The 115,343-nt window shown below is 36.0% G+C and carries 92 protein-coding genes and 5 tRNA genes (1 of these 97 cut by a window edge); 39 read left to right on the forward strand and 58 right to left on the reverse strand.

Annotation, left to right across the window (positions count from 1 at the left end; all coding sequences use genetic code 11):
* From K4L44_12035 to hflX, 3 genes are all read left to right on the forward strand, one after another.
* Window positions 1–50, forward strand: the 3' portion of a protein-coding gene (locus K4L44_12035; GenBank protein QZE13315.1) for a hypothetical protein. 655 nt of this gene lie to the left of the window's left edge; only the last 50 of its 705 coding nucleotides appear in the window; the start codon falls outside the window, past its left edge; its stop codon occupies window positions 48–50.
* A 214-nt stretch (window positions 51–264) separates the two neighbouring features.
* Window positions 265–954 (forward strand): energy transducer TonB, encoded by a 690-nt coding sequence (locus tag K4L44_12040; GenBank protein QZE13316.1) that lies wholly within the window; start codon window positions 265–267, stop codon window positions 952–954.
* Between the two features lie 89 nt (window positions 955–1,043).
* Window positions 1,044–2,267, forward strand: coding sequence for a GTPase HflX (gene hflX, locus K4L44_12045; GenBank protein QZE13317.1), 1,224 nt, complete (start codon window positions 1,044–1,046; stop codon window positions 2,265–2,267).
* Between the two features lie 104 nt (window positions 2,268–2,371).
* Here the strand turns inward: hflX and K4L44_12050 are convergent, their stop codons facing one another.
* The 4 genes from K4L44_12050 to sppA all read right to left on the reverse strand — a co-directional run bounded on the left by K4L44_12050 (window position 2,372) and on the right by sppA (window position 7,151).
* Window positions 2,372–3,385, reverse strand: coding sequence for an aspartate-semialdehyde dehydrogenase (locus K4L44_12050; GenBank protein QZE13318.1), 1,014 nt, complete (start codon window positions 3,383–3,385; stop codon window positions 2,372–2,374).
* A gap of 153 nt (window positions 3,386–3,538) precedes the next feature.
* Window positions 3,539–4,210 carry a hypothetical protein gene (locus K4L44_12055; GenBank protein QZE13319.1) on the reverse strand — a complete coding sequence of 224 codons (672 nt, stop codon included), beginning with the start codon at window positions 4,208–4,210 and terminating at the stop codon, window positions 3,539–3,541.
* Window positions 4,146–5,249 carry a tetraacyldisaccharide 4'-kinase gene (gene lpxK / locus K4L44_12060; protein ID QZE13320.1) on the reverse strand — a complete coding sequence of 368 codons (1,104 nt, stop codon included), beginning with the start codon at window positions 5,247–5,249 and terminating at the stop codon, window positions 4,146–4,148. Before lpxK ends, K4L44_12055 begins: the two co-directional genes overlap by 65 nt.
* A 117-nt stretch (window positions 5,250–5,366) precedes the next feature.
* The gene (gene sppA, locus K4L44_12065; GenBank protein ID QZE13321.1) at window positions 5,367–7,151 is read right to left on the reverse strand and encodes a signal peptide peptidase SppA; all 1,785 of its coding nucleotides are present in this window, start codon (window positions 7,149–7,151) and stop codon (window positions 5,367–5,369) included.
* An 88-nt stretch (window positions 7,152–7,239) separates the two neighbouring features.
* Between sppA and folK the strand changes: the two genes are divergently transcribed.
* Complete coding sequence (gene folK / locus K4L44_12070; protein QZE13322.1) at window positions 7,240–7,728, forward strand: 2-amino-4-hydroxy-6-hydroxymethyldihydropteridine diphosphokinase; 489 nt, start codon at window positions 7,240–7,242, stop codon at window positions 7,726–7,728.
* A 16-nt stretch (window positions 7,729–7,744) separates the two neighbouring features.
* On the opposite strand, the gene upp is transcribed toward folK, so the two are convergent.
* The 9 genes from upp to K4L44_12115 all read right to left on the reverse strand — a co-directional run bounded on the left by upp (window position 7,745) and on the right by K4L44_12115 (window position 12,016).
* Complete coding sequence (upp, locus tag K4L44_12075) at window positions 7,745–8,404, reverse strand: uracil phosphoribosyltransferase (protein QZE13323.1); 660 nt, start codon at window positions 8,402–8,404, stop codon at window positions 7,745–7,747.
* Between the two features lie 545 nt (window positions 8,405–8,949).
* Window positions 8,950–9,303: a hypothetical protein gene (locus K4L44_12080; protein QZE13324.1), complete on the reverse strand. Its 354-nt coding sequence runs from the start codon at window positions 9,301–9,303 to the stop codon at window positions 8,950–8,952.
* A 78-nt stretch (window positions 9,304–9,381) separates the two neighbouring features.
* On the reverse strand, window positions 9,382–10,080 hold the full coding sequence (gene radC / locus K4L44_12085; GenBank protein QZE13325.1) for a DNA repair protein RadC: 699 nt from the start codon (window positions 10,078–10,080) through the stop codon (window positions 9,382–9,384).
* Window positions 10,081–10,139: 59 nt separating this feature from the next.
* Window positions 10,140–10,211, reverse strand: a tRNA-Glu gene (locus K4L44_12090).
* A 38-nt stretch (window positions 10,212–10,249) separates the two neighbouring features.
* A tRNA-Glu gene (locus tag K4L44_12095) sits at window positions 10,250–10,321 on the reverse strand.
* Between the two features lie 83 nt (window positions 10,322–10,404).
* Window positions 10,405–10,656, reverse strand: coding sequence for a 30S ribosomal protein S20 (gene rpsT / locus K4L44_12100; GenBank protein ID QZE13326.1), 252 nt, complete (start codon window positions 10,654–10,656; stop codon window positions 10,405–10,407).
* Between the two features lie 32 nt (window positions 10,657–10,688).
* Window positions 10,689–10,760, reverse strand: a tRNA-Glu gene (locus K4L44_12105).
* 45 nt (window positions 10,761–10,805) lie between these two features.
* Window positions 10,806–10,877: transfer RNA gene (locus K4L44_12110), tRNA-Glu, on the reverse strand.
* 197 nt (window positions 10,878–11,074) lie between these two features.
* Window positions 11,075–12,016, reverse strand: coding sequence for a hydrogen peroxide-inducible genes activator (locus K4L44_12115; protein QZE13327.1), 942 nt, complete (start codon window positions 12,014–12,016; stop codon window positions 11,075–11,077).
* A 147-nt stretch (window positions 12,017–12,163) separates the two neighbouring features.
* Between K4L44_12115 and K4L44_12120 the strand changes: the two genes are divergently transcribed.
* From K4L44_12120 to K4L44_12130, 3 genes are all read left to right on the forward strand, one after another.
* A complete protein-coding gene (locus K4L44_12120) occupies window positions 12,164–12,961 on the forward strand; it encodes a hypothetical protein (GenBank protein QZE13328.1) in 798 nt (265 codons plus the stop codon).
* Between the two features lie 395 nt (window positions 12,962–13,356).
* A complete protein-coding gene (locus K4L44_12125; GenBank protein QZE13329.1) occupies window positions 13,357–14,187 on the forward strand; it encodes an MBL fold metallo-hydrolase in 831 nt (276 codons plus the stop codon).
* 21 nt (window positions 14,188–14,208) lie between these two features.
* Window positions 14,209–16,428 carry a PAS domain-containing sensor histidine kinase gene (locus K4L44_12130; GenBank protein QZE13330.1) on the forward strand — a complete coding sequence of 740 codons (2,220 nt, stop codon included), beginning with the start codon at window positions 14,209–14,211 and terminating at the stop codon, window positions 16,426–16,428.
* A gap of 48 nt (window positions 16,429–16,476) precedes the next feature.
* Here the strand turns inward: K4L44_12130 and uvrA are convergent, their stop codons facing one another.
* The 16 genes from uvrA to rsmH form a co-directional block, all read right to left on the reverse strand.
* A complete protein-coding gene (gene uvrA / locus K4L44_12135; GenBank protein ID QZE13331.1) occupies window positions 16,477–19,311 on the reverse strand; it encodes an excinuclease ABC subunit UvrA in 2,835 nt (944 codons plus the stop codon).
* A gap of 22 nt (window positions 19,312–19,333) precedes the next feature.
* Window positions 19,334–20,293: a lytic transglycosylase domain-containing protein gene (locus tag K4L44_12140; protein QZE13332.1), complete on the reverse strand. Its 960-nt coding sequence runs from the start codon at window positions 20,291–20,293 to the stop codon at window positions 19,334–19,336.
* Between the two features lie 138 nt (window positions 20,294–20,431).
* Complete coding sequence (locus tag K4L44_12145) at window positions 20,432–20,884, reverse strand: GatB/YqeY domain-containing protein (GenBank protein QZE13333.1); 453 nt, start codon at window positions 20,882–20,884, stop codon at window positions 20,432–20,434.
* 20 nt (window positions 20,885–20,904) lie between these two features.
* Window positions 20,905–22,416 carry a cell division protein FtsZ gene (gene ftsZ / locus K4L44_12150; protein QZE13334.1) on the reverse strand — a complete coding sequence of 504 codons (1,512 nt, stop codon included), beginning with the start codon at window positions 22,414–22,416 and terminating at the stop codon, window positions 20,905–20,907.
* A gap of 43 nt (window positions 22,417–22,459) precedes the next feature.
* Window positions 22,460–23,773 carry a cell division protein FtsZ gene (ftsZ, locus tag K4L44_12155; protein ID QZE13335.1) on the reverse strand — a complete coding sequence of 438 codons (1,314 nt, stop codon included), beginning with the start codon at window positions 23,771–23,773 and terminating at the stop codon, window positions 22,460–22,462.
* A 14-nt stretch (window positions 23,774–23,787) separates the two neighbouring features.
* Window positions 23,788–25,101, reverse strand: coding sequence for a cell division protein FtsA (gene ftsA, locus K4L44_12160; GenBank protein QZE13336.1), 1,314 nt, complete (start codon window positions 25,099–25,101; stop codon window positions 23,788–23,790).
* A gap of 14 nt (window positions 25,102–25,115) precedes the next feature.
* Window positions 25,116–25,862 (reverse strand): hypothetical protein, encoded by a 747-nt coding sequence (locus K4L44_12165; protein ID QZE13337.1) that lies wholly within the window; start codon window positions 25,860–25,862, stop codon window positions 25,116–25,118.
* Window positions 25,855–27,216 (reverse strand): UDP-N-acetylmuramate--L-alanine ligase, encoded by a 1,362-nt coding sequence (gene murC / locus K4L44_12170; GenBank protein QZE13338.1) that lies wholly within the window; start codon window positions 27,214–27,216, stop codon window positions 25,855–25,857. The genes K4L44_12165 and murC overlap by 8 nt, the downstream gene beginning before the upstream one ends.
* A 2-nt stretch (window positions 27,217–27,218) precedes the next feature.
* The gene (murG, locus tag K4L44_12175; protein ID QZE13339.1) at window positions 27,219–28,316 is read right to left on the reverse strand and encodes an undecaprenyldiphospho-muramoylpentapeptide beta-N-acetylglucosaminyltransferase; all 1,098 of its coding nucleotides are present in this window, start codon (window positions 28,314–28,316) and stop codon (window positions 27,219–27,221) included.
* A 25-nt stretch (window positions 28,317–28,341) separates the two neighbouring features.
* Window positions 28,342–29,592: an FtsW/RodA/SpoVE family cell cycle protein gene (locus K4L44_12180; GenBank protein ID QZE13340.1), complete on the reverse strand. Its 1,251-nt coding sequence runs from the start codon at window positions 29,590–29,592 to the stop codon at window positions 28,342–28,344.
* Window positions 29,593–29,596: 4 nt separating this feature from the next.
* Window positions 29,597–30,931, reverse strand: a complete 1,335-nt coding sequence (gene murD / locus K4L44_12185) for a UDP-N-acetylmuramoyl-L-alanine--D-glutamate ligase (GenBank protein QZE13341.1) — start codon at window positions 30,929–30,931, stop codon at window positions 29,597–29,599.
* A 2-nt stretch (window positions 30,932–30,933) separates the two neighbouring features.
* Entirely contained in the window at window positions 30,934–32,184 is a 1,251-nt protein-coding gene (mraY, locus tag K4L44_12190) for a phospho-N-acetylmuramoyl-pentapeptide-transferase (protein QZE13342.1), read from the reverse strand.
* Between the two features lie 15 nt (window positions 32,185–32,199).
* A complete protein-coding gene (locus K4L44_12195) occupies window positions 32,200–33,660 on the reverse strand; it encodes a UDP-N-acetylmuramoyl-L-alanyl-D-glutamate--2,6-diaminopimelate ligase (protein ID QZE13343.1) in 1,461 nt (486 codons plus the stop codon).
* 5 nt (window positions 33,661–33,665) lie between these two features.
* Window positions 33,666–35,795, reverse strand: coding sequence for a transpeptidase family protein (locus K4L44_12200; GenBank protein QZE13344.1), 2,130 nt, complete (start codon window positions 35,793–35,795; stop codon window positions 33,666–33,668).
* Window positions 35,796–35,810: 15 nt separating this feature from the next.
* A complete protein-coding gene (locus K4L44_12205) occupies window positions 35,811–36,158 on the reverse strand; it encodes a hypothetical protein (GenBank protein ID QZE13345.1) in 348 nt (115 codons plus the stop codon).
* Between the two features lie 14 nt (window positions 36,159–36,172).
* Window positions 36,173–37,078 carry a 16S rRNA (cytosine(1402)-N(4))-methyltransferase RsmH gene (gene rsmH, locus K4L44_12210; protein QZE13346.1) on the reverse strand — a complete coding sequence of 302 codons (906 nt, stop codon included), beginning with the start codon at window positions 37,076–37,078 and terminating at the stop codon, window positions 36,173–36,175.
* 925 nt (window positions 37,079–38,003) lie between these two features.
* Here rsmH and K4L44_12215 point away from each other — a divergent pair.
* Complete coding sequence (locus K4L44_12215; GenBank protein ID QZE13347.1) at window positions 38,004–38,762, forward strand: class I SAM-dependent methyltransferase; 759 nt, start codon at window positions 38,004–38,006, stop codon at window positions 38,760–38,762.
* Window positions 38,763–38,855: 93 nt separating this feature from the next.
* On the opposite strand, the gene K4L44_12220 is transcribed toward K4L44_12215, so the two are convergent.
* Together K4L44_12220 and K4L44_12225 are read right to left on the reverse strand one after the other, a co-directional pair.
* Window positions 38,856–40,295: a discoidin domain-containing protein gene (locus K4L44_12220; GenBank protein QZE13348.1), complete on the reverse strand. Its 1,440-nt coding sequence runs from the start codon at window positions 40,293–40,295 to the stop codon at window positions 38,856–38,858.
* Between the two features lie 372 nt (window positions 40,296–40,667).
* The gene (locus K4L44_12225; protein ID QZE13349.1) at window positions 40,668–44,297 is read right to left on the reverse strand and encodes a PKD domain-containing protein; all 3,630 of its coding nucleotides are present in this window, start codon (window positions 44,295–44,297) and stop codon (window positions 40,668–40,670) included.
* Window positions 44,298–44,926: 629 nt separating this feature from the next.
* Here K4L44_12225 and K4L44_12230 point away from each other — a divergent pair.
* A complete protein-coding gene (locus K4L44_12230; GenBank protein QZE13350.1) occupies window positions 44,927–47,968 on the forward strand; it encodes a KAP family NTPase in 3,042 nt (1,013 codons plus the stop codon).
* Between the two features lie 142 nt (window positions 47,969–48,110).
* Here K4L44_12230 and K4L44_12235 read toward each other — a convergent pair whose 3' ends face one another.
* Window positions 48,111–51,056: a hypothetical protein gene (locus K4L44_12235; protein ID QZE13351.1), complete on the reverse strand. Its 2,946-nt coding sequence runs from the start codon at window positions 51,054–51,056 to the stop codon at window positions 48,111–48,113.
* Between the two features lie 357 nt (window positions 51,057–51,413).
* Here K4L44_12235 and K4L44_12240 point away from each other — a divergent pair, with 357 nt between their 5' ends.
* The 4 genes from K4L44_12240 (at window position 51,414) to K4L44_12255 (ending at window position 55,896) form a co-directional block, all read left to right on the forward strand.
* Entirely contained in the window at window positions 51,414–52,454 is a 1,041-nt protein-coding gene (locus K4L44_12240) for an acyltransferase family protein (protein ID QZE13352.1), read from the forward strand.
* Window positions 52,455–52,496: 42 nt separating this feature from the next.
* Entirely contained in the window at window positions 52,497–53,531 is a 1,035-nt protein-coding gene (locus K4L44_12245) for an acyltransferase family protein (protein ID QZE13353.1), read from the forward strand.
* Window positions 53,532–53,993: 462 nt separating this feature from the next.
* On the forward strand, window positions 53,994–54,833 hold the full coding sequence (locus K4L44_12250; protein QZE13354.1) for a 1-acyl-sn-glycerol-3-phosphate acyltransferase: 840 nt from the start codon (window positions 53,994–53,996) through the stop codon (window positions 54,831–54,833).
* Window positions 54,834–54,927: 94 nt separating this feature from the next.
* Window positions 54,928–55,896: a GNAT family N-acetyltransferase gene (locus K4L44_12255; GenBank protein ID QZE13355.1), complete on the forward strand. Its 969-nt coding sequence runs from the start codon at window positions 54,928–54,930 to the stop codon at window positions 55,894–55,896.
* 164 nt (window positions 55,897–56,060) lie between these two features.
* Here K4L44_12255 and K4L44_12260 read toward each other — a convergent pair whose 3' ends face one another.
* A complete protein-coding gene (locus K4L44_12260; GenBank protein QZE13356.1) occupies window positions 56,061–57,962 on the reverse strand; it encodes an amidophosphoribosyltransferase in 1,902 nt (633 codons plus the stop codon).
* A 62-nt stretch (window positions 57,963–58,024) separates the two neighbouring features.
* A complete protein-coding gene (locus tag K4L44_12265; GenBank protein ID QZE13357.1) occupies window positions 58,025–58,477 on the reverse strand; it encodes an SPOR domain-containing protein in 453 nt (150 codons plus the stop codon).
* Between the two features lie 409 nt (window positions 58,478–58,886).
* Here K4L44_12265 and miaB point away from each other — a divergent pair, with 409 nt between their 5' ends.
* Window positions 58,887–60,233, forward strand: a complete 1,347-nt coding sequence (gene miaB, locus K4L44_12270) for a tRNA (N6-isopentenyl adenosine(37)-C2)-methylthiotransferase MiaB (protein QZE13358.1) — start codon at window positions 58,887–58,889, stop codon at window positions 60,231–60,233.
* 119 nt (window positions 60,234–60,352) lie between these two features.
* Here miaB and recQ read toward each other — a convergent pair whose 3' ends face one another.
* Entirely contained in the window at window positions 60,353–62,533 is a 2,181-nt protein-coding gene (gene recQ, locus K4L44_12275) for a DNA helicase RecQ (protein QZE13359.1), read from the reverse strand.
* 681 nt (window positions 62,534–63,214) lie between these two features.
* Here recQ and tatC point away from each other — a divergent pair.
* The 6 genes from tatC to clpX all read left to right on the forward strand — a co-directional run bounded on the left by tatC (window position 63,215) and on the right by clpX (window position 68,581).
* Window positions 63,215–64,084 carry a twin-arginine translocase subunit TatC gene (tatC, locus tag K4L44_12280; GenBank protein ID QZE13360.1) on the forward strand — a complete coding sequence of 290 codons (870 nt, stop codon included), beginning with the start codon at window positions 63,215–63,217 and terminating at the stop codon, window positions 64,082–64,084.
* A gap of 74 nt (window positions 64,085–64,158) precedes the next feature.
* Window positions 64,159–64,887: an LPS export ABC transporter ATP-binding protein gene (gene lptB / locus K4L44_12285; protein ID QZE13361.1), complete on the forward strand. Its 729-nt coding sequence runs from the start codon at window positions 64,159–64,161 to the stop codon at window positions 64,885–64,887.
* A gap of 63 nt (window positions 64,888–64,950) precedes the next feature.
* A tRNA-Leu gene (locus tag K4L44_12290) sits at window positions 64,951–65,032 on the forward strand.
* A 151-nt stretch (window positions 65,033–65,183) separates the two neighbouring features.
* Window positions 65,184–66,524, forward strand: coding sequence for a trigger factor (gene tig / locus K4L44_12295; protein ID QZE13362.1), 1,341 nt, complete (start codon window positions 65,184–65,186; stop codon window positions 66,522–66,524).
* Window positions 66,525–66,617: 93 nt separating this feature from the next.
* On the forward strand, window positions 66,618–67,289 hold the full coding sequence (gene clpP / locus K4L44_12300) for an ATP-dependent Clp endopeptidase proteolytic subunit ClpP (protein ID QZE13363.1): 672 nt from the start codon (window positions 66,618–66,620) through the stop codon (window positions 67,287–67,289).
* A gap of 86 nt (window positions 67,290–67,375) precedes the next feature.
* Window positions 67,376–68,581 (forward strand): ATP-dependent Clp protease ATP-binding subunit ClpX, encoded by a 1,206-nt coding sequence (gene clpX, locus K4L44_12305; protein ID QZE13364.1) that lies wholly within the window; start codon window positions 67,376–67,378, stop codon window positions 68,579–68,581.
* 54 nt (window positions 68,582–68,635) lie between these two features.
* Here clpX and K4L44_12310 read toward each other — a convergent pair whose 3' ends face one another.
* From K4L44_12310 to K4L44_12320, 3 genes are all read right to left on the reverse strand, one after another.
* Window positions 68,636–69,031, reverse strand: a complete 396-nt coding sequence (locus tag K4L44_12310) for an HIT family protein (GenBank protein QZE13365.1) — start codon at window positions 69,029–69,031, stop codon at window positions 68,636–68,638.
* 15 nt (window positions 69,032–69,046) lie between these two features.
* The gene (greA, locus tag K4L44_12315) at window positions 69,047–69,520 is read right to left on the reverse strand and encodes a transcription elongation factor GreA (GenBank protein QZE13366.1); all 474 of its coding nucleotides are present in this window, start codon (window positions 69,518–69,520) and stop codon (window positions 69,047–69,049) included.
* 201 nt (window positions 69,521–69,721) lie between these two features.
* Window positions 69,722–70,189, reverse strand: coding sequence for a hypothetical protein (locus tag K4L44_12320; GenBank protein QZE13367.1), 468 nt, complete (start codon window positions 70,187–70,189; stop codon window positions 69,722–69,724).
* A 41-nt stretch (window positions 70,190–70,230) separates the two neighbouring features.
* Here K4L44_12320 and K4L44_12325 point away from each other — a divergent pair, with 41 nt between their 5' ends.
* The gene (locus tag K4L44_12325) at window positions 70,231–70,647 is read left to right on the forward strand and encodes a hypothetical protein (protein ID QZE13368.1); all 417 of its coding nucleotides are present in this window, start codon (window positions 70,231–70,233) and stop codon (window positions 70,645–70,647) included.
* Here K4L44_12325 and K4L44_12330 read toward each other — a convergent pair.
* Together K4L44_12330 and K4L44_12335 are read right to left on the reverse strand one after the other, a co-directional pair.
* Entirely contained in the window at window positions 70,644–72,296 is a 1,653-nt protein-coding gene (locus K4L44_12330; GenBank protein QZE13369.1) for an AMP-binding protein, read from the reverse strand. The two genes, K4L44_12325 and K4L44_12330, sit on opposite strands and share 4 nt — an antisense overlap.
* Window positions 72,297–72,308: 12 nt before the next feature.
* Window positions 72,309–72,881 (reverse strand): cupin domain-containing protein, encoded by a 573-nt coding sequence (locus K4L44_12335; GenBank protein QZE13370.1) that lies wholly within the window; start codon window positions 72,879–72,881, stop codon window positions 72,309–72,311.
* 176 nt (window positions 72,882–73,057) lie between these two features.
* On the opposite strand from K4L44_12335, the gene dprA reads away from it, so the two are divergent.
* From dprA to K4L44_12350, 3 genes are all read left to right on the forward strand, one after another.
* Window positions 73,058–74,164: a DNA-processing protein DprA gene (gene dprA, locus K4L44_12340; protein ID QZE13371.1), complete on the forward strand. Its 1,107-nt coding sequence runs from the start codon at window positions 73,058–73,060 to the stop codon at window positions 74,162–74,164.
* Between the two features lie 113 nt (window positions 74,165–74,277).
* Complete coding sequence (locus K4L44_12345) at window positions 74,278–75,603, forward strand: DEAD/DEAH box helicase (protein QZE13372.1); 1,326 nt, start codon at window positions 74,278–74,280, stop codon at window positions 75,601–75,603.
* A 38-nt stretch (window positions 75,604–75,641) separates the two neighbouring features.
* The gene (locus K4L44_12350) at window positions 75,642–76,526 is read left to right on the forward strand and encodes a cation diffusion facilitator family transporter (GenBank protein QZE13373.1); all 885 of its coding nucleotides are present in this window, start codon (window positions 75,642–75,644) and stop codon (window positions 76,524–76,526) included.
* On the opposite strand, the gene K4L44_12355 is transcribed toward K4L44_12350, so the two are convergent.
* Window positions 76,495–77,286, reverse strand: coding sequence for a UDP-2,3-diacylglucosamine diphosphatase (locus K4L44_12355; GenBank protein ID QZE13374.1), 792 nt, complete (start codon window positions 77,284–77,286; stop codon window positions 76,495–76,497). The two genes, K4L44_12350 and K4L44_12355, sit on opposite strands and share 32 nt — an antisense overlap.
* 123 nt (window positions 77,287–77,409) lie before the next feature.
* Window positions 77,410–78,603: an AhpC/TSA family protein gene (locus K4L44_12360; protein QZE13375.1), complete on the reverse strand. Its 1,194-nt coding sequence runs from the start codon at window positions 78,601–78,603 to the stop codon at window positions 77,410–77,412.
* 547 nt (window positions 78,604–79,150) lie between these two features.
* Here K4L44_12360 and K4L44_12365 point away from each other — a divergent pair.
* On the forward strand, window positions 79,151–80,311 hold the full coding sequence (locus K4L44_12365; protein ID QZE13376.1) for a 6-bladed beta-propeller: 1,161 nt from the start codon (window positions 79,151–79,153) through the stop codon (window positions 80,309–80,311).
* Between the two features lie 151 nt (window positions 80,312–80,462).
* On the opposite strand, the gene K4L44_12370 is transcribed toward K4L44_12365, so the two are convergent.
* Window positions 80,463–81,995, reverse strand: coding sequence for a TolC family protein (locus K4L44_12370; GenBank protein ID QZE13377.1), 1,533 nt, complete (start codon window positions 81,993–81,995; stop codon window positions 80,463–80,465).
* Entirely contained in the window at window positions 81,992–84,769 is a 2,778-nt protein-coding gene (locus K4L44_12375; GenBank protein ID QZE13378.1) for an efflux RND transporter permease subunit, read from the reverse strand. Before K4L44_12375 ends, K4L44_12370 begins: the two co-directional genes overlap by 4 nt.
* 1,068 nt (window positions 84,770–85,837) lie before the next feature.
* Here K4L44_12375 and K4L44_12380 point away from each other — a divergent pair.
* From K4L44_12380 to K4L44_12400, 5 genes are read left to right on the forward strand one after another with little or no spacing between them, the layout of a single operon-like run.
* Window positions 85,838–86,035, forward strand: coding sequence for a hypothetical protein (locus K4L44_12380; protein QZE13379.1), 198 nt, complete (start codon window positions 85,838–85,840; stop codon window positions 86,033–86,035).
* Window positions 86,029–86,910: a carboxypeptidase-like regulatory domain-containing protein gene (locus K4L44_12385; GenBank protein QZE13380.1), complete on the forward strand. Its 882-nt coding sequence runs from the start codon at window positions 86,029–86,031 to the stop codon at window positions 86,908–86,910. The genes K4L44_12380 and K4L44_12385 overlap by 7 nt, the downstream gene beginning before the upstream one ends.
* Window positions 86,911–86,918: 8 nt before the next feature.
* On the forward strand, window positions 86,919–87,410 hold the full coding sequence (locus K4L44_12390; protein QZE13381.1) for a redoxin domain-containing protein: 492 nt from the start codon (window positions 86,919–86,921) through the stop codon (window positions 87,408–87,410).
* The gene (locus tag K4L44_12395; GenBank protein ID QZE13382.1) at window positions 87,397–89,595 is read left to right on the forward strand and encodes a peptidase domain-containing ABC transporter; all 2,199 of its coding nucleotides are present in this window, start codon (window positions 87,397–87,399) and stop codon (window positions 89,593–89,595) included. Before K4L44_12390 ends, K4L44_12395 begins: the two co-directional genes overlap by 14 nt.
* 53 nt (window positions 89,596–89,648) lie before the next feature.
* Window positions 89,649–90,314 (forward strand): hypothetical protein, encoded by a 666-nt coding sequence (locus K4L44_12400; GenBank protein ID QZE13383.1) that lies wholly within the window; start codon window positions 89,649–89,651, stop codon window positions 90,312–90,314.
* A gap of 2 nt (window positions 90,315–90,316) precedes the next feature.
* On the opposite strand, the gene K4L44_12405 is transcribed toward K4L44_12400, so the two are convergent.
* The 5 genes from K4L44_12405 to K4L44_12425 all read right to left on the reverse strand — a co-directional run bounded on the left by K4L44_12405 (window position 90,317) and on the right by K4L44_12425 (window position 93,340).
* Window positions 90,317–90,532 (reverse strand): transposase, encoded by a 216-nt coding sequence (locus tag K4L44_12405; GenBank protein QZE13384.1) that lies wholly within the window; start codon window positions 90,530–90,532, stop codon window positions 90,317–90,319.
* Between the two features lie 33 nt (window positions 90,533–90,565).
* Window positions 90,566–91,108, reverse strand: a complete 543-nt coding sequence (locus K4L44_12410; GenBank protein ID QZE13385.1) for a transposase — start codon at window positions 91,106–91,108, stop codon at window positions 90,566–90,568.
* A 121-nt stretch (window positions 91,109–91,229) separates the two neighbouring features.
* Window positions 91,230–91,385 carry an IS3 family transposase gene (locus K4L44_12415; protein ID QZE13386.1) on the reverse strand — a complete coding sequence of 52 codons (156 nt, stop codon included), beginning with the start codon at window positions 91,383–91,385 and terminating at the stop codon, window positions 91,230–91,232.
* Window positions 91,386–91,477: 92 nt separating this feature from the next.
* On the reverse strand, window positions 91,478–92,146 hold the full coding sequence (locus K4L44_12420) for an IS3 family transposase (GenBank protein ID QZE16004.1): 669 nt from the start codon (window positions 92,144–92,146) through the stop codon (window positions 91,478–91,480).
* A gap of 294 nt (window positions 92,147–92,440) precedes the next feature.
* A complete protein-coding gene (locus K4L44_12425; GenBank protein ID QZE13387.1) occupies window positions 92,441–93,340 on the reverse strand; it encodes a 6-bladed beta-propeller in 900 nt (299 codons plus the stop codon).
* A gap of 748 nt (window positions 93,341–94,088) precedes the next feature.
* Between K4L44_12425 and K4L44_12430 the strand changes: the two genes are divergently transcribed.
* Together K4L44_12430 and gdhA are read left to right on the forward strand one after the other, a co-directional pair.
* On the forward strand, window positions 94,089–95,027 hold the full coding sequence (locus tag K4L44_12430; GenBank protein ID QZE13388.1) for a bifunctional riboflavin kinase/FAD synthetase: 939 nt from the start codon (window positions 94,089–94,091) through the stop codon (window positions 95,025–95,027).
* A gap of 480 nt (window positions 95,028–95,507) precedes the next feature.
* A complete protein-coding gene (gene gdhA, locus K4L44_12435) occupies window positions 95,508–96,842 on the forward strand; it encodes an NADP-specific glutamate dehydrogenase (GenBank protein ID QZE13389.1) in 1,335 nt (444 codons plus the stop codon).
* A 130-nt stretch (window positions 96,843–96,972) separates the two neighbouring features.
* Here gdhA and K4L44_12440 read toward each other — a convergent pair whose 3' ends face one another.
* From K4L44_12440 to rlmH, 4 genes are all read right to left on the reverse strand, one after another.
* Window positions 96,973–97,818, reverse strand: a complete 846-nt coding sequence (locus K4L44_12440; GenBank protein ID QZE13390.1) for a GntR family transcriptional regulator — start codon at window positions 97,816–97,818, stop codon at window positions 96,973–96,975.
* Between the two features lie 60 nt (window positions 97,819–97,878).
* Complete coding sequence (locus tag K4L44_12445; protein ID QZE13391.1) at window positions 97,879–99,495, reverse strand: hypothetical protein; 1,617 nt, start codon at window positions 99,493–99,495, stop codon at window positions 97,879–97,881.
* 104 nt (window positions 99,496–99,599) lie between these two features.
* Window positions 99,600–103,253, reverse strand: a complete 3,654-nt coding sequence (locus K4L44_12450) for a GHKL domain-containing protein (protein ID QZE13392.1) — start codon at window positions 103,251–103,253, stop codon at window positions 99,600–99,602.
* A gap of 12 nt (window positions 103,254–103,265) precedes the next feature.
* A complete protein-coding gene (gene rlmH / locus K4L44_12455; GenBank protein QZE13393.1) occupies window positions 103,266–103,739 on the reverse strand; it encodes a 23S rRNA (pseudouridine(1915)-N(3))-methyltransferase RlmH in 474 nt (157 codons plus the stop codon).
* A gap of 476 nt (window positions 103,740–104,215) precedes the next feature.
* Between rlmH and K4L44_12460 the strand changes: the two genes are divergently transcribed.
* The 3 genes from K4L44_12460 (at window position 104,216) to ruvC (ending at window position 106,181) form a co-directional block, all read left to right on the forward strand.
* Entirely contained in the window at window positions 104,216–104,605 is a 390-nt protein-coding gene (locus K4L44_12460; protein ID QZE13394.1) for a DUF4783 domain-containing protein, read from the forward strand.
* A 21-nt stretch (window positions 104,606–104,626) separates the two neighbouring features.
* Entirely contained in the window at window positions 104,627–105,589 is a 963-nt protein-coding gene (locus tag K4L44_12465) for a YihY/virulence factor BrkB family protein (GenBank protein ID QZE13395.1), read from the forward strand.
* A gap of 85 nt (window positions 105,590–105,674) precedes the next feature.
* Window positions 105,675–106,181 carry a crossover junction endodeoxyribonuclease RuvC gene (gene ruvC, locus K4L44_12470; protein QZE16005.1) on the forward strand — a complete coding sequence of 169 codons (507 nt, stop codon included), beginning with the start codon at window positions 105,675–105,677 and terminating at the stop codon, window positions 106,179–106,181.
* 117 nt (window positions 106,182–106,298) lie between these two features.
* Here ruvC and deoD read toward each other — a convergent pair whose 3' ends face one another.
* From deoD to aroB, 4 genes are all read right to left on the reverse strand, one after another.
* Window positions 106,299–107,003 (reverse strand): purine-nucleoside phosphorylase, encoded by a 705-nt coding sequence (gene deoD, locus K4L44_12475; protein ID QZE13396.1) that lies wholly within the window; start codon window positions 107,001–107,003, stop codon window positions 106,299–106,301.
* A 147-nt stretch (window positions 107,004–107,150) separates the two neighbouring features.
* Window positions 107,151–107,594 (reverse strand): nucleoside deaminase, encoded by a 444-nt coding sequence (locus K4L44_12480; protein QZE16006.1) that lies wholly within the window; start codon window positions 107,592–107,594, stop codon window positions 107,151–107,153.
* A 7-nt stretch (window positions 107,595–107,601) separates the two neighbouring features.
* On the reverse strand, window positions 107,602–108,846 hold the full coding sequence (locus tag K4L44_12485) for a 3-phosphoshikimate 1-carboxyvinyltransferase (protein QZE13397.1): 1,245 nt from the start codon (window positions 108,844–108,846) through the stop codon (window positions 107,602–107,604).
* Window positions 108,836–109,930, reverse strand: a complete 1,095-nt coding sequence (gene aroB / locus K4L44_12490) for a 3-dehydroquinate synthase (protein QZE13398.1) — start codon at window positions 109,928–109,930, stop codon at window positions 108,836–108,838. The genes K4L44_12485 and aroB overlap by 11 nt, the downstream gene beginning before the upstream one ends.
* Before the next feature lie 161 nt (window positions 109,931–110,091).
* Here aroB and K4L44_12495 point away from each other — a divergent pair, with 161 nt between their 5' ends.
* Together K4L44_12495 and K4L44_12500 are read left to right on the forward strand one after the other, a co-directional pair.
* Window positions 110,092–110,550, forward strand: a complete 459-nt coding sequence (locus K4L44_12495) for a hypothetical protein (GenBank protein ID QZE13399.1) — start codon at window positions 110,092–110,094, stop codon at window positions 110,548–110,550.
* Complete coding sequence (locus K4L44_12500; protein ID QZE13400.1) at window positions 110,537–111,262, forward strand: YjjG family noncanonical pyrimidine nucleotidase; 726 nt, start codon at window positions 110,537–110,539, stop codon at window positions 111,260–111,262. The genes K4L44_12495 and K4L44_12500 overlap by 14 nt, the downstream gene beginning before the upstream one ends.
* On the opposite strand, the gene K4L44_12505 is transcribed toward K4L44_12500, so the two are convergent.
* Window positions 111,259–111,963, reverse strand: a complete 705-nt coding sequence (locus K4L44_12505; GenBank protein QZE13401.1) for an MgtC/SapB family protein — start codon at window positions 111,961–111,963, stop codon at window positions 111,259–111,261. The two genes, K4L44_12500 and K4L44_12505, sit on opposite strands and share 4 nt — an antisense overlap.
* Window positions 111,964–112,135: 172 nt before the next feature.
* Here K4L44_12505 and K4L44_12510 point away from each other — a divergent pair, with 172 nt between their 5' ends.
* Both K4L44_12510 and K4L44_12515 read left to right on the forward strand, forming a co-directional pair.
* Entirely contained in the window at window positions 112,136–113,587 is a 1,452-nt protein-coding gene (locus tag K4L44_12510) for a sulfatase-like hydrolase/transferase (protein ID QZE13402.1), read from the forward strand.
* A 228-nt stretch (window positions 113,588–113,815) separates the two neighbouring features.
* Window positions 113,816–114,907: an ISAs1 family transposase gene (locus K4L44_12515; GenBank protein QZE13403.1), complete on the forward strand. Its 1,092-nt coding sequence runs from the start codon at window positions 113,816–113,818 to the stop codon at window positions 114,905–114,907.
* Window positions 114,908–115,343 lie beyond the last annotated feature (436 nt).

The following is a 115,343-nucleotide window of genomic DNA, read 5'->3' on the forward strand; positions in this document are numbered from 1 at the left end:
TATTGGAAGTTAAAAGTAGTTATGAACGAAAACTTATGTTTATGCAGTAACCTGTTTTTGTCTTGATAATCTCTCAATATTGAGTTTCCTGAATGTTCATTTTGACTCATTTATTGTTTAATAATGTCGGTTGAGGTACTATAGATATGACTTTTTTTACACCATAAAAAGTTGTGAAAACTACTATCTTTTCGATTTTATTTTTATCTTTAACACCTCAAAAAGAAAGAATACAAAACGTTTCAGAATAATTAAAGTAGGATTATGGAACCCAAAAAAACTCCCAAAGCAGACTTGGAAAGCAAAAGGTCAACCATGGTATGGTTAGGTCTTGCTCTTTCACTGCTAATCATTTGGCGTCTTTTTGCTTGGACTACTCAGCCGGAAAAAACAGAAGGTTTTGGGCAGATGCAACAGGCAGAAGTTGAAGATGAGATTATACCAGTTACGCAGGCTCAAACGCCTCCACCGCCACCACCACCGCCACCACCACCAGCACAACTTGCTGATATGATTACGATTGTGGATGACAATGAAGATATTGAAGACGAGATGGAAATCGAGGATTCAGAGGCGGATGATGAAACAGCTGTAGAAGTGGCTGAAGTAGTTGAGGAAGAAAAAGCTGTTGATGAAGAAAAGGTGTTTCAATTTGTTGAAGATCCACCAATGTTCCCTGGAGGAAATGCGGCTCTTCAAAAGTATTTAGGTAAGCACGTTAAATATCCTGTTATTGCACAAGAGAACGGTATCCAAGGTAAGGTGTTCGTATCTTTCGTTGTAGAAAAGGATGGTAGTGTAACAGATGTTCGTATTATTCGTGGTGTGGATAAATCTCTTGACAAAGAGGCTATTCGTGTTGTTAAAACTCTTCCTAGATGGAAGCCAGGAATGCAACGTGGTAAAGCAGTACGTGTATCATTCTCTGTACCTATTAACTTCCAATTACAATAATAGGGATTGTAAGATATTTTAGATACACCCCGGTCTTGTCCTTATCGGACAAGGTCGGGGTTTTTACATTCAATAGATAGATATTTAAGATGGAATCAAAAGAGATAAATATTGAAGATAGAGAAAAATCTGCAGTTGTTGGTTTGATTAATAGTAGTCAAGGCGAATCAAAAGTAGAAGAGTATCTTGATGAATTGACTTTTTTGGCAGAAACAGCTGGAGCTCATGTGCTTGGTCGTTTTGTACAACGTATGGAACTGCCTAATCGTGCTACCTTTGTTGGTTCTGGAAAATTAGAAGAGATTCATGACTTTGTCAAGATTAATGATTTAGATTCTATCATTTTTGATGATGAACTATCACCGACTCAATTGAGAAATATTGAAAAGGTACTCAATGTAAAGGTGCTTGATAGAACAAATCTAATCCTAGATATATTTGCGAGTCATGCCCAAACAGCCAGTGCTCGTACGCAGGTAGAGCTCGCTCAATATCAATATATGTTGCCACGATTGACAAGATTGTGGACTCACTTAGAGCGTCAACGTGGGGGTATTGGTATGCGTGGTCCTGGAGAAACTCAGATTGAAACGGATAGAAGAATTATTTTAGATAAGATATCACGTCTAAAGAAAGATCTTCAGAAGATTGACAAGCAGAAAGCAACCCAACGTAAAAATAGAGGAAAGTCTGTACGTGTTGCTTTGGTTGGATATACCAATGTAGGGAAGTCTACTGTGATGAATGTACTGAGTAAATCAGAAGTGTTGGCTGAAAACAAACTTTTTGCTACATTAGATACTACTGTTCGTAAAGTTGTGGTTCAGAATCTACCATTCTTGCTTGCTGATACAGTTGGATTTATTCGTAAATTACCTCATGGATTGGTTGATTCTTTTAAATCGACACTTGATGAGACAAGAGAGGCTGATATTTTACTTCATGTAATTGATATCTCTCATGAAGGTTTTGAGGATCAAATTGAGGTTGTTGATAGTACGTTAAAAGAGATTGGTGCTGCTGATAAGAAGATGATCTATGTCTTTAATAAGATAGATGCTTTCCAATACACGCCGAAAGAAGAAGATGATCTTACCCCTTCTACAAGAGAGAATATTAGTCTAGAAGAGTGGAAGCAAACTTGGATGGCAAAGTCTAATGATCAAGCGATATTTATCTCTGCAAAAGAGAAAGATAACATGGAAGACTTTAAAAAGTTGCTTTATCATGAAGTAAAGAAGATTCATGTTCAACGCTTCCCATATAATGATTTTCTATTTAACTATTATGATGAAACTGGAGACGAAATGTAACGTTTCGTTTTAAACATTTTGTTTCAACTATATGATTAAAATAAATTCAAAAGCCCAATATTATTCAAAATAATATTGGGCTTTTTATTGACCTCGATAAGTTATTATGCTTTAAAGAAATCTTGTTCTATAAGATATTCTGCAATCTGAACGGCATTAAGTGCAGCCCCTTTCTTTATTTGATCAGCTACTGTCCAAAGAGCAATTCCATTCTCATTAGAGATGTCTTTACGTATTCTTCCTACATATACATCATCCGTACCTGCTAAATCAAGAGGCATAGGATATTTCTTTTCAGAAGGATTATCGATACGTGTTACTCCATTAAATTGGTCAAATGCCTTGTTGATTGTGTCAATATCCAATGGAGACTCTGTCTCCAACCATATCGCTTCTGAGTGTGCTCTTAGAACAGGAACACGTACAGCAGTAGCACTGACTTGAATGTTGCTATTCATAATCTTTTGGGTCTCATGATACATCTTCATCTCCTCTTTTGTGTAATCATTATCCATGAATACATCAATATGAGGAATGACATTCATCGCTAGTTGATGTGCAAATGCATTTACATCAACCTTCTCTCCTTTTGCAATTTGTTCTGTTTGTGCTTGAAGTTCATCCATTCCAGATGCCCCAGCACCACTTGCTGATTGATAGGTTGCTATATGTACTCGTTTAATTGGAGAAAGGTCGTGTATCGGCTTGAGTGCAACGACCATCTGTATCGTAGTACAGTTGGGGTTTGCAATAATACGGCTCTTATAGCTAATTGCATCTTTTGCATTGACTTCTGGAACAACAAGAGGGATGTTCTCATCCATTCTGAATGCACTTGAGTTGTCAATCATTATAGCTCCATATTTCGTAATGGTATCTGAATATTCTTTACTTATAGAAGCTCCTGCAGACGTGAGTGCGATATCAATATCCTTAAAGTCATCGTTGTGACTTAACTCCTTTACAGTCAGTATCTCTCCTTTATAAGGGAATGTTCTACCTGCAGATCTTTTTGATCCAAATAGTACTAATTCAGTTAAGGGGAAATTTCTCTCTTCAAGTACCCTTAGGAACTCTTGTCCCACGGCACCACTAGCTCCAACAATTGCAACTTTCATATGACAACAGTTATATCATTATAGAGTGTCTATATTTCTAATAGACCTATTTATATTATTAATTGATACAAATTTAGTGTAATAATTTAAAAATCGTAGATATCTGTCCTAAAAGAAGTGTTTTTAGTAACAATTGTTAAGTTGACTGAATTTCTATGTCAAATTATACTTGTTGATTTCTATTTGTCTGAAGCAGGATAAGAAATATCTGCACAGATTGGTTGTATAACTTATCTCTATCGAAGGAGTATATAGTAGAATCATGCAACAAGGAGCATCTGTCCAATTTATCTTTCGAACAAGAAGAAGTATCTCTTGAGGATATACCATAGTAGGAATATTCAGATTACCATTCAACTGTTCTGTGGTCGCTACCGAATGAATATTGGATATTTTTCCATATTCACATGCCTTCTTAATATCTAGATTATCAAAGCCTCTAAATGGCAATGGAGCTGAGACCAATGCCTCTTTTATCGTTACTATTTGCGGCTTCTCTAATCTATTATTCTGATAGGAGTCAAAGAAGATTATTTTTTTGTGATATGAATCGCTTATTGCTTCCAAAAGAAAACCGATTGTATGGTTTTCTTTATAGCTGTAGCCGACAAGTAGGATTTTGTAATTCTGGTAGTGTAAAGTGAATAGCTCAACTCTTTCTTGTTCCTTACATCCAGGTATCTTGTCCCATTCGACAGGTGTTACGTCTAGTGCACTATCGCAAATAGCCTTAGTTAGATTATTCGTAACAAAAACAACATCAACTAGGTGAAGCTCTAAATTGTTTTGTAGAAATGTTGAAATTGCTCGTATTCTCGCTAACATAGCGCATTATTTTTGTGTCAAAATAGTTTTTATTTTCACCAATAAACTCGATCTCTAAAGGAATTGTGTATAGGTTTTCCTCGATGGCAAGCGGAAGACCTTCAATATCTTTAACTCTCATAAGATCTTTATCTGTAGTCAATATTAGCTTCTCTTGACTAGATAGTTTCTCCCATTGATTTACAATATTTTCAAAATCGGATTTCTTAAATTGGTAGTGATCTGGGAATTCCAATAAGGTTACTTCAGCCTCTTGGGACTTAAGATAATCTACTAGAGGTGTAGGATTTGCAATACCTGTGAAAAGAAGAATCTCTTTGCCTTTTAATGAATGTTCAACCCCTTTTTGATTCTTTAAAGCGGGTTGTAAGAAACCATACTTTAGTGTTGTAAAAAAAAGAGATTGAAATGGTTTAATATCAAGTTCTTTTATGATCAAACGCTCTTCAATAGGCTTAATTACTCGTGGACATTTTGTTATAATAATAATTTGTGCACGATAACGCTCTCTTGCTGATTCTCTTAATCTACCATAAGGAAGTATATGGTCTCTAGTGATTAAGCGATTGAAATCGGTTAATAGTATATGTAAACCAGGATTTACTTTTCTGTGCTGGAATGCATCATCTAGAAGTATGATATCAGGGCACAACTCTTTTTCTTTAGAAAGAAGAATATCAATACCACGTACTCTCTGTTCATCCACAGAGACAATGACATCTTTATGTTTGGTTTTCATCTGTAGAGGTTCATCTCCAACTTCTTGAGCTGTGGATTCATTTGTAACTTCTAAGAATCCGGATGTCTTTCTTTTATAACCTCTAGATAGCGTTGCGACTTTAAACTTTTGCTTCAATAATTCTATAAGATATTCCGTATGAGGAGTTTTACCTGTTCCTCCTACCGTAATATTCCCAATAGAGATAATCGGTTGAGAATATTCCGTACTATTGATCAAATTATAATCATACAGTAAGTTTCGAATGTATGTTACAATACTATATATCCAAGATAGGGGTATAAGAATAATATTTTTCACTAAGCTTGTTTTGTTATATACTTTATTCTCTTCAAAAGTATAAAAGATAAGTCAAAAAAAAGTTCATTTGATTTATAATCAAATGAACTTTTTCTTAATGTTATATTTTGTCTTTTATTAGTTAATCTCTTCTTTATATGGAAGCATCATATAAACGCCATTCATCTCTTTGGCTGACTTTACATCATTCCATACTTTGAAAACATCCTTTCCAATCATTGATTCTATAAGTTGAACCTTAATTTGTTCTGTTGAAAGTTCAAGAAGGGCAGAGATCTGGTCTTTATTTTTAGGATAAGTAACAATCTTGGCATCTTCCGCTTTCGCTTCCTCTTTGGCTACTTGTATTGCATCTTGTAGGTCTCCAATCTTGTCAACCAACCCAATTTTAATTGCTTCTTGACCACTCCAAACACGTCCTCTTGCAATTTTATGCACTGCTTCTTTTGTCATTCCACGTCCTTCTGCCACACGTTGAATAAATAGATCGTATCCTTTGTTGATATAAGTTTCTAGCATGCCTTTATGAAAACTAGTTAATGGCTGCATAATGCTAAGAGGTGCTCCATTTTTACTAGTAGAAACATAATCGCTAGTTACTCCAATCTTGTCTTGGATTAGTTTTTTTGCATTTGGAATGGTTGCAAAGATTCCTATCGATCCAGTGATTGTATTTTTATCGGCAATAATTTTAGTTCCTGCACATGACATATAATATCCGCCAGAAGCAGCATAATCACCCATTGAGACAATAACAGGTTTTACTTCCTTCGCAAGAGCTATTTCTCTCCACATTACTTCAGAGCCATAAGCACTACCACCAGGAGAGTTCACACGCAATACGATTGCTTTTACATTTTCATCTTCTCTTACTTTACGAATTGAACGAGCGATCTTTTCTGGGTTTATTTCACTCGTTTTCATTGTGTTGTCTACAATAGCTCCTTGTGCGAAAATTATCGCAATTTTATCTTTTGAGAATTTCTTTAAATCTTCATCTGAGTCTGTTAATTTGTAGTCTGAGATGCTTACTAGGTTCAGTTTATCATCCTCTTCTCTATCTGAAAGCTTCTTTAGGTCTTCGATTACCTGATCTTTATATTTTAAAGCATCAACTAATCCACTCTTTAATGCTTTTTCGTTATTTCCAAAGGTGGCAACATCATCAGCAATTACTTGAATATCGTTTTGTGAAATGTTTCTTGAAGATGAGATTTGTTCTTTGATGACACCCCATATGTCTCCTAGATATTTCACCGCTTGATCTCTATCTTCCTTACTCATGCTACTACGAGTGTACTGATCGGTAGCTGATTTGTATATATTCCCTCTTCCTTTATATACTTGGACTTCAACACCAACTTTGTCTAAAGCATTTTTAAAGTATGTTCTCTCTGTTGTAAGTCCACTGAAATAGATATACCCTCTTGGATTAGCAACAATACTATCGGAAACAGAAAGCAAATAGTAAGTCTTTGTTTCTGTATTTTCAATGTATGTGTATATGAATTTTCCACTCTTCTTAAATTCCTTAAGTAGGTCTCTAAATTCAGTTGTTGTAGCATATGGTGCCATAATACCATAAGAACTATCAATATAAATACCTTTGATTTTTGGATCTTTTGCTGCATCTTCAAGCTTGGATTTCATATTATACAAACCATATGCACTAAGATTATTAAAGAAAGGGAGATCAAACTCTTCAAAAGGATTGTCTTGGACTCTATCAACAAAAGGTTTGTTTAATTTGATGACCAAAACACTGTTATCTTTCACTACTGTGTTATCACCAGAGGTGGCAACAGCAATAGCACTGATGATAATGATTCCAATAAAAAATAGCAATCCAATGCCAATGATGGAACCTAGTATGGAAGCAAGTAGGTTTCTTAAGAATTTCATAGTACGTCGTATTAATAGTTATAAAGTTAATATACTAATAGGTAGTATTTCCTACCTTAAAATTACAAAATGTTAAAATAAAAATAGTATGAATTTTGTCTTTATTGGCCTTGGAGGAAATCAAGGTGAAATGATAAGTAACTTAGAAAATGCAAAATATCATTTAAAGAAGGTGGTTGGCCGTATTATAAAGACCTCTCCGTTATATGAATCTGAACCTTGGGGTTTCGAATCGGATACAAACTTTATAAACTGTGTGGTTAAGATAGAGACCATCTTATCGGCAGAGCAAGTGCTCCATTCTGCTTTAGAGATAGAGGCTGAACTAGGAAGATTAAGGAAAGGGAAAGGCTATGCTTCAAGACCAATGGATATCGATATTATCGATTTTAATGGAAGTGTTTTGGATGACTATCCAATATTAGTTTTGCCTCATCCAAGAATGCATTTGCGCAAGTTTGTTCTATTACCACTTCAAGATATAGAACCTAAGTGGTTACACCCTAAATCAAAGAAGACGATAAATGAGCTCTTAATAGAATCTGGGGATGACACCCAAATAAAAAAGGTGAAGTAAAACTTCACCTTTTTTATTATTTTGAATCAATCTTTGAACCGAATGCGAGATCTCCAGCATCTCCCAAACCGGGAACAATATATGATTTTGAATTTAGCTCTTTATCAACGGCACCTACCCAAAGAGTCACGTTCTCTTCTCCTAAATGCTTCTTAACGTATTCAACACCTGGTTCACTACCAATTACAGAGACAATATGTACGTGCTTAGGAGTCCCTTTTTCAAGAAGTGCTTTAAAACCAACTTCCATTGATGAACCTGTTGCAAGGATAGGATCTGAAAGAATCACAATCTTGTCATCTAATGATGGGGAAGCAATGTATTCGAATTCGATACAGATATCTTCTCCTTCATTGTGCTTTCTATAAGCCGATATAAAACAGTTTTCTGCTCTATCAAACGAATTAAGTAGACCTTGGTGAAGGGGCAAGCCTGCACGTAGAATCGTTGCTAGTACGATATTGTTCTCAACAACAGAAACTGGTGCTACTCCAAGTGGTGTTTGCACTGAAGTATCTTTGAATTCAAGATGTTTACTAATTTCGTAAGCCATTATTTCACCAACTCTTTCTAGATTTCTACGAAATCTCATTGGATCTTTCTGGATTTCAACATCTCTAATCTCTGCGATGTAGTTATTAAAAAGTGAATTGTTTTCACCAATAATGTGGACCATATGTAATTTTGGGACAAAATTAATAAATTATTAATTATCAAGTCAAGTGAAAACGTATTTTATTTTTACTTTATCCATCTTTGATATCTAATGTTGTATGTGCCAATGAGTTTAGGATTGATCTGTATATACCGGTTGTTGCTTCTCGGGATGTCGATTAACATGCTAGACATGTCGTTTTCTCTAACAAACATGGTGAGGAGTTGGTATATGTTTTTTATGTTATTTGTATCGTCTGATATTGCTAAGAAAAGATGAATGTAGTTTTGATTAAAGAGAAGTATTACTAACGACGTAATCTGTTTTTTGTCGTTAATATGACTAATCGCAATACCTTTTTTATTGTTAATTATATGGGTTATGACATCTGATATTCTTGAAAAAAGTGCTTCTTCGTTATATTGAATTTTGATGTTTTTACGTATAAATGCCAAGGTTAGTGGAATATTTTTTACCTCAAGGATATGTCCATTTATCTTTTGTGAATATTCAAGAACACTTGGATCAAAATTTTCTTTAATCTCTTTATATGGATATTCAATAGACTATTGTTCTGTTTCTATTAATTTAGTTTTGTTTGAAGATAATAGCCAATTGGTTGGGTTTAGGTTTAGAAGATCTACTTTCGTTGGCAGAATTGAGATAAATTCTTCTACGTCTTCAGAATATACTTGATAAATAGAAATAATTCCACTGTATGGGATATATTGGTCTAGATCATTAGAGGGAACAATAGGCATGACCATGCTATAGTCCTCTTTTATCACTGCTTGCCAATCTGGACACACAATATCCAGATACCAGCTTTGAAGGGTTGGAGAACATATGGAGGATTCATTTATTGTATTATCCCACATTTCTCGATTAATATCTTTATTATGTAGTATGGTTATTGACATATTTCGAAGAGTTCATTCTTTGCTTTATTCAATATAGTTAATAGTTGTCAAATGAAAAAGAGTACTTTTATTAACTCATTATATTAAACCATGATCAGCCATACTGTAGTAGCTGTCATTGGTTATTATAAGATGATCTAGTAATTTGATGTCTATTAGCTCCAGACCTGTATTAATCTTCTTCGTTACTACAATATCTTCTTGTGAGGGAGAGAGGGATCCTGATGGATGATTATGCGCAATAATCATCTGTGTCGCAGAATTAATAACCGCTTCTTTTATGATTGGTCTTAAGTCGACTGTGGTACTTGTTAATCCACCTTTACTAGAACGATGCTTCTTTAGTATGTGATTTTGATGATCTAGAAGTAATATCCAAAACTCTTCGTGTTTAAGGTCTTGCAGTTCAAATCGGATTGCCTTGTTTACATCTTCACTATTATGAATGGTAACTAAATCACTATTTCTAATATGCCTCCTTTTGCCTAATTCAAAAGCTGCCTTAAGAGTAACTGCTTTTGTCTCGCCGACGCCACGAAAGCTTTCAAGCTCTTTTACACTACTTTTACTTAGTGTTATTAGATTGTTGTTATAGTACTTTAAGATTCGTTGAGCTAGTTCTATTGCAGTCTCGGAAGTATTTCCTGATCTTAATAAGATTGCGACTAACTCAGAATCGGATAGGGCTTTTGCCCCTTTTAGTTTGTATTTCTCTCTAGGCCTATCTTCTAGTGCAAGGTCTTTTATCGAGTAGGTATAGTTCGATTTATTAGACATAAAAAAAAGTGTAATATTTCTATTACACCTTTAACACTTAACTTTTAAATAAGTTTAAGTAGCCCGTAGGGGATTCGAACCCCTGTTACCAGGATGAAAACCTGGCGTCCTAACCCCTAGACGAACGGGCCTTAACAGTCTTCTGTTAAGACATGACAATTCAATAGAGTAGCCCGTAGGGGATTCGAACCCCTGTTACCAGGATGAAAACCTGGCGTCCTAACCCCTAGACGAACGGGCCTCCTATATATTTTAGAGGACTCTATTTATTATAGAGTAAGAAAAATTCAATCAATTAAATAAGCTCCAAATAAATTATTTAGATTAAAGCTTATTTACGTGAAGAGATAACTTAGATTTCAAGTTTGCCGCTTTGTTATTGTGAATAACATTTATCTTAGCAAGCTTGTCGATCAAAGCTACTACTTTAGGAAGACTTTCAGTTGCTTCTTTTTTATCAGTTGTGTTACGTAAAGTTTTTACTGCATTACGCATTGTTTTTGCATAGTACTTATTGTGCAGTCTTTTTTTCTCAGACTGACGTACTCTTTTTAAAGCTGATTTATGATTTGCCATTTTTCTTTATATTATCTTCTTCAATATTTAAGTAGCCCGTAGGGGATTCGAACCCCTGTTACCAGGATGAAAACCTGGCGTCCTAACCCCTAGACGAACGGGCCATTCCCATTATTTAACGACACTACTTTATTGATAGTGTTAAATTGTAGCCCGTAGGGGATTCGAACCCCTGTTACCAGGATGAAAACCTGGCGTCCTAACCCCTAGACGAACGGGCCATTTTCTTCGTTAAAGAAAGAAATGGTCAAGCTCTTAGTTTTTAAGAGCGGTGCAAAGATATGTCGTTTTTTTAAAACTCCAAGAAAAAAAATATTTTTTTCATCTCTCTTTGCTGTTACAATCACAAATGTTTTTTTTGTTGATTGCGGTGCAAAGGAAATACATTTTTTTATTTCTGCAAAACAAAAATAGAAAATTATCGCCATTCTACGATGGTTCCTCGGTCTTTATTCCTCATTCTCTTAGGAATAGAGTCTGTGATTTTTTTTGCAATTAGATCAATAATTTTTCTTTTGGTGTAATGTCTCGTGTATACAACAGCCACCTCTCTTAATGGTGTATAGTCAGAAAAACATAAAACCTGATCAGAATGACTCTTAATGAGATCCAATCCTGCGAGTTCAGGGATGAGTGTAAATCCTCCTTCACGATCTACGATTTTAATTATTGTTTCAAGAGAGCCACCATCAAACTTAAATTTATGGTTGTCTTGTCTTCCTTGTTGTAGCTTGCAAAGGTTTATTACTTGGTTTCTAAAACAGTGTCCATCATTGAGTAACCACAAGTCTGGAGTATTTAAATCGTTTAGATGAATTTCGTCATCTTGTTTGAAACTATTTTCTTTATTTGAGTAGATCATCATCTCTTCATAAAAAAGAGCCCTCTCTTCTATTTCATCATCTTTCAAAGGGGTAACTAATATTCCGATATCTAGTTCATCTTTTTTAAGCTTTTTCTCTATTTCATAAGTATACAACTCTTCTATGGTAATGTTTACTTCTGGATACTCTTTGGTGAAGCTTCCTATAAATAGAGGTAGTAAGTAAGGAGAAAGCGTTGGGATAATTCCAATTTTAAGATCTCCTGAAATATCATTTTTATCAGTTTTAATGATCTCATCGATCTTATGTGTTTCTGCGATTATATTTCTAGCCTGATCAATAATTTTTGCCCCAAGATCTGTCGGCATAATGGGTTGTTTGGTTCTGTCAAATATTGTAACTCCCAGATACTCTTCTAATTTTTTTATTTGCATACTTAGTGTCGGTTGGGTAACAAAACATTTTTCTGCTGCGGATGCGAAGTGTCTATAGTTATCTACTGCTATTATATACTCTAGTTGCGTTATTGTAACCATCACATGAATTTTATTTCCGATAAATATAACTTATTTAAATAATATTTGTTTCCACTTTCTTTTTATTTATTTTGTAGTCAATTAACATCCGTTGGTGTGATTAATTCTGTGTTTAATATAGCTTTGTCTGATAGAAAAAATGTCGCTATGAAAAATATTATATACATATCAATTCTTTTACTTGTCATGTGTATGTCCGCCTGTGGACCCAGCCAATCTGAACTTGCTGCCGAATCCTATAAAAGTGCTAATATTTTCCTCTCCAAACAAGATACGACCTCTGCGATAGAAACTATCAATATTGCTTTGAAGAAGTATTCTGATGCTGAGAAAATGGTTGGTAAATTGAAAGAATTGAAAGGGAATATCTACACTGATATTTGTAATCAATTGAATCATAGTTTAGATAGCTGTGATATGATAATACGCCAAAAAATGAAAGATTTTGTTGTAGAGGAGCGTCCTTTCGATAAGAAGAAATGGTATGTATATAAAAGACAAACCTTTAAACGTAGCTGGGATCGATCTTTCTTAGAAGTAAACCTGAATGAAATAGGGAATATATATATCACCAGTAACTATATTGGAGATAAATCATTAAATCATACTGCTGTACGTGTTTACGACAAAGAGTTGTCTTGTAAGACTCCTAAGGTAGATCTAGATCGGATAGAAAATCATCATAGTGATTTTATGGATAGCAAGTGGGAAAAGGTCTCCTATAAGAATGGTGCTTCAGATGAATTAATTAAGTTCATTGCTTCTCACCCAGGCCGTAGTTTAAAAGCGGTATTCCTCGGTAATCGATACTACTATATTCTTCTAGAAAAATATGATATTGAAGCTGTGGTAAAGTCTTACGAACTTTCTCTTATCTTGAAGAAGAGAGAACAATTCAAAAAACGCCTTCATAATGTTGATAAAAGAATCTGCACTGATTGCTAATTGTGAAGTGCTTCCCGTGAATGTCTTTTAAATGTTATAATATATCCGTGTTTGTTGGTATACTATTTCTTTTGATAAATAGTATCAAATGATCACTATTGCGTCTGTTTATTATATATTATGTATATAATTATGATATTATAACTAACATAATTTTTAAATTTACCCACCAAATATAAAATACCCCCTTAAATACATAGGGGGCCTTTCTAATCTTTGTTGTTTATATGGGGTTATTTAATCTTTTTACGTCAAAGACTAAAGTGATTTAATGTTTATTATAAATTTCAAGTAAAAATTTATAGTACATATATTAATTTACCTATGCTTTGATGGAAATGAATTACTATCTTGAACTATCGAAATATTTACAACAAAGTAATTAAATAGTATATATGAGAATTCGGAAGATTGAATGTGGTAATTTTAAGTGTGATGGAGGTGCTTTGTTTGGAGTTATTCCCAAAGCATTGTGGACAAAATACTACCCCTGTGATGAAATGAATAGGTGTAATCTTACCATGAGAAACCTTTTGGTAGAAGTAGAGGAGAAGAAAATTCTCATTGACGTTGGGAGTGGAATGAACTTTTCTGATCGTTATATTCGCAATAATGGAGTGAATGCATCGTCCCATCTATTAAATTCACTCAAAAGTATTGGCGTGTCTCCTGATGAAATTACCGATATACTATTGACTCATTTGCATTGGGATCATTGTTGTGGGGCTTTTGACTTTGGAGATGGTACGCATCGAGAACTTTTTTCTAATGCAACGTATCACGTATCAGATAAACAATGGATAAATGCTCATGCCAATAATCCAAGAGAGTCTGCTGCATACCACTTTGAGGATCTCGATTTAATGGAACAAAGTGGGAGGTTGAATCTTCTTTCTAATGGTGCTCAGCCATGGGAGTTTTTAGAGTTATTCTATATGGATGGTCATACTCCTGGACAAATTATTCCTGTTATACATCATGAAGAACAGAGCGTTGTCTTTGCTGCTGATTTCATCCCAACCATGTCACATATCCCACAATTATGGATTGCTTCTTATGACCTATTTCCTATTGATGCAATGAATGAGAAGATAGATTTTATTTCGATGGCTTACCAAAAAAAATGGGTGCTATTTTTCCAACATGATTATTATAATGAATCCGCAAAAATAGTTTCTCAATCATCCTCTTTTAAAGGGGAACCATTTAATACTATTGTGCAGTAATTTGTTTGAATGCAATAAGGTATGATATTAAATATTCAAAATAGCAACAATGAGGATGTGGCAAGAGATAAGAATAGCAAATTCGGTAATGGAATTGTTGATATTCTTTTTGAGTCTTATGAGAAGCCAGCAATTATTATTACCGATACATTAGAAGTCCTTCGCTTTAACAAGCGTTTCAACGAAGCATTCCAATTAGATATTCAAGGGGAATTATTGGTGGATCCGGATTTGTTATTTATCGCAGATCTTATTCCTAAAGCTTTGTGCCATTCTGATGTTTATACAGAGCACTTTATTATTAAAGAGAAGCTTTATAGTGTTGCAATAAAGGCTTTAAAGGTTGAAAATAGCATCTTCTTTTTTATCTCTTTTGATCTTATTCAAACCCCTATGGATTATGCCAAACACTCTCTAGTAGAGAAGAGTATTTGTGATGAAATAGATGGGGCTGACTTCAAATATTATTGTACAAATCAATACTTTGAGATTCAGTATAATGAGGAGGTAAAGTTTCTAGATAATATTTTAACATGCTGTTTTGAAGCCTCTAAGTTACTTTCCTATTTGGATAGTTCTTTCCAAAAAATATTCAAACTGTTTATCAATCATCCTCTATCAGAAACGTTTCCTGTTCTATTAAAGTGGGATTTAGGTGATGGAAAATCTCTTTATACAAAACAAGAGATAAATGCCAAATTTGTATCTGACGATGGTTTTTATATACTAGAGGGAAAAGTATATGATGTGACTTCTAAAATACGAAGTAGAAACACATGTCGACTAGCCAACTCAAATCTTTATGATTTTGTAGACCTGCCCAATAACGGTCTTTTATGGACTTCAAAGAGAGATGGAGATCGATCGAAGACAAATAAAATATATGTAGACTGTGCAGATGAAAAAGCGGCACGAATTATAGGGATTACAAAAGAGGAGTTAGAGGGATGGGCTATTGATAAGCTCTTTCCTGAAATAGATTTATCTCAAGATTTTATTACGTACAAAAAGGATGTGTCTGCCCATATCTCAACCTGTGTGATAAACAAGGGTACGAACAAATTATATAACCTCTTTATATATCCATTTACGGAGTCCGAGATGTGGGGGATCTCCTTCTATGAGATACAGAATGTTAAACAGATCCCTGCATATCCACGAGATATCTTTGAGTGTGACTCTCTTAATACAGTAAACTACTTTATTTTAAAAATTGATTCTGCATACAATATATTCTATGCAAATGAAACGTTACTTGACTTTTTATCATTAGAGAAGCATGAAGTGATTGGCCAATCTATTCATGATACCATTCTTAACATTACGGGGCTTGATGGTTCGATGATTGCGGCATGCTTTAAGACGAAAAAAATTCGTAAGAGAAGTATCTGTTTTAATATTAAAGGAAAGAACTCAGTGATTGATATTTCAGCGATCCCTCAATTGAACCGATTGGGACAAGTTGCTTCTATTATATTAATAGGTTGTGATATAACAACCTACCACCATACAATAAAAGATTTAGAATTAGAGAATAGTAATTTGAAGGAGGTCGGATATTTAACCAATCAGTTTGTCTCAAATATGAATAATGAATTACGTGCACCTTTGAATAGTCTTCTTGGGTTTATGGAACTCGCAAACAATGAATATTATAGTCCTGAGGAGCGTGTATCTTTTAAACAAAGAGTACACCAAGATGGTGATAGTTTGTTAAACATGATGGACAATATATTAGATATTTCTGCGATAGAGGTGAATAATATCACCACAAAAATTGAAGTAGTGGATCTAACAAGACTTGTTCAGTCTATTTACAAGTCATTTGAATACAAAGAATTTATCTATTTAGATATCAATTTTGATCTACAATTTGAAAAGGATCCTGTCTTTGTTTTAACAGATGGTCATCTTCTAAAACGTGCTATAAATAATATTCTTCATAATGCTTGGTCCTTTACAGATGAAGGAACCATTTCTATTGGTCTAAAGAATGATATATTGGGTGCAGAGATAACAATAGAAGATACAGGCTGTGGTATTGATAAAGAAAAAATACCTAATATCTTCAATCGATTTTACTCTTGTAAAGGAGCTTCTCAAGTTTCTTATACAGGCTGTGGGTTAGGATTAACCATTTCACAATATTTTATCAAGATGTTGAAAGGACATATAGAAGTGGAAAGCATTCTCGGTATCGGTTCTAAATTCAAGATATTCATTCCTAATAGTATTAAATAAAGAACTCGAAAATAAGCTACTATCAAAAAGATGATAGTAGCTCATTTATTATAACTCTTGTTTAAGATATTTTGCCGTATAAGACTCCTTATTTTTGGCAACCTCTTCAGGAGTACCAACACAGAGAATTTCTCCACCTCCGATACCACCTTCTTTTCCTATATCGATAATATGATCTGCTGTTTTTATCACATCCATATTATGCTCAATAATAATGACAGTGTTTCCTTTATCAACCAAACTATTTATCACCTCAAGAAGTATTCGGATATCTTCAAAATGTAGTCCTGTAGTTGGTTCATCTAAGATATACAATGTTTTACCTGTATCTTTTTTGCTTAATTCAGAGGCAAGCTTTACTCTTTGTGACTCTCCTCCAGATAAAGTGGTCGACGACTGTCCTAAAGTAACATAACCAAGTCCAACCTCCTTCAGTGTCTGAAGCTTTTTTTTCATCGAAGGAACAGCATCAAAGTATTCAACCGCTTGGTTGATGGTCATATTAAGGACATCTGAAATCGATTTTCCTTTATAACGTATCTCTCTCGTTTCTCTATTGTAGCGTTGTCCGTTACATTCATCACAGTTTACCAAGACATCTGGAAGAAAGTTCATCTCAATCACTCTCATTCCAGCCCCTTTACACTTTTCACATCTTCCTCCTTTTACATTAAAAGAGAACCTTCCTGGTTTATATCCTCGGACTTTCGATTCTGGAAGTTGTGCAAAGAGAGATCTGATATCTGAGAAAAGTCCAGTATAAGTTGCAGGGTTCGAACGAGGTGTACGACCCAAAGGAGATTGATTAATTTGTACGACTTTATCAATATGATCCAACCCTTCGATAGAGTGATAGGGTAGAGGATCTTTTACACTCTTATAGAAATATTGACTTAGGATGGGTTGTAATGTTCCATTAATAAGAGATGACTTACCACTACCAGAAACTCCTGTTATACAGATAAGCCTTCCCAATGGGAAACTTACGGTTACCTCTTTCAGGTTATTCCCTGTTGCCCCTTTTAAAATAAGATGTTCTCCATTTCCTTTTCGACGCTGTTTTGGTATGGCTATTTCAACCTTTCCAGACAAATATTTAGACGTGATAGTATCCATCTTCATCACCTCTTCAGGAGTTCCAGATGCAATTACTTCTCCACCATATCGTCCAGCTCGAGGCCCCATGTCTACAACAAAATCAGCCTCTAACATCATATCTTTATCATGTTCTACGACGATTATCGTATTTCCGATATCTCTAAGATTGTTAAGCGATTGAATCAGTTTTTGGTTATCTCGTTGATGTAATCCAATACTTGGCTCATCCAGAATATACAACACATTTACAAGTTGCGACCCTATCTGGGTAGCCAATCGTATGCGTTGTGACTCTCCTCCAGAGAGTGTACGTGAAGATCTATTCAAAGACAGATAGTCCAACCCTACATCAAGAAGGAAATGTATTCTCGTGCGTAACTCTTTGAGAATCTCTTTTGCAATCACTTTTTGATTCTTATTGAGTTTGTCTTCTACTTCATTAAGAAAGTGATATAATGTGGAGATATTCATGCCCGAGAGTTCGGCAATGTTTTTGCCTCCCACCTTGAAGTATCTAGACTCTTTTTTTAAACGCTGGCCTTCACACATGGGGCAAGTTATTCGTCGTTGAAATTGATTTGCCCATTTTTGGGCTTTCTTCGACTTACTATCCTCACTCTGCATGGTGATATACTTCACGATGCCTTCAAAGTTGCCAATATTATAGAAACTAGAATCACTCTCATTTCCAATTGGAATCTTTTCACTTGTACCATTCAGGATCTTATGAATACACTCTTCAGGAACCTCTTTTAGAGGTGTTTTGAGATTGCACTGATACTTCTTAAGCAATCCTTCAATCTGACGAAACATAACACTTTTAGTAGGGGGACCTAAAGGCAAGATACCTCCTTTTTGAATGCTAACTTCTTTGTCAGGAATGATAAGATCAATATCAATTCTAGTCACTTCTCCCATACCATTACAGTGAGAACAAGCTCCCTGTGGTGAGTTGAATGAGAAGTTATGTGGTGCTGGTTCCGCATAAGCGATACCAGAGGTCGGACACATAAGATTGCGAGAGAAATAACGATATTCTGATCCATCTTTGTTGGAGATCATCATAATGCCCTCTCCATGTCTCATTGCTATCTCAATCGATGATTTAAGACGATCTAGATCTTTTTCACTCACGATCAGTCTGTCAATCACGATCTCTATCGTATGATTTTTATAACGATCCAATTTCATCCCATGTTCAATAGAGATAACTTCTCCATCTACTCTAGCATGAAGAAATCCTTTTCGAAGAATCTGTTCAAAAAGCTCACGATAATGCCCTTTTCTGTTTTTAACAACAGGGGATAAGATAAGACATGGCTTCTCTGAATAATCTTTAAGAACAAGATCTAATATCTGTTGAGGGGTAAATTTAACCATCTCTTCTCCCGTATTGTAGGAGTAAGCTGAAGAAGCTCTTGCAAAGAGTAGTCTTAAGAAATCGTATATCTCTGTAACTGTTCCTACAGTAGATCTAGGATTTTTATTCGTTGTCTTCTGTTCTATAGAGATGACTGGTGATAATCCCGATATTTCATCTACATCAGGACGCTCCATGTTTCCTAGAAAAGAGCGAGCATACGACGAGAATGTTTCAATATATCTTCGTTGTCCCTCTGCATAGATAGTATCAAATGCCAGTGACGACTTACCACTACCACTTAAACCTGTGATCACAGTCAATTGGTCTCGTGGTATTTGAATATCAATATTTTTAAGATTATGTTCCTTGGCCCCAGTCACAGTGATAAAACTGTCCTCTTCTGAATGGGTATATCTTTTCATTTTGTACAATTCGGTTTATGAATTACAGAGACTTCTGTTTCGCCTTTTTGGGCAAAAGGATCGTATACGATCTATGCTTTGAATTTTTAAGGTAAGGCTTCCTTAACCATGGATTATAATATTTTAGCTCCTTATAAGATATCCCACGATCTTTTGCAAAGGTACTAAAATTCTTAATGCTATGGTTCAGTGTTACTTGATATGTTTGAAAAGGAGGGTAGTAGTCCTCTCTATTTAAGATGAAATTATATTTGGATGGATTCTCAAAAATAAGTTTGAAGGCAATAATACGGTAGACATATCTTGCAGTCTCTGGATTAAGAAGCATGTCATAATACGTTTTGGCTCCTTGTAGGTCCATCTGTTTAGTGATCCCTCTTTTCCCAGCATTATAACTGGCTGCAACTAGCGACCAATTCTTAAATTTATCATATGCATGTTGAAGATATTTACATGCAGCCTCCGTTGATTTTTCTATATGGTATCTTTCATCCACAGAGGTGTTCACTGTCAATCCATAATCTTTTGCAGTGCCACTCATAATTTGCCATAATCCTTTTGCTCCAGATGGTGAAACAGCCACCTCGCTAAGTCCACTTTCTGCTACTGCCAAATATTTGAAATCATCGGGGATATGGTTCTTTTTTAATATCGGTTCGATAATAGAAAAATATCTTTTGGATTTTTTTAATAGTATAAGTGTCGATGATTGCCAGTAGCTATTGACCAACAATTCTCGATCCAAGCTCTCCACCACATAATTCCGATCTAAAGGTAGTGTATCATTTGCAAATAACACCACTGAAGGAATTGGCATTGATTTCACAACGGGCACCGGATGAATATCTGTAACAATATTGGTGGTTGGAATACTCTCGGGTTGAGATCTCTTGTTTGCAAAAGTTGTTAGAAAGATAAAAGAGGTAATCAGTGCTGATGTAATTGCAATTACTGCTATTTTTGTGATCTGTTTTGTGCTCATATTCCAAGGGGATTTTCAGTTTCTCATCTACAAAGTTAAACTTTGTAGATGAGAAATAGTTTTATTTTTTCCCTTGAAAAAGGTTAAAAAAAAAGGCTTTTCTTTAACGCTCTCAATAGTAGTTAGATCAGAGATTAATTAGGATAATAATTTTTTAACTATGTCCGAAATAACCTTTCCGTCTGCTTGACCTGCCATCTGTTTGCTAGCCATTCCCATTACTTTGCCCATATCAGCCATCGAAGTAGCACCTACTTTCGCAATGATATCTTTTATGCACTCCTCGATTTTTTCTGTCGAAAGAGGTTCTGGCAAGAACGATTCCATTACTTCTGCTTGAGCTTCTTCCACCTCCGCTAGATCTTCTCTATTTTGCTCTTTGTATATCTTTGCCGACTCTCTACTCTGCTTTGCAAGTTTTGCAATAAGTTTTTGAAGGTCTCCATCACTTAGCTCATCACTTGCAGATTTTGCAGTCTTCGCTTCGATGATTACTTTTTTTATTGCTCTTAAGGCTTCCAAACGAACTTTATCTTTCGCTTTCATAGCCTCTTTCATTTGTGATGTTATTGCATCAGAAATTGTAGACATAATGTATTAGTATTTGATCTCTAATCTACATTATCATGTAGAAAAGAGTTGTTATTTCCTATTTTAGGTTCTCCACCATTTTGATCTCCATGAAAGGAAGAGTTATCATTACTCGATCTAAAGAATGACTGATCTTTTTGCTGTTGTCTTTGCATCTCTTTTCTTTTATAAGCAGGGATACGAGTCATCTGATCTACCTCTTCGTCATGAGCTTGACTGAAGCTACGTCTCATGTCATGGTTTGTCTCTTGAAATCCATTGTTTCCTCCCATTGGTTGTTGATATCCCTGTGGAGCATGTTGTTGAGGTGTGTGATCATACAACTGGTTTATGGCATCTTCATTACTAGCCTTCTTATAGATCGATTGATTTGAATCGTGTTGGGCATTGTTGTTCCCTCTATAATTTGGAATATTACTATTCTGAGAAGGCCTCATATTCTGTTGTTCAAACCCCTGTTGTCCTTGAGGTGGCACCTGGTTAAATATATTCGGCTCCTCATATCCTTGAGTATTCAAGTTTACGCGAACAGGTTGCTCCTTCGGTTTTCTCTCTCTTAATTCAGGAATAGAACTTTGACTAAAACCTGTGGCAATCACAGTAACAGATAGTTTATCTCCTAAACTTTCATCTTTGCCATTACCCCAAATAAGGTCTGCATTATTTCCAGCCATCTCTTGAACGTAATTGGTGATTTCACCAATCTCACTCATCAATGCCTCTTTATCACCAGAAGTGATATTAACCAAAATATTTTGTGCCCCATTGATGTTGTTATTATTAAGCAATGGCGAGTTTAATGCCTCCTCAATAGCCTGAATAGATCTGTTTTCTCCCTCTGATGTACCAGATCCCATGATCGAAACACCTGAATTTCTCATGACCGTATCCACATCGGCAAAGTCGACATTGATATATCCATGGCAGGTGATAATCTCTGCAATCCCTTTTGCTGCCGTTGCAAGAACACTATCTGCTTTTGCAAATGCTTGAGAGAGAGGAAAGTCCCCATAGAGGTCGATAATCTTTTCATTGTTAATAACGAGCAGTGAGTCTACCTTACCTTCTAATTTACGTATCCCATCAACAGCTTGATTAATACGACGTTTCCCTTCATTGCGGAAAGGAATAGTAACGATACCAACGGTAAGTATACCTAGCTCTTGTGCAATTTCTGCTACCACAGGAGCTGCACCTGTACCAGTTCCCCCGCCCATACCAGCGGTAATAAAGATCATGTTGGTATTTTCCCCCAACATATTTTGTATCTCCTCAAGGCTTTCGCGAGCAGCTTCCTCTCCAATATCAGGTTTATTACCAGCTCCACGACCTTCTGTAAGGGTCTCACCTAATCGAATTTTACGAGGGATATTACTATCATTAAGAGCTTGCGCATCTGTGTTGCATATAACGAACTCTACATCCTTGATTCCTTCGCTATACATATGTTTCACTGCGTTGCTACCACCACCGCCAACTCCGATAACTTTTATTATTGCCTCTTTTTTCTGCTCTTGAAAGTCAAAATCCATGTGATATATTCTTGATGGAACGTGTCCTTTGTGTCCTTAGATATTATTCTTCAAATAAATTATTTAGTCCAAACTTTTGCTTGAACCAACCGATTACTTTTTCTTTTGGAGCTTCCGTTTCCTTTTTTTCTTTTTTCTTATGGGGCTCCTGAGATATTGTATCTTGTGGTGCTTCATTGAAGCCATTCATACTAGAAGTATCTACTGGTTCTTCTTCATTTTCTGTATGAAGCATTACGTGTTCTACTTCTTCTTCCTGTTTCGAAAAACTTTTTTGGAAGGGGCTTTCTGACAAATGTACTTGATTTTCTGTTTGTTTAGAAGAGTTATTGTAATTATGTATGTTTATTTGCTGGACGTAACCTGAAAGCTCTTGATTTGGATTCTTATAAAAACCAGTGGCTAATACCGTGACAAACAGTTGGTCACCTAAGCTCTCATTTACTCCCGTTCCCCAGATGATCTCTGCCGAGTCTCCAGCTTCGTCTTGAACAGTGTCAATTATCTGTCCAATCTCATTTAGTCGTGCCTCATGATTCGAACTACTAATGATATTCAATAAGATATTTTTAGCCCCCATGATATCATTGCTATCTAATAAAGGGGATTTAAGTGCTGAATATACTGCCATACTAGCTCTATCCTCTCCACTTCCCAGACCACTCCCCATTAAAAATAGACCAGACTGTTTCATGGTCGATTCTACATCGGCAAAATCAATGTTTACCGCACCAGGAAGGGTGATGATTTCTGCACATCCTTTTACAGCATTGCTAATAATTTCATCGGCTTTGCCAAAGGCAATTCGTGCAGGCAAGTTTCCATAAAGACGCATTAGTTTTTCATTACTTACAACCAAAAGGCTGTCTACCAATGGCTTTAACTGCTCCACTCCTTGTAGTGCTTGAGAGTATCTTTTTTGTCCTTCATGAGGCGACGGAATCGTTACTACTGCAACAGTCAATATTCCCATCTCTTGGGCCAATCTTGCAATAACGGGAGTTGCACCTGTACCAGTTCCACCCCCCATTCCTGCAGCCAAAAATATCATCTTGGTTGAGTTCTCAAACACAAGACGAATATCTTCTATATTTTCAATTGCAGCCTGTTCTCCCTGCAACGGGTTATTCCCAGCCCCACGACCTTCGGTGAGGGTAATCCCAAGAGGTATCTTTAGGTTAATAGGGCTTATCTGAAGCGCTTGAATATCGGTATTACAAACTACAAAGTTGACACCATTTATCCCCTCTTTATGCATGTGGTTGACCGCGTTACATCCTGCACCGCCGACACCTACTACTTTTATGATGGAGTCTTCATTTTCTTTAAAACCAAAGTTCATCAAACGCTCCTGCATACAATTCTAAATTATTAGTTTATGTCACTGTTGTCATCTTCTAATAAATGTAATAACTTATTGGCACACTTGTTAAAGAAAGATGGTCGTTTTTGGTTCTCTTCCATCTCCTTTTCCTTCTCTCTTTTTGTGCTCTTACTTCTATCAGATATATTCTTTTTAGGTCTATTCTCTTTGATTGCTTTGTCGAGGACGAAGTGTAACAAGTTGGTTGAGGTTGCATATTGACAAGTCATTAACTTGGTTGTCATCACCCCAGTAATATCTTGGGGATTATATATACGTACCTCTCTACCCACATCATAAGATAGTAGATTTTGTATCCCTTTAAAATTGGCTCCACCACCTGATATGACGACACCAGCTCCCATCTTCTCTATCAGATCGTATTTCTCCATTTGAAATACGATTGCTTCATTAATCTCCTCTAACCTTGCCTCTATCACTTCTGATAAAGCCAAAAGAGAAATATCTTTTGCTTTTATTTCACCCGTTCCAGGAAGCGTGATTCGAATGCTCTTGTTGGGTAACAAACTAGTCACGGTACCATGCGTTGTTTTAAGCTTCTCTGCATAATCTTCTATGGTTTGAAAAGCCTCCATAATGTCGGATGTGATCACCTCACCACCAAAAGGAATCGATGCTGTATGATACAGTCTACTACGATAGTACAATGCAATCGTAGTCAAACCACATCCAAAATCAACGACAGCACTACCCATCTCTTTCTCCTCTTTAGAGAGTGCATATCTTCCTAAGATGGATGGGTGTACTATAATTTTATTCACATGTAGGTGAAGCGATTCAAAACACTTTATTAACATGTTCTGATAATCCATCGGACCCGTGATTACATGATATCTTGAGCTCAATTCGCGTGCGGTATAATTCAAAGGATTATTGATCAATGTCTCTGAATTGATGATAAAGCTGATAGGAGAGATGTGATAAGATGTTTCCCCACTTTTACATGCGCTACTTTTTGCCTCTTTCATGATCGATTGAAGCGTCTCAGTACATATCTCTGTACCTGGATCAAATGTTCTATCTATCTGTACAATTTCATTACGTAATTTGTGTCCATTGATCCCTACTGTTACTCGTTTGATAGGTTCTTGTAGATCCTTTTGTGCCATAGAGACAGCCATCTTTATAGATTCTGCTGCTTCTTTGGTGTTCAAAATGACACCTCTATGTATCCCTTGTGATTCGCTTTCGCCATAACCCACAATTTCAACTTGACGGTTAGGCGCAAAGCAACCGACTAGAACAACGACTTTCGATGTTCCTATGTCTACAATTGCTTCTAGATGTTGATTTGTGTCCATAGCGATTAATATTTTTAAGAGCAGACAACCTGCCCCTCGTACTTCAAATTTATCTTTTGGTATTTCCCCCAATTATCATTAGACAATATCTGTCTATAAAACGCCTTCAAATATTTGAATTTACGTTTGTATGCTTCTGGTTTTCCAAAAAGGATTTTAAAATCTCCTATTTTGGGTATTAAAACCAATTCGCCCCCTTTAAGAACATCTATTTGATCTATTAGAGCCTTCAAAAATCGGTCATTTTGAATAAATAGGCAAAGATCAAAGAGATCATTTTTTATAAAATTGAGATCCGTTTGTCCTGTGATAATGGGGGTCTTCTCCGTATACTTTGGAGACCAGGGAATTACATCCTTATTTGCATCTAAATAGTAGTCCCTTTTTTTAGACACAACACGAACAATTGGATCTTTCTGATCAACAACTACATTTAAAACAGTACTTGCATACAAATTGTTGTACTCAATGGTATAAAATACTTCACAATCTTTAATATAATTGCTATTTTTCAGCTTATGTTCAATTGTATTCAGATCAATGCTATCTTTTTTCTTTCCTAAGATCTCTCCATTGGTCAGTTCAATGAACTTAATCACCGAGCTACGATCCAAAAAACCATGTTGACTTGCATCAAGAATCTCTATTTTATAGTTGTCTACAATAGCAGATCCCATCCACGACCCAATATGGTGACTGGAGGTAATCAGTACGATTATAACAATGACAATAAAGGTTAATGTTTTAAGCTTCTTATGCATCTCTCTCTAAATAGTCTCTGATAGGTTGAACCAAAGTATCGATGTCACCTGCACCGAGTGTCACTAAGATATCAAAATGTTCAGAATCTAAGGCTTTTAGAACATCTTTTTTCGTAATTATACACTTTTTCTTTGCATTACAGTGATCATAGATTAATTTTGAAGTAACTCCATCCATTGGCTTCTCTCTTGCAGGATAGATATCCAATAAGATAAGCGAGTCCAACATCGAGAGACTCTCTCCAAAACCTTCATAAAAATCGTTCGTTCTTGAGAACAAGTGTGGTTGAAAAATACCAGTAATTTTTTTCTCGGGATAGAGTGTCTTGATGCTATTTAGTGTTGCCTTTATTTCAGTAGGATGGTGTGCATAGTCATCAATATATTTCACCTCATTATTGTCATACTGTACATCAAAACGACGTTTTACCCCTTGATATGCAGGGATGATATTTTTGATCTCCTCCTTGGTTACCCCGTTAAGAATTGATACTGCAACAGCACCGATACAGTTCTCTAGGTTTACCTCTCCAGGATAGGTGAAACGACACCCTTCGATAACTCCCATAGGAGTGTGAATATTAAAATGATATCCACCCTCTTTAACCGAGATCTCCGAAGCAAAAAAATCAGCCTTGTTATCATGCAATGAATAGCTATAACAGGTTGCCTTTTTCTCTTTTATCTGAATCCCTTTTTTATAGACTACAAAGCCCGTAGAGGGTACCATGTCGAGATAAGATTCAAAGGTCTTTTTGATGGTGCTATCGTCTCCATATATATCTAAATGATCGGCATCCATCGAAGTGAGTAGGGCCGTGTCTGGAGACAATTGCATAAAGGAACGATCAAATTCATCTGCCTCCACTACCATGATATTACTTCCTTCATTGGGCAGAAGATAGTTGGTTCCATAATCTTTTGATATTCCTCCTAGAAATGCCGTACATCCTACTTTGCTTTGATGCATGATGAATGCAGCAAGTGTCGTAATAGAGGTTTTACCATGAGTCCCAGCAATACCTATACACTGTTTCGTTCGTGATATTAGACCTAACACTTGGGAACGTTTCATTATTTCATACCCTTGATCCCTCACGAATATCAACTCCCTCATCTCTTTCGGGATGGCAGGTGTATAGACTACCAACGTACTCTTTACATCCGAAGGGACTTTTTTCGGTTCATCTTCATAGTGAATCACGATGCCTTCTGATTCTAATGTTCTTGTCAATGGGGTTTCGGTTCTATCGTAACCACTCACTTTGTATCCATTATGGTTGAAATAACGAGCCAATGCACTCATCCCAATACCACCTATACCTATAAAATATATATGTTGATAATCTTTCATTATTAATCACTTATTAATTTATTGGCTACAGCAACGATATCTGCAACCGCATTTGGTTTCGCAAATGCTTTAATCTCTTTCTCTAATGCCACTATTTGATCTTGGTTATCCAAAAGAGCAAGCGCTTTGTCTACAAGCTTTTCCGGTGCCTCTTTATCGGTCACCAAAACAGCTGCTCCGTGATCCGTTAATGCTTTGGCGTTATGCGTTTGGTGGTCTTCTGCTACATTGGGAGAAGGAACCAAGATGGTTGCTTTCTCCATCACACAAAGTTCTGATATCGTTCCTGCTCCTGCACGTGAGATGATAAGATCACTTATATCGTATGCCGCTTTCATATCCGAAATAAAAGGAACGATATGGAAGTTTTTAGGGGTCTTCCCTTCATACTTATTCTTCAGTTGTTCATAGTAGAATTTACCGCATTGCCATATCACATTTACCCCTTGTTCTATTAGTTTGTTCGACTCTAGGTCCATTGCATGATTCACCTGTCTTGCTCCCAAACTACCCCCGATAATAAGGAGGGTTGGCTTCTGAGGATTGATATACCATGACTCTTGTGCTTGATGATTTGAGTCAAGAAGAATCTGTCGTATGGGGTTGCCCGTGAAAACAATCTTCTCTTTGGGAAAGAAGCGTTCCATATTGGGGTATGCCACACAGATCGCGTTGGCTCTTTTACCCAATATTTTGTTGGTCACTCCAGCAAAAGAGTTTTGTTCTTGAATAATGGTTTGACATCCCATTCTAGAAGATAGGTACAGTATCGGACCACTAGCAAAACCACCCGTTCCTACGACCAAGTCTGGTTTTTTAGACTTGATAATTTTCCACGCTTTGTATAGAGATACAACTAGTTTGGGAAGAAAAAGGAAATTACGCCATAACTCTTTACGATGAAATCCAACCACTGGTATCCCTTCGATTGTATATCCCGCTTGAGGGACTTTCTCCATCTCCATCTTTCCTAGAGCTCCCACAAAAGAGATCTCTGCATTAGGGAAAGAATCTTTTATCTCATTCGCAATGGAGATTGCAGGAAAGATATGTCCTCCTGTTCCGCCACCACTGATTAGTACTTTTATATTTTTCTTCATCGTAAATTCAAAATTAGCATGTTTTTTATGAGTCAAAATCTACATCGTCCTCTTGTAAGTATGCATATTTATCCTCAATCTGACGCACTTTGTGTATCAATGAATTTTCATCTTGCTCTTCCTCTGTAACACGCTTCTCTAACTTCGATCGATAGGCTATATTTTGAATCATTCCTACTCCAACCGAGGTGACTAAAACAGAACTACCACCTAAAGATACAAAAGGTAGGGGCTGACCCGTCACAGGGATAACATTTAACGATACTGCCATGTTTACAAAAGCCTGTAAAACATACAAAGTAGATATTCCGCAAACAAGTATGGCACTAAAGGTATTAGGACTTTTGAGCATGATCCGATAACACCGGACATAGAAGACAATATACAGAAGCCATAAGAAGATTCCTAGTGCAGCTCCTCCAAGCTCTATTGCCATGGCAAAAACAAAGTCATTGTGTGAGGCACTAAGAAAGTTAGATACCAAACTTTTGTCGGCAGTCCCCTTTATTCCCCCTCTTACAATCGCCACTTTAGCATAATCCACCTGACGCATGCGATGGTCCTGTTTGATCTCATTATCTCCAAAATAACTCTCTACCCTAGATTTTATTGTGGAGATACGTCCCAGTTTGACTGGCGACACATAGGATGCAAGAATCAAAATCAAGAATGCCATTGCTGCAAAAAGAATGGTTAACCCGATCTTCTTGATAGGCATATTTCCAATTAACATCATGATTAAAATCGTAATGGCCATCAAAAATGCCGTGGAGAAATCGGACAGAAACACAGGCAATATGATCATAGAGGAGGTGATAATGATCGTCCAAAATGATCGGTCTTTGGCCTTGGTACTCTTTTGCCCTATACTGATGTAATAGGCTGTGGCATATATGAGCCCAAGCTTGGCGACCTCTGTGATCTGAAAACTAGATCCTCCTAACGACAAACTCCTACCTGTTTGATCGCTTCCCATTGAGAGGAAGAAACCCCACATCAGAAACGTAAATAGAACGATGATTCCAATATTGGATAGCCGTCGAAAGATAGCAATCGGCATATAGGTAAAGAAGGTCATCAATCCAAATCCCAATATTATATACAAGACATGTTTCAGTCCTGGCTTTAGATAAGCCCCATCATATTGATTATATGCAAGACGTCCTCCCGATGATAAAAGTATCGGTATCGACAGAAGACTTAAAAGAATTACAATACTCCATATTGTTTTGTCTCCTTTAAAAATCTTTGATATAATGGATAAGACTTTGTTCATCTCTTTACAGTTGTTTTACACAATTCTTAAACTGATTACCTCTGTCTATATAGCTTTTAAACAGATCAAAACTTGCACAGCAAGGCGATAGTAGTACGATACTATCTGTTGTTGTATGGCTGTATGCTGCTTCTACAGCGGACTGCATGGTATTGGTTTCAACCATTGGAATCCCACATTTTTCAAATGCTTCGATAATTTTATGGTTATCTACCCCTAAGCAGATAATTGCCTTGACCTTCTCCTGAACCATCTTTTCTAGAACAGAATAGTCGTTTCCTTTATCTGTACCTCCTACAATCCATATGATGTCTTGATCAAAAGCATCTAAAGCAAATTTGGTCGCATCTACATTGGTTGCTTTGGAGTCGTTGATATATCGTACGCCTTCTAACTCTCTACATAGCTCCAAACGGTGTTCTACAGCCTGAAAACTCTCTAGCCCTTGGGCTATCTCTTCATTGCTCAACCCAACTCTTAGCGAGGCAAGGGTTGCAGCCATCATATTGCATCCGTTGTGTGCCCCTTTCAGTGGAAGTGCTTTGGTGTCTATCTCAAAGACATGTTGGTCCAACTCAGCATGAAGCACTCCATTTAGAATAGAGACCCCTTGTTTTTTATAAGACTGGGATAGAGAAAATGGCACCGAAGTGATCGACGTAAAATCAGCAGATCTCTTTGTGATCATCGAATCTTCTTCGAAATAGATAAAAAGATCTTCTGATTTCTGGTTCTGTATAACACGAAACTTCGCATCTGCATATTTCTCGATCTGATACTCATAGCGATCTAGGTGATCTGGGGTAATATTCAAAAGAATAGATATGTCTGCTTTGAAGTCTATCATGTCTTCCAACTGAAAGCTACTTAACTCCAGCACAAACCAATCGAACTCTTTTTGTGCAACCTGTCTGGCAAAGCTCATTCCGATATTTCCACCTACCCCCACATTCAATCCCGCTTTCGAAAGAATATGATATATTAGAGAGGTGGTGGTCGTTTTACCATTACTCCCAGTGATACAGATCGATTTGCCTTGATAAAAACGCCCTGCATACTCTATCTCCGATAGAATTGGAATTCCCAACGCTTCTACACGCTGAATAATTGGTGCGGTACGAGGAATCCCTGGACTTTTAACGACCCAAGAAGCATTGTCTAGAAGAGAATCAGAGTGTCCTCCCTCTTCCCAAGAAATCCCATATGCATCAAGCTCTGTCTTATACTGTTCTGCAATATATCCAAAGTCGGATACCATCACATCCACCCCTTTCTGTCGTGCTAGGATCGCGGTACCAACACCACTCTCCCCTGCACCTAAAATAATCCCCTTTTCCATGACTATCTAACTTTTAGGGTTACAATAGTGAATGTGGCCATAATGATTGCCACAATCCAAAAACGGGTCACAATCTTAGACTCAGGAATATTCTTCTTTTGATAATGGTGATGCAGAGGCGACATTAAGAAGATACGTCTTCCTTCGCCATATTTCTTTTTTGTCTTCTTAAAATACCATACCTGAATCATTACAGAAAGACTCTCAATCATAAAGATTCCACATGCAAAAGGAAGAAGAAGTTCTTTACGGATGATGATTGCAAATACTGCAATGATACCACCAAGGCTCAAACTTCCAGTGTCCCCCATAAATACCTGTGCAGGGTAGGAGTTGTGCCATAAGAATCCAATTGTTGCTCCGATAAAGGCCGAGATAAAGATTGTTAACTCTCCGATATTGGGTATATACATGAGGTTGAGGTAATCTGAAAATATCAGGTTACCACTGACATACGCTAGTATTGCAAAAGTAACCCCACTAATGGCCGAAGTTCCTGTGGCAAGTCCATCTAATCCATCGGTCAGATTGGCACCATTCGATACGCCTGTGATGATAAATATGATGACAAGAAAATAGAGTCCCCAGCCTGCAAGTTGTTGATATTTACCTAGAAACGAGAAAAATGAACTATAATCAAGCTCATGGTTTTTAATAAAAGGGATCGTTGTCTTGGTTGACTTGACATCTTTGGTTTTTGCTACCACCTTCTGAAGTCCTGTAGTCTGGTCTATTACAATCTCCTTTTTCACTTTCCCATTACCATCTAATACTTTTTCTCGAACCACTACATCTTTCGAAACATATAGGGTTACAGCAACAATAATTCCTAACGAAACCTGACCAACAATTTTAAACTTTCCAGCCAATCCATCTTTGTTCTTACGAAACACTTTGATGTAGTCATCGATAAACCCGATGGTTCCCAACCACAAAGTAGTCACCAACATCAAGATGATATAGGTATTGGTTAGATCTGCAAATAGAAGTGTTGGTACAACGATAGACAGAAGGATAATGATCCCACCCATGGTTGGTGTCCCTTTTTTCTCCATCTGCCCTTGCAGCCCAAGGTCGCGTACGTCCTCTCCAATCTGTTGCTTTTGAAGAAGTGTGATGATCTTCTTGCCAAAAAGAACAGAGATAAGTAGGGCCGTGATTACTGCTAGAGATGAACGAAAAGATAAATATTGAAACATCCCTGCTCCAGCAAGATCGAATTGGTCTAAGTATTTAAATAGATGATAAAACATTGTATGGGTGTCGTTTTAAGCGTGAAACTCTTTTTTTACTATCTCATGATCATCAAAGGGGTGTTTCTCTCCTTGAATCTCTTGGTAATCTTCGTGTCCTTTCCCTGCGATTAAAACAATATCACTAGGACTGGCTAGAGCAAGAGAAGTCCTGATGGCCTCTGCTCTATTGGTAATCGAAAGTACTTTCGACGTATATGGAGCAGGCACTCCCGCTCTCATCTCTTGTATGATGGTATCTGGATCCTCAAAACGAGGATTGTCAGAGGTCAAAATCACTCGATCACTAAATTGTGTCGCAATTTGAGCCATCAGTGGTCGTTTGGTTGTATCTCTATTGCCACCACAACCAACCACAGTGATCACCTGTTCATTTCGTGTACGGATCTCATCGATGGTTTTCAAAACATTCTCTAGTGCATCTGGAGTATGTGCATAGTCGATGATGGCAACTTTACCATCATTAGATCGAATGGTCTCCAATCGTCCATTGATTGGTTTTAGTTGAGACAGTGCTGCGATCACTTCTGTTGGAGCTTCCCCTGTAAGTACAGCGGCACTATAGACTGCAAGAAGATTGCTCACATTGAACTTCCCAACAAAAGGCGTCCATATTTCATAGCGATCCATTAATAGTTGCATTCCAGTCAAATCTTGTTCTATCACGGTCGCTTTGAATGATGCTTGGGAACGAATACTGTAGCTATATTTTTTTGCTTTACAGTTTTGTAACATCACCTCCCCGTTTTTATCATCCCTATTGGTGATGGCAAAAGCAGTTGGTTTCAAATCATCAAAAAAGCGTTTCTTTGCTACAATATAATTTTTAAATGTTTTGTGATAATCTAAGTGGTCATGCGAGATATTGGTGAAAATTGCTCCATCAAAATCGATGCCAGCAATTCTATATTGATCTATCGCATGGGAGCTTACCTCCATAAAACAGTGACTACATCCAGCCTCTACCATCCTTGCCATGTTTTGTTGTAAACTTACAGGGTCGGGAGTGGTATGAGTAGAAGGCGAACTATCGTGTCCTACCCTGTTCTCTATGGTCGATAGAAGTCCACAGAAATAGCCCATCTCTTGAAATATATCGTGAAGAAGGGTCGCAATGGTGGTCTTCCCATTGGTACCTGTAACCCCAACAATCTTCATCAAGTGGGAGGGATGATCATAAAATGCGGACGCGAACTCCCCAACAATGGCCATACTGTTTTCAACCACAACCCAAACAATATCGGAAGAGACTTCGTTCGGTAACGATTCACATACGATACAAATAGCACCTGCTTGAGTTGCTTTGTCGATATATTGATGACCATCTACATTCGTCCCTTTGACAGCCACAAAAAGTGATCCTTTGGTTACGGCTCTAGAGTCTTGTGTAACTCCAGCAATCTCTATGTTTGTAGGATCTCCGATCACCTGGAGTGTCGAGATACCTTCTAATATATTAAATAATTTATTTGCCATGATAATCAATTTAATTGAAGGTAGATATGCCCCCCTTTCTTAAGTTTTGTACCTGGTGCAACCGACTGTTTGATTACATGTCCCTCTCCTGATATGTGAACATGGTAATCTCTATTTTCCAACAGATAGATTGCATCGGATGCACTCATTCCATCTAAATTGGGAACCACACTCTTCTTTAGCTTTTCGTTATAAGATAGATTCTTTCCCTTCTTATTCATAACATGTATAATTGGGGTGGTTGCTTTCAACATCGTATCCACCTCCAAATAAGAATAGATATTTTTAATATCCTTTTTATAACCACGAAACTCTTTTACGCCATATTTTTGGAGTGGTGCTTTTACAAAATCTCCCTTTTGGTTAATGTCTATATCATAGGAGTAGAGTCTATCAGCGATCTGTCTGAATACAGGGCCCGCAATTTGGCCTCCATAATATCCATGAAACTTTGGATTGGCGATAACTACAATACAGGAGTACTCTGGATGTTCAGAGGGGAAGTATCCTGCAAACGAAGCATAGTATGCTTTCGATACATATCCCTTCCCTTGTACTGCAATTTGGGCTGTACCAGTCTTTCCAGAGAAGTGGTACTTCTCTGTCTTTAGTTTTCGTCCTGTTCCATACTCTACCGTCTCTTGAAGGATATTTTGAATCTTATGAATATTCTCTAGGCTTCCTATGGAGTTTACTCTAACAGTAGGAGGAAACTGTTCGATCACTCCATCTTTGTGGCTCACCACCTCTTTTACGAGACGTGGCTCCATCATGACTCCTTCATTTGCAATTGCATTGTAAAGGCAAAGTGTGTGAAGTGGCGTCATCTTTAGTCCATAACCAAAAGACATCCAAGCCAATGTGGTACCCCACCAATTATCTTGTGAGGGATGACGTATCTCAGGAACTCCCAATCCTTTAATATTGAGATGAAATGGCTCGTTGAGTTTTAGGTAATATAACCTATTGATAAATTTATCTGGATGTTTGCCAAAGACTTCAGTAACCATCTTTGCGGTTCCTACATTGGACGATTTCTGAATGATCTCCGAAACCGTTAGTTTGCCATGTCCCCCTTCTTTCCAGTCACTATCTTTTACCTTCTGATCGGCCACTTGCCAAATTCCATTTTCGGTATCGTAAACTTTGGATGTATCGATCTTTTCTGTCTCCAAACAGGTGAGCAAAGAGGCGACCTTAAATGTAGAACCAGGCTCAATATTACCTGCATTACCAATGGCATAATTTTGCTCCCCCTCTATAATCTCTTCTTTTTTATTGAGTTCAAGATTAGAAAGTGCTACGATATCTCCTGTTTTTATATCCATGACAATGGCAGTACCCCAATCGGCCTTTGTCTGTTTCACTTTAGCCGCCAAAGCATTCTCTACAGCATCCTGTATTTGAATGTCAATAGTGGTAATCACATCATTTCCAAGTTCAGGTTTGTCGATAAGATTTTGAATCCATCCACTAGAAGCGCGTTCTTTTCGATATATTCCTTTCCCTCCTTTGAGTACCTCTTGATATCCCTCTTCTATTCCATATTTACCAGAAGCTTGTACCTCTCCGTCTAAGTTTTCTCTATTTAATCGACCAATAGTTCTCCCTAGTTTAAACTGAAGAGGATAACTTCGAAGGGCATTTTTACTTACGATAAGACCACTACGGTATTTACTTTGATCAAAGAAAGGAATCTTTCGTATCTTCTCTAAGGTCGAATAATTGATCTTTTTGCTGGAGATACGGAAATAACGACTCTTCTTTTTATATCCTTTTTTCAACCAAACTTTATATTGGTAGGGCGATTTGTCCTTCAAGATGGTACTTAGTTGGGACACCGTCTTTCTAAAACCTTTTTTGAATCCTTCATGGTCGAAGCCCTCTGTTCCAAAATCTATATGAAGAGAGTATAAGTTAATGGAAACTGCCAAAGGGCTTCCATCAGAGGCTCTGATATTCCCTCTTCTACCATATACGACATGTTCGATGGGATCGATGTGCTTCTCTAGGTTATGGATTTCAGAAATTTGTGAAAAAATATTCCAAGATCCACCAACAAGAATGATTAATGCTATAAACATCATCGAAAGCACCAAGACTTGTAATCTCTTTTTTAAACCCTTATCTGCCATATGGTTAATTAACTCTTATTTTTCTTCTTTTTCAATATAAATAACTCCCGGAACATCTCTAGACTGTTCTAGCTTGAGTCCCTGTTGCTTAATTTTACGATATACTTCACTTGGACGTCCTAGCTGTTGTAATTCCGTCTCAAGCTCTTGCGATATCATACTTTTTATTGCAATAGAATCACGCATTCTATCAATCTTAATCAACATTCGTTCATCACGATAGCTAAAAGTTAGCCTCATTAGCAAAAGAGCAAATACAAGGATGATATAGAGAAATTTCTTACGGATAAGCTCTAAGAATATCTCTCCACCAACCAGCTTTGATATAAATGATTTTTTCGATGCGCTTTTCTTTCTATTCATACCTAGTTTGTTTGCTAGTTTTCAACTCGCTCGGCAATACGAAGCTTGGCACTTCGAGATCTAGGGTTGCGTTCTTGCTCCTCTGTTGTTGGTAGAATAACCTTTCGGTTGATTGCCTTAAATGGAGTCAATATTTTTCCATAGAAGTCTTTTTCTGCTTTCCCTTCAGTCTTTCCCTCTTTGATCATGTTTTTAACGATGCGATCTTCAAGAGAGTGATAGGTAATCACCACCAAACGTCCTCCTGGTTTCAACACTTTTTCACTTGCATTCATCAATGCTTCTAGCACCTCCATCTCTTGATTTACCTCAATTCGAAGTGCTTGGAATACTTTTGCAAGATATTTGTGTTCAATATGTTTTGGAGTACATGGTGCGATCATATCCTTAAACTGTTGGATTGTCTCAATAGGCGTATCTTCTCTTTCAGTTACAATGATACGGGCCAATTTTCGAGCATTCTTCACCTCGCCATAGCGCCAAAAAAGACGAGACAAATCCTCTTCCGAGTAGTCATTTACAATTTCAGCTGCAGAAATTTGAGCACTTTGATTCATACGCATATCCAATTTGCCATCAAAACGGAAGGAGAAACCACGTTCAGCAACATCAAATTCATGGGATGATACACCTAAATCTGCAAGAATACCATCGACTTTTTCTAGTCCATAGTATTGAAGGAAATTCTCAATATATTTGAAGTTGTGGTTTACAAAGATAAAACGGTCATCGTCTGGAACATTTGCTTTAGCATCAATGTCTTGATCAAAGCCAACCAACTTACCACCGACAAGCTTTTTAAGAATTTCTCGAGAGTGACCTCCTCCTCCAAATGTCACATCTACATAAATTCCACCCTCTTTAAGGTCTAACCCTTCAATACATTCATTCAACAATACGGGTACGTGATATTCGCTCATCTTATATTATCTTATTAAAAACACACTAACAACTATCTTTATACAAAAGTACGAAAATTACTTGTTAGTTCAGAACCTTATTCAAGCTTTGGTAGAGGGCAATTTTAAAAAAATATGCTTTCTATTTTGTGCCCTATTTTTCTTTACACTAAAGGACGATTACTTAGTATGTTTTTATCATATGTTAAACGCATAGAATCCCCTTCTAGTGCCTTTATATTCAGAGTTATAACAAAATAATTACTTTGATGTTTTGTGGATGTGGAGATAAACACTTTTATTAGTCTAGAACTCCTCTTTTTCTAGTCTATATAGTCGAGAAAGAAGAGGATCTTTAGATACATTGCCCTATTGCAATCGATAAACCTCGAGGCTTTGTTATATTTTATGTTTTATACTTTCGCTTTTTGCCCACGATGAAATGCCTTTTTCTATTTGATTTAGATCTAAGAGAGGTATATCTCAGAAAATGATTGATGGTTGAACAGTTGGTTCTCCATGATATTCTAGTCCTGTTTCGACTTCCTGCACGCTATTTCGAAGAATAAATGAGTATTTTAAAGAGGATAAATTACACATGACATGGTTTATGTTTTGTATGGGGTTTCGATACCCTTCCTTTACCCCTAGAGTAACCAAAGGGTAAAGGAAGGGTAACCGAAGGGTATCTGAACGAAGGAGGAGATAGCAAAGATTTTTTTGCAATCGATATGTACTTTTATCTTGGATTTGATAGAGATAAGAGGATATTCACCGTTTATGAAAGTTGTGCATAACTTTCGTTAACTTGCTCTTTTCGTTTTTGTTGCGAATTGTTGATAGCTTTGATAACCCATTTTAGGATATAGCGGAGTGGACATTTTGCTGAAGCGCAAGAGGGTAGGAGTGTAATAAAGAGAATGATCATTAAAAAAGAGAATATACGATGAGTGAAGAGATGGATTTCGAATTAATTTGTGAATACTATTCGCAGTTGGACAGGCAGGGGCCAGGAAGCAAAGAGACCACCTTAAAAGCCTTAGATTTTATCGGACCATTGTCTGAAAATGCAAAAGTGACGGATTTGGGATGTGGTACAGGGGGCCAAACGATTACTTTAGCGGAAGCATTGCCTTGTAATATTACAGGAGTAGATATTTTTCCTCAATTTTTGAATAAGTTAAACGATCAAAGTGAGTTGCATGGATTATCGAAGCGTTTGCATGCGGTGCAAGGCTCTATGGAGGATCTTCCTTTCGATAAAAATTCATTGGATTTAATCTGGTCCGAAGGAGCGATCTACAATATCGGTTTTGAACAGGGACTTCGTCTATGGCACGAATATCTGAAAGTGGGGGGATATGTGGCAGTCACAGAGATCTCTTGGCTCACAGAGAATCGTACTGAAGAGATCGAGACCTATTGGAATGGTGCTTATCCAGGTATCGATACTATTCCCAATAAAATGCAGCAACTTCAGTCTGCTGGATATATTCCTGTTGCTTCGTTTGTGATTCCAGAGAGTTGCTGGTTGGAGAATTATTATGGAGCCCAAAAAGAGGTGCAGGAGTCTTTCTTGAAAAATCATACCTCGAATCCCAATGCAATAAAATTAATAGAAGAGCAGAGAGAAGAGGAGGCTCTTTATCGAAAATATAAAGACTATTATGGGTATGTGTTCTATATAGGAAAAAGAGTAGGCTAAACGAGATTTATTTTTTATAGTGTTTCAAACAAAACCGAATAGTGTGTGTATCAGCACACTTCTATTCGGTTTTTTCAAAAAAGGAAATGACTTTTATTTTTTAATAAAAGTACAACTCTTTTTGGTTGTCGAAGACCTTAGGATATAGCATCCCTCTCCTAAAGAGGAGATATCGACAGGATTTGAATTGTGATGGTTATTGATCTGCATCACTTTGTTCCCTAGTATATTATAAACCTCATAATTTATGTCTTTGTCTTGAGTGTTGTTAATATAGATCTGATTCTCCGCAGGAGATGGATAAATGGTTAGCTCCTTTTTATTCATGCCTAGCTCGATATTAGGAGTGGAAACACTTTGTCCGAAGATCTTGATTTCTTCAAGGGAGAAATCATAATGAATTGATACGTTCGTGGTATATCTTAGATATCTTGTGTGGATATCTTTCTCGAATGAAACATCTTGAACCCCTCTTTTTTCTGTAGGGTCATCCCAAACCGTTACCCACTGGCTATTATCATCCTTGATCTCCCATTTAACGCCAAAGAACTTATTTTGTATTTTATTGTGATTATCATTAAAAACGATTAGCCTAGAGATATCATATGACTCTCCTAGATCAATGGTATAAGTGGTATTGGGTCCTTTGTCGTTTGATATTTTAAATGAAGATCTTTTTATTTTATTGTTACGTAAACTGGCTGGAATAGAACTAATTTTAGGAGCAATATTTGGATATTTGTTGTTACCATTTACGATGATGTTGTAAAATTTTTTCCCATCTAAGTTACCCGTTTCATCGATGCGACACTTCAGGTAGCGAACTTTATCTTCATTGATATCTAATTTTTTAAGTTCACTAGCGTCGACAAAACTATGATTGGTCCAAATATTCCCATCCACACTAGTTTGAATTGTTATTTTACTTGTGTTCTTACTGAGGTCATCTGTTTTAATAGACTGATCGATGATAAGTACATTGGAAATGCTCACTTGTTGTTTAAAGTCAAGAGTGAATGAAGGTTCGCTCTTGGTTGCATATTCCCATGGTTGTGAATAATATGTGTTTAGGTTACTATATGCATCAAAGATGTCTCTGAGCCTTTTGTTTTCTTCTCTTAGGGGATACATGCAGTAGTTTAATGGAACATAGTCTTCCTCTGTAGAAATGAAATAGATCGTATGATCCCAACTCATATTTTTGTAGGTGACATGAATGATTACTGGTTCATAAGTGAAAGTTTCTGTGGTAGTAAAGGTTGCTTTGGCTGTACCATAATAATCTAATGAAGTAGCTGGTTTAACGTCTCCTACTTGTTTTAATTTTGTCCCTGCAATAAACTCAAATGTATATTTATAGTTTGGTATCTCAGCATTATCTATCTCCCTAGGATATCCGATTGGTATTGTCATCTCTTCGTTGGGATGAATATTAAATATATAGTTTATATAATGCCATGAATGTGATTGAGCATAGGTGTGTAGAGAAATTGCACATAGCAATGTAATAGTTAAGAGTAATTGTTTTTTCATGCTTTTTGTTTAATGTAATTTTTAATAATGATTAATTAGATATTTGTAAAGGATGGATAATATCTGTTTAATCTTAATACATCAATAAGTTAGTATTGATTTGAATACAAAAAGCACAAGTCAAAAGTTAAAGATGGTTAATATGTTAAGTGGCGGGGGAGAAATTAATAAAATTGGAATATCGCTTTACTTCTTAGGACTAATAAATATTGCTTTAAAAATATAGGGAAATAGCTTATAAAATCAACGTGTTATGATTCGATATGAGTTTGTCTTTTATTAAATATCAAGTGTTTTTTCCATCAACATAATGTTTCAAAAAAATTACGGGACACCCGAAGGCATCCCGTAACAGAAAATATATATCATCTACTATTTTTTGATCACGGTACGAACGATCGAATGATCTCCCGTCTCAACTTTAATAAGGTATACTCCAGTAGAGAGGTCCTCTAAAGAAAGTTGTACTTTCTGTTGATGGAATTTTCCTTGATAATATATTACACCTTGTGTATCATATATTTTCACTGTCTGAATAGCCTCTTCTTTTGAGAATAGATTCAAAAAGTGAGATACTGGGTTTGGATAGATTAGTACTAGCTCCTCTTGTGACTCCTTTTGTAATACAAAAGTAGACTTGAAATTTGAACCAATACCTAGATCCAAACCATTTCCTGAGTCTAGCTTATCACAAGGCCCTACATCAAATTTCTTATACCAATAGGTGCCTTCGTAATAGGCCACAAATCGTAATATAGTTCGTTTGGTATCATCAAAATCCTCAGGAACGTTAAAACTTCCTTCGAAGATCTGTTCTCCCTGTACATCTTTGGTATTAAAATGGTCATAATATATCTGATCCTCTGCTGTAAAACCATTTCTATCAGCATCGAAGAAAACTTTAAATCCGATAGCATCTTTTTCTCCTGATTCGCCTGCAGAACAGATCACTCTCCAAGTGATTTCGTCTCCATGTTTGGCAGATACGATATGAGAATCATAAAGATTGGTGTAAGCAGGGATATTTTTCTCTGGCAATACATAGGATACTTTCCCCACTTCTACACTCTGGATATGTCCAAATTTGGTTCCCCAATCCTGTTTCACTTCACACACTTTATAAGTGGTTCGAATGCAGTCTGTCTGTTTGGTTGTCCATGTCTCTCCATTGTCCAATGTGATGGTTAAACGGACATCAAAAGCCCCCTCTTTATTAAAGGTTACAATAGGGTTTTTTTCTGAAGATACTGCTGGAGTACCTTCTTCAAACTGCCATTGATAAGAGGCTATCTTATAACCAGAAACTACTTTGGATAGGTCTGTGAATTGTACTTCATTGCCCACTACAAGGTCGCTGTTGTTCATGGTAAAATCTACCGAAGCATGTTCTTCTGAAGGGGTGATTTTCAATCCATAGTCCTCAATCTCTCCACTCTCAATCACATCCGAAGGTCCTGCAATATAGTCTCTTTTGTCTCCTCTGTAGTATACCATGGCACGAATACGAGAAGGTTCAGAGGAAGCGTCGATAGGCACTACAAAGGAGCCTTTGATCGAGTATTTACTGTCTGTAAATGATGCGATCTCCACATCTCTGCTTACCATCAACTCCTCTGCATCAAACTCACTATTGTGGTTCCAATCACACCAGATATGCACTCCATCCAAATCATTCTGTCCAGAGAGACCTTGGTCTAAGTCAATCTCATACGCTAGTTCTGTTCCTGCCTTTGTAGTCACTAGCTTTTGAGTGTGGTAATCCATATATCTTGCCATATTCTCTGTGCGGTGGATCATCTCGCCGAGCTTCACTCTGGTAATTCCAGCATAGGTTGCATACTGTGTGTTTGGCGTAGCATATTTTTCTTCTACGGTGACTCCACCCTTTTTAGAGAGGGACTTGGTCTCTCCTGATTTGGTTGTCACGTTGAGTGATACATCGTAAGTTCCCACTTTCTCATACAGGATCTCAGAAGGGTTCTTTCCATCGAAGTGGTTTGGTACTCCGCCAGGAAATTCCCAATGCCATGCTACAATCTCATCATCATTAGAAGCGTTACTAAGATCTAATACTTTGATGGTATGTCTTAGAAGAATTTTTTCAGGGGTGATGGTGAAGTCAGGCGTCAATTCAGTGACAGAAGGAAGTACCATGACACTATAGTCTTCTAGCTCACCACTTTCATAGTTTCCTTGTGGATCATAGCCACTTGTATTTCGATTCTTGGTGTTGAATGCACACAAAATACGCAAGCCAACCTTCTTGTCTACCACCATATCTTGTGGGATCTGGATAGTCTGCTTGTAGAGGTAGTTTCCTTGATCGTTTGCCTCTGTGAAGTTCATGGTATGGTCCACAATCTCTTCATCTGGAGTGTATAGGCAGTCCCCATTTTTATCGAGCCAAGCATGGATAATGTAGGAGTCGGTCTTCCCTGTTTCATGTTGATTTAGTGTGATCTCCAAGTCGTAATGCTTCTCTTGTGCTACCACAGCCATATGGTCTTTAAAGAAACCTCCCCAATTGGTCACAGGACTCTCATTGTCAATGGTAGAGAACTTCACATGGGTAATCCCAGCATACGCTCTATATTTTGCAGTAGGGTAGTGGTACTGTGTATAGGTATCTTTAAAATGGATCTTGATATGACTATTTTCTAAAAGCGAGATCTCTTGTCCTTGTTCTTTGAAGATATCTTTAGCAAAACGTATCGTTAGGTTCTCAATGCTGTTGGTCGCTTCGTGTGCTTCCGCTTTACCCTCTAATGATATCATTGCAGAATGATCACTGCTTTTGGTAATTTTCAAAGAGAGGCCTTTGGGAAGGTTCTCTACAAAATAGTGTTCTCCCTCTTTCCATGTCATCTCTTTGAAATGCAATCCATTTAGAAGGGTGATGTCGAGACTGTTTTCTATGATTCCGTCATTTAAAAAGCGTTCTTCAAAACTATCGGTACCATAGCCAATACCGAAAGAGGGAACATATGTATCTGCAACCCCAGTAGCCATCAAGTTCTCTTCGCTCCACAAAGTAATACGAGCTGGATGTTGCATGGCTGCTTTCATACGGATCACCTGATCTTGTGTAAACATCTCGTAGTCGTCTGTGTAGTTCATAAAGTTTTGTGTGTTGGTCAATATGCCATTACAGTTCAGCTCATCCACTTTCATATGGGATTTGTTTGTTGCAGGGGTATCGTCACAAAAGTCTCCACCATCTTTTTCAGGACATCCTCCTTGAAATGTGTGCGCGAGATTAAAAAAGTGACCAAATTCGTGTGTCAAGACACGGCGAAAGTTTTCTGAAGTATTGGTCGAAAGATAGGCTCCATTATATACCACACGAGCCAAGTTGTGTTTGGTCATATATTCATTGGGATACCAAGATACTCCCGAGTTGTTTGTTTCTCCATCTCCATATAGGTCATTCATGATATAGACGTTCATATACTTATGATTGTCCCAAGCATACTTTTGAATCTGTTTGTCTGCTCCGCTGCTATCACCAAAACCAGACATTACCCCATGAAAGGTGATTCCGTTGGTCATATTCCCTTGGGGATCAATTTTTGCTAGTCGAAATTCCACTGGCATGATGCCCAATACCCCTTTAAAACTGTCATGGATGTTTGATTGGCCTGCCGATCTTTGGGCATAGTCTTGGTTCAGCTTCATCAGCGCATCTTCAATTAATGCGGTGGTTACTGCATATCCGCCTTGCTCTTTGCCAAAAACATGAAAGACCACAGGAATAATATACTTAGTCTCTGAATCTTGATTATAGGATTTGCGATGATGTTTCATCTTATGAATCAAACGTGTTTGATTCTGTTGCTCTTTTAAATAAGATTGGTAGGCTTCAGGATGTGCTTTCCAGAAAGCAGATTGTGCCTCTTGAAACTTGCACTCCTCGTGATTGTGTTCTTGGGCAAAGGTGTTGGCACTGTTTGAAGTCAGTAATATTGCAGTCAATGCAATAAGAAGGTAAAGTTGTTTCATCATATATGAAATTAAGGTTTATCGTTTCGAGACCTGTCAGATTCTTCCCCTCTTATTTCAACCTCACCCTTTCGTTATCTATCCCCCCTCAAAGATTGAAGTCATGTCGTATTGCAGCTCCTTCTTCTTCTTGGTTTCGAATGAAATTCTAAGTACTTCTATAGACAAAGACATCCATTTTCTAACAATCCCTCTATGAGTATTCATATTTATTTATAAATATGTTCAAAAACATTTGTAAAAGAGTGCAAATGTAAGAAAAGTGTTTGTTTTAGGTTTGGTAGAAGGTGTGTACACTTCTTAGGTGTAGGCTGTTTCCCTTATAATAATGTATCATAAGTCTCTTTTCGGCTCGGATACAAAAGAAAAAAACGCGTCTGTTTCTTTGTTTTTACTTTGTTTGAAAAGACATGTTTATAACTATGGTAAGTTTTCAGATTTTGAATGCGTTGCGATAGTTATCCACATGTGGATAACTCCTGTTTGTATTCGCCTATTGGCCGTTTTGATACGCTATATATGGAGCGTAAATAGAAGCAACGAAAAGATCCCTATGTTTTATTTCGATTAATGTTATGTTATAAATAATCGATCTTTTATATCTTTAGTATCTTATTGTCCTTTTACAACCTATGACACAAACACAGCCCCAAAAACGATTGTTAAAAGAGAGAGTCGTCAAGATATGGAACTTATTTGTTTTGCTTTCTAATGATATTCAAGAAAAGATTAAAGAGTTCTGTAAAAATCCTATAGATAGGATCAAAAGCATCTTAGGAGAGTTTAAAAAAGAGATCTTCTTCTTGATCTTATCTTTGATCGTGATCTTTGTTTTACACAAACCGTTCTTTAAGTTTATCAATAAGACGTTGGTTCATAATATCTTTGGTTATTTCCCTTCGAATTTATTTTATTTCAATACTGCATCAAGAATTGTGTTGTGTGGTGTTTTAGTCGTCCTTGTTATTTTTGGACTGATCTTTTGTGGTAAAAAAATTAAAATCGCTTATCGTTTTGCAAATAGAGATATCTTCTGGATAGTATATTTTACGATCTGTTGGTCTATATTACGTTTCTATTGTCCCCATTTAGAGGATATTCCATGGCGATTATCTACCTTGACAAGAGGTGGTACACTGTGTTATATTGACTTATGGTGTCTGGTGCCGTTTGGTGGATTTATCATTGCTGGGGGAAGTTACCGTTCACGAATATTATTAAGGAAAAAAAGTTCTGTTCTTGAAGAAAAGAAGGATTCTACTCCAGAAGGCAAAAAGGGAACTGGTCTTGAAGAAAAAGATACTACTTCGGATGAAATAAATAAATCGCTTTTAGATGATAAAGAGTTAGATAGTTATAATGAACTTTTACCATCAAGACAAAAGTTCGTTGATTTTATATTACATGAAATTGATGGGTTGGGAGAGAAGCGTTCTTTTTCCTTTGGTATAACCAGCCCTTGGGGTGGTGGAAAAACCTCCTTCCTAAATGGCTTAAAAGAGAAGTTAGGGGGAAAGAAAGATATTATCGTGGTGGATTACAATCCATGGTATGCTCGCAATGATAGAGAGGTGCTTTCTCATTTTTTAGATGCATTAAAGAGTAAATTGGCTCCCTATCATGGTGATTTGGGGCGAAATATTGAAGGCTATCGCAAACTACTTCTCTCTATGGGAGATTCAAAGTTTAAGAGTGCCATCGAGCACTGTGTCTCCTTTTTTGCTTCTTCTACGGATGTAGCCCAACAGTTTGATAAGGTCGAGCGTTGCCTACAAGAGATTGGGAAAAAGGTGGTGGTCATAATGGATGACCTTGATCGCTTAGGTCGAGATGAGTTGGTCTCTTGTATTAAGATTCTCCGCAATACTGGAGACTTTAAAGGTTTGATCTTTGTGGTGACCTACGACAAGGAGTATGTGACTTCTCAACTTACAGACTACTTTGCTGTAAAAAAACAAGATAGCAAAGAAGGAGCAAGATTCTTGGAGAAGTTTATTCAAATGGAGGTTATGTTGCCTACTATTAAAGTAGAGGAGATACAAGATTGGGTACTACTTCATTTAGGGAATATGTTTAGAAAGTATTTTGAGAAGGAATACGAAGTAAATTTAGATAAAAATAAAATTAGCACGATTTATTCGATAGATGCACTTATCCCGTTAAAATTGAGATATTCGTTTTTACAGTTTATACCACTAAGTTTTAACGTGAGTTATGAAATTAGACATTGGGATCCCAATGACAGCCTAACAGAAAGAGAAACTGGAGTCTATTATAATTTGAACGTACCTGTTAATTTAGCTATTGAAATAAATAATATTCGTCAATGGAAAAGAATTCGTAATCAACTTATTCAGAACAATCATATTTTAAAAGGGGATTTGGATTTGAGAGATATGATTTTTATGATTGTTTTTAAAGAACGATTCCCATATGAATCTTTTAAAATATATGACGAGATTCGTGATTTTTTACCTAATATGGAAGAATACCCTGATGTAGGCAGAAAAAGACTAGGACATTTTAAAGATTTTCCCTCATTGATTAGCTGTAACAATAAAGAGTTATCCAAAGTCTATGTAGACACTATAAATAAAAGAATTTTTGAAATTGGACATTTTGATCCTACATACATGAGGTTTGTATCTGCTTTGTTTTCTTTAAATAAGAAGATTAATAGTGTGGGGTATTTACTTAATTACAGCTCATACTATAATCAAACTTTAGAAGCATATTTCTTAACAGAAGAAGGATTCAAAGAAATATTAAATGATCCTAATGAATTAATTTATATGACTCGTTCTATTTCTGAAATTTCCACAAAAAAGCTTATTGCTTTTAAAGAGATATTTATTGATACATTTTCTAATAATTCATCTCTCGAAAGAGTTAATGATCCAGATTATACGACTGGTACAATAAGAAGTATGATTATTTTATCTTGCAGATCTCTTATAGCTAAGAAGAAGGTAGATCGTTCTTATTGGGATTTCCACCGTATTTGTAACTATTTTATAGATAGCAAAAATAAAGATGATCTGTACAACGAAATCTTTTCTCGTTCTAAATATAAAGGAGACTTTATAGATGAGAAAATCCTTATCAACTTCCTTATCTTCTTTATAGATAAAGGTATTAAAGATCGTTGTATGGAGTTTGCTGTTGTTTTATTTAAATTGTTATCGAAAGTTTTAGATGATGCTTTAGAGAAAAGGAAAGTGTTATTAGAGCCATTTGTCTCTGTAACTAGTTGGTTTTATAGTTTAAAAGAAGACCAAGATGACATTAAAAGTACATTTAAGGATGTTTTTCTTGAACTATGTAAGAAAAAAGAGAGGTTAAACGAAATGTTATCGATTGATGATAATCTTTTGTTTCAATTTATATTAGAGATTGAAAATAGTGTAGATACTCAGGATAAGTCTCTTTATTATTGTAGTGAGTATCTCGACGTCTTTAAAAATTATAAGGATGAATTTGCGTTAAAATTAATAGGTGATTATTCAGAGAAACAACGAGAATATGTTCGCAAAAGATACTTGCTTTTGACATATAAAGCAGCACCAAGCGAACGGTTTATGGAAAATCTGGAAAAGGTTTATGGCCTAAAAGAGCAATTTCAGAACTATAAAGATTATGTGAAAAAAACACATGATTTAAGCATTGATTATTGATTCTTTTTCATTCTTAATGATTGTATGATATTTGTTGTAAAGCGATGTATGTCTGTTGTTATAAGAATACCTATAAGCAACTTATTAGAGGTTTAGTCACTGGGGTTCCCTTGTTACCTAAAGCAACAAGGGAACTATAAAGTTATTTTACCAATTCTGTTTTGATAGTTTTTCCATCAACACAGTGGAACTGCAGGGTGGTACGTCCTTTGGTTTGAGATAGGACTTTTACCCCTTTGGTTGTGGAGGCAGGTTTCCATTGTCCTGCAACAACTAGTGTAATATCCACAGGGACACTTGGTTTGTTGTCGTATGCTCGGTCGCTACCGAAGTTGACACTAGGAGAGCAAACAGATAGATTTAGCTTATTCGACTTCTCTTGAATCATCACCAATGCTTCGTGGTTGATCGATTTGATCCATCTGTTTTTTACACTTCCTGCTTCGAAAAGAACCAATCCAGTAATTCCTGTATGGTGGTCTTCTACGATATGTGCTTTACGATTTTTTTGAAGCACTGTATAGTCGGGAGTATGTCCTGATTTTGCGCCATTGACGATGGTGGCATATTCGTAAGATCCATGACGGGGAGCTTTCCCATGTTTTAAATAGGCTACAGAGAACGTTCCGTGGGTTTCTCTTTCTGATTTGTTGTGTTTGGATGTTTGTGTTTTGCGATAGACTACTAGATCTTGTCCTTTGGCAATAAAGTGGGTGTTCCCTTTGTTGTCGTATAGGATATGGGCCTTTTTAGGATTTGGAGCGATCTCGAATGTATCGGTATAAGATTGTCCGTCGAGGGTGATAGAGTTTTCCTCTTTAGATTCTAGTTGGAAGAGGGTGGTCTCTGTAGGATACTCTTTGTTGCTGTTTTGAATATCGCTACCCAATGCGATCAAACAGTCGTCAAAAAGAAATACCGACTTTCTGGCACGATGATCTGGAGTGAAGTTCTTCAGTGTCTCTTTCTCGTGTAGTTTCATTCCAAAGATTCCATTCTTTCCCAAAGAAGAGGTGCCACAGAAGGTCTCATCCGATCTCGACATCAAGGTTCTTACAGGACAGTATAGTTTGTCAAGAGGAAGATGGATGGTGGTAGTCCCTGGGAAACGATTCCAGTCCCATCCATTTTGGTCGTATCCACTATGTTTGTTGTCTATCGGATCTCCTTGATTGTTGATTTGGATCGAGCCATAGCTCATATATCTTCCCCAACGATTGTCGTGTGCATAGATCTCTCCAGACCATACATAGCGGTTGTATCCTTTCACTGTTACGAGCCAATCGTCTCTACGGTGAAGTCCTAGGCAGGCATAGTTTACCACTTGAAAGCCATCCATCTTTGTTTCTGGCTGGATTCCTTTCTCTTGAAACTCGTAGTACATCTTCTCCCAAGGGTTGGCTAGTCGCATATAGGCTGAGGCCAAGAGGGTGTCGATAGGAGTGGAGGATTTGGCTACATAGCCCATGCCATCAATGGCACGTTGGCATATCATCCCTGCAAACACTTGTCGTCCAGAGATGGCGATACCCCACTCGTATTTGTTGGAGAAGTTGCGCATCAAAAGCATCGATTGCGAAAGGTTGTGCAGTGCCTGTTTGCCGATGGCAAAAGGGGTGTTGGATAGAGAGTATACTACCGGAGCGATGCCCATAAAAGATCCTGTCATATATGCTGGATAGAGTCCAGCATGGTGATATAGGCAACCGTCTGGAGTGATTCCTCCCACACTTCCAGAGGAGTATTGAAGTGAGTTGTCGATAAAACGGGTAAGTGCTTTCATCTCTCTTACTTTCTCTGGGCTGTCGTCCATCAATAGTACGGCAATCAGTCGTCCTCTCGCTTTGGTATTCCAAAAATCGGATACCCCTTGTATCTCATTGACCGAGATATCTCTACGACACTCTGCGTTGCCATACCAATAGTGTAGTATTTCTGCGGCTTTGTCTAGACGTCCTGAAGCTCTCAGTGCCTCCTTCATGAGAAGAAACGATTCTGGCAATCCCTCTAGTTGATATCCTACATGGTGTTGGGTTCCTGTGGCACTTCCATAGTCGTAGCCTTGGTCTACAAAATGGTCGAAGAGATCGAAGAACATCTCTTTGCAGTAGTCGTCGTTGGTCAGGGCATATCCTCGTGCCAAACCATAGAAGATAGAGGATAGTTGCAATGGTTTGAGGTCGTTATATTTTGCGTTGTATTCGTCGGCTGAGACAATAGGGCGTCCTGTGATGGTGCCATCGGCTGCACGGTGAATGCATAGATCTTTGAAATGATCTTTGTAGTACCAGTTTTCGTCTTGGTGGGGTACGGGTCCTTGGATTAGATCCATCGTCTTCAGTTCGATTTGGAAAAGCGCAAGTTTCTCCTTTTCAGTGATCGTTGGCTCTAAAGCGATATCATGTTGGTAGTGGGTCTCCCAATACCACTGTCCTCCCCAATGGTTCATATTGACTTTAGGGTTGATGTAGGGAAGTTGTTTGTCGGGAGTACTTCTGCCGTGGATGGGTTTGTTTCCGAATAACATTCTATCGAAGTAGAGAGTTCCTTTGGGAGTGAGTTCAGGGGCCTGTATTGTCATATAATCGAGCGACTTCACCTGTTTCAGGGTTGTCATCTCGGAGAAACGTATCCAACAAGCCCTCCATCCAGTAAAGTCTAGATAGTAGTGAAACTGGTAAGCAGGCTGGGTTCCTTCTCCAAAAGTGATGGTCAGGGAGTCGTCGATGGCCTTCTCGTTATAGATCCAACACATCAGTCCTCCATTCTTTTGCATCTTGGTTGCTTTTTTATCTGCACGTTCTTTGTATAGAGAGTTAGAGACTGGTTTCTCTAGTTTAAATGCTTGTTGAATTCCTTGAGGATTCTCTATCTGAATATGTTCGCCTTGTTTCCAATGCCATGCAATAGAAGCGGTACCAATTTTGAAGTGTTTGGTGCTGTGTTGTAGTCCTGCTCCTTGCCAATTGGAAGGAACTTCTTGGTCGAAATTCCAATAGTTGCTTGCGATATCGCTACCTACTTGTGCTTTCGATTGCATATAGGGAAGCAAAAGCATGAGGTATAAAATGATACGTGTAAAATTCATAAATTGATCTGTTTTATAGGTTGTTCTATGAAATGTCTAGAGATGCTTATGGGAATGTAAATCCTAGAGATACCATACACAAGGTACGATTTTTTGAATTTCCCTCTTGTCTCTCTCTCGTATAGAAAGAGAATTTTATTTCCTTGCATGATAATATCTTACCCTCTCTATTGGGAGAGATTTTGGATAATTGATGGATTGTTGTCCACTAAAATATAAAAAAATGCGTTAGCATAGGGAACGATATCGGTTCCCTGTCTATGTTGAAGTGATATAGGGTTACTTATAAACGCAGATAAAAATGAATTACAGAATGGGTGGGATGGAGATAAGAATGATATTGGTATGTAATCGTATATGGGAAAGAGAGAGAGTAATTTAGATCTTCTGAGAGTCCTCGCATCTTTAATGGTGATTGTGATTCATGTGTCGAATCCTTTTGCTGCGGAAGGGATGAATCATTACGATGAATCTTTTATGGTGGGGAATTTTTTCTATACTATTGCCTGTTTCTCTGCCCCGATGTTTATGCTTTTGAGTGGCGGATTTATGTTGTCGCAGCCTCGAAATAGAGCGTACAAGAGTCTGTTTGAAACCTCTTTGAAGCGAAGACTTATCTACCCGACCATATTTTGGAGTCTCTTTTATGTATTGCTTGCTTATCTCGAGATTTTTATGGAAAAAGGGGAGCGTATTGTGATACTATCAAAATGGTCCGAACCCTTGAAAGATCTGTTGCTAGGATCTCCATGTTACCACCTATGGTATATGTTTGTTGCCATTGGTCTCAATCTCATGGTTCCATTGCTGATAGAGTTAAAAGAGAAGATCGGGGAGGAGGCCTTTATGAAACTAGGTTTGGTGGTAATGTTATTGGATATTCCTATCGCGTTCTTCAGTGATCTGTTTTGGGTGGTTCGTTTTATTATCTATCTGGGCTATTTTATGTTGGGCTACTCTTTAAAACACACCTTTAAGTGTAGCTGGAGAGGAAGAACGTTTTTGGCAATTGCCATTTTGATGAAGATCGCCATATTCTTTTTGGTGGACCACTTTGTTTTGATGAAATCGGAATATGCTTTTGATTTCTTTAATTTCTTATCGCCATTTGCTATCATTTATGCCCTATGCTTCTATATGTTCTTCTTGAAGATCCGGGTGGGAAGTGCGAGCAAGGTTATTACCTCCTTGGCACGACATAGTTTTCATATCTATTTGATCCATGCACTGTTTGTGTCGTCATTGCACCTTTTGCTGTTGAAAAAACTTGCGTTAGAGATCTCGCCGATGGTCTATATTCCAGTGGCTTCTGTACTCGTGTTTGGGATGTCGTGGATCTCTTCGAACCTATTAAACTATTTTAAAGAACGTATTTATTGGCTTAGATATAGTGGCTAAGTTGAACCATGAAATGATTGGTTGAAAGAAAATATTTCTGTTATGAAGAGAGACTCTATAGTATATGAACATTCGTTTGATCTGTTGCGTGTCATTGCCTGTATGATGGTAATTCTGGTGCACTGTTCTGCCCGGTTTATTATGTTTCCGTCGGAGGAGGAGATGGCGCCATTTCTTATCTCTAATTTCTATAATAGCTTCTCTCGTGTTACGATTCCTCTTTTTGTATTAATGAGTGGACGTTTTGCATTGTCTAGATATATGAAGATGGATATCTCAGAGTTCTACTCGAAGATATGGGTCAAACGTATTGTTTTTCCTACGTTGTTTTGGGGAATACTATATACCCTGTATCGGATGCTTCAGGGGGGTGTTGCAGTATACTTACGAGAGCCTTTTAATTTTTTAGAGCCTATCAAAGATTTTCTAATGGGATATCCTTTTATCCACCTTTGGTATATGTATATGTTGATAGGTCTTTATGGGGTGATTCCTATTCTAGGGATCTTAAGAGAGAAGATTGGGTTGGATAACTTCTTCTATGTGGCAGTAGCTCTGACTATTTTGGCTATCCCTATCGATAACTTTAGTACCCTTTTTTGGTTGGTTCGATTTGTCTGTTTCTTAGGTTACTTTATGCTCGGTTATTGCTTAAAATATACGCCTAAAAGGTTGTTTAGCCCCAAAGAGTTGATGTTATGGTGGTTGATTTGTTCGATCTTAACTTGGTTGATCACCTCCTATTGTGGTCTGCATGGAGAGGGAGAGGTTACAGACTTTTTATATGGTTTTTTCTCGCCGATAACAATCGTGGGTGCTGTTGCCTTGTATCTTTTGTTTAATGGTATTAAGAACTACAAAGGGAGCGCAATGATTGCCTCTTTGTCTAAACATAGTCTCTATATCTATTTGATTCATGCAGGGGTATTGTCGATATTTGAGAATGTCATTTTTCGTTTTTGTGGATTGAAACCCAATCCAATATGGTATGTACCTACGATCGCTTTGGTGGTGTTCTTTATCTCCTATGGTTTGTCTTTGCTATTTGTTAGGATGAAATCTCAGATTTGTAAATAGGTTTTTTGCTACGGAGTCGCAATTAATTGTCTATAATGGATGCTTCGCTATCGTATCAGGTTTCGTGCCATCATGAAGCCCTTCGACATGAAGGTTGCTGAGCTTGTCGAATCACAGTGTCCCCTGTTGATACTTTAGGTTGCTGATCCCTTCGACAAGCTCAGGGGACTGATTGAAATAACGAATACTTGGCATTGTAACGATATTTTAAACGTTCTATATGGAGGTATCAGTATCAAGGATATAGGGTACAATAGCTTTTTGTTTGATGATGCTTATCATATGTTTCGTAATGGTTTCTTAGATATAACATAATTGGATTATTTAAAAAACGGTTTCAAAATGAAACCTTTACCCATAATTTTGTTACTTTGCAGATATAATCGTGAATTAATAATGAAAAATCCGTAGTTTGTATTTCCTTGAATTACACAGGGGGTACGAACTTTAGTGGATTATAACTTGGGAGGATTATTTTTGACTGAGAACTATAATAAATTGGAGAAGTTTGATATTAAGAAGGTTTTTCAAGAGAAGAGCCCAAATATGGCACGAAAGATTCCTAATTTCGTGTATCGACTTATCTCTAAGGTGTTGCATGTCAAATACCTTAATTACATCATAGAGAACTATGGGCATCTTGAGGGGGTAGATTTCATACAAGCACTGATCAAAGAATTTAATATTTCTGTTGATTATCGAGGGTTGGAAAATATACCCAAAGATGGCAAGTTTATCTATACTTCAAATCACCCCTTGGGAGGTTTTGATGGTCTTTTGTTGTTAAATATTGTTACGGAACAAAAGGGGCACTCTCTATTTTTGGTGAATGATATTTTGATGAATATTGTACCTGTAAAGAAACTCTTTGTACCCATAAATAAGCATGGTAATCAAAGAAAATCTATTCATCTTATCAATGAGGCGTATGCTTCGGATTCACAAATTCTTATTTTCCCTTCGGGACTTGCCTCAAGGCTTATTGATGGGAAGATACAGGACCTCCCGTGGAATAAACATTGTATTCAGAAATCCGTAGAGACACACCGTGATATTATTCCTGTACATGTGAAAGGTCGCAATAGTAGACACTTCTATTGGATCGCTAAAATACGCAAGTTCTTCGGTTTGAAATGGAATATCGAGATGTTTCTATTGGCGGATGAGATGGTAAGACATAAGAATAAAAAATTTGTTATCACTTTTGGAAAAGCTATCCCTTACACTACCTTTGACAAATCAAAAAGCCCAATGAAGTGGGCAGCATGGTTGAGGGATATCGTTTATGAGATCGGAAAATAGAGAATATTTACATACAACATGCTATGATGGGAGGGATGTAACCCTTTGAATTAAGCATCTTTAGGATAAGATGCCTTGTTAAAATGAATCATTTATGAAACAGATTATAGCCCCTATAGATCGTGAGCTTCTACTTGTAGAGCTTACTCCAGAGAAGATGTTGCGTAAAACCAACAAAGCTGGAAATGAAATCTATGTGTTGAATCACCATAATGCTCCAAATACCATGTTAGAAATTGGGCGTTTGCGTGAGTTAACCTTTAGAGCTGCAGGGGGAGGTACTGGTAAAGAGGTCGATATCGATTCGTATGATACGGATGATGTACCTTATGAACAGTTGATTGTTTGGAACCCAGATCAACAGGAGATTTTGGGTGGGTACAGATATATATTATGTAAAAATCTCCCAAAGAACGAGAAGGGAGAGGTGCATCTTGCAACTTCTAGACTGTTTAAATTCTCTACTGAGTTTGTGGAAGATTTTCTACCATATGTGATCGAATTGGGACGCTCTTTTGTACAACCAGACTATCAATCGAGTAAGGCAGGAGCCAAAGGTCTTTTTGCATTAGATAACTTGTGGGATGGTTTGGGTGCTCTGATGATCAATCATCCAGAGATGCTTTACTTCTTTGGGAAGGTAACCATGTATACTAGTTACAATGTGGATGCTCGTAATTTAATCCTTTACTTCTTTGATCGTTATTTCGGGGATGATGACAAGCTTGTTTATCCTTTTGAACCAATGTCTGTGTCTTTGGATACGGATCGTTTAGATCGTATGTTTGATGGGTTGAACTATGATGAAGGATATAAAGTTCTTTCTGTAGAGGTTCGTAAATTGGGTGAGAAAATTCCACCTCTGATTAATGCATATATGGGGCTATCTCCTACGATGCGGACTTTTGGAACTGTAGTAAATAATCACTTCGGTGAGGTAGAAGAGACTGGTATAATGATTGATATTGATGAGATGTATGATGGGAAAATAAACCGTCATGTCTCTTCGTATTTAGATCAAATTGCTGAGAATAATGAGGTTCCTATGATTCGTTTCCAATAGTTATTCTATCTAGGATTAGATCTTTTCTATTCCTATAGAAATAGGGTTTTCATTCATTATGAAGACCCTATTTTTGTATTTATATTTTCAATATCGAATGGTAATGAATGACAAAGGGAGTGTCGTTTGGTGACACTCCCTTTGTTGCTTTTTATAATTAGCAGTTAATATGCTCTTTTCTTTACTCCTTCTATATAGTTGATAAACGAGTTGTTTACCACTTTGTTTCCACCATCGGTTGGGTAATCTCCTGTGAAGTACCAATCTCCTTTATCGTTAGGACATGCTTTGTGTAAGTTCTCTACGGATTGGTATACAATCTCCACCTCAGCATTACAATCTGCAGGGGTAAGAAGTTCTGCTATCTTTGCAGAGATTTCCTCGTCGTTAAAAGGACGATAGATATCTTTCACATAGTTTGTTACCTCCTCTTTTGGCAAGTTCTGTTGAGATTTACACTTCTTATATGTCTCTTCGATAATATGTTCCATTCCACGCTCTTTTAGTATTGCGATGGTTGCTTCGAAGGCAATAAAATTGCCCATCACAGCCATATCAATACCATAACAGTCAGGATAGCGTATTTGTGGCGCAGAGGAGATGACTACAATCTTTTTCGGGTTGAGTCGATCGAGTATCTTGATAATACTCTTTTTCAGCGTGGTCCCACGAACAATAGAGTCATCAATGACCACCAATGTATCCTCTTGGTTTTTGACCTGACCATAAGTGACATCATATACATGGCCTACCATATCGTCTCTACTTGCATCGTCTGCAATAAAGGTGCGTAGTTTCACATCTTTAATGGCAATCTTTTCGATTCGTGGTTCCACCTTAATAATGTCTGCAATACACTCCTCTGTAAGTTGGTCTGCTAATGCATGAATCTTCTCTTTCTTCCAAACAAGGAGCTCTTCTCTAATCCCTTCGACCATACCATAGAAGGCAGTCTCTGAAGTGTTTGGAATATAAGAGAAGACGGTGTTGTTCATGTTTTTGTTGATTACTTGCATGATTTTTGGAGCAAGCAATCTACCAAGCTCTTTACGCTCTTTGTAGATATCTGCATCGGAACCACGAGAGAAATAGATTCTTTCGAAAGAACAAGAACGTCTTTTTTGAGGCACACGTACCATCTCATGGCTTACCGTTCCATCATGCTTAACAATTAAGGCATATCCTGGGGCGATCTCGTTTACTTGATCATATTTGACATTCATTACAGTCTGTATCACTGCTCTCTCGCTGGCTACGACAACGATCTCGTCGTCCTCATAGTAGTGTGCTGGTCGTATGCCCCATGGATCTCTAGTAACAAACATGTCGCCATGTCCAATCACTCCTGCCATTGCATATCCACCATCCCAATCTCTACTTGCTTTTTCGAGGATGGATTGAATATCCATCTGCTCTTTTATCTTTGCTGAAATTTCTTTGTTGTTGTATCTTTCATTCTTGAAGATACGGAAAAGACGTTCGTTCTCTTCGTCTAGGAAATGTCCTACTTTTTCGAGAACAGTCTCTGTATCAGTATAGGCTTTTGGGTGTTGGCCTAACTGAATCAGTTTCTCAAAAAGTTCGTCTACATTGGTAAGGTTGAAGTTTCCAGCGAGGGCGAGATTGCGAGATTTCCAATTGTTTTGACGCATGACTGGATGGGCATACTCCACGCTATTGCGACCAAAGGTACCATACCTTAGGTGCCCCATATAAACCTCAGAAATAAATGGGATATTCTTTGAGGCCCACTCTGCATCGATCTTTTGATTTGGATGTTCTTTGGTGAAATTACTTATTGTAGAGAAGACATGTTGAAAAAGGTCTTTAATTGGGTTGTTCTCTACAGAACGGAAACGATCGAAATAACCACGACCTGGGTCTACGTTCAGTTTTACACCTACTACACCAGCACCATCTTGTCCTCGATTGTGCTGTTTCTCCATTAGAAGATAAAGTTTATTCAATCCATACATCCAAGTGCCGTACTTCTCTTCGTAGAAAGAGAGTGGCTTTTTAAGGCGAATTAATGCGATACCGCATTCATGTTTTATTGGATCACTCATGGTAATTTTTGGGTAAATGGTAAAAAAAAGAGACTTGAGTTAAACAGTCTCTTAGGGTAATGTTAATATTTAGGATCAATCACTTCAGGCACAATAAATGAATCAGGAAACATCGAAGAGACTGACTTTTGTAGCTTAAGAGCTTCTGATTTGGTTCGGAAATCACCTACTCTTAGTTTGAAATCAGGAGCACTGTAAGTAGTGTAAGTCTCTACATCAGAATGCTGTCGAAGGAAACGAGATTTTATCTTTTGAATCTCACTTCGTGCGTCTGTCCCAGATGAGAAGTATATCTGCAATCGATATCCTTTGACTCCTTTAGACTTTTTGTTCTCTTGAGAATGCCACACTAATAGAGAGTCGACCAAATCTGTGTGGTGGAAGATTGGCTTCTCAATTAATGCTTCAAGGTCTTTGGGGGCGTCCTCTACTGGCATCTTTGGGTATGGTTGTTGTGCCTTCGCAGAAAAGCTCCCTAAAAGGAGAATGAAAAATAAAAAGAAGAGCGGTTTCATATCTATTGTACTATTTTATTATAAAACTTATTTCTATATACTGTGTACCTCCTTTCGCCGACTAGTGGGAATGCTTTTCACTAAGAGAGGAAAGAGGGAACTTCGTTTACACAAAGATATGTTTTTTTGGTCAAGCCAAAGGAGATATTGGTTATTATACTTCAGATTGTGCCTTATGTTATTTAAATATGAAAATAGTTTTGATATTATAGGATATGTCTGATTTGTTCGTGCTATTTATCCTGATATTTTTTAGCTTTTTTATAGGATTAGTATTGATGTCTCCTTTCTGTTAAGTGCTATTAATAAAGAGGTTTAAATCTTTTTATCTGTGATATTTATTGAATTGTGAAAAATCGAATTAACTTTGTAACCCATTTATTTTTATTGGATTTTTGACTTTTTTGAAATGAAAAAGAAACTATATATCGAAACATATGGATGTCAAATGAACGTCGCGGATAGCGAAGTTGTGGCATCTGTTATGGCCGAAAGAAATTTTGAGATTTCTGAAGATCATGATCAGGCTGATGTGATCCTTGTAAATACTTGCTCTGTAAGAGACAACGCTGAAAAGCGTGTATGGGGACGTCTTCGTCATCTGAATGCATTGAAGAAAAAAAATAAGTCTCTGAAACTAGGACTTATTGGTTGTATGGCAGAACGTATCGGAGACGAGATGTTGGAGGATAAAGTGGTAGATATTGTGGCTGGTCCTGATGCCTATCGTAACCTTCCATATCTATACGACAAAGCGGTGGATGGAGAAGATGCTATCAATGTAGAGTTGACAGTAGAGGAGACTTACGATAGTATTATCCCTAAAAGAATGAATGATAGTATTTCTGGTTTTGTATCTATCACTCGTGGGTGTAATAATTTTTGTACTTACTGTATTGTCCCTTATACTAGAGGTAGAGAACGTAGCCGTGATCCCAAGGATATTTTGGCAGAGGTTCGTGATATGATCCAAAATGGATATAAAGAGGTAACACTTCTTGGTCAGAATGTCGACTCTTATAAGTGGTTGCCAGAAGGAGAGACGAAACCAGTACGTTTTCATCACCTTTTGGAGATTGTTGCAAAAGAAGATCCTGCTCTTCGTGTTCGTTTTAGTACACCACATCCTAAGGATATCAAGGAGAGTGTTGTAAAGACTATTGCAAAATATCCAAATATATGTAAACATATTCATTTGCCTATTCAAGCTGGAGACGATGAAGTGTTGAAGCGTATGAATAGAAGATATACCGTAGAGTGGTATAAAAATAGAGTGGAGATGATTCGAAAGCATATTCCTGATTGTTCTATTACTACTGATGTCTTTTGTGGATTTTGTGGAGAGACAGAGGAGCAATTCCAAGGAACATTAGATATGATGAAGTGGGTTCATTATGATACTGCTTTTATGTTTAAATATTCAGAACGTCCTGGTACTTATGCTGCAAAGAAATTGGATGACGATATTTCAGAAGAGTTAAAAGGAGAACGTCTTTCTCGTATGATTGAATTGCAAAATAGACTCTCTTTAGAGAGGAATAACAATGATATTGATAAGGTATTTGAGGTGTTGGTTGAAGGGACTTCAAAGAAATCGGAAGATGATTTTTGCGGACGTAGCTCTCAGAATAAGATGGTTGTTTTTCCTAAACAAGATGCGAAGATTGGAGACTATGTAAGAGTGAAAATTGCTCGTTGTACACAGACTACCCTAATCGGTGAGATGGTGGAGAAGATTGATAAACCTACTATTTAATTTTAGGTTACTCTATATTGTTCCAATATCCAATGGTGTTGGTGATGCTTGTATAATATATAAAAGAAGCCGAGATTGATTGTTCAATCTCGGCTTCTTTATCTATTAACTTTTACTGATTAGTTTCCTACTTCAGATAAGAATTTAAGGCGAACCAAACGAATCTCTTCTTCTGAGAAGTCGTCGCCTAACTCTTCGTATGCTTCAAATAGCTCTCCTGTGACAGAGTCGTCATGGAAATATTCGAAGATCTCCTCTACTGTGTCCTCGTCAAGCTCTTGCTCTATATAATAGTCTATATTGATCTTGGTTCCTGAGTTTACAATTGCTTCTAATTCATGAATTAAATCATTAAGCTCTAAACCTTTTGCTTCTGCAATATCATTCAATGGCATCTTTCTGTCAATTGCCTGAATAATGAAGACCTTATTCTTTGATTTGTTGGCAATACTTTTAACCACCATGTCTTGAGCACGGGTGATCTCGTTCTCTATGACATATTTCTTTATGAGATCAATAAATGGGTTTCCATATTTTCGTGCTTTACCTTGTCCTACTCCTACGATATTTTGAAGTTCTTCTAAAGAAGTAGGGTATTGTATAGACATATCCGAAAGGGAGGTCTCTTGAAATAAAATATAAGGAGGTAGATTCTTTTTCTTTGCTTCCTCTTTTCTTAAATCCTTTAACATCGCAAAAAGTTCAGGATCTCCAGTTGCGTTTCTCCCTGTATTGGATGACATATCCTCTACTACTGCTTCGTAATCGTGATTCTTGACTACCATAAAAGAGTATGGATGTTGAATATACTCCTCCCCTTTAGAGGTCATCTTGAGCATTCCGTAATTTTCGATGTCTTTTAGTAAGAATCCAGAGATAATACATTGTCTGTATACCGCCTTCCATAGTCTTGAATCGACATCCTCTCCTTTGCTATAACAGTTTAGACTTTCGTGTTTAAATGATTTGATGGCAGCATTTTTTGTTCCGATTAGAATGTCTACCATATGCTCTGATTTGAACTGTTGCTTCACCTCTTTTACCGCATTCAGTGCCATCAAGATCATCTCTTTGCCTTCGATCTGTTCTTTAGGAGATTTACAATTATCACAATTGCAGCAATTTTCTACATCGTAGTGCTCTCCAAAGTAGTGAAGAAGAACTCTGCGACGACATAATGCCGATTCTGCAAATGCTACAGTATCTAAAAGAAGCTGCTGTCCAATCTCTTGTTCCGCTACAGGTTTTCCCTGCATGAATTTCTCAAGTTTTTGTATGTCTTTATAGCTATAGAAGGTTAAGCAGTGACCTTCGCCACCGTCACGTCCAGCACGTCCAGTCTCTTGGTAATACCCTTCAAGCGATTTTGGTACATCAAAGTGAATGACGTAACGAACATCTGGTTTGTCGATACCCATACCGAAAGCAATGGTTGCAACAATCACATCTACCTCTTCCATCAGGAATTTATCCTGGTTTCCTGATCGTGTAGCAGAATCCATTCCTGCATGATAAGGGAGCGCTTTAATTCCATTAACTTGTAATGTCTCAGCAAGTTCTTCTACTTTCTTTCGACTAAGACAATATATAATACCAGATTTACCTTTTCTTTCGTTGATAAATTTGATGATTTGCTCAGGAGCTTTGTTTTTTGACCTTATTTCATAGAAAAGGTTCTCTCTGTTAAAAGAGGACTTAAAGACGTTGGCACTGCTCATGCCAAGGTTTTTTTGTATGTCGTGTTGTACCTTAGGAGTAGCTGTGGCAGTCAACGCAATGATGGGAGCAGAACCGATATCTTGAACGATAGGTCTTATTCTTCGATACTCAGGTCGAAAGTCATGTCCCCATTCTGAAATACAGTGTGCTTCATCAATGGCATAAAAGGAGATGTTTATTTCACTTAGGAAATCGATATTTTCCTGTTTGGTGAGTGATTCTGGTGCCACGTATAGGAGTTTGGTTGTTCCACTACGTACATCTTCTTTTACTTGGTTGGTTGCCGTCTTCGAAAGAGAAGAGTTCAAAAAGTGTGCAATACCATTGTTGGTGCTAATAGAACGTATGGCATCTACTTGGTTTTTCATCAATGCAATTAAAGGAGAGACAACAATAGCTGTTCCTTCTAGAATAAGTGCTGGTAATTGATAACAAAGTGATTTGCCACCCCCTGTTGGCATTAATACAAAAGTGTCCTTTTTATCAAGGATACTTTGAATAACTTCTTGTTGACTTCCTTTAAATTGATCGAAGCCGAAGTGTTTTTTTAACTCGTCCGTTAATGAAATGCTTTTGTCCATCTTTAATCCCTTATTTTACTCCTAAAGCTAATCCACTTATTATATCATATATGATATGATAGCTAAGATAAATAAATTATTAGATGTATTCAAGTAGCTATTTTTGGTTTTTTCCCAATGATATATATTGGGCTGATATTATTGTGTAATATACTAGGTGTTGTTTGCTACTATTAAATATGATTTTTAATCTCATTATTCATGACATTACATTCGTTTTGTATTATCATGGTTTTTTTATGTTTTGTTTAAAAAAAGATGGAATTGTTGACAATGAGCCTATTTGTTGGGGTGTTTGCTCACATTCTGATAGTATAGGAGGTGTTGTATTTGTGATTATTTAAGTCATGAAAATTGCTTTCCAACTTAATGATACATATGGGTGTGATTCTCTGTTTTGAATAAATAGAGTTCAGATAGAATGGGATAAAATAAATGTAAATGAGATATAAATAAGATATATTTTACTGAAAAAATGGATGATTTAGGACTTTATTTTTTTGTTTCTCTGATGGTCTCTTCGTTTCAGTAATAGAAAATGTCATTTTTTTTGTGGAAATATATTATTTGTTGATTGTAGTGGTTTTATATTGTTTGGTGAGAGTAGGTATAATTGTTCGATCTTTTGATATATTTGTGATCAAACTGTACTCATAACAACACTTACCACTAATTAAGAATATGACTTCACAGAAAAAAATATCTACTAAAAAGAAAGAAAAAGAGATGTCGTTTATAGAGCATCTTGAAGAGTTGAGATGGCATCTAGTTAGAGCATGTTTGTCTGTTCTTTTTTGTAGTATCTTTGCATTTGCAAATAGGGAGTTTATTTTTGATAAAATAATATTGTGGCCTAAAGACCCAAATTTTTGGACTTATCAAAAATTAAATGACGTAATGGTGTTTCTTCATAAACACATCTCTTGGATTGAATCGGCTTCTTTTAATATAAGACCAATTGAGATTCAGAATATCATGATGTCGGGGCAATTTGCAACCCATATTAAAGTGTCTCTTGTAATAGGATTTATTCTTTCGTTTCCATATGTCTTTTATCAAATATGGCGTTTCGTTAGGCCTGCTCTACATAACTCTGAGAAAAAGGTGGCTTCAGGAGCTGTGTTTACCTCTTCGATGCTTTTCATTGTGGGGGTCCTGTTTGGGTATTTTGTTATTCTGCCTCTTTCATTACAGTTCTTGGCAGGATATGTTGTGAGTGACCAAGTGATGAATCAAATTCAACTTTCGTCTTATATAGGGACTGTGACGAGTATCGTTTTTTCAGGTGGGGTAGTTTTTGAGTTGCCTATTATCGTATACTTTTTTAGTACAATAGGTCTTTTAAGTCCATCTTTTATGAGAACATATCGTAAACATGCGTATGTTTTTCTTCTTCTCCTATCTGCTATTATAACCCCTCCAGACGTGTTTAGTCAGGTGTTGGTATGCGTTCCTTTGGTGTTTTTGTATGAGATAAGTATCTATATATCTAAAGCCGTGACCAGAAAGAGTCGTTATGATTTTGATGAGGATTTAGATGAATTAGATTAATAATTTGCTTATCAATCTTATTGGATCGTTCTTATTTCATTATATTTGCAAGGATCATAATCAGAATATAGAGTATGAAGTTAAGAGCCGAAAATATAAAGAAAAAATACGGTAAGAGACTAGTTGTTAAAGGAGTTTCGCTTGAAGTAGAACAGGGTGAGATTGTTGGTTTGCTCGGTCCTAATGGAGCTGGTAAGACAACTTCTTTCTACATGACAGTTGGTCTAGTTCAACCATCCGGAGGACGTATCTTCTTGGATGATGAGGACATTACTACATTTCCGGTTTATAAAAGAGCCCAAATGGGAGTAGGGTATCTTGCTCAAGAAGCTTCTGTTTTTCGCCAGTTGAGTATCGAGGATAATATTATGTCGATTCTTGAAATGACCGATACAACCAAAGAGTATCAGAAAGAGAAATTAGAATCACTTTTGGATGAGTTTGGACTGCAACATATTCGTAAAAGTAAAGGAATTCAGTTGTCTGGAGGTGAGAGACGTCGTTGTGAAATAGCTAGATGTTTGGCTATTAACCCTAAGTTTATTCTTCTTGATGAGCCTTTTGCAGGAGTCGATCCCATTGCTGTTGAGGATATCCAAAAGATCGTATTTAAGTTGAGAGATAAGAATATTGGTATACTCATTACCGATCACAATGTACATGAGACATTGTCGATTACCGATCGTTCTTATCTATTATATGATGGACGTATCCTTCAGGCGGGGTCTGCTGAGGAGTTGGCTGCGGATGAAGAAGTTCGTCGATTATATCTAGGACAGAACTTTGAACTACGAAAGAAATAAAAATAAGATATTTTTTGGATGTTCTTAAAAAAAGTATCATATTTGCATCGCTTTTGTGGGAACGCGGATGTGGCGTAATTGGTAGCCGCGCTAGACTTAGGATCTAGTGCCGAGAGGCGTGGGGGTTCGAGTCCCTTCATCCGCACGTTGATAGCATAGAACCGCCTTCGTTATCCTTTTTATGGGATCGTAGGCGGTTTTTTTTAATATACAAAATCAAGTAATATAATATAGAATTAAGAAGGAGGCATACCTGCCTTTTGGCATTTTGAATCTTTCATTAAGTGTAGGAAATTATGAAAATTACCAGAGAAAACATTGATGATTTGAATGCTGTTGTCAGGCTGACAGTTGAGAAAAGCGATTATGAGGCAACGGTAAACGAGACTCTTAAAGAATACCGTAAAAAGGCTCAAATGCCTGGTTTCCGTCAAGGAAAAGTTCCTGCTAGTTTGGTGAAGAAAATGTATGGTCAATCTGTACTTGCAGAAGAGGTAAATAAAGTAATCTCAAAATCTCTAACTGATTTTATCAAGGATGAAAACCTTGATATCTTAGGTGAGCCTCTTCCTAATGACGAAGAAACAAAGACAATTGATTGGACTAAAGATGTAGATTTCGAATTCGTATTCGATATTGCAACGACTCCAGAAATCAATGTAACATTAGATAAGAGAAGTAAACTTCCTTATTATATCATCGATGTAGATGAGCAAACTATTGACAATCAAGTTGAAGCTTTTGCTAGTCGTTTTGGTGAGAATAAACCAGCAGATAAAGTTGAAGAGAAAGAGACTATCAAAGGTGCTTTCACTCAAGTTGATGCTGAAGGAAACGAAGTAGAAGATGGTATCAAAGTAGAGGATGTAGTTCTTGCTGTGGATATGATCCAAGATGAAGAGGTGAAGAAATCATTCATCGGTGCTACTAAAGATTTTGAAATTGTTCTGAATCCTAAGGCTTGTTTTTCAAATGCAACTCAATTGTTCAAAGTAGAAGATGTTGAAGCATTGGATACTACATTTAAGTTTGTTGCAAACGAAGTATTGTTCTTTGTTGCTCACGAAGTGAATGAAGAATTGTTTAAAAAGATCTACGGTGAAGAGACTGAAATCAACACAGTAGAAGCTTTCCGTGCTAAAGTGAAAGAAGAGATCGAAGCTAGCTACGTTTACTCTAGCAAATACCGTTTTGGTGTTGATGCTCGTGAGTCTTTGATCAAAAAAGCGAAATTTGATCTTCCAGCTGCTTTCTTGAAGCGTTGGATCGTGATGACAAACAAAGAGCTTACTGCTGAAAAAGTAGATGCTGAGTGGAGTAATTACGAAGAAGGATTCAAGTGGGAACTTATCAAGAATAAGATAGTTAAAGAGAATGAAATCAAAGTAGAGAACCAAGAGGTTGTTGATCTTGCAAAAGAAGCTGCTTTGATGCAATTCCGTCAATACGGTATGTTCGACGTGAAAGATGAGTACCTAGAGCAATATGCTGGATCAATTCTTGAGAATGAGCAAGAACGTGCTCGTTTTGCTGATCGTAAGCTAGAAGAAAAAGTATATGATCTTATTCTATCGAAGGTGAATGTTGAAGAGAAAGCTGTAGCTCAAAAAGAGTTTGACGCACTTTTCGAAAACTAATCGTAAAATAGGAATCATTCTATAAGATTATTAACTTTGTAGTAGGTCGTATTACGACCACTACAAAGTTTTTTTTGTTTTAAACATATAGGTATGGGTTATAACAACGACGAATTTCACAAGTTTGCCAAAGGTCATATGGGTATTAGTAGTATGAACCTTCATCGTTTCGAATCGATAAATGCAAATTATATCTCTCCAACAATCATTGAAGAGAGACAGATGAATGTTGCATCAATGGATGTATTCTCTCGATTAATGATGGATAGAATCATATTCCTAGGCGTTCCTATTGATGACCATGTAGCAAATATCATCCAGGCTCAATTGCTTTTCTTAGAATCTGCAGATCCAGGTAAGGATATTCAAATTTACTTTAACTCTCCTGGAGGGTCAGTATATGCAGGTTTGGGTATTTATGATACGATGCAATATATTAATTGTGATGTTGCAACTATCTGTACTGGAATCGCTGCATCGATGGCTGCTGTATTGTTGTGTGCAGGTGCAGAAGGAAAAAGATCTGCTTTAACTCATTCTCGTGTAATGATTCATCAACCTCTTGGTGGAGCTAAAGGTCAAGCTTCAGATATTGAAATTACAGCAAGAGAGATTATGAAATTGAAAAAGGAGTTGTATCAAATTATTGCAGATCATTCAAAACAATCATTTGATAAAGTGGCAGCTGATTCTGATAGAGATTATTGGATGACTTCTAGTGAAGCTTTAGAGTATGGTATGATCGATACAATACTGAAGAGATAATCGTTTTATTTAAGATATAGAAAAGAGAAGAGTTCTTTGTTCGATCATTTCTTTTCTCTTTTATTATACAGATATTGGAGAACTTTATGGATAGATGTTCTTTTTGTGGGCGTCCGAAGAAAGAGGTAAATTTACTTATCGCTGGTGTGGATGGTCATATCTGTGATAGCTGTATTGAACAAGCTCATACAATTATTGCAGAAGAGTTTAAAGGATCTAGCAGTTTTGACTTATCAACGGTGGCTATACAAAAGCCTCAAGAGATTAAGAAGATGTTAGACCAATATGTTATTGGACAGGTCGAAGCAAAAAAGATCTTATCTGTCGCAGTTTATAACCACTATAAAAGACTTGGACAACCTGATCTCGATGCCGATGAGGTTGAGATAGAGAAGTCTAATATTATTATGGTTGGACCGACAGGAACAGGAAAGACTTTATTGGCTCGTACGATTGCCAAAATGCTTAATGTACCATTTACTATTGTGGATGCTACTGTTTTAACTGAAGCCGGTTATGTCGGAGAAGATATTGAAAGTCTCTTGACACGTCTACTTCAAGCTGCAGATTATGATGTAGAAGCAGCTGAAAGAGGAATCGTTTTTATTGATGAGATAGATAAGATTGCTCGAAAAGGAGACAACCCTTCAATCACTAGAGATGTATCTGGGGAAGGAGTACAGCAAGGATTACTTAAGCTACTCGAAGGTTCTGTTGTAAATGTACCACCTCAGGGGGGGCGTAAGCATCCAGATCAAAAAATGATTGCTGTAAATACAAAGAATATTCTTTTTGTTTGTGGTGGTGCGTTTGATGGTATTGAGAGAAAAATATCTCAACGTTTAAATGCTCAAGTAGTAGGTTACAATGCGAGTAAATCCTCTGACAAATTGGACCGTCAGAATATGCTTAAATATGTAGCTCCTCAAGATTTGAAATCATTTGGTTTGATTCCAGAAATTATAGGACGTTTACCTGTACTTACACATCTAGATCCTCTAGATCGTGAAGCATTGAGAAATATTCTTACCGAACCTAAAAATGCATTGATTAAGCAGTATACTAAATTATTCCAAATGGATGGGGTAGAACTTGCATTTACTGCTGGTGCATTGGACGAGATTGTAGATGTGGCAATGAAATATAAACTTGGAGCTCGTGGTCTTCGTGGTATATGTGAAACAATTATGGTAGATGTGATGTTTGATATGCCATCAGGTAATGAGAAGAAAGTGAAAATTGATAAAGCTTATTGTCAAAAGCATCTAGACAATTTTCATACTAGAGTATAGATTTTATACTACATATAAATAAAAAAGCAAAGTCTTTATGACTTTGCTTTTTTATTAATTGATATGAGAACGTATAAGTTGTGCGATCTCTTGAAATTCTTTAGCTTCTAATTGAAGTTTGGGATTAGAGAAGTTCACATCTTTTTCACTATTCATTGGAATTAAGTGAATGTGAGCATGTGGTACTTCAAGTCCAAGAACAATGCTTGCAACTTTATTACAAGGTATTGCACTTTTTAATCCTAATGCAACTTTGTGAGCGAATTGTTGTAATAATGCATATTCGTCTGCTTCCAAATCAAAGATATAGTCGACCTCTTTTTTTGGTACAACTAATAGGTGTCCTCTTGTTAATGGTGCAATATCAAGGAAAGCATAATGTTTATCATCTTCAGCTATTTTATAAGATGGAATCTGTCCTTCAATAATTTTAGTGAAAATTGTTGCCATAACATTCGTTTTCGGTTATAGTGAAATTTCAATGATCTCAAATGGAATGATACCATTAGGAACTTTGATCTCTACTTTGTCTCCAACTTTCTTACCAAGTAGTCCTTTTGCAATAGGAGTACTTACTGCAATTTTACCCTCTTTAAGATTTGCTTCTGTCTCAGAAACAAGAGTATATGTCATTACTGCGTTGTTTTTGCAGTTTTTGATTTTTACTTTGTTGAGAATCTGTACTGTCGATGTATCAATCTTAGATTCGTCTATGATACGTGCAATAGCGATCTGCCCTTGTACTTTAGAGATTTTAGCTTCAAGCATCCCCTGTGCATCTTTGGCTGCATCATACTCTGCATTCTCAGAGATATCTCCTTTTTCAATTGCTTCACCAATCTCTTTAGAAATACGAGGACGTTCTATTGTCGTTAAATACTCAAGTTTATCTCTCAGCTTCTTTAAGCCCTCTTTGGTCATATAGCTTACATTTGCCATAGTTCATCTATTTTAGATTCCTAAAGTGGACCGAGACCACTTAGGTATAATGTTTTTGTAATTATTATTAAAAAGAAAAAGAATCTTGACACAACTTTCGTATAGTCAAAACTCTTTTAAAGACTAGAACAAATGTAGCAATTAAATTTATAGCTACCTTATCTCTAGTCCTTAAAAAAAGAAATATATTTTTACTTGTTGCTAATATTTTCTGTTAAGAACAGTATCTGCTATAACAGCTTGCTTTAGATCAAAGTTTATTCTTGTTCTTTTTTTATGAATGGTAGTTTTCTTTTTTGGAGTCGTTTTAATAGGTTCTACACTCTTTTTCGTAATAGAACTATTTTTGTTGTGCTCTTTTTGTTTCGGAGAAGCAACTTTGTCATCTGTATTAAACCCTTCATGAAAAGACTTATTTGTAGTAGTATTTTTAAACTCCTTAAAAGGATCAAATATATTTTGATTTTCTTTTGTCTTAATATTTTCTTGATTATAAGCCTCTTTTATTTCATCCAGAAAGCTATTATTTTTCGTTGTTTTACTCTTTTGTTTACCTTTCTGTTTATTGATGGCAGAATAGATTAAAATTCCAACGAAGAATAATATTTTAAGTATAGCTGGAAACTCAGCATATATAACTTCAGGTGTATGTGAACTAATCTCTATCATTTTTTAGTAGATTTGTTGTAAGTATGGTTAAAAATAAGAAAATGAAACGAATAATCATATATTCAGTACTTATCTTTCTTTCTGCGTGTGTGGATGTAGTGAATGGGTCGAAAATTCCAAATGTACATTTTAGATATAGTGTAGACCTATATCAAGACCAATTCTTGCGTGCACCTGGTAATTATCGAATATATCCCAACATCGGATATAAGGGGTTAATTGTCTATAATCTTGATGGAAATATTTTCTATGCCTATGATTTGGCATGTACTTATAAGGACGGAATTCATGAGATATCAACAGGAACAAAAGGGTCAGAACCAATTATTGAATGTAAACATTGTGGATCTATATTTAACCTGATTAATGCAGGAGCCCCTGTGGAAGCCCCTGCAACTTATCCTTTGAAACAATATACATGTAGTAAAAGCAATATGAGTGTATGGATAACAAATTAAACAACTTCTACTCCTTGTTTTTTAAGCATGCAAAGACCAATATCCTTTAGTTTATATTTTTGAATTTTACCACTAGCAGTCATGGGATAAGTGTCTATGAAAAAGAGATATTTTGGAATCTTAAATCGTGCAATTTTGCCTCGGCAATATTCGTATATGTCTGCTTCTGAAAGAGATTCACCACTTTTGATTTTAATAAATGCACCAATAGACTCACCATATTTTTTACTCGGAATACCTACAACCTCTACACATTCTACAGCAGGATGTTGGTGGATAAAGTTCTCGATCTCTCTTGGGTATATATTTTCACCTCCACGAATGATCATATCTTTTATACGTCCTGTTATTTGTAGGTAGCCATTTTCGTCCATTCTTCCTAGATCCCCTGAATGCAACCAACCTTGCGAATCAATAGCTTTCGTAGTAGCTTCGTGATTCTTATAATACCCTTTCATCACATTGTATCCTTTACAACATACTTCTCCTTGTTTGTTGGCACAAAGTGATTCACCACTTTCAGGATCGATTATTTTTACCTCTACATTTGGTAGCGCTTTACCAACTGTCGTTGCTCGTATTTCAGGATCGTCATGAATCGTGGTAGCAGTCATCCCCGGAGAACTCTCTGTCAGACCATACACAATAATGATATTTTTCATGTGCATCTCTTTCATCACCTCTTTCATCACTTCTATTGGGCAAAGGGCTCCTGCCATAATTCCAGTTCTTAATGAACTAATATCAAATTGTGAGAACATTGGATGGTTCAGCTCAGCAATAAACATCGTTGGTACCCCATAGAGTGCTGTACATTTTTCCTTTTGAATAGATGCTAAGACAAGTATCGGGTCGAAATTTTCTGCCATTACCATGGTGCCTCCATGGGTAACGATAGCACAAAGAGCCAAGACACAACCAAAGCAGTGAAACATAGGGACACATGTTAATAGCTTTTCGTCTTCTGTAAATTGCATGCATTGCCCTACTGTATATCCATTATTTAGAATATTATAGTGTGATAGCATTACTCCTTTAGGAAAGCCTGTTGTTCCTGAAGTATATTGCATATTTACCGTATCGTGGGCAGAGAGTCCTTTTTGTACTTTTTTTAAGGTGTTGATGTCTTCCTGTTCTCCTAGAAGTAACAACTCTTGTGTATTATACATCCCTCTATATTTTTCAGGATTGATTAATACTACATTCTTCAGTTCAGGGAACTTCGTCGAATTTAGTCTACCTCTCGGATTGGTCTTCAGTTCAGGAACTAGATCATAGATCATAGAGATATAATCACTATCTCTATAAGAGTCTATAACAGCCAAAGTATGGAGATCTGAATTTTTAATTAGATACTCTAATTCATGAGATTTATAATTGGTGTTTATGGTGACCAATACTGCACCAATTTTTGCTGTAGCAAACATAAAGGTGATCCAATCAGGAACATTATTAGCCCAAATCCCAAGTTTATCCCCAGGTTTCATTCCTGTTTGTAACAGTCCAAGAGCTAGTTTATCTACTCTCTCATTAAACTCCTTATAGGTGAATCTTAAGTCTCGATCACTATAAACAAGAAACTCTTTACTTGGAAATCTCTCTACTTGTTCTTCTAAGACCTGACCTAATGTCTTCTCAAATAATTTCATGATACTGTAGGTTTAGAATGGAGAATAGATGTTGGCAATCACTTTTGCTCCAGACTCTTCTTCTGTATAAATCTGGTGTTCTACGATGGAGTCAAAATATATACTTTCCCCTTTATCAAGATGATAGTTCTGTTTTCCATATTCAATGTATACAGACCCCTCAATCACATATATAAACTCTTCTCCTTCATGAGATGATCTTTGGTAAGAGACATTTTTCCCCTTCTGAAGTTCAATGATAAAAGGCTCCATATGTCTACTAGATTTGTTGCTCGCAAGAGGTTTGTAAACGACCTTATCATTGTCATATTTTGCATCTCTTGAATGCATCTCATCTCCATTGGATTCTCCACCCTTACACAACACAGGTCCGACTTCTAGTTGGTCATCTAAGAAAGTGCCAACACGTACTCCTAATGCTCTTGATAGTCTAATTAGCGTTGAAATAGAAGGTGTGTGTAGATCTTTCTCTATACGATTTAATAACTCAATGTTGAGTTCACTTTGTTCGCAAAGTGTTTCACGAGACATCTCAAGTGAATTACGTAATGTAATTATTCTTTGCCCTATCGTGTTTTTTCTCATTACCTCTAGTTTATATTTTGTTATAATAATATAAAATTAAAATAATTAACGGTAAAAAACTTATGATATATTGATAAATAAACCGATGTGCTTTCATATTATTTGTGTGTTTTGATACAAACATTTTGACTCTCACGAGGTTATATTATATACTAATTAAATATAATATACGAGATATGGATTGTCGTATTTACCCTATTATCCTATCGATTGTACCCAAGATAACGGCAGCAGAGATCGATAGACTTGTTGAATTCTGTGGGGATATCCCTTCTATCTTTTCTGAAAGGAGAGAGGTTTTATACAAACTGGATGGAGTAAGAAAAGCAACAGTAGACTTTATGCATTCAAAAGATATAACTTCTAAAGCAGAAGAGGAATTAAAAAGGATGGATTATTATGGTATTCAATATGTGTTTTATTTAGATGATACTTTTCCTTTTAAATTGCTTCAAATCCCAGATGCTCCATTGATTCTTTTTTATAAAGGGAACCTGCCAAAGTTATCTTCTCATACTGTCTCGATTATAGGAACACGAAAGGCAACAAATTATGGAGTCCATTGGGTCGACCGTTTTGTGAAAAGCCTTAGTCTTGCTTACGATAACATAGAGATTGTAAGTGGTTTGGCTTATGGTATCGATCAACGAGCACATCAATGTTCTGTATCGTTTGACATTCCTACTTTTGGTATATTAGGGCATGGTTTGCATACTATATATCCTGCATCCAATGCAAGTTTGGCTGCAAAAATAATTGATTCAGGAGGAGGAATTATTTCGGAGTTTCCTACATTTCACTCTATTCGTCCACAGAACTTTATTCAACGAAATAGAATTATTGCTGGTTTGAGTGATGCGGTGGTAGTGGTAGAATCCAAAGTGAAAGGTGGTGCTATTCATACAGCCAATATGGCTTTTTCTTATTCACGAGAGGTATTTGCTCTTCCTGGTAGTTACCTTCACGACACCTCCGAGGGTTGTCATCAATTAATAAAAAGACAGGTTGCCTCTCTTATCGATTCAGCAGACGATATTGAACGTGTAATGGATTGGCCAAAGAGTAGAGAAGTGGAGTCAATATCTCAGAATATATTTGAAGCAACATTAGACTCTTTTGCAAAGAAAGTCTTACAGATGATTCAAGATCAAGATAAAATATCCATTGATGAGATGGGAACAAAGTTAAATATTCCTATTGCGAAATTATCTCCTATACTAACCCAGCTGGAGTTTATGAACCTTATTGAGGTCTTGCCAGGAAAGTATTATCGTTCTATTTAACACGAACTTTCGTATTTCTATAAAAAGTAAGTTATTTTTGTGTCAGATTTTCTTATTTATTAAATAAGAGAGAACTGTCTAAGTTGAGTTAGTTATAAATAAACAGAATATAGATGAAATCATTCCAAGAACTTGGAGTAAGCAAATCGATACTTAAAACGTTGGGTGAGATTGGGTTTGAAGAGCCTACACCCATTCAGGAAAAAGCCATCCCTGCAATTAAAAGTGGAAAGGATGTTTTGGGAATTGCACAAACAGGAACAGGTAAGACTGCAGCTTACTTAATGCCTATTTTTGGGAAACTAGTAAAAGCAGAAGGTGTAGATCCTCGTGTTGTTATTTTGGTGCCAACTAGAGAACTATCTATGCAGGTAGGAGAGGACATTGAGGAGTTATTAACTTATTCGAATCTTCGCTATGCTTCCGTTTATGGAGGTGTAGGGTGGACCAAACATGCTGAGCTAATCGAACCAGGAATTGATATCTTGGTTGCCACTCCAGGAAGATTATGGGATCTATATAGAGCCGGTGCAGTGTCATTTAAAAAAGTAAAAACTTTAGTAATTGATGAAGCAGATAGAATGTTAGATATGGGGTTTATGCCTCAAATTCGTAACTTTCTTGAGGTATTGCCTGTAAAGAGACAGAATCTTCTTTTCTCGGCTACTTTTCCAACAAAAGTAGAGGAAATGAGCTATGAGTTCTTGGATTTCCCTACTCGAATAGAAGTCGCTCCTAGTGCAACTCCTGCCGAAAAGGTCTCCCAATACTACTATCCTGTTCAGAATTATAGATCTAAGTTGAACCTTATTTCGAACCTTCTAAAAGATGAAGATACATTTAAACGTGTGATCGTCTTTTGTGGAACCAAAGGTGTTGCCGAAGGGGTATATAAGGTTATTAAACGAAAATCAGAAGGAGAAGTGCGAGTTCTTCACTCTAACAAAGGACAATCGACACGTATTAATGCCATCAATGCATTTAAAGAGGGGGAAGTACGTATTCTAATCTCTACTGATGTCTCTGCACGTGGAATTGACGTCTCTGAAGTGTCTCATGTGATTAATTTTGAGATGCCTAATGAATATGAGGATTATGTTCATCGTATTGGTCGTACTGCTAGAGCCAACATGCATGGGGTTGCTATCAGTTTTATCGGTGAAGATGAGTTGTTCCATAAAGAGAATATTGAAGAGTTGATGCGTGTGACGATCGAAGAGCTTCCTATTCCTGAGGATGTCGAGATTATTCCTCTTTCGAAAAAGGAGAAGTTAGCACAATTGAGGGAGATCGATCTTCAAAAGAAAAAATCAGATCCTAATTTTAAGGGAGCTTTTCATGAAAAGAAGAAGCGAACTCCTCGTAAGCATCCAACTTCTTTTAATCCTAAAAGTTCTAAACTTCGCGGGGGAAGAAAAAAAGGAGCTCCCAAGAATTAAGTTTTCATTTATGTAGAATATATAGGAAGATAGATTTTATGGAGTATAATAAAGAACGGACTGTTTCACTTGCCGGTTTTATCTCAATAATTGGCAATATTATTCTTTTTGCTGTCAAATATTGGGCAGGTATTGTTTCTGGTTCCATTGCCATCATTGCGGATGCTTGGCATACGCTTTCTGACTCCATAAGTTCTATCTTTGTAATTCTTGGAGCAAAGGTAGCAGCCAAACCTGCAGATGAAGAACATCCTTTTGGTCATGGTCGTTTTGAACATATCACCTCGATCATTATTGGAATGATGCTTGCTGCCATCGGTTTTGAGTTTATTATTGAGTCGATAAAGAAACTAAGCGATGGAGGAACTACTGAATATGGTATGGTTGCAAAAGTCGTTACAGTAGTCTCTATTCTCGGAAAGGAGCTTATGGCTCAAATGTCTTTCTTCCTTGGGAAGAAAGTGAATTCAAGAGTATTGAAAGCGGATGGTTGGCACCATCGAAGTGATGCACTGACCTCCATCATCATCCTTGTAGGGATCTTTTTCTCTGGATACTTTTGGTGGATTGATGGAGTATTAGGAATCCTTGTTGCTCTGATGATATTCTATACAAGTTATTCAATCATAAAAGAGGAGACGAATGCTTTATTGGGAGAAGTCCCTGACAAAGCAGTCGTTGCCAGAATCAAAACGATTGCTGCTGAAGAAACCAAAAGAGAGGTTTTTATGCACCATTTTCATATCCATCAGTATGGTGATCATACAGAGATAACATGTCATATTAAACTTCCCGCAAACTCAAGTCTCTTTTACACACATAAGGTATGTAATAAAATAGAGAGACGTGTCTTGTCTGAATTAAATATGGAGATGACCATCCATCCAGAACCTATGGAAGAGAAAGAGTATGATTGGTTGTAGTATCCTCCATCGGATATTTTCTTAGGGAGATATTTTCCCCATCAAATACTGCATAAGAGAACGTTTGAATCCACTCTCCCAGAATAATCAACCTCGCTCCTTTGGGCAATTGGTGATCTATAAAGACATGTCTATGACCAAAAATTAGATAGTCTACTTTCTCGACACTCTCAAAGGAAATAGCAAATCTTAATTGCTCTTCTTTATTCATATTCGCTTCAAAATATTCGCTCTCATCTGGGTGAGATAAACGGCTATGCTTAGACCACCTATTCGCGATAGAGAATGCAATATCTGGATGAATCCAAGAGAAGAGTCGTTGTGCGACTTTACTTTTAAATACTTTGTTGAGTAGTAGATAACCTGTGTCATCTGGGTTCAATCCATCCCCATGACCCACAAATATTTTTTTCCCATTACGAACAAACATCTTTGGTTTATAGTAAACCTTAAGACCAATCTCTTTTTGAAGATAATCGAATGCCCATACATCATGATTACCCGTAAAAAAATGAATTTCCACTCCTTGGTCAATCATATGACATAGCTGTCCGAAGAAACGAACAAAACCTTTAGGCACTACATATTTATATTCATACCAAAAGTCAAAAATATCTCCAACAAGGAATAGTTCTTTTGCGCTTGGTTCGATCTCTTTTAACCATTTTACAAGATGCAACTCTCTTTCTCTATTATTATCAAGAGCCGATGCGCCAAGATGCAGGTCGGAAATGAAATATATTTTGTCTCTAACTACCACTAGGATTCTATTTAATGTATGATATTACTCCTGTTCATAAACATCAACTGGATAATAATAGTTCTAAAAAAAACAACCCACCCAATGACTTATTGGATGGGTTATTATCTTACAAAGGTTTTATTATTTAAGTACTTTAGAAAGCACTTTATTAACTTCTGGTCCAATAAGATTTTTAGCTAAAATATTTCCTTTAGGATCAAGCAAATAGTTTGTTGGAATCATCTGTACGTTATAGTTAACTACTGCCTGGTTACTGCCTTGCATATCTCCAACATTAATCCATGTTAGACGATCTTGTTTGATGGCTTTTTCCCAAGATGATTTATTGGTATCTACACTCACTTGATATATCTCAAATCCTTTTTTATGGAAGATCTGATAGTTCTCCTTAAGAATCTCATTTTGGATTCTAGAGCCTTGATCGGTAGACGCCCAAAAATGAACCAAAACATATTTGCCACGAAGACTAGAAAGATTCACGACCTTTCCCTTTACATTTGGAAGTTTGATATCTGGACTATTTACAGCGTACTGTTTCAACATATTATGCATCTTTACATTTCGCTCTTTATTGATAAGGCGTAGTGTATTTTGATGCAATGTTTTGACATGCTTAGAGTCAGGATAGATTGCAGCCAATGCCGAAGCAGCAGTCTTCATGGTTTGAAGATCCTGCACTACATAATTGTTGTAATCAAACTTTTGGTAAAGTGCGATAATAGAGGCCATAGAGAAAGGATGCTCTTTTACAAATTTGGTAGAGAAATCCGTTTGCTCTTTCATGACTTTTTGGAAAGACTTTTCTATTCTATTTAGCTCTTGTATGTTTTTTGATCCATTCAATACGTTTCGATACTCTTTCTGAAGCTGCTTAATCTCTTTCTGTGTATCCATCATATGAAGGTTTAACACGCGAACCTCTTCAGATGCTTCTGATCCTTTAACAGAATAGTCTGTTGCAAGATCTTTGTAGGAACCATCAATTTCGACTGTTTGAAGTGAGTCTCCAACAACAGTTACAAAATTTGAGGGCGAAAGTTTTACAAGAAAAAATGTAGGGTATGATACATCACATCCAAATTCGAAAGCGCCGTCTCCATCTATTTTAGTAGAATCAATAGCTTCTTCTCCATCGGTATGTAGTTTATAGAGGTATACTTTTTTCCCTTTGCCTTCAAGTATCGTTCCTTTAATTTTAAGATTAGATTCTTTCTGACAAGCGACAAACGTAGCCAAGATAAGTGTGAAAAATAGAAATCGCTTCATCGTCATTGTGTATATGTGCTTTAATGATTGGTTGATCTTTTGTTTCATATGCAAACAAAAATAAAAAAACTTTGATGACTAAGTTGCCTAACTTGATTTTTATTCGATTCTTATTACATGACATTTCTTTCATCAGAGTGTTGTTAAATATAGTATGTTTAAAGCAATTTTATACGTAAAAAATGACATGTTGTGAAAAAATATTATTTTAGTTCTATCCGTTATCGGTTTTTTGTAGTAAGAAAAGTCCTTCTATTTTTTTGATTCAAATCTCATTTGTCGGATTCTATTTTTGCCGATTATTTACAATTCAGTGAATGATCTTTTGGCATATTTATTCGGACTAACTCAAAATGATATAAGTATAATATCACCCATTTTATAGGCTTCATTAAAGTGTTATATACTATTCCGATATGCTGTTTAAATGACCCTTTTGATCTTTCTATCTCCACCTAATTAGAGTGAATATTTAAATCTAGGATTTACGTTTTGTAGAATATCGAATTTAACTCAAAAAGGGTTGTGATATTTGATAGCTTTCTTGTTAAAATATGTTTACATTTAGAAATAACTAACAATAAACAAGACTATAATGAATACAACTTATGCAAGAAATTCTATCGGCATAATTCTAATGCTCTTTTTCTTTGTGGCCTGCAACGAGGGTTCGAATACAAAATTGAGTATTAAAGATGGGGCGTTTTTACTCGATAACGGACAGATAGACTTAAAAGAAAAAATAGTAGATATCAACGATCTCAACTTTGATATTACCCGAGTGGTTCCTTTAGAAACGAATGAGGAATGTTTGGTCGGGAGTTTTTCTGATTTTTTAATAGAGGATGGAAATATCTTTATTGCAGATGATAGAAAAACGAAATCTGTACTACAATTTTCTAGTGATGGAAAGTTTAAAAATAAAATACATCGAGTAGGAAAGGGGGATGGGGAGTATCTCTATATATCGAACTTTTTCAAGTTAAATGATGGTGCAGGCTATGCCATACAAGATATTAGATTACGAAAATTATTACTCTTCTCTAAAGATCTTGAGTTTCAAAAAGTAGTTCCATTTCCTTATTCTTTTGAGCAGATACAACCTTTAGGAGATAGCTATATCGCAGTGAATAGAAAAAGTGACAGCTATTATCTCTCTAAATTGGACAGCCACTTTAATATCGTGGACACCCTTTTTAAGAGGCCGAATTATGTGAAGAAATTCGAATTTGGATTATCAGATCATATGAAGTATAATGCCAAAACAGAAGAGATTCTTTTTCATCCCCAACTTTTTAATGGTCTTTATAAGTTCAATGGCAAAGAGATGAAACTTTCTTATGGAATAAAAAATAAAAATTTATTTCCAGATAAGTCTTTCTATGTGCAGCATAAAGATGGGGATTTCAATGCTTCAATGATGGATTTAACTTCAAATAAGAAGATCACATTCATGATAGCTCAAGAGACAAAGACGAAGGTGATGCTTCGATATCGAATCGCTAGAGAAAGTTATATATCCATATTCGATAAAAAGACAAAAAAAACTATTTCATTTCCAATTAACAAAGAGAATCCTATGTCCCTGTTAATTGCGAACACCCTTTATATAAACAAGAAGGGGGAACTTGTTTGTCTTATAAGGGCTTTCCATGGACTCAACTGTCCTGAAATCAAAAATAAACTAACCCAAAATGTTGGTGAGGAAGACAATCCAATAATCGTCTTCATCCATTTAGATAGTTTGACTTTGTAATTTATTGACGTGTTTTAATATCTCGTTGTTCTATGTTTCGCTTTTTTCGAAATGAAAGGATATTCAAAAACTCATAGATATTTGAGATCGTATCGAACCATATCATATTAAAGGATTCACCCAATCTTGAATTGGGTGAATCCTTCAGTGATCAGTATCTTTTGATCAATTCATCAAAGTCTACCTCCAACTTCTGTTGTTGCTTAAAGTCATACATTGTGTTGAGTCTTACAGTGTAATAACTCTTCCAAAAATTAAATTTTGATTGAATGACACTTACCAAAGCACTGGACCTTTTCATTTGTGCATTATTTAGCTGCATCACTTCGACACTTCCATTCATGAATCTTTGGGATATCAGTTTATAGCTATCTTCTGATATCTGTTGTGAACGTTCAGAAGCCTTTACTTTGTCGTATTGGATATTAAATTCAAGGACATTCGTTAGTATCATCTGCTCAAAATCGATTATCGATTGCTCCACCTTGATTCTATTCACCTCTTGTTGAGATTTCGCCTTCTGAACTTCTCCTCGACGTCTTCCCCAATCTAGAATAGGAATGGTTAGGGTTAGCTGTACACTTTGATAATCATCAAAGGATGGTTTATATACATTCGGTATCGTTCCATTATTAGGTTCTTGTTTTTTATAGTCATACATTCCATCTGTTTTATTTATACCATACGACAGTCCCAGGTTGGCTTGAAAACTTGCATTTGCTTTCGTCCTTGCTACATTTGCTTTATCTTGTAAAAGAGTAAGCTCATTCTCTAACATCTGTACATTAGATGCCTTGGCAAGGTCTAATGCTTCGCGTTCATCAATTTGTATTGAGTAGACGCTTGGAAGTATAATCTTGATCTCTTTAGTTGTGGGTAGACGTAAAAAAGACATCAATTTTTCTCTAGATTTACGTTCTGCTATTTCGCACTCTTTGAGTTTAATAGATTGATTATTTGATTCTAGTTCTAGCTGTAATAATTGGTCCTTTTCATAAGTTCCTAATTTAAAGCGCTCTCTAGCAATATGTACCATTTTTTCTGTTTGCCCAATATTGTATTGCGCAATTTTAAGATTCTCCATTGCCAATGCGTAAGAGAAAAAATAGGTACATGTGGTGATATATAGCTGTTGCAAACCATAAAGATACTGTCTCTTGGCCTTCTCATATCTTTTAGGTTCTAATATGCGACTCCACTTTAATTCATTGTATCCAAACATCTTTTGATTATACCCAATGGTGAAAGGACGGGATGCATATTGGGTATACGCTTCATCTCCAAAGTTTTGATTACGATCTAAATTGCTAGAGATAAACAACGATCCTCCGGTGAGTCCAACATTTTGCCTTATACTAGCCGAGATATTTGAATTAAGATTTTGTGTATGTACATAATCGTCTGTTTTCGTAACGGAGTTATACCTAAGATTATTAGAATTCTGATAAGAAAGCAACCTGGAGTTGAGGGACAACTCAGGCAAGAAATTTGCCTTATACGACTTGTACTGCCAGTAATTTGAAAGAAAATTATTTTTATTGATAAATTGACTCAAAGAACTACTCTCCGCCAAACGACATGCACCATCTAAAGTCAATGTAAGTTCTGACGTTTGCCCAAATAGAAGGGCTGGTATCAGTGTTGCTAAAGATAAAATAAGGGTTTTAATTTTTCTGTTTTTCATATGATTGTAGGTTTAGAATTTCTGTACAGAAAATAGTAACATAAGGGAACAAAATAGAGGCTTACAAAAGTTCCTAAGGTCATTCCTCCTATGATAACTAGAGCCAAAGGACGTTGAAGGATACTCCCCATGTCATTCCCAACAAGAAAAGGAATAAGTGCTAAAATAGTCGTGATACTAGTCATCAGTATCGGTTTCAGTCTACGATGACCTGCCACCTCAATGGCTTCCATTACACCCTTTCCCTGTTTTCTTAATTGGTTGATGGTATCGATCTTTAGAATGGAGTCATTAATGATAATACCACACATCACAACGATTCCAATCATGGCCATTAAGTTTATCGAATCTCCTCCAAGCCATAAGAGAAAAAGAGCTCCTGCAATATCCATCGGAACCTCTAGAAGAACAATAAGGGGCTGGGTAAAACTTTCAAACTGTGCAGCCAAGATAAAATATAGAAGAGACAGTGCGATCAACAACACCACTACCAACTCATGAATCATCCCTTCTGCTTTTATGATGCTCCCACCAAAAGTACAATTCATCTGCTTTTTTGCATGAACTTTCTGCTCTATCTCTTTAGAAAATGGCACGATCTTGTTTTTCCCTATGGATTTGAAGACAATAGGGAAAACAAGTCCATCTCTACTTCCATAGTAGGTTTTAAAGTTCTTTGTATGTTTAATTCTCAGAAAGGTAGATACCAGAATTTCCACCTGATTCTTATTAATTATTGTAACCTTTTTTAGTATTTGCTCCATGGAGCGTCTATTTTCTCCGACTACAATAGGGATAAATGATGCCCCTTTTAAAAGATCTACTTGGTTGCTCTTTAAGGATCCTTTTAATCTCTTTTGTAATTGGTACTCATCTATGTGATATAAGGCTAAGAGCTCTGGGATCAAAGATATTTCTACATAAGGTTCGCTTGCAAAAGGAGAGATGTTCGCAAATGGATATTGTTGGTTTAAATAACCCACAAATTGATTCAGACTATCCACATGGGTCCCTATCTGATTGCTGTTACTCTCTAAGTACACGATAAAGGGAGCCTCTTGCCCTTCAAACATCTGAGTAAAACCAGATGGTGGAATCGAGACTGAAAAGCTCGCATTCGTATTGTTCTTACTAAAATACTCGCTGATCTTTTTCTCTATGCTGTTTTTGTCTCTCCCTTCTTTTAATTGTAGGTAGATAGCACACTCGTTTTCGGAGAGCTCTAGATCATTGTGGTGAAAAAACTGTTGTACCCCTACATAACAATCGGAATGGTTCACTTCCGACTTAATATAATGGATAAACTCTTGAACACGTCGCCTGTTCTCCTCAATATTAATTTGGTTATTCCAATCCACCTTTACAACGACCTCGTTCTCATTTAATACAGGAAAACGCTCTTTGGGCAATACTCTTGTTAGTAAGAGTGCCACTCCGATAAGAAGGAGGAAGGAGACAAACATGGCACTACGATGTTTAAAAACCCAATGCCATCCCTGTTCATATAGATCCGTTGTAGAAAATATCTTAGGATGAGACCTTTTCTTAAGCTTACTCTTTTTAGCCTTTTTCCTCCATATCAGTAGATATAAGGTTGGAATCAATGTAATGGATACAAGCAGTGAAGCACTCAAGCCTATGGTTACTGCCATTGCTTGATCGTAGAAAAGAGCCCCGGATATTCCACTTAGATAGACCAAAGGAAGAAATACTGCACAGGTCGTCAATACCGAAGCGATAAGTGGTCGTATCACTTCATGGGTTCCTTTGGAAACACCCTCCATCAAACTTTCCCCCATCGAAATTCTTTGGGAGATATTATCAATCACAATAATTGAGTTATCGATCATCATCCCTACACCCAATATCAAACCAGAAAGAGAGATGATATTAATGGAAATTCCCAGAAGGTAGAAGAGGAGCAGAGAGATGACTAAGGATATCGGTACACTGACTCCAATCAACCAGGGAGATCTTCTGTCTCTTAGAAATAAAAACATGACTAGAAATGCCAACAATGCTCCCCACCATAAGCTTTGGAAGAGGTTACTCATCGCATATCTTAAGATTCCTGTTTGATCTCTTACCTTTTGAATCTCAATGAATGGATATCTTTCAGAAAAGTATTCAAGAACCTCGTCTATCTTTTCTGACATATCTTCCATCCTAGCATCTGCCTGTTTTACGATAGCCATAGAGATCCCATCTTTCCCATTGGTCATAAAGAGTCCACTTTTATCTTTTTCACACATCTCAACCTTTGCAATATCTTTTAGTTGGATGAGGTGATCATGAATATTAAAGTAGATATTCTTAATATCCTCCACTTGATTTAAACCATTGGATAGGATGATATTATATTGATATTGACCATCCTTCACCTTAATAGAGCCAAATCCTCTATTATGACTGTTAATGGTACGTCCAATTTCATCCACGGAGATATGGAGAGTACTCAGTTTCTCTAGATCTGGTGTGATGGAGATTTGTGAGAAAACTCTACCTGAAATATCAACCATGGCAACCTCTTCCAACTGCTCAATACGTTTGCGGATGATATTTGTGACGAGGTCACTCAGCTCTAGGAGTTCAATCTTTTGTTTGGTTTTATCCTTTATAGAGACGTCCAAGTAGAAAACAGGAAGATCTGTCGACGATGCTTTCATGATGGCTGGACGGTTAAACTCTTTCGGCATGTTTTGCATGATCTTATCGATCTTCTCATTCACATCGATGAAAGCATAATTAATATCCCTTCCGTAGGAGAATCGCAATTCAATGGTTGCTATGCCATCTCTTTAGATTAAAATTTCAAATCAGAAGAAGACTTTGTCAATTGATTACGAGATGCACATAACCGAATAATTACGTTAAAGCTATTAATTCTTTTCCCCCCGGAAATACTTTTTTCAAGATATTAAATCTGCTTGTATCCACTATTATGATACAATGGCGTAGAAAGGGTAAAATCATAAGTTTTTGAAAGGGTGATTAAAACGTATAAATCAATTATCTTATAAATTAAAGCAATAGCAAATGTTAATATATGTTAAATTACGAAAAAATAAATATTATATAGTTATTATTATACAATAAAAATAAAATTATGGTAAAATATCTTGACTTGTATTTCAAACTTAATACTTGGTTTGTATTAGCATTAATTAGCTGCATTTATTGCATCTCATTAATAATAGAATTGCATTTTATTTTTACAGATCAATTCTATTTCTCTTCATTAAGCAAAATATATTCCAATGAGTATATAGATAATATCATTATTGGTGAAAGAGAGTCAGAGTGGGTTAATTTCTTATTTATACCCTTTGTAATTTTTATACCCTCAGTACTTATTGCATTTATATTGAATTTGGTGGTCTTACTCAATAATATTGATTTGAGCTTTGTCAGGGTTCTTAGTGTTACAATAAAAGCCAACATCGTGTTTGCTATAAATTATTTAATATCTACTGTGTTAAAGACATTTAATGTTATTACCAAAGACATTTGGGATATTAATAATAATTACGACTATCAGTCACTATTGGTATTTTTTAAAGATTCAAATGTACCTCAATATCTAAAATATCCGCTGCAATTAGTTAATATATCAGAACTTATTTTTATACTATTTTTAAGTTTTGGTTTTTCACATATTAGAAGGGTAAGTTATAGGAACGGAGTCTCTTTTGTCTTTCCTACCTACCTTATATTATTAGTTATATGGGCAATTTTTACTTTGTTTATAGAGCGAGTTGTCACAAATTAAGGAAATTAAAAAGTCGTAATTGTCCGGTGACTTTATTAGACGGACATATATTATAATTATTCAAATTTAAGTTATGAAAGAACTATTATTATTAAATGAAATGGAAGAATCATTATTATTAAATGAAATGGAAGAAACCAATGGTGGTAAATTTTGGGGTAAAACACGTGGTGAACACCCTTGTGATGAAACTGGCCATAAACTTACTTGGGAAAGGCAATATATTTTTTGGATTGGTGTATCAATAGATTATAATTACGTAGCATGTTAATTGATTTAGCCAGCATTTATGCTGGCTATATTTTCTTATTTATGAAGAATGTATTATTTATTATAGTATCAATATTGATATCGTTCAATGCTCTGTCACAGATTAAAGGGATTGTTGTCGATTTACATACAAATGCACCTATAAATATTACTGCAGTATCAGTTCAAGGAAAAGCGATTGGGACATATACAAATCGCTTAGGATTTTTTAATCTGACTAATGTTGAAGCAACCGACTCAATAATATTTAAGCATCTTGTTTATGGCAAAAAGGTAATTAGTTGTACAAATGTGAAAGATACTATCCGTTTAAAACCAAGAATTATTAATTTAAATGAAATTTCGATTCACTCTTTTAAATATTATGAAAATAAAACTAAGATTAAATATAAAAATCCTTGCGCTTCCTTTTCAGGTTTTTCTGGTTTGGAGGTTTCAAGGTTAATCAATACAAATACGGATGATGAATTTATAAAAAAAATAAAGGTATTTGTTCGGAAACCTCAATTAATTGATTCGACGTATGTAAGATTTCATTTATATCTAAATAATAAAGGGAAGCCAGGTAAAGAAATTTTATTGAGTAATGGATTGTTTCTTTTTAACAAGTCAAATAACCATTTATCAATTGATATTGAATCAGATAATATTGTAATGCCTATGAAAGGTATATTTGTTGGAATTGAATGGATTAATCACGTAATTAATAATAACCTACAATTGACACCTAGACTGTTGCTGTCAACAAACAAACGTCTAAATCAAAACACATATTATCGATTCTGGGATGAACCATGGAAAGGTCTCAACTCTTTACTTCAATTAGAAAGAGTCAACGCTATTATCCAATTAACAACAGTTGGTAGAAAAAAATAAAGTTTTATATGAAAAAAAGTTTAGCTGTTCTAGTTTTAACTTTGATAACTATATTATTGGTTTTCATGATTTATTATATAATACAAAACCCATATGCGAAAGAAAAAAGCATTACACAGCTCCCTGAGTTTGACTTAGTAGATTGCGATGGAAATCTTTATAGTAAGGGGGATTTTTGTAACAGTAAGATTATGGTATTTTACAATACGGAATGTGATTACTGTCTTGATGAGATACATAGTCTTGTTACTAATATAGAAGAATTAAAGGGTTATGATGTAATATTTATAACTACAAAAAATAGTGATCATAGCTTGATGTTATCCAATAGTTACATTCACCCTAGGATATTTTTTTTATATGATAATAATGAAGTATTAAAGAATAAACTAGGTGCAGTCAATAATCCAACCATTTTTATTTTTGCGACATCCAATAAATTAGATAAGAGATATAACGGAGCACTACCTATTAGTACATTGTTAGATGAGATCAATTGAACGAAAAAGAATAAAGAAAACGTTTGTAAAACAATTATATCAGTCAGATTGTGGTGTGGCATGTTTACAATCGATATTACGATATCATAATATTAAGAATGTTTCTTATCAAGATATAAGAACTCTTAGTGGAACAGACCGACAAGGAACATCATTATTAGGATTGTATGAAGCTTCAAAGGATTTTGGGCTTGAGGCAAAGGGATTAAGAAGTTCTATTGATAAGTTAAAAGAATCAACAGATTTAGCCATACTTCATATAAGAAAGGATAGAGTTATGGAACATTATGTTGTTTTCTTTGGAATGCATAAAGGGAAATTTTTGATTGGAGATCCAGCTGTTGGAGTTAAATGTGTTAATGATTATGAATTAGAAAAAGTTTGGATGAGTAAAAAATGTCTTAGGTTAACTAGGACTGTTTCTCGAGAAAATAGTTCAAATTCAAATTCGCCTCAGAAAAGTTTAGTAATTAATTTAGTCAAGCAGGACTTAAATAAAATTATTAGTAGCGCAGTCATTGGCATTGTTGTGGCTATACTATCAATTATTACGGCTTTAATTACACAAAAGCTTATAGATAATATACTTCCTTCAAAGAGGACAGGAGAACTTTTAGTTATAGGTCTTTTATTCTTATTTATTTTGTGTTTCAGAAGCTTTCTTTCGTATCTAAGAGCTTCTATTTTAGCAGAACAGACTAAAACATTCAATTTAAGAATTATTTCATCATTCTTTAAGTCCTTGATAGAATTGCCTAAAATTGTTTTTGATACAAGAGCGATAGGTGATATGGTGGTACGGTTAAATGACACTGTTAGAATACAGAATTTCATTACAAATGTTATTGGCAATTCACTTATTGATTTAATGATGTTATTAACATCACTAGCTTTTGTATTATACCATTCTTCTGAGCTTTTTGTCGTATCTACTATTATATTTTGTATTTTCTTTATTGTAATTTTATCCTTAACAAAGAAAGTACTTAATAAACAAAAGGCTATTATGTCATCATTTTCGCAAGTTGAAACAAACTATATTGATTCTATACAAGGAATAGTCGAAATAAAGATGTCAAATCAAGAAGAAGAGTTCAGTAGAATAAATAAAAATACAATTGCACACAATCAGGACAAGGTATATGACTTAAATAAATTTAAGGCCAAACTGAATGTAATTAACGGCATCGTAACGGCTCTGTATTTATCAATAGTATTGATGTTTGGTGCAAATAAAGTACTTAGTGATGAAATGCAATTAGGTGTATTTATGGCTATTTTCGGGTTGTGCTCAGCAGCGATACCTTTTGTCATAAATCTGGCAATGATAATTGTTCCTTTAAATGAGGCAGTTTCTGCATTTAATAGGATTTATGAATTAACAAATGTAAGAGCTGAAAATAGAAGTGGAGAAAATGTTACTGAATTTGAGAGTTTAGAGGTAGAAAATTTGTCATTTAATTACCCTGGAAGAAAAAGGCTATTAAATAATATTTCGTTTTGTGTAAGAAAAAATGAGTTAATTTCTATTGTTGGAGAAAATGGGAGTGGGAAAAGCACGATCACTCAATTGATTTGTCGATTCTATAATCCCAAAGAAGGAAGGATTACCATAAATAATAAGACTGATATTAATTCGTTAGAGCTATCACAATGGAGGAATACAATTGGAGTTATATCACAAGACATCCATCTCTTTAATGGTACAATTATAGAAAATATTGCAATGAGCACAAGTCCAGAAGCTATTAACAGTACTATTGAAAGGCTAAAGGAGATTGAACTAATTGACCTGTTTAATCAATTTAGTGATAATATTTGGACTGTAGTAGGTGAAGTTGGAAGCAATATTTCGGGAGGACAGAGACAGTTAATAGGAATAGCAAGGGCATTAACGAAAAAGTCAAAGTTAATTATACTAGATGAAGCAACTTCTGCAATGGATGTTGAAACGGAAACAAAAATTATTAATATTATAAATACATTGAAAGCATCTGTTGCATTTATTTTTATTTCCCACAAGGTACATATATTAAAGAATATTTCTGATAGACTCTATTTAATTGATGATGGAGCTATAAATCATTGGGGAAATCATCAAGAATTAATGTCAACTAAAAATTTTTATAGCACATTCTGGAATAAATATTTTGATTCAGGGTTTGTTCATGAATTGCAGAAATGATAAAAGGTCGACTATTCATATTATATTTGGATTGCTAAAAACAGATATAAATTATGAATAACGACCTTTCAAGTGCCGAAATTAGAAGATTCTATGAGAAATTACAAGTTAAATTAGTAGATAATCGGAGTCATGTAGGACGTAATCACGAATTGGCATTTGTGATTACGCTGTTTATTATCTCTATTCTGACAAGTTATGATCATCTTAGCATAAATAAGATTCATCGTAATATGGTACATCATTACGAAAACTTATGTATCTGTTTACATAAAGATGTTGATCGTTGTATAAGTCGAGTTCGGTTGACAAGAGTTCTGTCTGGGGTTGATTATGAGCCCTTTTTAACAATTTGTAATGTGGTATACTCTTCGACAGAATGGATATCTATTGACGGTAAAAAACTTCGAGGAAGCATCGATTCTAAAAATAACGAAAAGAGAGGGTTAAGCATTGTTTATTCTATTGGGCACAACACAAGTATACAACAGTTGTTAGGTTTTTATGATGGGACAAAAGAGAGTGAAAAGAACATTGTTTATGATCATATTCTTAAGTTGCCAAATAAGGCAAGGATAACACTAGATGCAATGCACAATTCAGAAAATCTGTTGTCTAATATTCATCAAAATAGTCGATTCTATTTGACTCAAATCAAGTCCAATCAGAAGAAATTAAAGGATGACTTAGCACGGCTCTTTCCAAACTTTGGTGGGTAATCCTAAAAAGAGCGATAATGTTTGTTGACTTTTCTAAAATCTAATTTACCTGTGATCAAGTATATCATCGTAATGAAATTCTCTGTTTTTTTGAACCCACGTGCTCTTCTTTTTGCGGATTGGACAATAGAATTAAGGCCTTCTAAAATTCCATTATTAAGTTTAGTATCCATCCACTTAACGATTCCATCCCAATGATTTTTTATTGTTTTAGCCACCTTCTTAATGGGTTCTAATCTTGAGTGTGTCGCCTAATAATACCATTGTTTCAATAAACATTCAAACTCTTCAATCGTATTAGCATAGGAATAAATATCTTGGAAACTTTCTCTTATGCGTAATGCTCTAAAACTTTTTAAGTTACTATGAGATATCTTTAGATCATTAAAAGACTCCTCTTGCTTTTTTGTGTAATTCTCTTTATTCCTTAAAAACAAATAGCGGTGACCTTTTAAACACTCTTCTTCCTTACATTCAGTGCGTCGAACACTATCCACTGCTTCATTGATAAGTTTCATAATATGAAATTTATCAAATGTAATGGATGCTTTAGGTAGATGCTTTTGTACCCCGCTAATAAAGGAGGGTGACATATCACAACTAACTTGTTTGATACAATCTGATTCTATTGGCATGTCCTCTTCTTTCTTATGAGGGATAATCTCACAAAATGATGCAATCGTGTCAGACCCTTTTCCTTCCGAGACATGTACAGTTCTTCGTTCCTTTAAATCGACAAATAGTGTTACGTAATTATGGCCCTTTTTACATGAAGTCTCGTCAATACCAACCACTTCTAGGTCAGAAAAATCTTCAGTAGACCTAGATTTATCAACATATTTAGTCAGTAATGTCCATAATTTATCATCATAGATACCTGTAAGCTTTGGATATGCAACTTTTTACTGGACAAAGTTAAGCTACACATTGATTATATAATTCCATAAATTCCAATGGCGATCTGTAGCCCAATTTTGAGTGTATTCTTTTCTTGTTATACCAAACTTCTATAAAATGAAATATTTCTGTTTTTGCCTGAAATATAGAACGATAGTGTCTATGATCAATCATTTCATATTTTGATTATCTTAAAGAAATTTTCAGCTATTGCATTATCCCAGCATTTGCCTTTTCTTCTCATACTTTGAATTACATTTGCCTTTCTAAATTCTTTTTTTTAATTCTTCAGCTACATATCGCACCCCTTGATCAGAGTGAAATAGTCTTTCGGACTTAGGTTTACGATTGCGTTTGGCCATTTCCCAAGCCTTCATTACAGTGTTTTCTGCCGTCATATCCTCAGACATTGACCACCCTACAATAGAGTGGTCAAAGAGATCCATTATTGCAGTAAGATATAGCCAACCGTGCTCTGTAGGAACATATGTAAGATCAGATACCCAAACTTTGCAAGGCTCGTTAGTCTTGAATTCTCTGTTAAGATGATTTAGTGCAACTCGTTTGCCATGATCTGATCTAGTCGTTTGAGGTTTGTAACTTTTACAAATACAACTTTTTATACCATTTCGTTTCATAATCCGAGCAACACGATTTCTTGAAGTAGAGACACCATTTTGATTAAGAACTGCTGTAATCTTATGGCTACCGTAACGACATTTCGATTCATTATACTCTTTCAACACGAGCCTTGTATCCTTCTCCCATGCTATTTTTCTTTGGGATGGTATATCTTTTTTCCATTCATAATAAGCTGAGCTACTTATGTCTAGTGTTTTACACATACTCTCGACAGAAAACATCGTACTATTATCTGACACAAACTCATAGGTTAACTGTCGCTCTTGGAGAATATGTTGATGGCTTTTTTTAATATATCTCGTTCCATACGAACTTGCTTCAGCTCTTTTTCAAGTTGCGAGATTCTTGCTTCTTCGTCTGTCTGAACTGGATTACCATTACCCTGAAATGAGTTTTTTTCATATGTATGAAACTCATGAACTCAACGTCGTACCATATGAGCATCGATATCGTTCTCTTCAGCAACTGAACGAGCATCTCTTCCACTATCAACAAGATTAACAATCATCATCTTGAACTCTCTTTCGTAACTCTTTCTTTTTCGTATTCCCATAATACAAATTTATTATTTTTCTGTAATAAGGGGCTTAACCTGATATCCGTACAAATATACCACATCCATATGTATAATCTAGTTTTTCTGCGTTTACACGAAAGTGTTCATAGAAATCACAATCTTGTTTATATTGAGAAAGTCCCTTCCCTAAAAAATCAAAGTAGTATTTGGCTTCTATGGTATGCTGTTTTATAGAATATATTGTGTCAGAATAGCTTTTCACATACATGAGTTCTTCTTGGCAATAATAAAAGGGGTTATCTCCAAAAGATTTTCTATATACTTCTTCTGGGGTTATACGAAATGCCCTTTGAGATATCTCTCCTTTTACATCTCCAATAAAAAGTCTAGAGGATGCAATTCCATCTTTATCTTCACGCCAAGTGGCTTCATTATTATAGAATAGATTCCCATCATGGTTCCATGCAAAATAGTCAAAAACAAAGGGTATCTTATTTATACCTAATGGCTTGCCTGTCATGTCGTATATGTGAATACGCCCCTTGGCCCTATCATAGATATAGAGTCTGTCATTTTTGATATCTAGATTGCAAGCGGTTATCTCTAGATATTCATTTGGCTCTTTGCCAAACTGGTTTATCTTCCCAAGATATCTACCTGTATTATCAAAGAGAAAGACTGTATTCTCCTTGTCAGAATCAATGCATATAATGTACTTGTCAGAAACAATCACCTTATCTAATTCCCCGATGAGTGAGGCTTGGGTCGTTTCTAACCTAATATATTTTACGGAGTCGATCTCTTTGTTAATATCCAAAGGTTTGTTCATATCTCCTTTTGATAGATCACAAACAATTTGTGTTGGTTGAGTGTCTTGAACTTTTAGTTCAGGGATGTTGGACCTTTTACATCCATTAAGCAGTAGAAATGCCGAGATCGATAGGACTAGGAAAAGGTCTCTTCTATTCATATTATATCAAAGTAAAGATTAAGGTTAGAATCATTACTATGGTATTATCATAATCATGAACAACCTACGGTTAATTTTTATATTGGTTTATCTTTTCTTATCGGTATCGTAAGAGATATATGAGTAGAGTCATGAAACTTTTGTCCAAATATCCCGTAAGGTGCTTGTTTAATACTTAGTTAAGCTTGTGTAAATATATGTAAATAAAAGTGAAAATTATAATAATTAACTACATAAGGTCTTTCTATTCAGTAAAATATCAGCCACGTTGGGTTACGTGTCCATATGTGAATACGAAACTTACACACTTTTCGGGATCGTGTTCGTGTAGTTCAAAGTGTCTTTAAAGTGCTTTCATAGGGGATTCATAGGTACTTTGTCCATGGTTTGTCCATGGTTTGTTCATGGTTTGTCCATCGATTCTCCATCGATTCGATGGATGAACCATGCGTGAGATTCGAATAAAATATGGACAAATATGCCGTTATCTATTGAGGAAACACGATTTGGGTGGGGCAAATATAGCGTTTTTGGTGGGGGAGTTGCACTGTCTCGATAAAACCCTATTTGACTTTATCTCTTATTGAGAGGTAAAGGTGGACGAAGTACCTTACCTGGAGCCAAATTGCCAGAGTTTTTTTGGGGAGGATAAAGAAGAATTGTATAAACGGTTTTCAATATAGATAGAAAGATTATTGGAAACGAAATGGAATCACTATTTTTGTGGGGTCGAACTTAAAGGATAAACGTGGAAATAATATATCACTTGGAGTCGTTTGAAATTCCAAATGCAGCCATAACAGTTGGAACTTTTGATGGGGTCCATTTAGGACATCAATATTTAATTTCTCATTTGGTTCAAGAGGCGAGAACTAGAGGTCTCTGTTCTGTTGTATTTACTTTTGATCCGTATCCTCAAGAGGTATTTTCAAAAGATCCGTCGCATATCTCTATTCTTTCATCTCAGAATGAGAAGATTCGTAAAATAGAGTCTTTGGGTGTAGACTATCTTGTATTTTTCCCATTCTCTCGTGACTTTGCTTCGTTGACTGCCGAAATGTTTATTGAGAATATTTTGGTGGAAAAACTCTCTTTAAGGTTTCTTCTATTGGGATATGATCATAAGTTTGGCAAAGATCAAGTTTCAGAGGTTGCTGTTTTAGAGCGGTATGGTGACCAATATGGATTTCAGCTATCTAGATTGGGGCAAAAGAGAGTTTCTGATTATAATCTAAGCTCCTCTTTGATTCGAAAAAAGATAGAGTCGGGGGATCTTTTGCATATGAAAGAACTTCTTGGTGAATATTATGCTGTCTCTGGTAGTGTCGTTTATGGGAAGCAGATTGGAAGACAGATAAAGTTTCCAACAGCCAATATTGCAGTGGATGATCCACGTAAGTTGATTCCAAAGGTCGGAGTTTATGCTATTTTGATTCATTACAATGGAATAGTATATAAAGGTATGTTGAACATTGGGATTCGACCTACTTTAAACGAACAGAAACCTACTTGCTCTATTGAAGCACATATCTTTGATTTTAATCAAGATATTTATGGGAAGAACCTTCAGATCGATTTTGTTCAAAGGGTGAGAGATGAGATTCGTTTTGATTCGCTCGATGATTTGGTCTTGCAACTAAACAGAGACAAAACGGCTTGTTTGGAACTTCTAACTCATATGGAGTAGTAGATCGATCTTTTATTATTTGTGGAAAAGAGTGGTGGATTCAAGTGCTTTATAATAAAAATATAATCCCTCCTATGTTTTTTTATTAGCGATTGGATCGCTTAAGAGATATTATGCCTCCTCCCTTTAGTTTCAGATTGTAAGGTGGACTTTCATATTCTTTCAATTTCATTACTTTTCTCTCTCTTTTTATTTATACTCTCTATTTATAATCGTGTATTATAATTTAAATATCATTCTAAATAGTAAGCATATGTTATATATATAATTATGCTTTCAAACATTTAAAAGTTTCTAATGGTTTGTATAGTAGGGTTTTATAATAAAAAACTTGTGCTCAAAATATAATAAAAATCATTTTGTCATCTTAATTAAAACTATACCTTTGAATTAGTAATCCACCCAAACCAACCCGCTCAGTAATCGACTGGGGAGTTGATTTTTTCAAGGTGAAAAAATAACTATTTTAAACTTAGATCTATGAATACAGAGATTAATGAATTCATGGAGGCCTTAAAGGCCCGTACACCAGGAGAAAGCGAATTCCATCAAGCAGTAGAAGAAGTTGTTGAAACTGTATGGGATGTGTACAATGCAAATCCACGCTATAAAAAAGCGAAGATTCTTGAGCGAATGGTGGAACCTGAGCGTGTAATAATGTTCCGTGTACCATGGGTTAACGATCAAGGAGATGTAGAGATCAACCGTGGTTATCGTGTGGAGTTCAATAGCGCTATTGGACCTTATAAAGGTGGTTTAAGATTTCACCCTAGTGTGAACTTGAGTATTTTGAAGTTCTTAGGTTTTGAGCAAACTTTCAAAAACTCATTGACAACCCTACCTATGGGAGGTGGAAAAGGAGGTTCTGATTTCAATGCCAAAGGTCGTAGTGATAATGAGATCATGAGATTCTGTCAAAGCTTTATGACTGAATTGTCTCGCCACATTGGACCAAATACTGATGTTCCTGCAGGGGATATAGGTGTTGGTGGTCGTGAAATTGGATATCTTTTCGGACAGTATAAGAGACTACGGAATGAATTTACAGGTGTTTTAACTGGTAAAGGAACCAATTGGGGTGGTAGTTTAATTCGTCCAGAAGCAACAGGATATGGTGCTGTTTATTTTGTTCAGCATATGCTTCATGAGATGAACCAAGAGATTAAAGGAAAGACGTTCAGTGTTTCTGGTTTTGGTAATGTTGCTTGGGGATGTATCAAGAAGATTAACGAACTAGGTGGAAAAGTTGTTACTATTTCTGGCCCTGATGGTTATATCTATGATAAAGAGGGTATCACTGGCGAAAAAGTAGACTATATGCTTGAGCTTCGTGCTACAAATAACGATATCGTTTCTCCATATGCTGAAGAGTTCGGTGCAGAGTTCCATGCAGGTAAAAAACCATGGGAATGTAAAGTAGATGTTGCCCTTCCTTGTGCTTGTGAGAATGAGTTGAACGAAGAAGATGCTAAAAAGCTTCTTGCAAATGATGTGATGATGGTGGCAGAGGTGTCTAATATGGGATGTACTGCTGAAGCAGCATTCTTGTTGACAGACAAAACTACTTTTGCTCCAGGTAAAGCTGTTAACGCTGGTGGTGTTGCCGTTTCAGGTTTGGAGATGTCACAAAACAGCATGCGTTATTCTTGGAGAGAAGAAGAAGTGGATGAAAGATTGAAAATTATCATGAAAGATATTCACGATACTTGTGTTCGTTATGGCCGAAAAGGCGATAAAGTAAACTATATCCAAGGTGCAAACGTAGGTGGTTTCGTAAAAGTTGCGGACTCTATGATGGATCAAGGTTATGTATAAATAGCGATTTTCTAAATATTGATATACAGTAATGAAGTAAAAAGGGTTTCCGATTGGAAACCCTTTTTACTTTATGTTTTGATAAAATTGAAGCAGTGCTATCTCTTTCCCAAATGGTTGTGGGATGAGACTACTCTTTTTCCTCTTTTACAATAGCAATTGCATTCTCTTCAAGGACTACCTTTCGTTGTTTGTATAGCATTCCAAGCGTCTTTTTAAACGTTTTTTTACTCATACCAAAGATCTCTTTGATTGTCTCTGGATCCGATTTGTCTGTAATCTTAATCCTTCCACCAAACTGTTGAAGTGTAATCAATAGACGTTCTGCGGTATCGTCGACTTTCTTATATCCGAGAGGAGTCGTCTGTAGATCGATTTTGTAATCTTCTCTAACGTTTTTTACAAAGGCATCGATTCTGTCTCCAGGTTCGATGTTCTCGAAAGTTTCGTTTTTATAGACCATCCCTCGATATTTATTATTGACAATGACGGTATAACCAATCTCTCTTTCATCACATATAAGTGCCTCTACTTTATCTCCTCTCTCAAGCTCTGGTTTTATATTTCCTAAGAGTTTGTTTGTCTTCGTAGTAGCAACAATACGATTTGTAATAGGATCAAGATAGGTGAATACTAAGTAATATTCTCCTTCGCTCATCTTTGTATGTTGCTCTTTGAAAGGAACCAAAAGATCTTTTGGTAATCCCCAATCCATAAATGCACCGATATGATTTACCTGTTTTACTTCAAGAAACCCAAACTGTTCAACCATTACTTTAGGAAAGTCGGTGCTTGCCACGAGTCGATCTTCTGAGTCCAAGTAGATAAATACTTCTAAAAGGTCTCCAGGCGCACAATTCTCTGGTACATATCGGTTTGGAAGAAGTATCTCTCCAAGATCTTCTCCGTCAAGATATATCCCTGCAGTGTGGTCTTTAACGATGTGTAGTTGATTTATTTTTCCGATTTCTGTCATAATAAAACTTCGAATTTATTCTTTCGTATGCAAAAGTAGTGATTTAATTAGAGCAAATTGCTATTTTAATAGGGCTTCTTTTTGTGATAAGAAAAGAGAGGCTGTTTTTGGTTTTTGATTTAGATCTTGAACCATTACTTCTTTATTTAGAATATTGTTCACTTTATGGTCTACCGTAAGGGTTTTGTTTGTATTATATACTCCAATTACTTTGGATCCAATGTATTGAATATGACAATCATCTCTTTTTTCAATTTTAAATTTATCTGGAGTTTGATAGATCCATGAGTGAAATACTTCGAGGTATTTGCCATGTTTCTTTCCAGTCATTTCAATATTATAGAATACATTTCCTGGTCCTGCATGTGGCGTGTTTTGTGGTGCAGCACCTCCCATCACAGCGATTACGTTTGACATCTGTTCAAATAGATTATTCATTGGTGGCATAAAACCGATACCTCCTAGTCCATGTAGGTCTAATGGTTGCGGTGTTTTAAAAGTGAACAAACGGAAAACATTTCCTTGCGAGGCGCCCTCTATAGAAGGTCCGTGAGTTCTTTCAGCCTCTACATTAATATTCTGAAACAGGTTGTCATTGGAATGGTATAACTTTACGGAATAGTGACCCGGAATTCCTGTGATCGAGATGTCTTCAATGGTAGAGTTGCAGCTATTCACTAGTTGTACTCCTTGGGTATAGTTGTGAATGGTGATGTTTTGAATATGACCATTGATTACACGATTTAGTGCAATTGCAGACCAACCATAGTCGAATTCCTTGGTTTTATGGTGTACATATCCACCTTTCCACGTACTTTCAAAACGAAGGTTCGAGAAGGTGATATTTTGAAGCATCGGCATTTTTACCACTGAAGCATTGTATTTGGTCTCCAATGTGTGTCTTAATGCATGGGTTAGTTCTATATTGTGTTTGTCTATTACTTTAGAAACTCTTGTGAACCACTGATAGCTCCAGTCCTCTCTCTCTTTTGCTTGAATATAGCTTGTTTGAAAAGATTCAAACTTCACTTGATTCATCAATTTTTTCATTAGAGAGGGTTGGTCTTTCAAATTTTGCATCCCTATTAATATCACATCTCCACTCTTTATTCCTTCTGTAGAATCAATAGTGATTATGTTATTCCCTTTTGGAGTATCTTTCTGGACCTTATGTTTCTCTTTTTGATCTTTGATATCGTAAAAAGAGTAGGTGTCATGAATCTTTAATCCTGTATGAAAAACAGATGGGGATAACCAAGGGAACTCATCTTTATGTTGTGTTCTAGGATTCATAGAGACAATGATAGATCCATCAGAACCTTGTCCTTCTCCTTTGATATGGATGTTGCTATGATTGATTTCGATCACTTTAGTAGAAACATCCGAAAGGACTACATAGCGACCTTTAGGGATAAGTACTGTTCCGCCACCAGCATTTTCTGCAGCATTAATGGCTGCTTGGATTGCTTCGGTATCGTCTTTGGAATCATTGGCTATGGCACCGAACTTTGTGATGTCAAAAGTAGGTGGAAGCATTTTGGTTTGAGGTAGTTGTAGTTTTCCAGCCAGGCCAAAGAAAGGCAGTTTCGTTGAATTATCTTCCTCTTTTTTTGTTTTTATATTGGTGCATGAAGCCAGAGATAGAGTCACCAATAGCGAGGTAATTAATTTATTCATATGTTTGTTTTATAGATTTAAATCTTCGGGCAAGATACGAATAAAACATAATAGATCTAATGGCAATCTTTGTATTTCACGAGTAGGTCCGTGCGATGTTTATATTATGATTGTTTGATTTTTATGGTAAAGGTGGTTCCATCTTCTTTGCTTGTAGTAAAGTCAATAGAACCATTAATCGTTTCAATAATTTTTTTAACAATGGCCAATCCTAGTCCTGTCCCTTGACTCTTGGTGGTAAAATATGGTTCAAACAGACGATCTTGTATCTCTAAAGGAATTCCTGTACCATTATCTTTAATGACAATTTGATAGTAATTATCGATTGACTTAGTATCAATCTGAATAATACTCTCTTGTTCTTCTAATACCGCTTGTTGTGCATTCTTTATTAAGTTGATAAACAGACGCCCAAGTTGCTCTTTGTCAGCAAGAACAATCATCGGTTTGTCATCTTCTCTATTCCAGTGTATTGTGCCAGAGGAGGAGAATAGGTGGATTACCTCGTTAATCACACTATATAGGTCTACCTCTTGAATGCTCGCACTTGGGATTTTGGCAAAAGAGGAGAATGAGGTGGCAATGTTGGATAAGGTGTCAATTTGTTCAATGAGGGTTTGGGTTACCTTATCAAAATAGTTGTCGAAACGGTCTGAATTACTGTTGTGCATCTTTTGAAGATATTGGATATTCAGTTTCATTGGAGTCAACGGGTTCTTTATTTCGTGTGCGATTTGACGTGCCATCTCCCTCCAAGCTCCCTCTCTCTCATTTTTAGCAAGCAGTTTGGCACTTTTCTCTAGTTCATCTACCTTCTCATTGTATCTCTGTACAAGCTTTCCAATTTCATCATTGGCGGGATAGTGTATTTTTTCGTTACTCTCACCGAATCTCATGGTCTGTATCTTCTCTTCAATCATGGTGAGAGGAGAGGTTAGTTTTTGAGCAATAATAATTGCGACAGATAGACATACCAAAAGAATTATAACAAAGAGATTTACAAAGGTTATGACAAATGTTGTGATCTGTTTTACTAAATCATTTGTTCTTGAGAAGTAAGGAATATTGATATATCCTAGGATTTTATCCTTATCGTTTCTAAAAGGGACATAGATAGATAGGTATTCCAATCTACCTATGTGTTCGGTATGTATGAATTTATTGATATAATCTTTTTTGAGTTGGTTGTATGCTTTTCTATTCATGCGGTTTCCAATAAGCCCTTGTGTAAAGATCTCTGGCCTACTAGAAGTCGCTAGAATTCCATTGGTGTCATAAAAGTTAATATCTGTCCAAAGAATCTCAGAGAGATGATTTAGCTCTTGTCCGATATAAGAAGCTGTCTCGTGGTTTAACTCTTGAGTAGATCCAAAATTGATTTGTAGAGAGGTTGTCACCTCTTGTACTTTTTTATTCAAGTCATCTCTATTCTGGTCTTTGTATTGAAGGTATGTATAGGTTATCACCCCAATGGCTAAAATTAGCAGAGGAGTTAATACTAAGATGACGATTGAGTATTGAATTTTATACTTTAATTCATGAGTTTTTATTGGTACTCTTCGATTAAAAAAAAGCAGTAAGATGATTACCCCAAATGTGTAGAATAGTATTAGCGAGTAGGATATATTTACGATGATATCTCTCCAGCTCTTCTTTAAAAAGCTAATAACAATGGTTGTATTTTTATTGAGAGAAACGATGGAGTGGTCATAAACACGCGATTTTGTAAAAAAGAAATCGGATGTATCACTCTTCTCTATCTCACTCAATTGTGCTGGATATTTACAACTTCCTCTTTTCATTACTAGAATGCCATTATGGTATCTAGCATAGGAGAACTTTTCTGACTTGGTGCTATATACCTTTTTAATGTGATCATCTAGAAGTAGTTCTGGGTAACCTTTAGATTCATCAAAAGTTTTTGATGTAAGCTCAACAATAAGAATATAGTTTTGATATTCCCCTTTTATATCGAAACGTCCAAGATAGTTTATTCTCCCATCCATCGCTTTGATAGAAGAGAAGTGGGTATCATTAGTTGGAAGTCCTTTCTTTTTGATTAACTCATTAAAGAATTGATTCGCTGGAACCCATTGATCGCTATTCTCAATATTGAGGTTATCATATTCACTATAAAGCGAAACTGTCGTATTGTATTTGGCAAGGTATCCATTAAAATAACTTCTCAAAAGATAGTCATCTATTTTGCGCCCTTCAGATAACATCTCTGTGAGTGTAGAGTCTTTTAGAATTGCAGTACTGATCTTTTCAAAGGTGATTTCTGCATTGGGATCTCTCTCATTCTTTATCCTTTCTGCATATACTTCTCTGTGTTTTGTTAGTCTCTCCTGAACTCCTTGGCTGCAAATAATAACATAAGTAAATGCTCCTAATAATGTGTAAAGAAATAGAATAAGATAACGGTATTTATAGCGATCAGATTCTTTTGTTTTTATCTGTATGGTTGTTGCTAATCCAAAGAGTAGTGTCACTACCACAAGAAGTTTTAAGTTGTAAGAAATGACAGGGATAGAGCATAGAAGAATAATAGCACTCAGTATAATCTTAAAGGAATAACCTCGATGAAGACGCTCATTGATAAGATTCCATGATTGGAATGAGATAACAAATGAGAAGAATGTTAATACAATAGATAGAACAAATAGTATATTATTGAAGTTGAACTGCAGCTCTTTGGCGAAGAATGGATTAATATTTGAATCTTGAATTCCAATTTTAAGATAGTAACTGTAGAACATCCATAGTAGTAAGGTTAGTAGGTATATCCCAAAGTATACTATTTTAATGTGTTTCTCTTTTTTTTGATCGCTATTAATGATCAATATATTGTTGTTGATAACAAAACAGAAGATACATATACCTAATAGAAAAAATGTTCCTAATGAGTCGATGAATCCACATATCGCTAAATCATAGGGATCAAAAAAAGGTAGATTTAGATTGGGTATAATAAAGTATTTATACCCAAAAAAGACGATTACGTAGATACTTAACGTTGCTAATAGTTGGGAGAAAAAACTTTTATATATAGCTTTTATTACTCTTGTTGTAGCACCATATAAAAAGATTAGTGATAGGAATACTAATATAAAGAGGAGGGTAGACCTACTAGGATCGTCGTTAGATGATCTTGTTTGATAGGAGATATATAGCGCTGCTTTTCCTTCCGAAGAGTGTATTGGAATACTAAAAATCTGCTGCTTTGTATGTAAATTAATGTTGTGAATGCCTGAGAATGGTCCATTAAAGCATGGTTTTAAGTATTTATTAGAATAAGAGAACTCTTCTTTGATTAAAAAAGAGAGGACTAATGTGTTCTCTTGATTAATATCAATTGCTTTATTATAGTACCAGCCATTGGGATATTGATGAATACCATCTCCCATCAATTTGGGGTTATAGGTATTATAGAACGACCAATCGTTATTGCTCCAATAGGTAAGCTCTCCCGATTTATATAGTGATAATCTAAAGTTGGAGGGTAGACTTGTGGCAATGTTTTGAATCGTTGAGTCTAAAATATTGTCCTCATTGCTTATTTCGCTGATAATTGGATTTGAAAGGCTGTCAAGAAGTTCGATCTCTTGAAGGAAAATATTTTGGAATGTTTCAAATTCAATCTTTTTATCCCCTTTATTATGAAAAGTTCCATTCAATAGTGTAGCAGTAACTAATAGAATTAATGCAATCAAAAAACTATATGAGAAACTTTTGAAGGAACGATTCATAATGTTCATAGTCATACTCTATTATTGATGATGATATGGTTCGTTTTTTAGAATGGTCATGGCTCTATAAAGTTGTTCAACAAAAATAAGTCGAACCATCTGGTGTGAAAATGTCATCTTAGAGAGGGATATCTTTCCATTGGACCTGTCGTATATTTTCTGTGCAAATCCATAAGGCCCTCCAATTACAAAGATTAAATTTCGTGTCCCCATTACCATCTTTTTCTCAAGATATTTAGAAAAATCTACAGAATCAAACATTTGTCCCCTTTCGTCCATAAGAATCATCACATCACTGTTCTGTACTTGTTGAAGAATCATTTCACCTTCTTTCTCTTTCTGCTGATTCTCACTAAGATTTTTAGTGTTTTTGATGTCAGGAATAATTTTCATTTCGTAAGGAATATAGTGTCCCAACCTCTTTTCAAAGATGTTTATTCCTTCTTGGAGATATTTTTGATCTGTTTTGCCTATTACTAAAAATGTTATCTTCATTTTGATTGAAACTATTGGATGTACTGTTTGTTCGTTTTATATAAAATGATGGTACAAAGATATACAAATGGTTCTTTTGAAATAGAGATGTTATGGCATTTTAAAATGTTTAATCTCTTGACATTAATATGCTTTGTACTACTGATTATGAATCAATTTTAATTTTAATTTTAGGTTTTAAAAGTTGTAGTAAACATTTTTTGTGTATTTTTGATATTATAATTAGTGTTGTGTTTCTTGTGAAGATTCTTTTTTTGAGAAGGTAGTCATACGATACTGCATAGAAACTCTTTTTAATCGACAATGCTTGTGCTTTTATATTCTGTACTTCTAGAGATGATGTTATGATGAATATAAAACAATGTTTCTATTGAGAATCTCAATAATAAACAGATATGAGCGATATTGACTATGTGTCTTTAGATCTTTTAAAGAGAGTATATGTGTTGTTTTTTTAATGTATAAATGATTTTATTATGAAAAGTTTCATCCATAAGAGTATTTTAGCTATTCTTTTTATCTGTGTTGCGATGGTAGCCCAGGCTGGAATAGTAGATAAAGTATCCAATGCTTTAACTCAAGGAGATGCATCAAGACTTGCTGCTTTTTTTAATGAATCCGTAGAGTTAGTAGTATTAGATAAGGAGGGTATTTACAGTAAGGATCAGGCAAAAGTGATTGTGACTTCTTTCTTTAATAAATATCAACCTACCAAGTTTACCTCTCTCCATAATGGGGGGAAACCTGATGCTACCTATGTTATTGGTAATCTAGTTACTTCTAGTGGACAGTTTAGAGTCTATTTCTTAGTAAAAGGAACCGATTCAAATCAAAAAGTGTACCAGTTACGATTTGAGAAAGAGTAAGTGGACCTCTAATTATTTTCAATGAAGTGGAATAAGACCTATCTTAGAAGAAGGGGATTGGCTGTTTTTATTACTGCCCGAAAAGTTACTATCCCAATGATGGGAGGCGTGCCTCTCTATGATTTTATAATTTTCTTTATTAGGGGTATTGTGGGAGGCCGTCTGAGTGTTCGGGCTTCTGCCATTGCTTTTAATGTCTTTGTCGCAATGTTCCCTACCATCATTTTTCTTTTTACTCTCCTTCCGTATATTCCAATTGATGACTTTCAGGAACAGTTGATGGGAGTGCTATTTCAAGCGATGCCTCATAATGCATACTATGCGATAGAGGGAACGATTAATGATGTTTTGACGCAACCTCATGGAGGATTACTTAGCTTCGGTTTTATTGCAGCAATGATATTCTCCACAAGTGGTATTGATGCAATGATTAGTGCCTTTAATGCTTCGCTCCATGAAGTAGATTCTAGGTCTATATTGAATCAGCGATTGGTGGCACTAATGCTTGTCCTCATCATGACTTTATTTGTGACTATTGCTGTATCCTTGATTGTTGTAGGAAAATATCTCTACTCTTGGCTTATAATGAAAGGAATCCTGGAAGATAATATTTTCTCTTTTTTGCTGAATATCCTTCGCTGGATTGTGGGTTTTGCTTTTTTATATTGTGCTTATACATGCCTCTATATGTTTGCACCAGCCAAAAGAGCAAAATGGTCAACGGTATCTATTGGAGGTGCTATTGCAGCATTATTGACTGTTTTAATATCTACCGGATTTACCTATTATATCGACAATTTTGGACGTTATAACACCCTTTATGGTTCTATTGGTGCCATGTTGGTTGTGTTGATGTGGTTGTATCTAAATTCATACTCGTTGATTATTGGTTTTGAGTTTAATACCAGTCTGAAAGAGGCAGGCTCTCATTTAAATAGACAATCAAAGAGAAAAAAGATATCTTTGCTTTCTATTTTTGAATAAATCATTTATAAAAAAGGAGTTTGTGACATTGACAAAGGAACAGAAGAATAAAGTGATTCTTGGAATCGATCCAGGTACGAATGTGATGGGTTATGGTGTGGTTGAAGTCGTTCAAGGAAAGTTGAAACTTATATCTATGGGTGTCGTAAAGACTTCAGAGTTTAATACCCATTATGATAAGATACATCATATTTTTCAGCGAACCCTCTCTCTTGTGAAACAGTATAATCCAGATGAGGTGGCACTAGAAGCTCCTTTCTTTGGAAAGAATGTTCAGTCGATGTTGAAACTTGGAAGAGCTCAAGGGGTTGCAATGGTTGCTGCACTCTCTCTTGAAAAACAAGTGTTTGAATATGCTCCTTTGAAAATAAAACAAGCAATCACCGGAAGTGGTAGTGCTAGTAAAGAACAGGTAGCATACTTCTTAAAAAGTATGTTTAAAATAGAGATCCTGCCTAAAGAACTAGATGCTACTGATGGATTGGCTGCGGCAGTATGTCATCATCTACAAGAGAGAAATCCTTTAAAAAGATCTGGCGCCTCATCGTGGTCCGATTTTATAAAAAAGAATCCGAATAAAGTAGTCAAATGATAGATAAAAAAATAACCAGTTCTTTAGTGTGAATCAACCTATCTGTCTATGGTCCAGATATCAAATGAGTTCGATTCCTAAAAAACTGGTTACTGGTTTATTTTCGAAGAACAATAATTAAGCAAGCTCAAGTGCTACTTCCATCATCTTGGTGAAAGTGTTCTGTCTTTCTTCTGCGGTGGTTGCCTCACCTGTAATAATGTGGTCACTAACAGTTAGGATGGTTAACGCTTTTCTTTTGTGTTTCGCAGCAATTGTATAAAGTGCTGCAGCTTCCATCTCTACTGCCATAACGCCAAATTCTCTCCATGCTTTTGATACATCTCCAAGATGTTCATCATGATAGAATGTATCCGAACTAAGAATATTTCCAACATGCGTTGTAAATCCTTTGTCTGTAGCTTTGTTGTAAGCTTTTAGAAGAAGATCGAAGTCAGCAATTGCTGCATAATCTTTTCCTCCAAAACGGATACGGTTGACGTTACTATCTGTACATGCTCCAAGTCCTAGAATAAGATCTCTTACATGTACATCTTCCTGCATTGAACCACATGTTCCAATTCGAATAAGGTTTTTACAATCATACTCGGTGATAAGCTCTGTTACGACAATAGAAATAGATGGTATACCCATTCCAGTTCCTTGAACGCTCACTCTTTTCCCTTTGTATGTGCCGGTGTATCCCAACATTCCTCGAACATTGTTATAGCAAACAGCATCTTCTAGAAAATTCTCTGCGATAAATTTCGCTCTCTGTGGATCTCCAGGAAGAAGTACAGTTTCGGCAATATCCCCTTTTTTTGCTTCGTTATGTACACTCATAATTCAATTAATTTATTCAGGAAAAAACATATTTATACTCTCCATTTTTATAAAGAGAGATTTTACAAAGATAATTCTAATAAATATAAAATAAACTGTCAACCCTTATGAAAAGTTTATAAATTATTTTGTAAATGAAACATAATTTTAACCTCTTTTGGTTTTAAAGAAGTGATCCATCATCTCTTTGCATTGTTCTTCTAAGACTCCTGCTGTGATTTCTGTCTTGGGGTGAAGGGCCTTAGGTGAAATGTTTGTAAATCCTCTTTTGTTATCACCTGTTCCGTATACTACTTTACTAATTTGTGACCACCCTAATGCTCCAGCACACATAGAACATGGTTCGACAGTAACATATAGGGTACAGTTGTTTAAATATTTACCGCCAAGAGTTTCAGCAGCAGCAGTAATGGCTTGCATTTCTGCATGGGCTGTTACATCGTTTAGACATTCTGTCCGATTATGTCCCTTCCCAATAATATGCCCTTCCGAAACGATAATAGCGCCAATAGGGATTTCTCCTTCTTGAAACGCAATATCTGCTTCTATAAGGGCTTGTTTCATAAAGTAGTTGTCATTAAATGGCTCTATCATAGGTTTAATTTTTTTTGACCTCTTCGATAGTGAAACCTGCATTTTTCATGTCATCCCAAAATCTTGGATATGATTTGGTTACTACCATTGGTTCGTTGATATAGATGGGGTGATTGAACATTCCAACAGCACAGTATGACATCGCCATTCTGTGGTCTTTGTATGTGTCAAAGATATTGGGTTCTTGTTTTAGTGATTGATCGAAAGTTCCATCCCAAGAAAGACTTCCTTCTATTGGCTCTATTAGTTTCATCCCCATTTTTGCACACTCTACTTGAAGAGCATGGATTCGATCAGTCTCCTTAATCTTCAACGTCTCAAGACCGCTGAAATGGAAAGGTATTTTTAAAATACCACAAAGGACTGCCATCGTTTGGGCTACATCTGGATTTAGGATGAAGTCTAATTCTAGTTTATCCTCTGTGAATTGCCCCGTTTTTTTAATTTGTAACCCCTTATCTGTTTCGGTTGTTGTAATACCAAATTTCTCGAACCAGTTGATGATGGCACAGTCTCCTTGTAAGCTGTTTTTAAATAAATATGGTAAGGTGAGGTCTACGTTATCGCAAAGTGCAGCTATTTGATATATATAAGAGGCGCCTGTCCAGTCGCTCTCGCAAAGAAATTCTGTTGCTTTGTATTGTTGAGGTGTAATGGTGATTTTGTTCTCTTCAAAATGAGATTCTACCCCAAAATGCTTCATCATCTCTAATGTAAGCTCAATATAGGACCTCGAGATTACTCTGTTTGTTAATGTCAATTCGATTCCATCTTTTAGTGTAGGAGCTAACATTAATATTGCAGAGATATATTGACTGCTGACACTTCCATCCAATGATAGTGCACCCCCTTGTAGGTTTTTCCCTTTTATTTTTAGTGGAGGGTATCCCTCTTTTTCTGTATATGATATTTCAGCACCCATCTTCTTTAGAGCCTCTACAAGTACTGCTATAGGTCTCTCCTTCATTCTTGAAGAACCTGTAAGAATCCATTCTCCCTCTTTTTGTGAGAAAAAGGCGGTTAGGAATCTCATTGCTGTACCAGCATGTCCTATATCTATAGTATTGCTGTCTAGTGATAGTGCTTTGAGCATGACTTTAGAGTCATCACTTTCAGAAATATTCTCTATTTGGATAGGAGAGGGCGATAGTGCATTCATGATCAATGCTCTATTACAGATACTCTTTGATGCAGGAAGTGTAATTACTCCCTGTAAAGCGTTGTCTTTCTTTTCTATCTTATATCTCATCGTTATTTGCTGTTTTTTGTATTAAGAACTCGATTGAATCTAAAATCTCCTCTTGTGTGGCATCTTCATTAATACTATATTTCCCAATTTCGGATAATAGGGTGAAGTTAATTTTCTTCCCTTCGTTCTTCTTATCCTTGGAGATCCATTGTAGAAGTGTATCGTAATGTTTTTTCTCTATTTTAATAGGTAGATCTCCGAAGTGTTTGATTATCTCATTACTATAATGATCGACCTGTGACAGAGGTAGTTCTTTTCTTAGATAGGATAGATAGAGCTCTGCAATCATTCCCCAAGCAACAGCATAACCATGTTGTGGGTGTACATGATTGGATATAAAGAAACTTTCGAGTGAATGCCCTATAGTATGTCCGAAGTTTAGAGCTTTTCTTATCCCTTTTTCATTCGGGTCAATATGAACAAAATGGTCTTTGATCTCGATGGATCTTTTGATTAGACTTGAAACATCCTGTGAATCTATCTGAACGATATCTGTCTGAAGAAGAAGATCAAGATGCTTCTTATCAAAGATGAATCCATGTTTCAACATTTCAGCATATCCTGAAATAATATGATTTGATTCTAATGTCTTTAAAAATATTGGGTCGATAAACACTCTATTAGGTTGTCGAATTACACCTATTTCATTTTTTAAACCATTAAAATTAAATCCAGTTTTTCCTCCAACAGAAGCGTCTACTTGAGATAGTAGCGTAGTGGGAATATTTACAAAGTCCATCCCTCTTTTGAATGTGGATGCTGCAAAACCACCAATATCGGTAAGTAATCCACCACCTATCTGAATGACAAGAGATTTACGATCCGCTCCATTGTCTCCGAAAAAATTCCACATGTCAACGACTGTTTCCATTGACTTGTTTTCCTCACCCGGCTCCATTTCGAAATAGGATATAGGATATGTTTTAAAGAGGTCTGAAAAAATTGGTAAGCAAAACTTTGTGGTATTTATATCAGTAAATACAAAAATAGATCTATTTTCGTATTGTTTTAGAAGTTTTCGGATCTCATCAACAATCTGATTGGTGATGATTACATCGGATTGAATCTTTGCCTCTTTTATCATATGTGATTTAGATAAATTAATGTGTGACTACAAAATTAATACAATTCATAACGAAATGGTTCGTTTATCATATGATTTAAGCGTTAATTTAATGGAAAAAAAAGGAAAGTTAAGTCTGTTTGTTTATCTTTCCAATGTCTCAAAACTGAAGCTAATTAGGTATGAAAATATCAAATAAAATCTCACAGAAATCAATTTATGGCCTATTTAAAGGGTCTATGGTTGTTTATATCCTTGTGACTGTAATGTTTTTATTGTTTCATAAGAATGAGTATCTATGGTGGGTTGGTCTTTTTTTTATTTCGGATATTTCTTTGTTTCTCTATATGGAACCTGATCAGATTGATGTCATGGTTCATGAGGATGGGGTAGAGGTGAACCAAAAAGAGCTCTTTAAGAAAGATATCCGACGTTTTAATCTAAACAATAAATCAATTTCTAATATATTTATTAAGAATCATCTGTTTGGTATTAAAACAATATTGTGGTTTCAGTTGGATGGAGATTTTGGGCGATATTACTATATCAATCTCTCTCTATTTGATAACCCAAGTAGAGATCAAATTATGAATGCTTTCTTACAGAAGCTTATGAACAATAACCCCAATGAAGAGATTTAAAATGGTACAAACATTATTAATTGACCTAGATCACACCCTTTGGGATTTTGAGTCAAACTCTAAAGTAGCATTGATGCAGGCAATGGATCATATGAATATCTTCGATTGGGTGGATGATTATGATCTGTTTTTTGAAGAATACGAAAAGATAAATAAGCGCTATTGGGGCCTATATCGTCAACGTCAGATTGATAAAGATAAATTGATTGTTGGACGCTTTGAGGATACCTTTGAAATGGTATTACCGAAAGCGAAAGGGCTCGGGTTAAAGTTAAATGACACTTATTTAGAATTTATGCCTTTGCAAAATAAACTAATGCCTGGTGCATTAGAGTTTTTAGAATATGCAAAAGGACGATATACGATTGTTGTTGTAACCAATGGTTTTAAATCGGTTCAGAGAAAAAAAATGTATACTAGTAAAATTGATCAGTTTATTGATCATGTGGTAATCTCTGAGGAAGTTGGAGCACCTAAACCTTCTCCTAAGATCTTTCAACGTGCACTGTCTTGTGCTAATTCATCTAAAATAAACGCTTTAATGATTGGCGACTCTCTAGAAGCGGATGTTCAAGGTGGCGTTGACTTTGGTATCAAAACCATCTATTTTGGAGACAAAGAGAACGTTCCTAGTACACTAAAAGATTCTCCTTTTTTGATTGATTCTACAGATGATTGGGGACAAATTAGAAGAATATTACAACCTTCTTAGATCTCTTTAATAGAGACTTTGGAGATATTCATATTCAATTTTTTTAGATCTTTATGAAGTGAATGGATATTCACTTTACGTTCAAAGTTTACCAAGAAACTATGCTTAATTACTGTTTTCGGTGTATATTGTACTTCAATGTCAAGAGAGCGTATTTTGATCTTATTCTTTTTCAATATCTCTTCCAAATGTTTGTTATGGACTTCCAATTCGTGAGAGGTAACGATAATTCTTTTTAAGGAGCCATAGGAAAATACTTTGCTCTCTATGATACTAAATGTGATTAATACGAGTAGAACAATGAAAGTGGTTACGGCTGCAATTTTAAATAATCCGACTCCAACAGCAAGCCCAATAGCTCCACATGACCAAATAGAAGAAGCGGTAGTGATTCCTCGTATATTGGTTCCTAATTTAATGATTGCTCCTGCTCCTACAAAACCAATACCTGACACTACTTGTGCTGCAATTCTAGTTGGGTCGATTTCGTCATTGTAGTGGTAGAATTGAGGAATCCATATAGAGACTAACATGATCAATGTGGAGCCAATACATATGAGGGCATGAGTTCTTAGTCCTGCAGGTTGTCTGTTTAATTCTCTCTCTAGTCCAATGCATACTCCAAATATCATAGAGATTATAATTCGGATTAACATATGTTCAAATGAGATCTCTTGAGGGGTCTCTAATATAAAGTTCATAATAACTAACTTTGTTGTATAATATAAGATACAATTATATCACCAGATTGTTTTATCATAGAATATAGGATCTCTATTTAATATAATTTAATATACAATGGCGGCCCTATTAATATTTGGTCCGTTTTTTTTAGTTCCTTTGTTATTGTTAACCATTAAAACATAAACCATTATGAAATTAAATGTTGTAGCACGACTCTTTGTTGGGCTGGGAGCAATATTTACATCGACCTGTAGTATTGCGCAACAGAAACAACCCAATATTATATTCGTTTTTCCAGATCAAATGAGAGGAGAAGCAATGGGATTCGAGGATGAAGTTCTAGTAAAAACTCCTTCTTTGGATCAGTTTAAGAGTGAAGCGGTTAATTTTACCCAAGCGATTGCTAATTACCCCGTTTGTTCTCCGACTCGTGCCATGATCTTTTCAGGTCTCTATCCGATAAAGAATAAGGTGACTCTAAATGTGAATAGTGAAACCGAGAAATATGGAGTTGAACTTCAAAAAGATGCTGTTTGTTGGTCTGATATATTGGCTTCGAATGGTTATGATCTAGGATATGTTGGAAAGTGGCACCTTGATTCTCCAAGAGAACCATACATCAAGTGTAAGAACAATGTGGGAAAAATGAAGTGGAATGAGTGGTGTTCCCCAGATAGACGTCATGGATTCAGTTATTGGCATGCTTATGGAACTTATGATTATCATTTAAATCCAATGTATTGGGATACGGATTCTCCAAGAAACGGGTTTAAGTTCTATAATGAATGGGGACCTATACATGAAGCGAATAAAGCAATAGAATATATAAAAAACACTGAAGGTAAATATCGCGATGGTAGTAAACCTTTTGCTTTAGTCGTTAGTATCAACCCTCCTCACACACCTTACAGTCAAGTACCACAGAAATATAAAGATATTTATAAAGACCTTGATGTTGAAAAACTGTGTACCAAACCTAGTATCGAGGCAAAAGGTACGAAATGGGGCGATCATTATAGAAGGAATATTAAAAATTATTATGCTTGTATCTCTGGAGTAGATGAGCAATTTGGTCGCATTCTAAAGTCTTTGAAAGATCAAGGTATTGATGATAATACTATTGTAGTATTTACTTCTGATCATGGTGACTGTATGGGGATTCATGAAAAGATTACAAAAAATAATTGGTTCGAAGAGTCTATGAGAGTCCCTTTTATTGTTAAGGTGCCAGGTGTAACCGAAGGAGATGATGTGGACTACCAATTAGGTTCATTAGATATCTACCCAACGCTCTTAGGACTTCTTGGAATGGCTGATAAAGTGCCAAGTAACTTAAAAGGATATGACTATACTTCCGTTATTCATGGAGAGAAGGCGAAAGATGCACCATCGCATCAGTGGTATATGAGAATGGTCTATGGTACACACAAAAAAGGAAGTAGAGGAGTACGAAATGAACGCTATACATTTGTAATAAATCGAATGAAAGGGGAAGGACAAAAGATCCTACTTTATGATAGAAAGAAAGACCCATTTCAGATGAAAAATATTGCAGATAAGAATAAAAGAATCGTTCGTAAGATGGAAACTATTTTGAGAGAAGATCTGAAAAAGTATAATGATCCTTTTGTGATTAAATAGTTGATAATATCCTATTATAAAAAAAGCTATTCCTATGGGATAGCTTTTTTTATTTCTAATGATTTTATGAATTAATTATTAGAAGCCCATGGGCTCTATCGTAATTATATACAGGGCTTTTCCATAAAAACTAAAAAAGTCATCAAAAAGTGTTTTATTTGAATAACGACAAACATATAAAACCTTTAAGATGACTAAAAAAACGAAGTTAAGGAATACTATGAATATTTGAAAGAAAATTTAGTAGATCCTAGAGATACACGAGGGAAGAAGCATGATTTAGAGTTTGTCCTTGTAGGTATCACTCTATCAATTATTACTGGAAATACCTTGCTGTCTGAGATTTCTCGTTTTCTAGAGAATTATCATTCTATATTACGCAAGATCGTTGGACTGCCAAAATGTAAACCTATATCATATAGTCAATTACGTCGTATAATATCCTTTTTAGCTTCAACTAATTATCAAGAGGTTCAATCAAGCTATTTTGGATGGCAGAACACAAAAGATGATGATGACTGGATTTCTTTAGATGGCAAAGAGCTACGAGGAACAATAGCAAAGAGTCTAGGGCAAAAACGAGGTCTAAATATTGTATACGGCATAAGTCAAAAGGATAAAATATCTACAGCCGCAACATTTTATGAAGGAGCTAAAGAAAGTGAAATAACGACGGTAAGAGAGCTCTTAAATGATCTATCTTTGGCATCTTCGAACTTAACATTTGATGCGCTTCATACACAGTTTGAGACTCTTGAGAAATGTGAAAGTGCCAAAGGAATCTACATTGCACAAGTAAAGAATAACCAAAAGAATTTGAATGTAGAATTACGGAATCATGAACAGTCAAGTGTTGAGTTTATGAGCCTTTCAATTGATAATAAAGGACATGGAAGAAAAGAAACAAGAACTTACTCTTTTTATGACATCAGAAAGGTTACACTTGATGAAAAGTGGGTTCATTGTGGAATCAAGAGTTTAATTAAAGTCGATAGAGATCGCCTAATAGTAAACTCGAATAAAAGGTCGATAGAAACCTCATATTATATTAGTAACCGAGATTGTAATGAAATACATCCACATAAATATGCGAAAGCTATTAGGGGACACTGGACGATAGAAATGAGTAATTATATAAGAGATGTTCTATTCTCTGAAGATAATATACGATGCTCCAATAGAAATCAAGCAAAAGGAATGGCAATATTAATTACAACGGTAGTTAATTTAATACAACGAAATAAACCTAAAAACATTAAGGCTCAGAGAGAAAAGTTCTTATCTGATATTAGAAAGATGGCTTCTCTTTTTGTCATTTAACATTTTTATGAAAATGCCCTGTAATTATATATAAGTTGTATAAAACAACTTATATATAGAGAGAAAGAAAGGCCTACGTTGTTATTCGAAATCGTTCCTATTTTCAAATCTTCTCAGTGTTATCAAGCTATTATCTTGGTTTAATTTCGTGATTGTTAGTACCATTTTGATGCTTTGGTACTATTAATGAAGTGATGGGATTCAGTGCATGATTGTTTTGTTATTGTTAATTTATTTGTAATCAACCTTTTGTGTAGTTAATAATTGCATAAGACATGTAATTGTTGTGAATAATATGTTGTGATATGGCCATTTAGGTTAATGTAAGGTAAAAATTGTACGTAATTGAATAAAAAATGTGTAAAAGTGTCTCTTTATATCCTGTTTTTCTGATTTAATAGTTCGTATGATTGGGTGTAATTGTCCAATTTGAACC

Source organism: Prolixibacteraceae bacterium (genome assembly GCA_019720755.1).
Lineage (GTDB): Bacteria > Bacteroidota > Bacteroidia > Bacteroidales > Prolixibacteraceae > Halosquirtibacter > Halosquirtibacter laminarini.

Excerpts from the sequence above, each read along its gene's own strand:
- K4L44_12040 (QZE13316.1), top strand. The coding sequence starts at position 265 with ATGGAACCCAAAAAAACTCCCAAAGCAGACTTGGAAAGCAAAAGGTCA.
- hflX (QZE13317.1), top strand. The coding sequence starts at position 1,044 with ATGGAATCAAAAGAGATAAATATTGAAGATAGAGAAAAATCTGCAGTT.
- K4L44_12050 (QZE13318.1), bottom strand. The coding sequence starts at position 3,385 with ATGAAAGTTGCAATTGTTGGAGCTAGTGGTGCCGTGGGACAAGAGTTC.
- K4L44_12055 (QZE13319.1), bottom strand. The coding sequence starts at position 4,210 with ATGTTAGCGAGAATACGAGCAATTTCAACATTTCTACAAAACAATTTA.
- sppA (QZE13321.1), bottom strand. The coding sequence starts at position 7,151 with ATGAAATTCTTAAGAAACCTACTTGCTTCCATACTAGGTTCCATCATT.
- folK (QZE13322.1), top strand. The coding sequence starts at position 7,240 with ATGAATTTTGTCTTTATTGGCCTTGGAGGAAATCAAGGTGAAATGATA.
- upp (QZE13323.1), bottom strand. The coding sequence starts at position 8,404 with ATGGTCCACATTATTGGTGAAAACAATTCACTTTTTAATAACTACATC.
- K4L44_12080 (QZE13324.1), bottom strand. The coding sequence starts at position 9,303 with ATGTCAATAACCATACTACATAATAAAGATATTAATCGAGAAATGTGG.
- radC (QZE13325.1), bottom strand. The coding sequence starts at position 10,080 with ATGTCTAATAAATCGAACTATACCTACTCGATAAAAGACCTTGCACTA.
- rpsT (QZE13326.1), bottom strand. The coding sequence starts at position 10,656 with ATGGCAAATCATAAATCAGCTTTAAAAAGAGTACGTCAGTCTGAGAAA.
- K4L44_12115 (QZE13327.1), bottom strand. The coding sequence starts at position 12,016 with ATGGTTACAATAACGCAACTAGAGTATATAATAGCAGTAGATAACTAT.
- K4L44_12120 (QZE13328.1), top strand. The coding sequence starts at position 12,164 with ATGAAAAATATTATATACATATCAATTCTTTTACTTGTCATGTGTATG.
- K4L44_12125 (QZE13329.1), top strand. The coding sequence starts at position 13,357 with ATGAGAATTCGGAAGATTGAATGTGGTAATTTTAAGTGTGATGGAGGT.
- K4L44_12130 (QZE13330.1), top strand. The coding sequence starts at position 14,209 with ATGATATTAAATATTCAAAATAGCAACAATGAGGATGTGGCAAGAGAT.
- uvrA (QZE13331.1), bottom strand. The coding sequence starts at position 19,311 with ATGAAAAGATATACCCATTCAGAAGAGGACAGTTTTATCACTGTGACT.
- K4L44_12140 (QZE13332.1), bottom strand. The coding sequence starts at position 20,293 with ATGAGCACAAAACAGATCACAAAAATAGCAGTAATTGCAATTACATCA.
- K4L44_12145 (QZE13333.1), bottom strand. The coding sequence starts at position 20,884 with ATGTCTACAATTTCTGATGCAATAACATCACAAATGAAAGAGGCTATG.
- ftsZ (QZE13334.1), bottom strand. The coding sequence starts at position 22,416 with ATGGATTTTGACTTTCAAGAGCAGAAAAAAGAGGCAATAATAAAAGTT.
- ftsZ (QZE13335.1), bottom strand. The coding sequence starts at position 23,773 with ATGCAGGAGCGTTTGATGAACTTTGGTTTTAAAGAAAATGAAGACTCC.
- ftsA (QZE13336.1), bottom strand. The coding sequence starts at position 25,101 with ATGGACACAAATCAACATCTAGAAGCAATTGTAGACATAGGAACATCG.
- K4L44_12165 (QZE13337.1), bottom strand. The coding sequence starts at position 25,862 with ATGCATAAGAAGCTTAAAACATTAACCTTTATTGTCATTGTTATAATC.
- murC (QZE13338.1), bottom strand. The coding sequence starts at position 27,216 with ATGAAAGATTATCAACATATATATTTTATAGGTATAGGTGGTATTGGG.
- murG (QZE13339.1), bottom strand. The coding sequence starts at position 28,316 with ATGAAGAAAAATATAAAAGTACTAATCAGTGGTGGCGGAACAGGAGGA.
- K4L44_12180 (QZE13340.1), bottom strand. The coding sequence starts at position 29,592 with ATGAACAAAGTCTTATCCATTATATCAAAGATTTTTAAAGGAGACAAA.
- murD (QZE13341.1), bottom strand. The coding sequence starts at position 30,931 with ATGGAAAAGGGGATTATTTTAGGTGCAGGGGAGAGTGGTGTTGGTACC.
- mraY (QZE13342.1), bottom strand. The coding sequence starts at position 32,184 with ATGTTTTATCATCTATTTAAATACTTAGACCAATTCGATCTTGCTGGA.
- K4L44_12195 (QZE13343.1), bottom strand. The coding sequence starts at position 33,660 with ATGGCAAATAAATTATTTAATATATTAGAAGGTATCTCGACACTCCAG.
- K4L44_12200 (QZE13344.1), bottom strand. The coding sequence starts at position 35,795 with ATGGCAGATAAGGGTTTAAAAAAGAGATTACAAGTCTTGGTGCTTTCG.
- K4L44_12205 (QZE13345.1), bottom strand. The coding sequence starts at position 36,158 with ATGAATAGAAAGAAAAGCGCATCGAAAAAATCATTTATATCAAAGCTG.
- rsmH (QZE13346.1), bottom strand. The coding sequence starts at position 37,078 with ATGAGCGAATATCACGTACCCGTATTGTTGAATGAATGTATTGAAGGG.
- K4L44_12215 (QZE13347.1), top strand. The coding sequence starts at position 38,004 with ATGAGTGAAGAGATGGATTTCGAATTAATTTGTGAATACTATTCGCAG.
- K4L44_12220 (QZE13348.1), bottom strand. The coding sequence starts at position 40,295 with ATGAAAAAACAATTACTCTTAACTATTACATTGCTATGTGCAATTTCT.
- K4L44_12225 (QZE13349.1), bottom strand. The coding sequence starts at position 44,297 with ATGATGAAACAACTTTACCTTCTTATTGCATTGACTGCAATATTACTG.
- K4L44_12230 (QZE13350.1), top strand. The coding sequence starts at position 44,927 with ATGACACAAACACAGCCCCAAAAACGATTGTTAAAAGAGAGAGTCGTC.
- K4L44_12235 (QZE13351.1), bottom strand. The coding sequence starts at position 51,056 with ATGAATTTTACACGTATCATTTTATACCTCATGCTTTTGCTTCCCTAT.
- K4L44_12240 (QZE13352.1), top strand. The coding sequence starts at position 51,414 with ATGGGAAAGAGAGAGAGTAATTTAGATCTTCTGAGAGTCCTCGCATCT.
- K4L44_12245 (QZE13353.1), top strand. The coding sequence starts at position 52,497 with ATGAAGAGAGACTCTATAGTATATGAACATTCGTTTGATCTGTTGCGT.
- K4L44_12255 (QZE13355.1), top strand. The coding sequence starts at position 54,928 with ATGAAACAGATTATAGCCCCTATAGATCGTGAGCTTCTACTTGTAGAG.
- K4L44_12260 (QZE13356.1), bottom strand. The coding sequence starts at position 57,962 with ATGAGTGATCCAATAAAACATGAATGCGGTATCGCATTAATTCGCCTT.
- K4L44_12265 (QZE13357.1), bottom strand. The coding sequence starts at position 58,477 with ATGAAACCGCTCTTCTTTTTATTTTTCATTCTCCTTTTAGGGAGCTTT.
- miaB (QZE13358.1), top strand. The coding sequence starts at position 58,887 with ATGAAAAAGAAACTATATATCGAAACATATGGATGTCAAATGAACGTC.
- recQ (QZE13359.1), bottom strand. The coding sequence starts at position 62,533 with ATGGACAAAAGCATTTCATTAACGGACGAGTTAAAAAAACACTTCGGC.
- tatC (QZE13360.1), top strand. The coding sequence starts at position 63,215 with ATGACTTCACAGAAAAAAATATCTACTAAAAAGAAAGAAAAAGAGATG.
- lptB (QZE13361.1), top strand. The coding sequence starts at position 64,159 with ATGAAGTTAAGAGCCGAAAATATAAAGAAAAAATACGGTAAGAGACTA.
- tig (QZE13362.1), top strand. The coding sequence starts at position 65,184 with ATGAAAATTACCAGAGAAAACATTGATGATTTGAATGCTGTTGTCAGG.
- clpP (QZE13363.1), top strand. The coding sequence starts at position 66,618 with ATGGGTTATAACAACGACGAATTTCACAAGTTTGCCAAAGGTCATATG.
- clpX (QZE13364.1), top strand. The coding sequence starts at position 67,376 with ATGGATAGATGTTCTTTTTGTGGGCGTCCGAAGAAAGAGGTAAATTTA.
- K4L44_12310 (QZE13365.1), bottom strand. The coding sequence starts at position 69,031 with ATGGCAACAATTTTCACTAAAATTATTGAAGGACAGATTCCATCTTAT.
- greA (QZE13366.1), bottom strand. The coding sequence starts at position 69,520 with ATGGCAAATGTAAGCTATATGACCAAAGAGGGCTTAAAGAAGCTGAGA.
- K4L44_12320 (QZE13367.1), bottom strand. The coding sequence starts at position 70,189 with ATGATAGAGATTAGTTCACATACACCTGAAGTTATATATGCTGAGTTT.
- K4L44_12325 (QZE13368.1), top strand. The coding sequence starts at position 70,231 with ATGAAACGAATAATCATATATTCAGTACTTATCTTTCTTTCTGCGTGT.
- K4L44_12330 (QZE13369.1), bottom strand. The coding sequence starts at position 72,296 with ATGAAATTATTTGAGAAGACATTAGGTCAGGTCTTAGAAGAACAAGTA.
- K4L44_12335 (QZE13370.1), bottom strand. The coding sequence starts at position 72,881 with ATGAGAAAAAACACGATAGGGCAAAGAATAATTACATTACGTAATTCA.
- dprA (QZE13371.1), top strand. The coding sequence starts at position 73,058 with ATGGATTGTCGTATTTACCCTATTATCCTATCGATTGTACCCAAGATA.
- K4L44_12345 (QZE13372.1), top strand. The coding sequence starts at position 74,278 with ATGAAATCATTCCAAGAACTTGGAGTAAGCAAATCGATACTTAAAACG.
- K4L44_12350 (QZE13373.1), top strand. The coding sequence starts at position 75,642 with ATGGAGTATAATAAAGAACGGACTGTTTCACTTGCCGGTTTTATCTCA.
- K4L44_12360 (QZE13375.1), bottom strand. The coding sequence starts at position 78,603 with ATGAAACAAAAGATCAACCAATCATTAAAGCACATATACACAATGACG.
- K4L44_12365 (QZE13376.1), top strand. The coding sequence starts at position 79,151 with ATGAATACAACTTATGCAAGAAATTCTATCGGCATAATTCTAATGCTC.
- K4L44_12370 (QZE13377.1), bottom strand. The coding sequence starts at position 81,995 with ATGAAAAACAGAAAAATTAAAACCCTTATTTTATCTTTAGCAACACTG.
- K4L44_12380 (QZE13379.1), top strand. The coding sequence starts at position 85,838 with ATGAAAGAACTATTATTATTAAATGAAATGGAAGAATCATTATTATTA.
- K4L44_12385 (QZE13380.1), top strand. The coding sequence starts at position 86,029 with ATGTTAATTGATTTAGCCAGCATTTATGCTGGCTATATTTTCTTATTT.
- K4L44_12390 (QZE13381.1), top strand. The coding sequence starts at position 86,919 with ATGAAAAAAAGTTTAGCTGTTCTAGTTTTAACTTTGATAACTATATTA.
- K4L44_12395 (QZE13382.1), top strand. The coding sequence starts at position 87,397 with ATGAGATCAATTGAACGAAAAAGAATAAAGAAAACGTTTGTAAAACAA.
- K4L44_12400 (QZE13383.1), top strand. The coding sequence starts at position 89,649 with ATGAATAACGACCTTTCAAGTGCCGAAATTAGAAGATTCTATGAGAAA.
- K4L44_12415 (QZE13386.1), bottom strand. The coding sequence starts at position 91,385 with ATGATTGATCATAGACACTATCGTTCTATATTTCAGGCAAAAACAGAA.
- K4L44_12425 (QZE13387.1), bottom strand. The coding sequence starts at position 93,340 with ATGAATAGAAGAGACCTTTTCCTAGTCCTATCGATCTCGGCATTTCTA.
- gdhA (QZE13389.1), top strand. The coding sequence starts at position 95,508 with ATGAATACAGAGATTAATGAATTCATGGAGGCCTTAAAGGCCCGTACA.
- K4L44_12440 (QZE13390.1), bottom strand. The coding sequence starts at position 97,818 with ATGACAGAAATCGGAAAAATAAATCAACTACACATCGTTAAAGACCAC.
- K4L44_12445 (QZE13391.1), bottom strand. The coding sequence starts at position 99,495 with ATGAATAAATTAATTACCTCGCTATTGGTGACTCTATCTCTGGCTTCA.
- K4L44_12450 (QZE13392.1), bottom strand. The coding sequence starts at position 103,253 with ATGAACATTATGAATCGTTCCTTCAAAAGTTTCTCATATAGTTTTTTG.
- rlmH (QZE13393.1), bottom strand. The coding sequence starts at position 103,739 with ATGAAGATAACATTTTTAGTAATAGGCAAAACAGATCAAAAATATCTC.
- K4L44_12460 (QZE13394.1), top strand. The coding sequence starts at position 104,216 with ATGAAAAGTTTCATCCATAAGAGTATTTTAGCTATTCTTTTTATCTGT.
- K4L44_12465 (QZE13395.1), top strand. The coding sequence starts at position 104,627 with ATGAAGTGGAATAAGACCTATCTTAGAAGAAGGGGATTGGCTGTTTTT.
- ruvC (QZE16005.1), top strand. The coding sequence starts at position 105,675 with ATGGGTTATGGTGTGGTTGAAGTCGTTCAAGGAAAGTTGAAACTTATA.
- deoD (QZE13396.1), bottom strand. The coding sequence starts at position 107,003 with ATGAGTGTACATAACGAAGCAAAAAAAGGGGATATTGCCGAAACTGTA.
- K4L44_12485 (QZE13397.1), bottom strand. The coding sequence starts at position 108,846 with ATGAGATATAAGATAGAAAAGAAAGACAACGCTTTACAGGGAGTAATT.
- aroB (QZE13398.1), bottom strand. The coding sequence starts at position 109,930 with ATGATAAAAGAGGCAAAGATTCAATCCGATGTAATCATCACCAATCAG.
- K4L44_12495 (QZE13399.1), top strand. The coding sequence starts at position 110,092 with ATGAAAATATCAAATAAAATCTCACAGAAATCAATTTATGGCCTATTT.
- K4L44_12500 (QZE13400.1), top strand. The coding sequence starts at position 110,537 with ATGAAGAGATTTAAAATGGTACAAACATTATTAATTGACCTAGATCAC.
- K4L44_12505 (QZE13401.1), bottom strand. The coding sequence starts at position 111,963 with ATGAACTTTATATTAGAGACCCCTCAAGAGATCTCATTTGAACATATG.
- K4L44_12510 (QZE13402.1), top strand. The coding sequence starts at position 112,136 with ATGAAATTAAATGTTGTAGCACGACTCTTTGTTGGGCTGGGAGCAATA.